Origin of the sequence: Microvirga pudoricolor, assembly GCF_016892705.1 — a bacterium.
Classification (GTDB): Bacteria; Pseudomonadota; Alphaproteobacteria; order Rhizobiales; family Beijerinckiaceae; genus Microvirga; species Microvirga pudoricolor.
In genome coordinates this window covers 451,563-561,943 of record NZ_JAFEMB010000002.1, presented here as the reverse complement: position 1 = coordinate 561,943, position 110,381 = coordinate 451,563, and the positions used below count along the sequence as shown (strand labels likewise).

Annotated in this window: 113 protein-coding genes and 1 tRNA gene (2 of these 114 cut by a window edge); 60 read left to right on the top strand and 54 right to left on the bottom strand. The window is 66.5% G+C overall.

Annotation, left to right across the window (positions count from 1 at the left end):
- The 6 genes from corA to cobS form a co-directional block, all read right to left on the bottom strand.
- On the bottom strand, positions 1-248 hold the beginning of the coding sequence (gene corA, locus ILT42_RS11655; protein ID WP_204215765.1) for a magnesium/cobalt transporter CorA. The gene continues 787 nt to the left of window position 1, outside the view; 248 of the gene's 1,035 nt are visible here — the first part of the coding sequence; it begins with the start codon at positions 246-248; its stop codon lies beyond the left edge, outside the window.
- A 107-nt stretch (positions 249-355) separates the two neighbouring features.
- Positions 356-571, bottom strand: a complete 216-nt coding sequence (locus ILT42_RS11650; protein ID WP_204215764.1) for a SlyX family protein — start codon at positions 569-571, stop codon at positions 356-358.
- Positions 564-1,331 carry an oxygen-dependent tRNA uridine(34) hydroxylase TrhO gene (gene trhO / locus ILT42_RS11645; RefSeq protein ID WP_204215763.1) on the bottom strand — a complete coding sequence of 256 codons (768 nt, stop codon included), beginning with the start codon at positions 1,329-1,331 and terminating at the stop codon, positions 564-566. Before trhO ends, ILT42_RS11650 begins: the two co-directional genes overlap by 8 nt.
- 62 nt (positions 1,332-1,393) lie before the next feature.
- Positions 1,394-2,113 carry a retropepsin-like aspartic protease family protein gene (locus tag ILT42_RS11640; protein ID WP_204215762.1) on the bottom strand — a complete coding sequence of 240 codons (720 nt, stop codon included), beginning with the start codon at positions 2,111-2,113 and terminating at the stop codon, positions 1,394-1,396.
- On the bottom strand, positions 2,094-2,324 hold the full coding sequence (locus ILT42_RS11635; RefSeq protein ID WP_204215761.1) for a DUF1289 domain-containing protein: 231 nt from the start codon (positions 2,322-2,324) through the stop codon (positions 2,094-2,096). Before ILT42_RS11635 ends, ILT42_RS11640 begins: the two co-directional genes overlap by 20 nt.
- 16 nt (positions 2,325-2,340) lie before the next feature.
- Positions 2,341-3,177: an adenosylcobinamide-GDP ribazoletransferase gene (cobS, locus tag ILT42_RS11630; protein ID WP_204215760.1), complete on the bottom strand. Its 837-nt coding sequence runs from the start codon at positions 3,175-3,177 to the stop codon at positions 2,341-2,343.
- A gap of 71 nt (positions 3,178-3,248) precedes the next feature.
- Here cobS and cobT point away from each other — a divergent pair, with 71 nt between their 5' ends.
- The 5 genes from cobT to ILT42_RS11605 are packed head-to-tail and all read left to right on the top strand — an operon-like array spanning position 3,249 to position 6,492.
- Positions 3,249-4,274 carry a nicotinate-nucleotide--dimethylbenzimidazole phosphoribosyltransferase gene (gene cobT / locus ILT42_RS11625; protein WP_204215759.1) on the top strand — a complete coding sequence of 342 codons (1,026 nt, stop codon included), beginning with the start codon at positions 3,249-3,251 and terminating at the stop codon, positions 4,272-4,274.
- 3 nt (positions 4,275-4,277) lie between these two features.
- Entirely contained in the window at positions 4,278-4,787 is a 510-nt protein-coding gene (locus ILT42_RS22870) for a thermonuclease family protein (RefSeq protein WP_204215758.1), read from the top strand.
- A gap of 56 nt (positions 4,788-4,843) precedes the next feature.
- Positions 4,844-5,470, top strand: coding sequence for a uracil-DNA glycosylase family protein (locus tag ILT42_RS11615; RefSeq protein WP_204215757.1), 627 nt, complete (start codon positions 4,844-4,846; stop codon positions 5,468-5,470).
- Positions 5,471-5,491: 21 nt separating this feature from the next.
- A complete protein-coding gene (locus tag ILT42_RS11610; protein WP_204215756.1) occupies positions 5,492-6,283 on the top strand; it encodes an enoyl-CoA hydratase-related protein in 792 nt (263 codons plus the stop codon).
- Positions 6,284-6,285: 2 nt separating this feature from the next.
- The gene (locus tag ILT42_RS11605) at positions 6,286-6,492 is read left to right on the top strand and encodes a hypothetical protein (protein WP_204215755.1); all 207 of its coding nucleotides are present in this window, start codon (positions 6,286-6,288) and stop codon (positions 6,490-6,492) included.
- A gap of 34 nt (positions 6,493-6,526) precedes the next feature.
- Here the strand turns inward: ILT42_RS11605 and ILT42_RS11600 are convergent, their stop codons facing one another.
- From ILT42_RS11600 to moaA, 3 genes are all read right to left on the bottom strand, one after another.
- Positions 6,527-7,393 (bottom strand): NAD(P)-dependent oxidoreductase, encoded by an 867-nt coding sequence (locus ILT42_RS11600; protein ID WP_204215754.1) that lies wholly within the window; start codon positions 7,391-7,393, stop codon positions 6,527-6,529.
- 154 nt (positions 7,394-7,547) lie between these two features.
- Entirely contained in the window at positions 7,548-8,333 is a 786-nt protein-coding gene (locus ILT42_RS11595) for a transporter substrate-binding domain-containing protein (protein WP_204215753.1), read from the bottom strand.
- A gap of 102 nt (positions 8,334-8,435) precedes the next feature.
- A complete protein-coding gene (moaA, locus tag ILT42_RS11590; RefSeq protein WP_204215752.1) occupies positions 8,436-9,470 on the bottom strand; it encodes a GTP 3',8-cyclase MoaA in 1,035 nt (344 codons plus the stop codon).
- A 97-nt stretch (positions 9,471-9,567) separates the two neighbouring features.
- Between moaA and ILT42_RS11585 the strand changes: the two genes are divergently transcribed.
- A complete protein-coding gene (locus ILT42_RS11585) occupies positions 9,568-9,939 on the top strand; it encodes a gamma-butyrobetaine hydroxylase-like domain-containing protein (protein WP_204215751.1) in 372 nt (123 codons plus the stop codon).
- Positions 9,940-10,046: 107 nt separating this feature from the next.
- Here ILT42_RS11585 and ILT42_RS11580 read toward each other — a convergent pair whose 3' ends face one another.
- Positions 10,047-10,631 (bottom strand): L,D-transpeptidase, encoded by a 585-nt coding sequence (locus tag ILT42_RS11580; protein ID WP_204215750.1) that lies wholly within the window; start codon positions 10,629-10,631, stop codon positions 10,047-10,049.
- Between the two features lie 253 nt (positions 10,632-10,884).
- Here ILT42_RS11580 and ILT42_RS11575 point away from each other — a divergent pair.
- A tRNA-Val gene (locus tag ILT42_RS11575) sits at positions 10,885-10,959 on the top strand.
- 38 nt (positions 10,960-10,997) lie between these two features.
- On the opposite strand, the gene ILT42_RS11570 is transcribed toward ILT42_RS11575, so the two are convergent.
- Complete coding sequence (locus tag ILT42_RS11570) at positions 10,998-11,687, bottom strand: HAD family hydrolase (RefSeq protein WP_204215749.1); 690 nt, start codon at positions 11,685-11,687, stop codon at positions 10,998-11,000.
- A gap of 89 nt (positions 11,688-11,776) precedes the next feature.
- Here ILT42_RS11570 and ILT42_RS11565 point away from each other — a divergent pair, with 89 nt between their 5' ends.
- The 5 genes from ILT42_RS11565 to ILT42_RS11545 all read left to right on the top strand — a co-directional run bounded on the left by ILT42_RS11565 (position 11,777) and on the right by ILT42_RS11545 (position 14,407).
- On the top strand, positions 11,777-12,226 hold the full coding sequence (locus ILT42_RS11565) for a hypothetical protein (protein ID WP_204215748.1): 450 nt from the start codon (positions 11,777-11,779) through the stop codon (positions 12,224-12,226).
- A 101-nt stretch (positions 12,227-12,327) separates the two neighbouring features.
- Positions 12,328-13,020: a ribose-5-phosphate isomerase RpiA gene (gene rpiA, locus ILT42_RS11560; protein WP_229428571.1), complete on the top strand. Its 693-nt coding sequence runs from the start codon at positions 12,328-12,330 to the stop codon at positions 13,018-13,020.
- Positions 13,021-13,051: 31 nt separating this feature from the next.
- Positions 13,052-13,585 (top strand): DUF2059 domain-containing protein, encoded by a 534-nt coding sequence (locus ILT42_RS11555; protein WP_204215747.1) that lies wholly within the window; start codon positions 13,052-13,054, stop codon positions 13,583-13,585.
- Between the two features lie 110 nt (positions 13,586-13,695).
- Positions 13,696-13,962: a type II toxin-antitoxin system Phd/YefM family antitoxin gene (locus ILT42_RS11550; protein WP_204215746.1), complete on the top strand. Its 267-nt coding sequence runs from the start codon at positions 13,696-13,698 to the stop codon at positions 13,960-13,962.
- 130 nt (positions 13,963-14,092) lie between these two features.
- A complete protein-coding gene (locus tag ILT42_RS11545) occupies positions 14,093-14,407 on the top strand; it encodes a hypothetical protein (protein ID WP_204215745.1) in 315 nt (104 codons plus the stop codon).
- A 50-nt stretch (positions 14,408-14,457) separates the two neighbouring features.
- Here ILT42_RS11545 and ILT42_RS11540 read toward each other — a convergent pair whose 3' ends face one another.
- From ILT42_RS11540 to ILT42_RS11530, 3 genes are all read right to left on the bottom strand, one after another.
- The gene (locus tag ILT42_RS11540; RefSeq protein ID WP_204215744.1) at positions 14,458-15,957 is read right to left on the bottom strand and encodes a tripartite tricarboxylate transporter permease; all 1,500 of its coding nucleotides are present in this window, start codon (positions 15,955-15,957) and stop codon (positions 14,458-14,460) included.
- A gap of 9 nt (positions 15,958-15,966) precedes the next feature.
- Positions 15,967-16,440: a tripartite tricarboxylate transporter TctB family protein gene (locus ILT42_RS11535; protein WP_204215743.1), complete on the bottom strand. Its 474-nt coding sequence runs from the start codon at positions 16,438-16,440 to the stop codon at positions 15,967-15,969.
- Positions 16,441-16,619: 179 nt separating this feature from the next.
- Positions 16,620-17,588, bottom strand: coding sequence for a Bug family tripartite tricarboxylate transporter substrate binding protein (locus ILT42_RS11530; RefSeq protein WP_204215742.1), 969 nt, complete (start codon positions 17,586-17,588; stop codon positions 16,620-16,622).
- 129 nt (positions 17,589-17,717) lie between these two features.
- On the opposite strand from ILT42_RS11530, the gene ILT42_RS23205 reads away from it, so the two are divergent.
- From ILT42_RS23205 to dksA, 7 genes are all read left to right on the top strand, one after another.
- A complete protein-coding gene (locus ILT42_RS23205) occupies positions 17,718-18,968 on the top strand; it encodes an O-antigen ligase family protein (protein ID WP_204215741.1) in 1,251 nt (416 codons plus the stop codon).
- On the top strand, positions 18,965-20,350 hold the full coding sequence (gor, locus tag ILT42_RS11520; protein ID WP_204215740.1) for a glutathione-disulfide reductase: 1,386 nt from the start codon (positions 18,965-18,967) through the stop codon (positions 20,348-20,350). Before ILT42_RS23205 ends, gor begins: the two co-directional genes overlap by 4 nt.
- Before the next feature lie 498 nt (positions 20,351-20,848).
- On the top strand, positions 20,849-22,225 hold the full coding sequence (locus ILT42_RS11515) for a Hint domain-containing protein (RefSeq protein ID WP_204215739.1): 1,377 nt from the start codon (positions 20,849-20,851) through the stop codon (positions 22,223-22,225).
- Positions 22,226-22,379: 154 nt separating this feature from the next.
- Positions 22,380-23,765, top strand: coding sequence for a class II 3-deoxy-7-phosphoheptulonate synthase (locus ILT42_RS11510; RefSeq protein ID WP_204215738.1), 1,386 nt, complete (start codon positions 22,380-22,382; stop codon positions 23,763-23,765).
- Between the two features lie 557 nt (positions 23,766-24,322).
- A complete protein-coding gene (locus tag ILT42_RS11505; RefSeq protein WP_204215737.1) occupies positions 24,323-25,696 on the top strand; it encodes an MBOAT family O-acyltransferase in 1,374 nt (457 codons plus the stop codon).
- Positions 25,671-26,702: a hypothetical protein gene (locus ILT42_RS11500; RefSeq protein ID WP_204215736.1), complete on the top strand. Its 1,032-nt coding sequence runs from the start codon at positions 25,671-25,673 to the stop codon at positions 26,700-26,702. Before ILT42_RS11505 ends, ILT42_RS11500 begins: the two co-directional genes overlap by 26 nt.
- Before the next feature lie 175 nt (positions 26,703-26,877).
- On the top strand, positions 26,878-27,297 hold the full coding sequence (dksA, locus tag ILT42_RS11495; RefSeq protein ID WP_204215735.1) for an RNA polymerase-binding protein DksA: 420 nt from the start codon (positions 26,878-26,880) through the stop codon (positions 27,295-27,297).
- 90 nt (positions 27,298-27,387) lie between these two features.
- Here the strand turns inward: dksA and ILT42_RS23080 are convergent, their stop codons facing one another.
- Positions 27,388-28,518: a flagellar biosynthetic protein FliO gene (locus tag ILT42_RS23080; protein WP_204215734.1), complete on the bottom strand. Its 1,131-nt coding sequence runs from the start codon at positions 28,516-28,518 to the stop codon at positions 27,388-27,390.
- Between the two features lie 392 nt (positions 28,519-28,910).
- Between ILT42_RS23080 and cckA the strand changes: the two genes are divergently transcribed.
- The 3 genes from cckA (at position 28,911) to recA (ending at position 33,362) form a co-directional block, all read left to right on the top strand.
- Positions 28,911-31,442 (top strand): cell cycle histidine kinase CckA, encoded by a 2,532-nt coding sequence (gene cckA / locus ILT42_RS11485; RefSeq protein WP_204215733.1) that lies wholly within the window; start codon positions 28,911-28,913, stop codon positions 31,440-31,442.
- 96 nt (positions 31,443-31,538) lie between these two features.
- Complete coding sequence (locus ILT42_RS11480) at positions 31,539-32,024, top strand: hypothetical protein (protein WP_204215732.1); 486 nt, start codon at positions 31,539-31,541, stop codon at positions 32,022-32,024.
- 243 nt (positions 32,025-32,267) lie between these two features.
- Positions 32,268-33,362 carry a recombinase RecA gene (gene recA / locus ILT42_RS11475; protein ID WP_324617729.1) on the top strand — a complete coding sequence of 365 codons (1,095 nt, stop codon included), beginning with the start codon at positions 32,268-32,270 and terminating at the stop codon, positions 33,360-33,362.
- A 142-nt stretch (positions 33,363-33,504) separates the two neighbouring features.
- Here recA and ILT42_RS11470 read toward each other — a convergent pair whose 3' ends face one another.
- Positions 33,505-33,885: a winged helix-turn-helix transcriptional regulator gene (locus ILT42_RS11470; RefSeq protein WP_204215730.1), complete on the bottom strand. Its 381-nt coding sequence runs from the start codon at positions 33,883-33,885 to the stop codon at positions 33,505-33,507.
- A gap of 109 nt (positions 33,886-33,994) precedes the next feature.
- On the opposite strand from ILT42_RS11470, the gene ILT42_RS11465 reads away from it, so the two are divergent.
- Positions 33,995-34,879 (top strand): DMT family transporter, encoded by an 885-nt coding sequence (locus ILT42_RS11465; protein WP_204215729.1) that lies wholly within the window; start codon positions 33,995-33,997, stop codon positions 34,877-34,879.
- A gap of 116 nt (positions 34,880-34,995) precedes the next feature.
- Here ILT42_RS11465 and ILT42_RS11460 read toward each other — a convergent pair whose 3' ends face one another.
- Positions 34,996-36,132, bottom strand: coding sequence for a calcium-binding protein (locus ILT42_RS11460; protein WP_204215728.1), 1,137 nt, complete (start codon positions 36,130-36,132; stop codon positions 34,996-34,998).
- Positions 36,133-36,913: 781 nt separating this feature from the next.
- On the opposite strand from ILT42_RS11460, the gene alaS reads away from it, so the two are divergent.
- On the top strand, positions 36,914-39,562 hold the full coding sequence (gene alaS, locus ILT42_RS11455) for an alanine--tRNA ligase (RefSeq protein ID WP_204215727.1): 2,649 nt from the start codon (positions 36,914-36,916) through the stop codon (positions 39,560-39,562).
- A 59-nt stretch (positions 39,563-39,621) separates the two neighbouring features.
- Here alaS and ILT42_RS11450 read toward each other — a convergent pair whose 3' ends face one another.
- The gene (locus ILT42_RS11450; RefSeq protein ID WP_204215726.1) at positions 39,622-40,026 is read right to left on the bottom strand and encodes a hypothetical protein; all 405 of its coding nucleotides are present in this window, start codon (positions 40,024-40,026) and stop codon (positions 39,622-39,624) included.
- Positions 40,027-40,164: 138 nt separating this feature from the next.
- On the opposite strand from ILT42_RS11450, the gene ILT42_RS11445 reads away from it, so the two are divergent.
- Together ILT42_RS11445 and ILT42_RS11440 are read left to right on the top strand one after the other, a co-directional pair.
- Positions 40,165-40,965 (top strand): helix-turn-helix domain-containing protein, encoded by an 801-nt coding sequence (locus tag ILT42_RS11445; protein WP_204215725.1) that lies wholly within the window; start codon positions 40,165-40,167, stop codon positions 40,963-40,965.
- 133 nt (positions 40,966-41,098) lie between these two features.
- Positions 41,099-42,292: a cell wall hydrolase gene (locus ILT42_RS11440; protein ID WP_204215724.1), complete on the top strand. Its 1,194-nt coding sequence runs from the start codon at positions 41,099-41,101 to the stop codon at positions 42,290-42,292.
- Between the two features lie 8 nt (positions 42,293-42,300).
- On the opposite strand, the gene ILT42_RS11435 is transcribed toward ILT42_RS11440, so the two are convergent.
- Entirely contained in the window at positions 42,301-42,942 is a 642-nt protein-coding gene (locus ILT42_RS11435) for a LysE/ArgO family amino acid transporter (protein ID WP_204215723.1), read from the bottom strand.
- 360 nt (positions 42,943-43,302) lie between these two features.
- Between ILT42_RS11435 and ILT42_RS11430 the strand changes: the two genes are divergently transcribed.
- Positions 43,303-45,021 (top strand): M10 family metallopeptidase, encoded by a 1,719-nt coding sequence (locus ILT42_RS11430; protein WP_204215722.1) that lies wholly within the window; start codon positions 43,303-43,305, stop codon positions 45,019-45,021.
- Between the two features lie 151 nt (positions 45,022-45,172).
- Entirely contained in the window at positions 45,173-46,405 is a 1,233-nt protein-coding gene (locus tag ILT42_RS11425) for an MFS transporter (RefSeq protein WP_204215721.1), read from the top strand.
- Between the two features lie 4 nt (positions 46,406-46,409).
- Here the strand turns inward: ILT42_RS11425 and ILT42_RS11420 are convergent, their stop codons facing one another.
- Positions 46,410-47,318: a LysR family transcriptional regulator gene (locus ILT42_RS11420; RefSeq protein ID WP_204215720.1), complete on the bottom strand. Its 909-nt coding sequence runs from the start codon at positions 47,316-47,318 to the stop codon at positions 46,410-46,412.
- A 121-nt stretch (positions 47,319-47,439) separates the two neighbouring features.
- Between ILT42_RS11420 and wrbA the strand changes: the two genes are divergently transcribed.
- Positions 47,440-48,039, top strand: coding sequence for an NAD(P)H:quinone oxidoreductase (gene wrbA, locus ILT42_RS11415; protein WP_204215719.1), 600 nt, complete (start codon positions 47,440-47,442; stop codon positions 48,037-48,039).
- A gap of 227 nt (positions 48,040-48,266) precedes the next feature.
- Here the strand turns inward: wrbA and ILT42_RS11410 are convergent, their stop codons facing one another.
- Positions 48,267-49,238 carry an L-threonylcarbamoyladenylate synthase gene (locus ILT42_RS11410; protein WP_204215718.1) on the bottom strand — a complete coding sequence of 324 codons (972 nt, stop codon included), beginning with the start codon at positions 49,236-49,238 and terminating at the stop codon, positions 48,267-48,269.
- A 141-nt stretch (positions 49,239-49,379) separates the two neighbouring features.
- Between ILT42_RS11410 and ILT42_RS11405 the strand changes: the two genes are divergently transcribed.
- From ILT42_RS11405 to ILT42_RS11390, 4 genes are read left to right on the top strand one after another with little or no spacing between them, the layout of a single operon-like run.
- A complete protein-coding gene (locus tag ILT42_RS11405) occupies positions 49,380-51,155 on the top strand; it encodes an acyl-CoA dehydrogenase (RefSeq protein ID WP_204215717.1) in 1,776 nt (591 codons plus the stop codon).
- Positions 51,156-51,159: 4 nt separating this feature from the next.
- Positions 51,160-52,011: an SDR family oxidoreductase gene (locus tag ILT42_RS11400; RefSeq protein WP_204215716.1), complete on the top strand. Its 852-nt coding sequence runs from the start codon at positions 51,160-51,162 to the stop codon at positions 52,009-52,011.
- A gap of 44 nt (positions 52,012-52,055) precedes the next feature.
- Entirely contained in the window at positions 52,056-53,051 is a 996-nt protein-coding gene (locus tag ILT42_RS11395; RefSeq protein ID WP_204215715.1) for a magnesium transporter CorA family protein, read from the top strand.
- Positions 53,052-53,804, top strand: a complete 753-nt coding sequence (locus tag ILT42_RS11390; protein ID WP_204215714.1) for an SOS response-associated peptidase — start codon at positions 53,052-53,054, stop codon at positions 53,802-53,804.
- 153 nt (positions 53,805-53,957) lie between these two features.
- On the opposite strand, the gene ILT42_RS11385 is transcribed toward ILT42_RS11390, so the two are convergent.
- Complete coding sequence (locus tag ILT42_RS11385) at positions 53,958-55,205, bottom strand: class I SAM-dependent RNA methyltransferase (RefSeq protein WP_204215713.1); 1,248 nt, start codon at positions 55,203-55,205, stop codon at positions 53,958-53,960.
- Complete coding sequence (locus ILT42_RS11380) at positions 55,198-55,926, bottom strand: TlyA family RNA methyltransferase (protein WP_204215712.1); 729 nt, start codon at positions 55,924-55,926, stop codon at positions 55,198-55,200. Before ILT42_RS11380 ends, ILT42_RS11385 begins: the two co-directional genes overlap by 8 nt.
- A gap of 108 nt (positions 55,927-56,034) precedes the next feature.
- Between ILT42_RS11380 and ILT42_RS11375 the strand changes: the two genes are divergently transcribed.
- Positions 56,035-56,766: a superoxide dismutase gene (locus ILT42_RS11375; protein WP_229428570.1), complete on the top strand. Its 732-nt coding sequence runs from the start codon at positions 56,035-56,037 to the stop codon at positions 56,764-56,766.
- A 151-nt stretch (positions 56,767-56,917) separates the two neighbouring features.
- Here ILT42_RS11375 and ILT42_RS11370 read toward each other — a convergent pair whose 3' ends face one another.
- The 6 genes from ILT42_RS11370 to ILT42_RS11345 all read right to left on the bottom strand — a co-directional run bounded on the left by ILT42_RS11370 (position 56,918) and on the right by ILT42_RS11345 (position 63,976).
- Complete coding sequence (locus ILT42_RS11370) at positions 56,918-57,385, bottom strand: YbaK/EbsC family protein (RefSeq protein WP_204215711.1); 468 nt, start codon at positions 57,383-57,385, stop codon at positions 56,918-56,920.
- Positions 57,385-59,295, bottom strand: a complete 1,911-nt coding sequence (gene dxs / locus ILT42_RS11365) for a 1-deoxy-D-xylulose-5-phosphate synthase (protein WP_204215710.1) — start codon at positions 59,293-59,295, stop codon at positions 57,385-57,387. The genes ILT42_RS11370 and dxs overlap by 1 nt, the downstream gene beginning before the upstream one ends.
- Positions 59,296-59,398: 103 nt before the next feature.
- The gene (locus ILT42_RS11360) at positions 59,399-59,644 is read right to left on the bottom strand and encodes an exodeoxyribonuclease VII small subunit (protein WP_204215709.1); all 246 of its coding nucleotides are present in this window, start codon (positions 59,642-59,644) and stop codon (positions 59,399-59,401) included.
- A gap of 32 nt (positions 59,645-59,676) precedes the next feature.
- The gene (locus tag ILT42_RS11355; RefSeq protein ID WP_204215708.1) at positions 59,677-62,415 is read right to left on the bottom strand and encodes a DUF2339 domain-containing protein; all 2,739 of its coding nucleotides are present in this window, start codon (positions 62,413-62,415) and stop codon (positions 59,677-59,679) included.
- A 52-nt stretch (positions 62,416-62,467) separates the two neighbouring features.
- Positions 62,468-62,986: a tyrosine phosphatase family protein gene (locus ILT42_RS11350; RefSeq protein ID WP_204215707.1), complete on the bottom strand. Its 519-nt coding sequence runs from the start codon at positions 62,984-62,986 to the stop codon at positions 62,468-62,470.
- A gap of 213 nt (positions 62,987-63,199) precedes the next feature.
- Positions 63,200-63,976 (bottom strand): helix-turn-helix transcriptional regulator, encoded by a 777-nt coding sequence (locus ILT42_RS11345; protein ID WP_204215706.1) that lies wholly within the window; start codon positions 63,974-63,976, stop codon positions 63,200-63,202.
- A gap of 81 nt (positions 63,977-64,057) precedes the next feature.
- On the opposite strand from ILT42_RS11345, the gene ILT42_RS11340 reads away from it, so the two are divergent.
- From ILT42_RS11340 to ILT42_RS11330, 3 genes are read left to right on the top strand one after another with little or no spacing between them, the layout of a single operon-like run.
- On the top strand, positions 64,058-64,717 hold the full coding sequence (locus ILT42_RS11340) for an acyl-homoserine-lactone synthase (RefSeq protein ID WP_204215705.1): 660 nt from the start codon (positions 64,058-64,060) through the stop codon (positions 64,715-64,717).
- The gene (locus ILT42_RS11335) at positions 64,677-65,966 is read left to right on the top strand and encodes a cytochrome P450 (protein WP_204215704.1); all 1,290 of its coding nucleotides are present in this window, start codon (positions 64,677-64,679) and stop codon (positions 65,964-65,966) included. The genes ILT42_RS11340 and ILT42_RS11335 overlap by 41 nt, the downstream gene beginning before the upstream one ends.
- 18 nt (positions 65,967-65,984) lie before the next feature.
- On the top strand, positions 65,985-66,272 hold the full coding sequence (locus tag ILT42_RS11330) for a hypothetical protein (RefSeq protein ID WP_204215703.1): 288 nt from the start codon (positions 65,985-65,987) through the stop codon (positions 66,270-66,272).
- Here the strand turns inward: ILT42_RS11330 and ILT42_RS11325 are convergent.
- The 3 genes from ILT42_RS11325 to ygfZ are packed head-to-tail and all read right to left on the bottom strand — an operon-like array spanning position 66,205 to position 68,333.
- Positions 66,205-66,807 carry an HD domain-containing protein gene (locus ILT42_RS11325; protein ID WP_204215702.1) on the bottom strand — a complete coding sequence of 201 codons (603 nt, stop codon included), beginning with the start codon at positions 66,805-66,807 and terminating at the stop codon, positions 66,205-66,207. The two genes, ILT42_RS11330 and ILT42_RS11325, sit on opposite strands and share 68 nt — an antisense overlap.
- On the bottom strand, positions 66,807-67,415 hold the full coding sequence (locus tag ILT42_RS11320) for a DNA-3-methyladenine glycosylase I (RefSeq protein WP_204215701.1): 609 nt from the start codon (positions 67,413-67,415) through the stop codon (positions 66,807-66,809). Before ILT42_RS11320 ends, ILT42_RS11325 begins: the two co-directional genes overlap by 1 nt.
- A 45-nt stretch (positions 67,416-67,460) precedes the next feature.
- Positions 67,461-68,333, bottom strand: coding sequence for a CAF17-like 4Fe-4S cluster assembly/insertion protein YgfZ (gene ygfZ / locus ILT42_RS11315; RefSeq protein WP_229428569.1), 873 nt, complete (start codon positions 68,331-68,333; stop codon positions 67,461-67,463).
- A gap of 73 nt (positions 68,334-68,406) precedes the next feature.
- Between ygfZ and ILT42_RS11310 the strand changes: the two genes are divergently transcribed.
- Together ILT42_RS11310 and ILT42_RS11305 are read left to right on the top strand one after the other, a co-directional pair.
- Positions 68,407-69,741 (top strand): dihydroorotase, encoded by a 1,335-nt coding sequence (locus tag ILT42_RS11310; protein WP_204215699.1) that lies wholly within the window; start codon positions 68,407-68,409, stop codon positions 69,739-69,741.
- Positions 69,742-69,845: 104 nt separating this feature from the next.
- On the top strand, positions 69,846-70,178 hold the full coding sequence (locus ILT42_RS11305) for a DUF1330 domain-containing protein (protein WP_204215698.1): 333 nt from the start codon (positions 69,846-69,848) through the stop codon (positions 70,176-70,178).
- A 9-nt stretch (positions 70,179-70,187) separates the two neighbouring features.
- Here the strand turns inward: ILT42_RS11305 and ILT42_RS11300 are convergent, their stop codons facing one another.
- The 6 genes from ILT42_RS11300 to pdxH all read right to left on the bottom strand — a co-directional run bounded on the left by ILT42_RS11300 (position 70,188) and on the right by pdxH (position 73,682).
- Complete coding sequence (locus tag ILT42_RS11300; RefSeq protein WP_204215697.1) at positions 70,188-70,682, bottom strand: GNAT family N-acetyltransferase; 495 nt, start codon at positions 70,680-70,682, stop codon at positions 70,188-70,190.
- A 34-nt stretch (positions 70,683-70,716) separates the two neighbouring features.
- Positions 70,717-70,974 (bottom strand): hypothetical protein, encoded by a 258-nt coding sequence (locus tag ILT42_RS11295; RefSeq protein ID WP_204215696.1) that lies wholly within the window; start codon positions 70,972-70,974, stop codon positions 70,717-70,719.
- A gap of 130 nt (positions 70,975-71,104) precedes the next feature.
- On the bottom strand, positions 71,105-71,650 hold the full coding sequence (locus ILT42_RS11290) for a TIGR02301 family protein (RefSeq protein ID WP_204215695.1): 546 nt from the start codon (positions 71,648-71,650) through the stop codon (positions 71,105-71,107).
- Complete coding sequence (locus ILT42_RS11285; protein WP_204215694.1) at positions 71,647-72,114, bottom strand: NUDIX hydrolase; 468 nt, start codon at positions 72,112-72,114, stop codon at positions 71,647-71,649. The genes ILT42_RS11290 and ILT42_RS11285 overlap by 4 nt, the downstream gene beginning before the upstream one ends.
- Positions 72,111-72,863: an SDR family NAD(P)-dependent oxidoreductase gene (locus ILT42_RS11280; protein ID WP_204215693.1), complete on the bottom strand. Its 753-nt coding sequence runs from the start codon at positions 72,861-72,863 to the stop codon at positions 72,111-72,113. Before ILT42_RS11280 ends, ILT42_RS11285 begins: the two co-directional genes overlap by 4 nt.
- 177 nt (positions 72,864-73,040) lie before the next feature.
- The gene (pdxH, locus tag ILT42_RS11275; RefSeq protein ID WP_204215692.1) at positions 73,041-73,682 is read right to left on the bottom strand and encodes a pyridoxamine 5'-phosphate oxidase; all 642 of its coding nucleotides are present in this window, start codon (positions 73,680-73,682) and stop codon (positions 73,041-73,043) included.
- Positions 73,683-73,746: 64 nt separating this feature from the next.
- Between pdxH and ILT42_RS11270 the strand changes: the two genes are divergently transcribed.
- Together ILT42_RS11270 and ILT42_RS11265 are read left to right on the top strand one after the other, a co-directional pair.
- Positions 73,747-74,223: an RT0821/Lpp0805 family surface protein gene (locus ILT42_RS11270; RefSeq protein ID WP_204215691.1), complete on the top strand. Its 477-nt coding sequence runs from the start codon at positions 73,747-73,749 to the stop codon at positions 74,221-74,223.
- Positions 74,224-74,358: 135 nt separating this feature from the next.
- Positions 74,359-75,309 carry a DnaJ C-terminal domain-containing protein gene (locus tag ILT42_RS11265; RefSeq protein ID WP_204215690.1) on the top strand — a complete coding sequence of 317 codons (951 nt, stop codon included), beginning with the start codon at positions 74,359-74,361 and terminating at the stop codon, positions 75,307-75,309.
- A 62-nt stretch (positions 75,310-75,371) separates the two neighbouring features.
- On the opposite strand, the gene ILT42_RS11260 is transcribed toward ILT42_RS11265, so the two are convergent.
- Entirely contained in the window at positions 75,372-76,565 is a 1,194-nt protein-coding gene (locus ILT42_RS11260) for a site-specific DNA-methyltransferase (protein ID WP_204215689.1), read from the bottom strand.
- 159 nt (positions 76,566-76,724) lie between these two features.
- Positions 76,725-77,378 (bottom strand): ribonuclease HII, encoded by a 654-nt coding sequence (locus tag ILT42_RS11255; RefSeq protein ID WP_229428568.1) that lies wholly within the window; start codon positions 77,376-77,378, stop codon positions 76,725-76,727.
- Positions 77,379-77,561: 183 nt separating this feature from the next.
- Between ILT42_RS11255 and ILT42_RS11250 the strand changes: the two genes are divergently transcribed.
- Complete coding sequence (locus ILT42_RS11250) at positions 77,562-78,050, top strand: GNAT family N-acetyltransferase (RefSeq protein WP_204215688.1); 489 nt, start codon at positions 77,562-77,564, stop codon at positions 78,048-78,050.
- 36 nt (positions 78,051-78,086) lie between these two features.
- Here ILT42_RS11250 and ILT42_RS11245 read toward each other — a convergent pair whose 3' ends face one another.
- Positions 78,087-79,172: a PA0069 family radical SAM protein gene (locus tag ILT42_RS11245; RefSeq protein ID WP_229428603.1), complete on the bottom strand. Its 1,086-nt coding sequence runs from the start codon at positions 79,170-79,172 to the stop codon at positions 78,087-78,089.
- 264 nt (positions 79,173-79,436) lie between these two features.
- On the opposite strand from ILT42_RS11245, the gene ILT42_RS11240 reads away from it, so the two are divergent.
- Both ILT42_RS11240 and ILT42_RS11235 read left to right on the top strand, forming a co-directional pair.
- Complete coding sequence (locus ILT42_RS11240; protein WP_204215686.1) at positions 79,437-79,937, top strand: glycosyltransferase family 2 protein; 501 nt, start codon at positions 79,437-79,439, stop codon at positions 79,935-79,937.
- 26 nt (positions 79,938-79,963) lie between these two features.
- Positions 79,964-81,517 carry an FAD-dependent monooxygenase gene (locus ILT42_RS11235; protein WP_204215685.1) on the top strand — a complete coding sequence of 518 codons (1,554 nt, stop codon included), beginning with the start codon at positions 79,964-79,966 and terminating at the stop codon, positions 81,515-81,517.
- Here the strand turns inward: ILT42_RS11235 and moaB are convergent.
- The 4 genes from moaB to ILT42_RS11215 all read right to left on the bottom strand — a co-directional run bounded on the left by moaB (position 81,508) and on the right by ILT42_RS11215 (position 84,737).
- Positions 81,508-82,062 carry a molybdenum cofactor biosynthesis protein B gene (moaB, locus tag ILT42_RS11230; protein ID WP_204215684.1) on the bottom strand — a complete coding sequence of 185 codons (555 nt, stop codon included), beginning with the start codon at positions 82,060-82,062 and terminating at the stop codon, positions 81,508-81,510. The genes ILT42_RS11235 and moaB overlap by 10 nt on opposite strands.
- Positions 82,063-82,336: 274 nt before the next feature.
- Complete coding sequence (locus tag ILT42_RS11225; protein ID WP_204215683.1) at positions 82,337-82,870, bottom strand: DUF6622 family protein; 534 nt, start codon at positions 82,868-82,870, stop codon at positions 82,337-82,339.
- Between the two features lie 83 nt (positions 82,871-82,953).
- On the bottom strand, positions 82,954-83,820 hold the full coding sequence (gene ypfJ, locus ILT42_RS11220) for a KPN_02809 family neutral zinc metallopeptidase (RefSeq protein ID WP_204215682.1): 867 nt from the start codon (positions 83,818-83,820) through the stop codon (positions 82,954-82,956).
- An 89-nt stretch (positions 83,821-83,909) separates the two neighbouring features.
- Positions 83,910-84,737: a uracil-DNA glycosylase gene (locus ILT42_RS11215; protein ID WP_204215681.1), complete on the bottom strand. Its 828-nt coding sequence runs from the start codon at positions 84,735-84,737 to the stop codon at positions 83,910-83,912.
- A gap of 138 nt (positions 84,738-84,875) precedes the next feature.
- On the opposite strand from ILT42_RS11215, the gene ILT42_RS11210 reads away from it, so the two are divergent.
- Both ILT42_RS11210 and ILT42_RS11205 read left to right on the top strand, forming a co-directional pair.
- Positions 84,876-85,580, top strand: coding sequence for an SDR family oxidoreductase (locus tag ILT42_RS11210; protein WP_204215680.1), 705 nt, complete (start codon positions 84,876-84,878; stop codon positions 85,578-85,580).
- Positions 85,581-85,735: 155 nt separating this feature from the next.
- A complete protein-coding gene (locus ILT42_RS11205; RefSeq protein ID WP_204215679.1) occupies positions 85,736-87,397 on the top strand; it encodes an electron transfer flavoprotein-ubiquinone oxidoreductase in 1,662 nt (553 codons plus the stop codon).
- Here the strand turns inward: ILT42_RS11205 and ILT42_RS11200 are convergent.
- The gene (locus ILT42_RS11200) at positions 87,382-88,656 is read right to left on the bottom strand and encodes an SAM-dependent methyltransferase (RefSeq protein WP_204215678.1); all 1,275 of its coding nucleotides are present in this window, start codon (positions 88,654-88,656) and stop codon (positions 87,382-87,384) included. The genes ILT42_RS11205 and ILT42_RS11200 overlap by 16 nt on opposite strands.
- Positions 88,657-88,964: 308 nt before the next feature.
- On the bottom strand, positions 88,965-91,340 hold the full coding sequence (locus ILT42_RS11195; RefSeq protein WP_204215677.1) for an ATP-dependent helicase: 2,376 nt from the start codon (positions 91,338-91,340) through the stop codon (positions 88,965-88,967).
- A 149-nt stretch (positions 91,341-91,489) separates the two neighbouring features.
- On the opposite strand from ILT42_RS11195, the gene ILT42_RS11190 reads away from it, so the two are divergent.
- Positions 91,490-91,762, top strand: a complete 273-nt coding sequence (locus ILT42_RS11190) for a hypothetical protein (RefSeq protein WP_204215676.1) — start codon at positions 91,490-91,492, stop codon at positions 91,760-91,762.
- Between the two features lie 5 nt (positions 91,763-91,767).
- On the opposite strand, the gene ILT42_RS11185 is transcribed toward ILT42_RS11190, so the two are convergent.
- Entirely contained in the window at positions 91,768-92,256 is a 489-nt protein-coding gene (locus ILT42_RS11185) for a thioesterase family protein (RefSeq protein WP_229428602.1), read from the bottom strand.
- 241 nt (positions 92,257-92,497) lie between these two features.
- Between ILT42_RS11185 and ILT42_RS11180 the strand changes: the two genes are divergently transcribed.
- Together ILT42_RS11180 and ILT42_RS11175 are read left to right on the top strand one after the other, a co-directional pair.
- A complete protein-coding gene (locus ILT42_RS11180) occupies positions 92,498-93,913 on the top strand; it encodes an FAD-linked oxidase C-terminal domain-containing protein (RefSeq protein ID WP_204215674.1) in 1,416 nt (471 codons plus the stop codon).
- 98 nt (positions 93,914-94,011) lie between these two features.
- A complete protein-coding gene (locus ILT42_RS11175; protein WP_204215673.1) occupies positions 94,012-97,602 on the top strand; it encodes a hypothetical protein in 3,591 nt (1,196 codons plus the stop codon).
- 37 nt (positions 97,603-97,639) lie between these two features.
- Here ILT42_RS11175 and ILT42_RS11170 read toward each other — a convergent pair whose 3' ends face one another.
- From ILT42_RS11170 to fumC, 4 genes are all read right to left on the bottom strand, one after another.
- Positions 97,640-98,224, bottom strand: a complete 585-nt coding sequence (locus ILT42_RS11170) for a tyrosine phosphatase family protein (RefSeq protein ID WP_204215672.1) — start codon at positions 98,222-98,224, stop codon at positions 97,640-97,642.
- 67 nt (positions 98,225-98,291) lie between these two features.
- Entirely contained in the window at positions 98,292-98,534 is a 243-nt protein-coding gene (locus ILT42_RS11165) for a ribbon-helix-helix domain-containing protein (RefSeq protein ID WP_204215671.1), read from the bottom strand.
- A complete protein-coding gene (locus ILT42_RS11160) occupies positions 98,535-98,747 on the bottom strand; it encodes a DUF4169 family protein (RefSeq protein ID WP_204215670.1) in 213 nt (70 codons plus the stop codon).
- Positions 98,748-98,755: 8 nt separating this feature from the next.
- The gene (gene fumC, locus ILT42_RS11155; protein ID WP_204215669.1) at positions 98,756-100,144 is read right to left on the bottom strand and encodes a class II fumarate hydratase; all 1,389 of its coding nucleotides are present in this window, start codon (positions 100,142-100,144) and stop codon (positions 98,756-98,758) included.
- 76 nt (positions 100,145-100,220) lie between these two features.
- On the opposite strand from fumC, the gene ILT42_RS11150 reads away from it, so the two are divergent.
- On the top strand, positions 100,221-101,639 hold the full coding sequence (locus ILT42_RS11150; RefSeq protein WP_204215668.1) for a cytochrome P450: 1,419 nt from the start codon (positions 100,221-100,223) through the stop codon (positions 101,637-101,639).
- 10 nt (positions 101,640-101,649) lie between these two features.
- Here ILT42_RS11150 and ILT42_RS11145 read toward each other — a convergent pair whose 3' ends face one another.
- Positions 101,650-103,791 carry a PAS domain-containing protein gene (locus ILT42_RS11145; protein WP_204215667.1) on the bottom strand — a complete coding sequence of 714 codons (2,142 nt, stop codon included), beginning with the start codon at positions 103,789-103,791 and terminating at the stop codon, positions 101,650-101,652.
- Between the two features lie 101 nt (positions 103,792-103,892).
- Positions 103,893-104,507, bottom strand: coding sequence for an SspB family protein (locus tag ILT42_RS11140; protein WP_204215666.1), 615 nt, complete (start codon positions 104,505-104,507; stop codon positions 103,893-103,895).
- 281 nt (positions 104,508-104,788) lie between these two features.
- On the opposite strand from ILT42_RS11140, the gene ILT42_RS11135 reads away from it, so the two are divergent.
- The 10 genes from ILT42_RS11135 to ILT42_RS11090 form a co-directional block, all read left to right on the top strand.
- Entirely contained in the window at positions 104,789-105,583 is a 795-nt protein-coding gene (locus ILT42_RS11135; protein WP_204215665.1) for a thymidylate synthase, read from the top strand.
- A gap of 8 nt (positions 105,584-105,591) precedes the next feature.
- Positions 105,592-105,897 (top strand): DUF2293 domain-containing protein, encoded by a 306-nt coding sequence (locus ILT42_RS11130; protein WP_204215664.1) that lies wholly within the window; start codon positions 105,592-105,594, stop codon positions 105,895-105,897.
- 37 nt (positions 105,898-105,934) lie between these two features.
- Positions 105,935-106,414 (top strand): GNAT family N-acetyltransferase, encoded by a 480-nt coding sequence (locus tag ILT42_RS11125; protein ID WP_204215663.1) that lies wholly within the window; start codon positions 105,935-105,937, stop codon positions 106,412-106,414.
- Positions 106,415-106,479: 65 nt separating this feature from the next.
- Complete coding sequence (locus tag ILT42_RS11120; RefSeq protein WP_204215662.1) at positions 106,480-106,704, top strand: AbrB/MazE/SpoVT family DNA-binding domain-containing protein; 225 nt, start codon at positions 106,480-106,482, stop codon at positions 106,702-106,704.
- 13 nt (positions 106,705-106,717) lie between these two features.
- On the top strand, positions 106,718-107,110 hold the full coding sequence (locus tag ILT42_RS11115) for a type II toxin-antitoxin system death-on-curing family toxin (protein ID WP_204215661.1): 393 nt from the start codon (positions 106,718-106,720) through the stop codon (positions 107,108-107,110).
- Entirely contained in the window at positions 107,107-107,619 is a 513-nt protein-coding gene (locus ILT42_RS11110; protein ID WP_204215660.1) for a dihydrofolate reductase, read from the top strand. The genes ILT42_RS11115 and ILT42_RS11110 overlap by 4 nt, the downstream gene beginning before the upstream one ends.
- Positions 107,620-107,754: 135 nt before the next feature.
- Positions 107,755-108,924: an FtsH protease activity modulator HflK gene (gene hflK, locus ILT42_RS11105; protein WP_204215659.1), complete on the top strand. Its 1,170-nt coding sequence runs from the start codon at positions 107,755-107,757 to the stop codon at positions 108,922-108,924.
- Complete coding sequence (gene hflC / locus ILT42_RS11100) at positions 108,921-109,853, top strand: protease modulator HflC (RefSeq protein ID WP_204215658.1); 933 nt, start codon at positions 108,921-108,923, stop codon at positions 109,851-109,853. Before hflK ends, hflC begins: the two co-directional genes overlap by 4 nt.
- Before the next feature lie 11 nt (positions 109,854-109,864).
- Positions 109,865-110,056 (top strand): DUF2065 domain-containing protein, encoded by a 192-nt coding sequence (locus ILT42_RS11095; protein ID WP_204215657.1) that lies wholly within the window; start codon positions 109,865-109,867, stop codon positions 110,054-110,056.
- A 102-nt stretch (positions 110,057-110,158) separates the two neighbouring features.
- Positions 110,159-110,381, top strand: partial view of a DegQ family serine endoprotease gene (locus tag ILT42_RS11090; protein ID WP_229428600.1) — the beginning only. It continues 1,277 nt past the right edge of the window; only the first 223 of its 1,500 coding nucleotides appear in the window; its start codon is at positions 110,159-110,161; its stop codon lies off the right edge, out of view.

The window sequence follows — 110,381 nt, the reverse complement described above, 5'->3', positions numbered from 1 at the left end:
TTGGCGGCGTCCTCGATGGCGAGATCGTGCAGGCCGAACTGCACCTGGGCCTGCCGCAGGAGTTCGTCGCTCGGCTCGTAGAGGCCGATCCACACCACGTGCCCCGGCCGCTTCGCCCATTGGGCGGCGTCCTCGATGGCGATGTCGGCGACGCGGCGCCCGTCCCGGTAGACGGCGGCCGCCACGATGCCGTGCGGGTGTCCCGCAGGGGAGGGGACGGAGGTCATGACCTGCCCGTTCATCAGCATGATACGCCCTCCCGATACGATCCCTGTCCCGCTTGGGGACAACACCCTCGCGGGAAAGTGGTTCTGGCAGGAGGGCGCGGCGACGGAGCCCGGAACAGGCCGCCGGGTCAGTAATGCGGCGGCGGGCGGTCCACCGGAGGTCCTGCGCTGTCCTCCACCTCCTGCACCCGGTCGAGGAGGTTGGACAGCTTCCGCGACAGGGCGTCGATCTGCTTCCACTGGTCGACGATGGCCGTATTCAGGTCCTCGATAGTGCGGTCCTGATGGGCGATCCGCATCTCGAGGTCATCGATCCGTGCCGAAAGGTCACCCGTCTCACTCATGGGTGGATGCTCCCGCTGGCCGCTTGGCGCCGACGCTTTCCTTGAGGCCATGGCCGAGGGCCACGCGCTCGTCGAACACGAAGCAATCGCCCCGCCAGCGGCTCTCGGCCTCCGGCACCTGCTCCAGATATTTCAGGATGCCGCCCTTGAGGTGGAAAACCTCTTCGAACCCTTGCGAGAGCATGTAAGAGCTCGCCTTCTCGCAGCGGATGCCGCCGGTGCAGAACATGGCGATCTTCCGGTGCGTCTTCGGGTCGAGGTTTTGGGCGACGAAATCCTTGAATTCGCTGAACTTGACCGTGCGCGGATCGACGGCGCCCTCGAAGCTGCCCATGGCCACCTCGAAATCGTTGCGGGTGTCGATCAGGATCAGGTCCGGCGTGTCGAGAAGCGTGTTCCAGTCGGCCGGGTCCACGTAGGTGCCGACCTGGCGGGTCGGGTCCGTCTGCGGGGCGCCAAGGGTCACGATCTCCTTCTTCAGCCGCACCTTCAGGCGCCGGAACGGCATGTCCCGGGCGGTCGAGAACTTCAGTTCGAGATTGTCGAGGCGGCCGCCGAAGAGGGGCCCCGTCGTCATGGCGGCGATGAGGGCGTCGATGGCCTCGCTCGATCCCGCCACGGTCCCGTTGACGCCCTCCTGGGCCAGAAGCAGCGTGCCCCTGATGCCGCGCGCGGCGCAGAAACGGTCCAACGGCTCCCGGATTTCACGGAATTCGGGCAGGGACACGAACTGATAGAGAGCGGCGACCTTGTACGTCATCGGGTTCCCATACCAGCCCGGCGGCTTTCGGGAAACCCGTCAGGAGCGGCGGCTTTGTCGCGTCAGGAGGCGGGTTTCCCCCGCAGGATCAGGCGGTTGCCGCGCACCTCGTAGGAGTTCAGGCGCTCCAGGAAGGTCATGCCGAGCAGGTTGGCGTGGAGCACACCCGGGCGGGCCACGAGGGCGGGCACGCGCCGTTCGGTGATCGGCCCGATGGTGACGGTATCGAGATAGGTCAGGGCCGCGAGCGACGAGCCGTTGGCCGTGGCCACCGGAACCGAATAGGTGAGCGTCTCGGGCTTGAGACCGAGATCCTCCGCGTCCTCGGCCCGCAGCACCATCGTGCTGGCGCCGGTGTCGAAGGTCATGCGCAGGGCGTGGCCATTGATCTGGGTGTTGACCGTGAAGCTCCCGTCCAGGCGGCGGGCGGCCACCACCTCGCCCTCCGGCGTCGTCACGATGCGGCCCGGGGCGACATCGCCGATCAGGCGGTCCAGAACGCCCTCGACCTCGCCCCGCGCCGTGAACCCCCAGGCGAGCAGGCCGCAGACGAGGGTCCCGATGATCGACGCGTTGACGCCGGACACGACCCCCTCGCGAAAACCTTCCACCACGCGCCCGGCCATGAACAGGGTCACGGCCCCGATGCCGAGCAGCACGGCGGCTTCGTCCGGTGGCAGGCCGAAGAGCGGCTGATCGAACAGGAGCAGCAGGCCCGCGCCCGCCAGGATCAGGAGGGCGGGGCCGCGAAAGCCGGGAGCGTCAGGACCGGGCGCCGTCATCGCTGTTCGCTCTGTCCTCTTGCAAACCGTCATCGCCAAAAAAGGCTTTGCGCATCCGCTCCGGCAGTTCGTTCATGATCGCGATCCGCTCCTCCTCGGTGAGGCGGTACCACCGTCCGATCTCCTCGCGGGTGCGGCCGCACCCCTCGCACAGCCCCGTTTCGGGATCGAGCACGCAGACGCGGATGCAGGGGCTGGAGGCGCGGGTCATCGCTGGGATATGTCGTTCACGGCGTGACCGCGATCAAGAGCGCGAGCCAGACCGCGATCTCGGCGGCCTGCTGGCCGGCCCCCGCCACGTCGCCCGTCTGCCCGCCGAAGAGGCGACGTGAGAGCCGGGTCACGAGCCATCCGGCCAAGGCCGCCGCGATCAGCATCAGGCCGATCCCGGCCTTCGGCAGGCCGCCGAAAAACCCGAGCAGAATGGTCACGCAGGTGGCCAGGATGGCGCCGATCCAGAACGAATCGCGGCTGGGCTGGCCCACGCCCCGCGAGAGCCCGTCCGACCGGGCTGGGGGCAGGAAGGCGAGGGGGGCGACGCCCGCGAGGCGCGACAGGGAGCAGGCCGCCAGGAAGCCCAGGCAGACGGGCAGGGCGTCGAGGCGGTCGGCCAGGGCCGCGAGGGCTCCGATCCGCAGCAGGAAGGCCAGGATCAGGGCGCAGACCCCGTAGGAGCCCACGAGGCTGTCCTTCATGATGGCGAGCTTGCGCTCCCGGGTCGCGCCGCCGAAGCTGTCGGCGAGGTCGGCGAGCCCATCCTCGTGCATGGCCCCCGTCGAGACCGCGAGGGCCGCGATGGAAAGCGTCGCGCAGAGCCAGGAGTCGAGACCCAGCGCCAGGGATGCCGCCAGCACCAGGGATGCCGGGAGCCCGATCACGAGGCCCGCGAAGGGCAGGGCCCGGACCATGCCGCTGAGATCCGGCGCCGCATGGGGATCGGCCTCGAAGGGGAGGCCCGGAACCGGTAGGCGCGAGAAGAACCGGACGCAGCGGGCAAGGCCGATCAGGCCCGCCTGCCATGCGCTGGGAGCAGCCTTATTCTCGGGCCCCGTTCCGTCCAGCATACTTCACCCCGCGCCCAACCGCCGTTATAGGTCGCGCCTCTTCTATTCGCCCGACGGGACCTTTGTCATCCATGGCCGACGCCAGCACCTCACCGTTCGACGACATCCGCCGCCTCGTCACCACGATGCCGGGCCCCGACGAAGCCGCCATCGCGGCGGTGCGGGCCCGCGACGCGCGCCTCACCAAACCCGCCGGCAGTCTCGGGCGGCTCGAATGGGTGGCCGAGTGGCTGGCGGCCTGGCAGGCCAAGCCCACACCCTCCGTCGACCGGCCCCTGGTCTGCGTCTTCGCGGGCAGCCACGGAGTCACGGCCAAGGGCGTGTCGGCCTTCCCGGATTCGGTCAACCGGCAGATGCTGGAGAACTTCGCGGCGGGCGGAGCGGCCATCAACCAGATCTGCGCCGCCTACGGGCTCGGCTTCAAGGTCTTCGACCTGGCCATCGACATGCCCACCGGCGACATCACCGAGACCGACGCCATGGACGAAAAGGCCTGCGTGGCCACCATGGCGTTCGGCATGGAGGCCATCGCGGGCGGCACGGACCTCCTCGCCATCGGCGAGATGGGCATCGGCAACACCACCGTGGCGGCGGCGATCTACACGGCGCTGTACGGCGGTTCGGCGGAGCACTGGGTCGGGCGGGGCACGGGGGTGGACGACGAGGGCCTGCGCCGCAAGATCGTGGCCGTGGACGCCGCCATCGCCCGGCACGGCGCCGCCCTAAAGGACCCGCTGGAGGTTCTGCGCCGCCTGGGCGGGCGGGAGATCGCCGCCATGGCGGGCGCGATCCTGGCCGCGCGGCTGCAGCGCATCCCCGTCATCCTCGACGGCTACGTGGCCACGGCCGCCGCCGCGATCCTGCACGCGGTTCACCCCGCGACCCTCGACCACTGCATCGCCGGCCATCTCAGCGCCGAGGGCGCGCACCAGGACGTGCTCTCCCGCATCGGCAAGATCCCGCTCCTGGCGCTCGGCATGCGCCTCGGCGAGGGCAGCGGCGCCGCCCTGGCGGCGGGCTTGGTGAAAGCGGCGGCAGCGGTCCACCGGGACATGGCGACCTTCGACCAGGCGGGCGTGTCGGAGCGGCTGCGCTAGCCCGTGACGCGGTTTCCCAAGACCCGGCGGCGCGGCGGGGGACTCTGGTCCCTCATTCTCGCGCTCGTTCTCGCGGTCGGGTCGGCCTATTGGCTCAAGCCCAACGAGCGGGCGGCGTCCGGCCAGGCCGCCATTGTGGACGGCGACACAATCCGTCTTTCCGGCCGGGCGATCCGCCTGAAAGGCATCGATACGCCGGAGCTCAAGCAGAGTTGCACCCTGGACAACCGGCCCTACCGCTGCGGCGAGACCGCCCGCACGGCTCTGGTCGGCCTCATCGCGAACCGATCCGTGGAATGCCGCGTGACGGGGCGCGATCGCTACGGGCGGGGCCTCGGAACCTGCTTCGTCGGCGGCCGGAACATCAATGCCTGGCTGGTGAGCGAGGGCTGGGCCGTCTCCTATGGGGGTGAGTACCGCCTCGAGGAGACCGGCGCGCGCCTGCGTGGGGCGGGGCTCTGGGCGGGCACGTTCCAGCGCCCCCAGGACTGGCGAAGAGAGCACACCCGCTGATCCGCGCGACCACGTGTCCGGTTGGGGCGCAACCCATTCATTCCCATCTCCAGGGAATGGATTCCCCACCCCCTTTCGAAACTCTCGCAGCCGAGCTGAAAGCCTGCCGCATCTGCCGGGACGCTCCTCGTTTCGGAGCCCCTCTGCCGCACGAGCCGCGCCCTATCGTCCAGGGCAGCGCCACGGCTCGCCTGTGCATCGCGAGCCAGGCCCCCGGCACCCGCGCCCATGCCAGCGGCACCCCCTTCATGGACCCGTCCGGCGTGCGCCTGCGGCGCTGGCTCGGCTTGGACGAGGCGGCCTTCTACGACGCGGCCCGCGTCGCCATCGTGCCCATGGGCTCGTGCTTTCCCGGCCTCGATGCCAAGGGCGGAGACCTGCCGCCCCGCCGCGAATGCGCTCCAGCCTGGCGCGAGCCATTGTTTGAAGCTCTGCCGAACCTGGAACTCCTGCTTCTCATCGGCCAATACGCGCAGGCTTGGCACATGGGCGACGATTTCCGGGACGGCCTGACCGGCACCGTGCGGCGCTGGCGCGAGATCCTCGACGGTCCCGCCCGTCCCCGCATCCTGCCGCTGCCCCACCCATCCTGGCGCAACAACGGCTGGCTCAAGAAGAACCCTTGGTTCGAAGCGGAGCTTTTGCCGGTGCTCCAGGCCGAAGTTCGCTCTATGCTGTCGTGACAACGGAGGAGCCCCGGCCCCATGAACCTGACGACCCTGCATCTCGCCATGGCCAATTCGGTCGCGACCGTCACCCTGTCCCGGCCCGACAAGCTGAATGCGCTCACGGCCGTTATGCACGCGGAACTGCGGGAGGTCCTGGGCCGCCTGGCAGGCGACGATGCCGTGAAAGTGGTGGTGCTGACGGGCGCCGGGCGGGCGTTCTCGTCGGGCCAGGACCTGACCGAGGACCTGCCGCGCGACGACGGGGGCCGCATCGACCTCGGGCCGCCGCTGGCCCGTGACTACAACCCTCTCGTGACGACCCTGGCCGATTACCCGAAAATCACGATCGCGGCCCTTAACGGGCCGGCCGTCGGCGCGTCCATGAACATCGCGCTCGCCTGCGACATCGTGGTGGCGGCCCGCTCCGCTTACCTCCAGGAAGCCTTCGCCAAGATCGCCCTGATCCCGGACGCGGGCGGCACCTGGATCCTGCCGCGTCTCGTGGGCCCGAAGCGGGCGCTCGCCCTCATGCTGACGGCCGAGCCCGTTCCGGCCGAGGAGGCCCTGCGGATGGGGCTGGTGTCGAAGGTGTTCGAGGACGCGACGTTCAAGACCGACGTCGCCGCCCATGCGGCCCAGCTCGCGCAAGGGCCGGCCCTGGCTTACCGGCTCATCAAGGAGGCCGTGCGCGAGAGCCTGTCCAACACCCTGGAGGAGCAGCTTGCCGTCGAGGCCCGCCTTCAGGCACAAGCAGGTTTCAGCGACGATTTCGCGGAAGGCGTTCGGGCCTTCCGTGAGAAACGCGCGCCCCGGTTCGAGGGACGGTAGGAATGCGCCCGAATTTTCTCATCATCGGACTACTCGTCCTCATCGCCGTCGTGGGCATCTACATGTCGTCCGATCCGGGCCAGAGCGAACGCCTGTCGCAGATGTATCGCGACGCGGCCTTTCAGGGCGAAGCCCGCGAGTATGTCCTGTTCGCGCTGGCGGTGGGGATCGGCGGCTTCATCCTCTACCTGACGATGACGCGCCGCTAGGCGCGCCCCGTCCCCTCGGCGGCCAGACCCGCCGTCACTTCTCCAGGCGCGAGATCAAGCTCGACGTATCCCAGCGGGCGCCGCCGTTGCGCTGCACGTCGGCATAGAACTGGTCGACCAGGGCGGTGACGGGCAGCACGGCCCCGTTCTTGCGCGCCTCGGCGAGCACGATGGACAGGTCCTTGCGCATCCAGTCCACCGCGAAGCCGAAATCGAACTTGTTCTGGTTCATGGTCTTGCCGCGGTTCTCCATCTGCCAGGAGCCCGCCGCTCCCTTGGATATCACGTCGAGCACCGCCTCGATGTCGAGGCCCGCGCGCTTGCCGAAATGAATGCCCTCGGCCAGGCCCTGCACGACCCCCGCGATGCAGATCTGGTTGATCATCTTGGTGAGCTGGCCCGAGCCGGGTCCGCCCATGAGGCGGCACGCGCGGGCAAAGCTCGCGATCACGGGTTCGGCCTTGGCGTAGGCGTCGGCATCGCCCCCGCACATAACGGTGAGCACGCCGTTCTCGGCGCCCGCCTGGCCGCCGGAGACGGGCGCGTCGATGAAGCCTGCGCCCTTGGCCTTCGCGGCCTCGTGCAGCTCGCGCGCCACCTCGGCCGAGGCCGTTGTGTTGTCGACCACGACGGCGCCGGATTCCAGCCCATGGAACGCGCCGTCCTCGCCCGCCATCACCTGGCGCAGGTCGTCGTCGTTGCCCACGCAGGCGAACACGAATTCCTGGCCCTCGGCCGCTTCGCGGGGCGTCTTGGCGGCCCGGCCGCCGTTCTCCGACACCCACTTCTCGGCCTTGGCGAAGGTGCGGTTGTAGACGGTGACGTCATGACCCTTCTCGCGCAGATGCCGCGCCATCGGGTAACCCATCACGCCCAACCCCAGAAATGCAACCTTGGCCATGCTTCGACTCCGTCAAACGACGGCACCGGTTTTAGAGCATTTTTCGGCGAAGGGGATCCGGTTCATCCCCAAAAATGGGGCACGGTCACAATAAGAGCGGATTCCAAGGCGCCGGAACCAGCTCTCGTCCCGGCGGCAGGCGGGTCGAACGCCGCTACTTGATGTCGAACGGAAAGTACTTGGCGCGAACGCGGTCGTAGGTGCCGTCCGCGATAACCTGGCGCAAAGCCGCGTTGAAGCTGTCGAGGAGCGCCGTATCCTCCTTGCGGACTCCGATCCCGTAGGTCTGGTACCGGAAGGCCGGGCGGGCGGGCACGTCTCCCACGATGCGGCAGCAGGCGGCGCCCTCCCGGGACTCGAGGAACTTCGCGAGCCCGAACCGGTCGCCGAGCACGAGGTCGAGGCGGTCGGTGAGCAGATCGAGGTTGGCCTCTTCCAGCTTCGAATAGCGCTTGATCTCCGAGTCCTTGTAGTTGGCCTGCAGATAGTCGAACTGCTCGTCATGATCGTTCGTGCCGATCCTCAGGCCCGCCAGGGCCTTGGGCGTCACGGCCTGGATGGTCGCGTCCTTTCTGCCGATGAAGGCCACGGGCACGCGATAATAGGGCTCCGAGAAAGCGATGCGCTTCTGCCGCCGCTCCAGGATCTCCAGGGACGACATGATGGCGTCGTACTCGTTGGCGAGGAGCGCGCGGATGATGCCGTCCCATCCATGCGTCACGAAGGTGCACCGGGACCGCATCGCCTCGCACAGGGCCTTGGCCAAGTCGACCTCGAAGCCCTGAAGCTCGTTGTTCTGATCGATATAGTTGAAAGGCGGATAGGCTCCTTCAACCGCGACGCGTATAGCGGGGCTCTCCTCCGCATGGGCGAAGACGAATGGATTGACCCAAAGGAAAAGGGCCAGAATGACTCCGAGGACTCGACCGGTCTTTGGCATGCGAACGTCTACGGCGCCCCTTTATCGTTCCGCTTATACTGGCGGAATATAAAGCGCGAATGAATAAGCCTCGGGCTTGTTCTTTGGGAGCAGGAGCGGCCCTCAGCCGCCTGTCACGCTCATGTGGCGTCCCACGGCGGGGCGGGCCTGGCGGCGGTCGATGATGAAATCGTGGCCCTTGGGCTTGCGGGCGATGGCGTTCTCGATGGCGAGCGACAGGAGGCGGTCGTCTCCCTCGCGCAGTGGCGTGCGCAGATCCGCCATGTCCTCCTGGCCCAGGCACATGAAGAGCTGTCCCGTGCAGGTCAGGCGGACCCGGTTGCAGCTCTCGCAGAAATTATGGCTCAGCGGCGTGATGAAGCCGAGCTTTCCGCCCGTCTCGGCGACGCGCACGTAGCGGGCGGGCCCGCCCGTGCGATCCGGCAGGTCCTGGAGGGTGTAGCGGGCCGCGAGCCTCGCCCGGACGGCGGAAAGGGGCAGGAATTGATCCACGCGCCGCGCCTCGATCTCGCCGAGAGGCATGACCTCGATCAGCGTGAGGTCCATCCCGCGCCGATGAGCCCACGTCATGAGCGTCTCGATCTCGTCCTCGTTCACATCCTTGAGAGCCACGGCGTTGATCTTGATGCCGAGACCGGCGGCCTGCGCGGCATCGAGCCCTTCCATCACCTTGGACAGGTCGCCCCAGCGGGTGATGCGGCGGAACTTCTCCGGATCGAGCGTATCGAGGGACACGTTCACTCGCCTGACCCCGCAGGCGGCGAGGTCCCGGGCGTGCCGGGCGAGCTGGGAGCCGTTGGTGGTGACGGTCAACTCGTCGAGAGCGCCGGTCGCCAGGTGGCGGGACAGGCCCTCGAACAGACTCATGATGTTCCGGCGCACCAGCGGCTCGCCACCGGTGATGCGAAGCTTGCGCACGCCGCGGGCGACAAACAAGGAACAGAGCCGGTCCAGTTCCTCGAGGGTCAGCAGGTCGCGCTTGGGCAGGAACGCCATGTCTTCGGACATGCAATAGACGCAGCGGAAGTCGCAGCGATCCGTGACCGACACGCGCAGATACGAGATCGCGCGCCCGAACGGATCGACGAGCGGGCCTGCGGTCTCGGGCTGAGCTGGCGCGAGCTTTGTGCCCCACATCCTGCGACGATCCTTTATCCTGGCTTGGCCTATAGATCTTGCTTTCGGGCCGGATTTCAAGCAGCAGCATGGCCCGAGAGCGGGACAGGACCCGGATATGCCCCACGATCTTTGGCCGACGGAACTGCGCCTGCGGGCCGACAGGCGCAGCCTGCACGTGACCTTCGAGAACGGCGAATCCTTCGACCTGCCGGCGGAGTACCTTCGCGTCTCCAGCCCTTCGGCGGAGGTTCGGGGCCACGGGCCGGCCGAGCGCAAGACCGTGCCGGGCAAGCGCGACGTCCGAATCGTCAAGGTTGACCCCGTGGGCAACTACGCCGTCAGGCTGACCTTCGACGACACGCACGACACCGGAATCTACGGCTGGGGCTACCTCCGCGAGCTCGGCGCGAATCAGGCCGAGCGATGGACGGCCTATCTGGCCGAGCTCGAGGCCAAGGGCCTGTCGCGCGAATCGCGGCGGCCATGAAAAAGGCCGGCCGCAATGGCCGGCCCTTCAGCGATTTCAGGTCTCCCGACCTCATCCTGAGGGAATGGCGGAGCCATTCGTCTCGAAGGATGTTTCCAGAGTTGGCCTTACCGCTGCACCACCACCCGGGCGCCCACCTTGGCGCGGCTGTAGAGGTCCATGACGTCCTCGTTGGTCATGCGGATGCAGCCGGACGAGACGGCCTGGCCGATGGTTTCGGGCTCGTTGGAGCCATGGATCCGGTAGATCGACGAGCCGAGGTAGAGCGCGCGGGCCCCGAGGGGGTTCTCCGGGCCGCCCTTCATGTAGCGGGGCAGGTCGGGCCGGCGCTTGAGCATGGTCGCCGGGGGACGCCAATCCGGCCATTCGCGCTTCATGGTGACGGTCTGCGTGCCGCCCCAGGTGAAGCCCGGCCGTCCGACGCCGACGCCGTAGCGGATCGCCTTGCCGTCGCCCAGCACGTAGTACAGGCGGCGCTCGCTCGTCGACACGATGATGGTGCCCGGAGCATGGCGTCCGTCGAAGGACACGATCTCGCGTGGGACCGGCGAGGCCTGGGCCTGGAAGCCCTGGTCGACGGGATAGAGCGGCTGACGGGTCAGCGGATCGATCTCGGTGAACGCTGCGGCCGGCGTCGCGATCGCGACGAAAGCGCAGGCAAGCCCGTAGAGGGCGGCGCGGGTGCGTCCCATCTTTGCCTCGAAAATTCCCATGTTTGGACCAGAACCTTAACGGCTAAACGCAATAGCCACGTTTGAGGTCCATGGCATATCAAAGGAATCGCTATAACGGATAGCGACTCGCCGCCGCATTTTCGCCACGGGGTTAACCGGCCCTTATCGCCACGCTGCCACAATGCCTTGGTGGCCCGAGGGCGTCATTTTGCCGATTAGGCCGTCATTTGTCTTGACGTTCGGGCCAGGAGCCCCTTAGAAGGCCCCCATCGGGCGCGTAGCTCAGCGGGAGAGCATTCGCTTCACACGCGAAGGGTCACAGGTTCAATCCCTGTCGCGCCCACCATTCCACCGATCATCACATTTGTGTGTTTTCGAGGCCGGTCAGGCGGCCTCGGACTTCAGCAGGTCGCGCACGGCGCCGTAGAGCTCGTCGAAATGCTCGATCAACCGGTCGGGCCCGAGGTCGCGCACCGGCACGTCCGTGTAGCCGAACGGCACCGCGACCACGGGGACCCCCGCCGCCTGCGCGGTAACGATGTCGGTGCGGGAATCGCCCACCATCACGGCTCGGCGCGGGTCTCCGCCCGCCTTCTCAATGGTGAGGGTGAGGTGGCGCGGATCGGGTTTGAAGTACGGGAAGCTGTCGCGTCCGCAATTGGCCGCGAACATTTGCCCGACACCGAGCGCGTCTAGGACCTTCACGGAGTGAGCCTCGACCTTGTTGGTGCAGACCGCAAGCCGGAAGCCTGCGCCGGCGAGAGCCTCCAGGGCGTCGCGGGCGCCCGGGAACAGCGTCGTGTCGATGCAGATGTTGTCGTGATAATGCGCCAGGAAGAACCGGTACAGCTCCTCGAGCCGCTGCGGCGTCAGGTCCTTGCCGGACGCCTCGAATCCGCGCTCGATGAGTGGCCGGGCGCCGGAGCCGATGATGTCCCGCGCCTGCTCGAGGGGAACGGGGGCGAGGCCCTCCCGCCGCAGGATCACGTTGAGGGTCCCGACGAGATCGGCCGCCGTATCGGCCAGGGTTCCATCGAGGTCGAAGACGACGATCGGGGGGAGGTGCGCTGCCATGCCACTTGGCTAACCACAAGACTCGGATGAATCAAGCATCGGGGTGGTATGGTGCCGCCCGTGATTCGATTTGTCCGACGGAGCGACATATGCGGCTGACCCCTTTCGCGGCCTGCCTTTCCGGCCTTCTCCTGAGCGCAGCCGCCGCGCCGGTCCTCGCCGCGCCCTATGATTTCGTGCCGGCTCCGCAGACCGACCTGAACCGCATCTACCGCATCGACCGCATCACCGGAGAGGTCAGCTCCTGCCAGTACGGGCTCCAGGAGGGCACCATCGGCGTCACCCTGTGCTTCGCGGCGGGCGAGGGTGCGGGCGCGCAGGTTCCGGGCGAATACGGCCTCGTGGCCTCCCGCCACGAGCGTGAGGGCGGTGTCTTCCGGGTCAATTACCGCACCGGCGACATGAGCATCTGCTACGTGTTCGACGAGAAGGTCGTGTGCACGCCGCAGACCAGCCCCAACCCGGCCAGCCCGGCCGGGGCGCCGGCCGCGACGCCGAGCGCCCGGTCCGGCACGGGCGCGTCTCCGCAGCGGCCCTGAGCGGCCGCGCTCGCCGGGTGTGGCAACCGGCGGCTTTCCTTCGCCCCGGAATGCGGTATGGACTGGCCAAGCACACCCCCGCTCTCCGCAGGACCCCATCCTTGAGCACCGACTTGAAGCGCGCCGCCGCCGAACGGGCCGCCTCCCTCGTCACCGAGGGCATGCGGCTCGGCCTCGGCACGGGATCGACCGCCACGCATTTCGTCTCCGCCGTCGCGCGGCTGGTCCAGGGTGGCATGACGCTTGTCGGCGTTCCGACCTCGGAGGCGACCCGCGCGCAGGCCGAGCGCGAGGGCATCCCCCTGACCACCCTGGACGAAACCCCCGAGCTCGACCTGACCGTCGATGGGGCGGACGAGATCGACGACGGTTTGCGCCTCATCAAGGGTGGCGGCGGAGCGCATCTGCGCGAGAAGATCGTCGCCTCGGCCAGCCGGCGCATGATCGTCATCGCCGATGGGTCGAAGCATGTCACCCATCTCGGGCGTTTTCCCCTGCCGGTCGAGGTCGTTCCGTTCGGCCTCGAGGTGACCCGGCGGTCCATCCTGGGCGTGCTGCGGGATCTCGGCCTGCCCGAGGAGCTTCGCCTCCGCGAAGCCGGCGGCGAGCCTTTCGTCACCGATGGCGGTCACCTTATCCTGGACGCGCATCTGGGCCGAATCGGCGACCCCGAAGCCCTGGGCGTAGCCCTGAACGGGGTTCCGGGCGTCGTCGAGCACGGTCTTTTCCTTGGTCTCGCCTCCGGCGCCGTGCTTGCGACGGAAGGGGGACTTGTCGAACTCGGTCAGGTTTGACCATAAGCAGCGATTGATTGGAGCCCCTTCTATGATCCGTTTCGCCTCCCGTCTGGCCGCAGCCTCGCTGGCCCTCACCCTGGCGGCGGCCCCCGCCCTGGCCCAGCAGCCGGCCCCCGGAGCCCAGGCTCCCGCGGCCGCGCAGCCGAGCGCGGGCCAGCTGGCCCTGGCCCGCGAGGTTGCCATCGGGTCGGGCATGACCCGGTCCTTCGACGCCATGGCCGAGCCGCTCTTGGGCCAACTCCAGCAGATGAACGTGACCCGTCCCGAGATCCAGCAGGACCTGCTCTCGGTCGTGGAGACCCTGCGGCCGGAGATCGAGCTGCAGAAGCAGCAGATGGTCAACACCGCCGCGCGCATCTTCGCCGAGCGTTTCACCGAGTCCGAGCTCAGGGATATCTCGGCGTTCTACAAGTCTCCCACCGGCGCCAAGTTCGTGGAGCAGCAGCCGCTGGTTCTGGACGACATCGTCCGGGAGCTGGCGACCTGGACCCAGAACGTCTCGGAATACATCATGATCCGCGCCCGCGCCGAGATGGCCAAGAAGGGCCACCAGCTGCAGTAAGAGCCTGGCAGCCCTCGGAATTGAGCCCGGCCCTGCGCCGGGCTTTTTTGCCCCTTCTTGAAAATACACATTTTGTGTATAATCCGTGATACACATTCAAGGAGATGACGGTGCGCAGCGTCAGAGCAACGGATTTCGTGAGAAATTTCGCGCAGATCCAGCACGACATCCGCCGCGAGGCGATCGCTGTGACGAGTCATGGGCGCACAACCGGCGTGCTTATCTCCCCCGACGATTACGCGGAGCTTGAAAGCTTGCGCGCAAAGGCGCGGCAGTCCCTGCGCGTTGAAAACTTGCCGGACGATGTCGTTCGAGGCTTACGGGAGACCGCGATGGATCGTCGACATTCGTCCCTGAACGATCTGATGGACGAGTAAGATGGCGGACTGAATGCCAGTGCCTAGCCCTGAGCCGGGTCTCGTTATCTGCTACGAGTTTCTCTGGAGTCATGAAAGCCGAGCGGGCCTGGAAACCGGGTCCAAAAAGCTTCCCTGCGCGATTGTGCTGATGGCCAAGACGGAGCAAGGTCAGGTATCCGTAACGGTAGCGCCCATCACGCACAGTGCCCCGAGGGATCCGAGCAGAGCTGTTGAAATCCCTTTACGGGTCAAGCGGCATCTGGGTTTGGACCATGATCGTTCCTGGGTCGTGCTAGACGAACTGAACCGGTTCGTTTGGCCGGGCTTTGACCTTTACCCGATCCCCGGCGGGCGGCCGGGACAATACGATTTCGGATTCCTGCCACCAATCCTGTTTGAGCGGATCATCGAGGGTATCTTGGCCCTAAACGCGGACACCAAACGCATCGAACGCATGGAATAAAAAAGCCCAGCATAGCGCCGGGCTTTCTCGCTTCGTCAGGGTCTTACCCCTCAATCCTCCGTCGCCTTGAACCGGCTCATCCCCTTCAGGACGAAGGGAAGGATGAGGGCGATGAGGGCGATCACCAGGAGGGTGGCCGAGATGGGGCTCTGGAGCAGCACCATCGGGTCGTTGAGGCTGATGGAGAGCGCGCGGCGCAACTGGCCTTCCGCCACGGGCCCGAGGATCAGGCCGACCACCACCGGCGCGATGGGGAAGTCGAATCGGCGCATCAGGAAGCCCATGATGCCGAAGAGCGTCAGCATCATCAGCTCGACCACGGACGGGTTCGCCGCGATGGTGCCCATGGTGGCGAAGACCAGGATGCCGGCGTAGAGCCAGGGCTGCGGGATGGCGAGCAGGCGCACCCACAGGCCCACCAGCGGCAGGTTCAGCACCAGCAGCATCACGTTGGCGATGAACAAGCTGGCGATGAGGCCCCAGACCAGTTCCGGCCGCTCGGCGAAGAGCAGCGGGCCGGGGTTGAGGCCGTATTGCTGGAAGCCCGCCAGCATCATGGCGGCGGTGGCCGAGGTGGGCAGGCCGAGCGTCAGCAGGGGCACCAAGGTGCCGGCCGCCGAGGCGTTGTTGGCCGCTTCCGGTCCGGCGACGCCCTCAATGGCGCCGTGGCCGAACTCCTCCGGATGCTTCGCGAGACGCTTTTCGGTCGAATAGGACAGGAAGGTGGGAATCTCGGCGCCGCCCGCCGGCAGGGCCCCGATGGGGAACCCGAAGGCGGTGCCGCGCAGCCAAGGCTTCCAGGAGCGCTTCCAGTCCTCCTTGGTCATCCAGAGCGATCCGCGCACGGGCTCGAGCTTCTCCTCCACGAGGTGGCGGCGGGACGCGACGTAGAGCGCCTCGCCCACGGCGAATAGGCCGACCGCCAGGGTGGTGACCTCCACGCCGTCGAGGAGGTCGGGCACGCCGAAGCTCATGCGCGCTTGGCCCGTGAGGATGTCGATGCCGACAAGTCCGAGCAGCAGGCCGATGAACAGGCTGGTGAGGCCGCGCACGGGCGAGTCGCCGAAGGTGGCCGAGACCGTCACGAAGGCCACGCACATGAGGGCGAAGTAGTCCTCCGGGCCGAACTGGACGGCCACGTCCACGAGGTAGGGGGCCAGGAACGCCAGCCCGGCGGTGGCGATGACGCCCGCCACGAAAGACCCGATCGCGGCCGTGGCGAGCGCGGGTCCGCCCCGGCCGGCCTTGGCCATCTTGTTGCCCTCGAGCGCCGTGACCATGGAGGCGCTTTCACCGGGCGTGTTGATGAGGATCGACGTGGTCGAGCCGCCATACATGCCGCCGTAATAGATGCCCGCGAACATGATGATCGACCCGCCGGGATCGAGCTTGAACGTGATGGGCAGGAGCAGCGCCACGGTGAGCGCCGGGCCGATGCCGGGAAGCACGCCGACCGCGGTGCCGAGCAGCACGCCGATGAGCGCGAAGAGCAGGTTCATCGGCTGGATGGCGACCGTGAGGCCGTGGGCGAGGGAGACGAAGGCGTCCATCGGGAATCCTCAGAGAAGGCGTTCGATCGGTCCCATGGGCAGGGACAGGGCCAGGAGCTTCGAAAACACCACGTAGATGATGAGGCCGAGCACGAAGCCGATGGCGAGGTCGACCAGGAAGGCCCTGCGCCCGAAGGCCGCCGCCGTCGCGGCGAACAGCACGGTGGTGGCCAGGATGAAGCCGACCCCGAAATGTATGAAGCCCATCATCACGGCGAGGCCGCCGATGATGAGGATGATGGGCTGCCATTGCAGGCTTTCACGCTCGGGCAGGTCGCCCCGGAAAGCCGCGATCGCATTGCCGATGGCCAGGATGCCGAGACCGGCGGCCACCACCATGGGCATGGCCTTGGGACCGACGCCGTACACCGCGTTCAGCTGCAGCCGGGAGAGATCCCACCAGATCAGGCCCGCGAGGGCGAGAAGGATGAAGGCGATGGCGAGGCCGGCGACGTCGGGACGCCGGGAGGAGGGGCTTTCCATGGAGATACTTCCCGTTGATGGGCCGCGAACCCGTATCGCCTGACCCGTTCAGGCACAATCCTCATCTTGTCTCTTGTCGCACGTTCCGGCGGGGAAGCGGAGCGGTTCGATGGGATCATGCACTAAAAAAAGCGCCGCGTGTCCCGCGGCGCTTTCGTGGTGTTTCCGGTGCTTGCGAACTAGGACTTCACGAGACCGACCGAGGTCAGGACTTCCTTGGTCTTGGCCTGCTCGTCCGACAGGTACTTCGCGAAGGCCGGGCCGGACATGTAGGCGTCGTCCCAGCCCTTGGCCTTCAGGAGCTCCTGCCATTCCTTGGTCTTGGCGAGCTTGTCGACGGTCTCGGTGAGGGTCTTGGTCTGCTCCGGGCTCAGGCCGGGAGGCGCCACGACCGCGCGCCAGTTGGCGATCTCCAGGTCGATGCCCTGGTCCTTGAGGGACGGGCCGTCGACATTCGGCAGCTTGCCGGGAGACGTCATGCCGATCAGGCGCAGCTTGCCGGCCTTGATCTGGCTCTCGAACTCTCCGTAGCCGGAGATGCCCGCCGTGACCTTGCCGCCGAGGATGGCCGCCAGGGCCTCGCCGCCGCCCGAGAACGGGATGTAGTTAATCTTGGTCGGGTCCGCGCCCGCCGCCTTGGCGAAGAGGGCCGCCGCGATGTGGTCGACGCCGCCCGCCGAGCCGCCCGCCCAGGTGACCTTGGCCGGATCGGCCTTCACGGCCGCGGCCAGCTCCTTGGCGTCCTTGATCGGCGAGTTCGCCGGAACCACGATGGCCTCGTACTCGGCCGTGATGCGGGCGATGGGGGTGACCTGGGCCAGGGTGACCGGCGAGTTGTTGGTGAGCAGCGCGCCGACCATCACGTAGCCCATCACCATGAGCTGGTTCGGGTCGCCCTTGGCGCCGTTGACGAATTGGGCGATGCCGATGGAGCCGCCCGCGCCGGGGACGTTGGTCACCTGCACGTTCTTCACGAGGCCGGACTGGGTGAAAGCCTGCTGCATGGAGCGGGCGGTCTGGTCCCAGCCGCCGCCGGGCGCCGCCGGGGCCATGATCTTCAGGTCGGACTGGGCCATGGCCGAGGTGGCCAGCGTCAGGGCCGCCGCCGTCAGGGCGCCGCGCCACAGACCTTTTGTGATCCGGGTCATCTTGTGTTTCCTCCTTGGAAAGGGTCGAGCTTTCTTAGCGCATCTGCGGCGAAACGGTAGAGGGGGCATCACCTCATGAGCCGCAATCCAGGCCTTTATAGACGTAAGACCTTCGCTTAAGACGCTCCCGTGAGCACCCTTTCCGAATCCACCTCGAAGCCCCTGGCGGGCGCCAGGGTCACGGACGCCCTCTGGCGGGCCTCCATGATTATCCTCGGCGTCATGCCGGTGGGCATGACGGTCGCGCATCGGTCGAGCCCGCTCTTCCTGGGCCTCGGCGCCGCCTTCGCGGTGGCGGCCCTGTGGAGCGAGGGAAGGCTCGGCGAGACCCTCCGGCGTGCCAACACATCTTTGCGATCACCGCTCGGTCTGGCAGTCGGCGCCCTCCTGGCCTGGAGCCTCCTGTCGGTGAGCTGGAGCGAGGTGCGGGAATTGTCCCTCGCCGCGGTGGGCGAGTTCTGGCTGCCGGTGGCCTTCGCGTTCGCGCTCTGCCTCGCGCTGCCCCGGCGCCTCACCGTCCAGGCTTTCTGGCTCCTCGTCGTTTCGGTCTGCCTGTCCCAGCTCCTCATGCTCATGGACCTGCGCTCCGACCTGGTCCTGCGCAAGGCGCTCGGCATGCGGGGGGACAGCTACATCTTCAACCGGACGAGCCTCACCCTCCTGGTGGTCCTGCCTGCCATCGCGGCCTGGTTCACGGGCCGGGTGCGGCCGGGCCGGATCCTGGCGTTCGCGCTGTTCGCCGTCGTCAGCCTCGCGATCGTCAATTCCGACAGCGGAGCGGGGGTGCTCGGCCTTGTCGTGGGGACGCTGACCCTGGCCCTCGCCTGGGTGGCGCCGGGCCTGACGTCTACTCTCGTGCGGGTCGCCTTCGTCGGGATGTTGGCCCTGGCGCCCGTCTTCGGGCCGCTCAGCGATGCCCTGATCTCGGATGGGGTTCACAAGAGCTTTTCCCGCAACCACTCCCGCGCCCGGGTCGACATCTGGCACAGCTTCGACGCGGCGATCCGGGTCCAGCCGGTCCTCGGCGCCGGGTTCGGGGCGAGCCCGCTCCTCCGCGAGACCTCCGTCACGGCCAAGGTCCCGGAGGAGAACCGGGTCCTGCTCGGCGTCGGGCACCCGCATAACGCGCCGATCCAGGTCTGGGTCGAGCTCGGAGCCGTCGGGGCTTTTCTGGTCGGCCTGATCGGCCTCCTGGCCATGCGCCGGATCGACGGGCTGCCCCGCGAAATCCGCGCCTTAAGTTTAGCTCTCGTCATGGCCATCTTGAGCGTGGGCATGGTGGGACACGGGGCGTGGCAGGGCTGGTGGGCCGCCGCCATCGGGGCCTCCATCGTGTGGATGAGAGCGGCCGGGACAAGGCCGCAGGAGACGGAATTATGAGCGCCTACGACGTCGATCTCTTCGTCATCGGAGCCGGTTCGGGCGGCGTACGCGCGGCCCGGATCGCGGCGGGCTACGGCGCCCGGGTGATGATCGCCGAGGAATACCGGGTCGGCGGCACCTGCGTGATCCGGGGCTGCGTGCCCAAGAAGCTCATGGTCTATGCCAGCCGCTTCGCCCACGAGTTCGAGGAAGCGGAAGGCTTCGGCTGGACCCTCGACGCGCCGAAATTCAACTGGGCAACCCTGATCCGCAACAAGAGCCTGGAGATCGACCGGCTCGAGGGGATCTACCGCGCCAACCTGGACAAGGCGGGCGTCGAGATCGTGGACAGCCACGCCGTGATCGAGGACCCGCACACGGTGCGGCTCACCCGGACCAACCGCACCGTCACGGCCCGCGTCATCCTGATCGCGGTGGGCGCCCACCCGACCATGGAGCCCGCCATCCCGGGCGGCGAGCTAGCCATTACGTCCAACGAGGTCTTCGAACTGCAGGAACTGCCTAAGCGCATCCTCGTGGTCGGCGGCGGCTATATCGCGGTGGAGTTCGCGGGCGTGTTCAACGGCTTAGGGTCCGAGACGACCCTTCTGCACCGGGGCGACAAGCTCCTGCGCGGCTTCGACGAGGATGTGCGCGACGCCCTGGGCGAGGCCTATGCGGCGCGGGGCATCCGCCTGGAACTTGGCAAGATGGTGACCCGCCTCGACAAGCGTCCGGACGGCATCGCCGCCACCCTGTCGGACGGGTCGGTATTGACCGTCGATCAGGTGCTCGTCGCCACCGGGCGGCGTCCCAATACGAGCGGCCTGGGCCTGGAAAACGCAGGCGTGGTCACCGACGAGGTCGGGGCCGTGGTGGTGGACGCCTATTCGCAGACCCTGATTCCGTCGATCTACGCGGTGGGCGACGTGACCAACCGGGCGAACCTCACCCCCATCGCCATCCGCGAAGGCCACGCCTTCGCCGACACCGTCTTCGGGGACAAGCCCACCATGGTCGAGCACGACCTGATCCCCACGGCGGTGTTCTCGACCCCCGAAATCGGCGTGATCGGCTGCAGCGAAGGGCTGGCGCGGGCCAATTACGGCGAGATCGACGTGTACAAGACCGCCTTCCGGCCCATGAAGGCGACGATATCGGGTTCGAAGGACCGGGTGCTCATGAAGCTCCTCGTCGACCGGGCCACCGACAAGGTGGTGGGCGTCCATATCGTCGGCCACGACGCGGGCGAGATGATCCAGCTCGCGGGCGTCGCCGTCACCATGGGGGCCACCAAGGCCGATTTCGACCGCACCGTGGCGGTGCACCCCACGGCCGCCGAGGAGCTCGTGACCATGCGGACGCCCTTCTTGGTGAAGACGCCGGTGGCGGTGGGTTAGTGTTCCGTCCGTTGACCGGCATCGCAAATTTTACTATATAACAGTATACTGATATTTGCTTAGGGAAAAACTAGCGGTTGTGATCTCGTGGCAGGTTTTTATGGTCGACATAAGTCAATTTATTCGTAGAGGGCTATGTACGGCTAAGGCGATCTTAAGTCGGGCGTTAGTCATAAAACTCGCATCAGCATTCCTTTTCCAACTGCCGTGGACGATTGTGATAGTAGATAGTTTTTTCGCCCAGCAGGCGTATTTAAAAAGAGGAATAGGCTTCTCTGATGGAAAATGTCATACTAATATAGATCTAAATTTCAGTATGCATCTATATATATTGATTGGATATATATTGATCTATATTGTTTCTATAGGTATATTATATCATATTAGAAGTATTAAGTTTTTTTTGGCCGCGTCTTTCGTCAGTTCTATTGTCTGCATGGCCGTTGCAGGCAGGCCTGTTTCATTTTTCTTATGTCGTGATATGTAGGTGGATCGGCGATGTCAGAATACAAGTTAAGCTTCGATGGATATCAAGTGAGCCTTCAGCAAAATGGCAGAGTCGTCGATAGTTGGAGTGCAGTTTCGGGTCGCCCAGGTTCTCAATCGCCAAGCGAAACCGCTCTGAAGGATGTTGGACCAATTCCAGAGGGGCAGTGGAGTTTCAACACTTCGGATATACAGACGGTTACTGGCCTGGATAACATAATCGGCAATATTGGTAAGTTGAGTGGCGTTACACTAGGCGAAAAATTTGGAGCGTGGTACGGAGGTACCGTATCATGGGGAGTCGAGCGAGCGTTCTTAACCCCATCTGCCACCACCAACACTTTTGGCCGCACCGGCTTTTCCGTTCACGGCGGTGATTGGTATGGCTCGGCGGGTTGTATTGATCTCGGGCATGAGGAAGTCGCGTTTTTCAGCAGAATTAGTTCACTCGGAATCAGTAACATCACTATCGATGTCAAATATGACAGGCAGTTATTGAGTAAGCCCCATCCACTGGCCGGGAAATTCGTCTGGGATCCGCGTCCGGTCGACTTTTGGGGGAGGCCACTCAATCACAACAACATGCCCGTCAATGGGGTAGACCAGAGGAACTGTTTTCTAGCCGATACGATGATCCTCATGGTGGACGGCACTGAAAAGCCTATTCAGGATATCAGAACTGGCGATGAGGTCATGGCTTTCGATCCCATCGCGGATAACGGTCTCACACGCAAAAAGGCGGCGCGAGTGCGTCGCACCTTCCAAAATGTAACCAACAAGGTTCTCAACCTGCGCGGTCTCCACATGACCCCAGGTCACCTCGTGCTTTCTGATCAGGGGGAATGGCTGAAGATCATTGATGTGCTTCGGCAGGATCGAATGATCGTCGAAGAGCGTCAGGGTGGGCCTGTGCTGGTGAGAGCGAGAACCGGAGCTGTGTGCGGCTCAGATGACGATGCTCCAATAACCGTTCTTTTCACCGATAAGGCTGGGGTCCCCCATAAGGCTGTCGTGCGGGCAGGAATAATCTGCACTGCCAAGAGGCGCTCCGATGGGTCGCTAGAAGGTTGGAGCCTCGCCAAAGTGTTGCGGCATCAAGGTTATACAATCCATTCAAACGGAGCCATCGAGAGTTCCAATGGGCATCGTTTCGAGGCGACACCCTGGCCTGATGGCACCCCGTTGGATGCTCCTTTTCAACAAGACTGGGTCGTTTCCCTAGATGGCAGATCCTTTGCGCCAACTTGGGTGGCAGAAATATTGGACCGCGAGCAGGCCGAGATCGCGGATGCGCCGGTCAGAACACCTTATGCAAATTTTATGACCCCGCCGAGCAAGCTTAACCGTCGCGAACGTCGAAAGCTGGCTGCTCGGAAACTTGTTTCCTGATCGGACAATCATAGCGCAAGATATTATTGCGTATACGGGTTGCCATCTGCGGCCTCGTTCGCACTCGCCTTTTCGCTTATGTCGTGTATAGAGGCCCGTTCGTGCCGTTTATTGCGGAGCACAAGAAACCATTTTCGACACGGGGGAGAGTGTCATGACCGCGCGGTGGACACCGAGCAGCTGGAGAGACAAGCCGATTCAGCAGGTTCCAGCCTATCCGGACCTTGAGGTGCTGAAGAACGTCGAGAAGGACCTCGCCGGATATCCGCCGCTGGTCTTCGCCGGTGAGGCGCGCAAGCTCAAGCGCACCCTGGCGAAGGTGGCGGCCGGGGAGGCGTTCCTGCTCCAGGGCGGCGATTGCGCCGAGAGCTTCGCGGAGCATTCCGCCGATAACATCCGCGATTTCTTCCGGCTTTTCCTCCAGATGGCCGTGGTGATGACGTTTGCCGGCGGCTCGCCCGTGGTGAAGGTCGGCCGTTCCGCGGGCCAGTTCGCCAAGCCGCGTTCCTCCGACACCGAGACCGTGAACGGCGTCGAGCTGCCGAGCTACCGGGGCGACATCATCAACGATATCGACTTCACGCCGGAATCGCGCATTCCCGACCCGCAGCGGCAGATCTCGGCCTACCGCCAGTCGGCCGCGACCCTCAATCTGATCCGCGCCTTCGCGACGGGCGGCTACGCCAATCTCGAGAACGCGCATCGCTGGATGCTGGGCTTCGTGAAGGACTCGCCCCAATCCTCGCGCTACAGCGAGCTGGCCGAGCGGATCACCGAATCCATCGCCTTCATGCGCGCCATCGGCATCGACCCCGAGACCCATCCGGAGATGCGCTCGACGGATTTCTACACCAGCCACGAGGCGCTGCTGCTGGGCTACGAGGAATCCATGACCCGCGTGGATTCCACCACGGGCGACTGGTACGCCACCTCCGGCCACATGCTCTGGATCGGCGACCGCACCCGCCAGCCGGACCATGCCCATGTGGAATACATGCGGGGCATCAAGAACCCGATCGGCCTGAAATGCGGCCCGTCGCTGAAGCCCGACGAACTCCTGAAGCTCATCGACCTCCTGAACCCGGAGAACGAGCCGGGCCGCCTGACCCTGATCTGCCGCTTCGGCGCCGATAAGGTGTTCGACCACCTGCCGGGCCTCGTGCGCGCCGTGAAGCGGGAAGGGCGCTCGGTCGTGTGGTCGAGCGACCCCATGCACGGCAACACCATCAAGGCGGCCTCGGGCTACAAGACCCGTCCGTTCGAGAGCGTGATGGGCGAGGTGCGCAACTTCTTCGCGGTCCACCAGGCCGAGGGGACCCATGCGGGCGGCATTCACCTGGAGATGACCGGCAAGAACGTGACGGAATGCACCGGCGGCGCCCGCGCGCTCACCGACGCGGATCTCATGGACCGCTACCACACCTATTGCGATCCGCGCCTCAACGCCGAGCAGGCCCTGGAAATCGCCTTCTTGACCTCGGAGCTGATCAAGCGCGAGAGCCAATCTCGTGGGCGCAAGGCCGCCGAAGCCGCCGAATAAAGCGAAATAGAAAAGGGCGCCCTCGGGCGCCCTTTGACTTTGTGGACCCTAGCCGATCAAGCTTTCGCGATCAGCTCAGGTAGCCCATGAAGAAGAGAATAAGAATAATCGGCAGGGGGATGCCGATGAGCCAGAGTAAGCCGCCCTTCATCATGTGTCGTCTCCTGTCTTTCGTGCGGGAACAACGAACTCGGCTGTTGGCGGTTCCGTATACCCAAGCTTTTTGACTCTTGCGCGAGTTTTGCTCGCGAAAATACGATCTCTCTGCTGTCATGGCCGGGCTTGACCCGGCCACCCACGTCCAGCGACCCAGCGACGCGGCCCGTGGGTGCCCGCATCAAGTGCGGGCATGACGGTGGAGAGCTTCGCGCTCTATCGGTGGGGCGACAGTTCCAGCCTCTCCACCCCCACCCCGCGCGCTTCGCGACTGAGGCCCCTACGAGCGGGAGGGCACGTCGCGCACCCATAAGGTTGACGGAACCCCGGCCTTCGCCCACAAGAACCCGCCTTGAGGCGCATGAGGGCGCCCGTCGCCCGAAACGCAGATTCCAGCCGCGATGCTCTTCAACTCGTTCGTCTTCCTGTTCGCCTTCCTGCCGGTCGCGCTGCTGACCCACTGGCTCGCCGAACGCTTCCGGCCCGAGTGGCGCCTGCCGCTGCTCGCGGTCCTGTCCTTCGTGTTCTACGGCTACTGGGACTGGCGCTTCATCCCGCTGCTGGCGGCATCCATCCTGGTAAACTGGCTCGTGGCCCAGGCCTTCATGCGGTCGGGGCGGGGCGTCCTGATCCCGGCCGCCATCGCGGCGAACCTCATCGTCCTGGCGATCTTCAAATATTTCAACTTCTTCGCCGACCTGGCGAACCTGATCCCCGGCCTGCACGCGCCGCGCTACGACATCGCTCTGCCGCTCGGCATCTCGTTCTTCTCGTTCCACCACATCATGTACCTGACGGACCTGAAGGCCGGCAAAGCGCCGCGCTACGATCTGGTCCGGTACGCGCTCTATATCGGCTTCTTTCCGCAGGTGCTGGCGGGTCCGCTGGTGCGGTGGAGCGAGATCATGCACCAGTTCGACGAGCGCCCCTACGAGCGCTCGGACGCGGCGGAGCGCTTCGCGCGCGGCCTGATGCTGCTGGTCGTCGGCCTCGCCAAGAAGGTGTTCATCGGCGACCAGCTCGCGGCCTACGTCAACCCAATCTTCCAGGCGGCGGATGCGGGCAACGCCGTGAGCTTCGTGGAGGCCTGGCAGGCCGCGCTCGGCTTCACGTTCCAGATCTATTTCGACTTTTCCGGCTACACCGACATGGCGCTGGGCCTCGCGCTGCTGTTCGGCATCGTGCTGCCGCAGAACTTCGACAGCCCGTACCGGTCGGTGTCGCTGCAGGATTTCTGGCGGCGGTGGCACATGACCCTGTCCCGCTTCCTGCGCGATTATCTCTACATCGCCATGGGCGGCAACCGGCGGGGCCTTGCGATCCAGCTCGGCGCGCTTTTCGCCACCATGACGCTGGGCGGCCTGTGGCACGGGGCAGGCCTGACCTTCGTGGCCTGGGGGGCGGCGCATGGGGCGGGACTCGCGCTCGGGGTCCTCTGGCGCAAGGCGGGCTTGCGCATGCCGGTGCTGGTCGGCTGGGCGCTCACTTTCGCGTTCGTGCTGCTCACCTGGGTGCTGTTCCGCGCCACCACCTTCGAGGGCGCTCTGCGGATCTACGAGGGGCTGTTCGGGCTCGGATCCTTCGGGGCCGGGTTCAAGTGGCGCGCCATCGCCATCGCGGCGGCGGTGGCGGTGATCGGCCCCACGGCCTGGGCCTTCGTGCACAAGCTGCCGCCGCGCCGCTGGATCGCGGTGCTGTTCGCGATCCTTTTCGTGATCGTCCTGTTCAAGATCGGCGATGATGCGAATTATGAGTTCATCTATTTCCAGTTCTGAACCAGTCCGCTCCCCATGGGGCGGCTTCGCGCTCACCCTCGTGGGAGTGGCGGTGGCGCTGCTCGTCGCGATCCTGGCCTTCGCCTACGCGGTCGATCCCTACGACACGGGCCGCTCGAGCCTGTTCGAGAAGGTGGGCGTGCGCCCGCAAGGGCCGCGCACGGCGGCGGCGAGCCGGGGGCGGGACGAGGCCTACAATGCTGCCATCTTCGGCAACTCGCACATCCAGCTCCTGTCGCCGGAGCGCCTGAAGCAATCGACGGGCCTCGATTTCGTGCAGCTCTCCGTGCCGGCCTCGGGCCCCAAGGAGCAACTCGTCCTGATCGACTGGTTCCTGCGGCACAGGGACAAGGCCCCGGAGGCCATCGTCATCAGTGCGGACGAGGAATGGTGCACGCTGGATCCGACCATGGCCAACAAGAAGCCGTTCCCGTTCTGGCTCTTCAGCGCCAACCCGTTGGACTATGCCCGCAACCTCCTGCGCTACGACATCCTGGAGGAGGTGCCCCGGCGCCTGGGCTACGTGTTCGGCGACGAGGAGAGGGCTCGTCCGGACGGCTACTGGAACTATGAGCCCGAGTACCGCAACCTGGGCTACGCGACGGACCCGACCTTACGCCAGCGGCTGGAGAAGCGACCCGAGAGCGACAGCCAAGTGCTCGACCAGGACCCGATGGCGGGCCAGCGCCACTTCCCGGCCGCCGACAGCCTGAAGGCCCTCGCCGGGTCGCTCCCGGCCCGGACGCGCCTCGTCGTGGTGTTCCCGCCGAACTATAAGAACTATCTGACCCTGCCCCGAACGGCCCGGGGATACCAGGACCAGGCCTGCAAGGCGGCGCTCCGCTCCGCTCTCGGGGATCGGCCACGGACGGCGCTCATCGACTGGCGGGTGGACAGGCCCGAGAACCGGGACCCGGACCTGTATTTCGACCTGACCCATTACAGGCTTCCCATCGCCCATCTGGTGGAGGCCGATATCGCGGGCGCGCTGAAGCAAATGCCCTAACGGCAGCCAAACCAGAGCCCGGCGTCTCGTTCTTTCGTCGGGGCAGGCGGGCAAGTGCTTAAAAAACAAGCGGGAAGCGCCTGCGGCGTGACCGGACCGCCACCGCAGGATCCGTTGTGGTCGGCCCCCAACCCATATATAGGGGCGCCACACTCCACGGGGATGAACGGCCTACATGACGAATACCGTAATCGAAGAAGGTTATCGTCCGACGGACGACGAACCCTTCATGAACGAGCGGCAGAAGGAATATTTCCGTCGCAAGCTGGTTCGGTGGAAGGGAGATATTCTCAAGGAAGCGCAGGAGACGCTGGCGGCCCTCCAAAGCGAGAACGAGAATCATCCCGATCTCGCCGACCGTGCCTCATCCGAAACCGACAGGGCCATCGAATTGCGGGCCCGCGACCGCCAGCGCAAGCTCATCGCCAAGATCGACTCGGCCCTCTCGCGGATCGACGACGGCTCGTACGGCTATTGCGAGGAAACCGGGGATCCGATCTCGCTCAAGCGTCTCGAGGCCCGCCCGATCGCCACCCTGTCCCTTGAGGCGCAGGAGCGCCATGAGCGCAACGAACGCGTCCACCGGGACGATTGACCGAAAGCTTTCCCGAGATGCGAAAAAGGGCTCCGGTTTGGAGCCCTTTTGCTTTTGGCGGGATTTTCCTTCGGAGGGATGCGGCCCGGATCAGGATTTCTCGCCCGGGCGGCCGAGGAGGCGCGCGAACTCGGCCTCGATCTCCTCCACCGAGAAGGGATCGCTCACGTCCTTGGCCGGCTCCGGAGCCGCTGCGGGCGTTACCGCGGGAGCCGGGGCCGGAGCGGCGGTTTTCGGCGGCTCCCCGGACGGACGGGAGCCATGGTCCTTGGCTTCCTCCGCAGGCCGGTCCGCGGCGGCGGGCTGGACCGGGAAGGGAGCGACGGTCGGACTCGGGGACGATTCGACCGGCTCGTCGCGCTCGGTCTCCACGTCGACCACCGGGTCCGGAGCGAGGAACGGCACGGGAGCTACCGGCTGGGCCGGGCGCTTCAGGGCTTGTTCGAGCTGCTTGGCCATGTCGGACAGGATGGCGGCGTCCGGAGCTGGCGGTTCCACGGGCGGGCGCACCGGGTCCGGCTGCACCGGAGGCGCGGGCGGAACTGGGCGCGGGGGCGGTGGCGACACGGGCCGGGGCGGCTCCGGACGGCGCTGCGGCTCGGGCGCATTCGGCGCAATGTCCGGGAAGACGGGTGCCGCCGAGGCCACCGGCTCGATCCGCGTCGGCTTCAGAAGCGGCTCGGGCTGGGGCGGCAGGATCGGGGCCGGGATGGGCGCGCTCACGGACGACACCGGCGCGAGTTCCTCGTGCGCGTCCGACTCCTCGGACGGGCGCTTGACGAAGGCGCCGAGCTGGGCGGCGAGCTGTGTCTCGATGGACGGGCGGCCCGGGGGCTCGACCTGCGGCCGGGGAGGGGCCTCGAGAACCGGCTCGGGCCGCTCCGCGACGGGCTCGTTCGGGCCCGCGGGCAGCCGCGCGCCCGGAACGCGGACGATGTTGGTCTCCACCACCACGTCATTGGGGCCGCCGACGAGCAGAAGGTGCTCGACATTGTCCCGGCGGAGCAGGATGAGCTGGCGCTGGCGGTCGAGGTCGTAAATGTCGACGATGCCGAGGCGCGGCTGGCGCGAGCGACCGCGATCCTGACCCGGCAAGAGGAGCCGCCCGCCGGTGAGGCGGCGCAGCACCCAGGCGAAGAGCAGGACAAGCGCCAGAATGATCGCAAAGGCGATGACGTACTGGGTCGCCCGCGAACCTTCTATTCCAAACTGAGACAACACGATGAACTCTCAAGCGTTGTGAGGCCCGGGACGGGCCACTTCTCACGACTGTTTTAACACATCGCCGTCGCACGGCGGACAAAGAGTTAATGAATGGTTAACGCAGTGCACTAGCAGTGGATAATGGATCCCCGAAAGACACTGTATTGATATCCGGTTTCACTCGTCGCCCGGCGTGGATATTCAGGCCGTTGCTTGATCTGTGCAGTTGGGGCAGCACTTCAAGACATGACGTTTGCGATTTGCGCCCTCGCCTGCGGGTGCTTCATCCTGAGGATCGGAAGCATAACGTTAAACATTGTGGCACTATTCTGGGGCGGGAGCGCGTGCACGAGGCCGGCGAGGAAAACTCGAGCCGCCGAGCGCTTGCTTGAGAGGACTTGAAGACTTCCATGGCTCACGAGGGCGACATCCCCACCGGCGGTGCGATCGAACGGACGGAGAGGTCCGGCCATATCGGCCTGGTCCTGCTGCTCGCCGCCCTGCTGGTCGGCGCGGTCCTGAGCCTGCGGTTCCTGGACACCGAGCAGGCGCAGCCCCTGATCCTCGCCCTGCTGGCGGTTTTCGCCATGGCGGGCGTGTTCTTCCTGTTCGCGGCTGCGGTCGGGGTCATCCATTTCGGCGGACAGACGGCCCGCAACGACATCACGAAGGCCATGGCCGACACGGCCGGCGAGGGGCTGATCGTCGTGGAGGACGACGGCCGAGTGATCTACGCCAACGAGGCTTACCTCACCCTGGCGGGTCCCGGCGGCGGCGACACCCGGCCGGTCGACCGTCTCTTCACGGGCGCCCCGGAGGTGTCCGAGGCCATCTATCGCCTCGCCCAGGCGGCCCGCGAGCACCGGAGCGGCGGCGAGGAGATCCGGCTGTCACCGTCCCTCGACGGGCGGCACGAGTTCGGCTGGTACCGGGTCCGGGTGCGTCCGCTCGGGCGCTCCGGCGGGCTCAAGGCGGCCCTGTGGTCCGTGGCCGAGGTCACCCACGAGCGCGAGCGCCAGGAGAACGTCTTCCAGGAACTCCAGCACGCCATCGACTATCTGGACCACGCACCGGCCGGCTTCCTGTCCATCGATCCTGGCGGGTCCATCGTGTACCTCAACGCGACCCTGGCGGCGTGGCTCGACTACGACCTTGCCCAGGTGGGCTCCGGCGGCCTGGCGTTGTCGGACATCGTGCCCCGCAACGTGGTTGCGATGATGTCGGGCTTCACGGGCGAGCCCGGCAGCGTGCGCACCGAGACGTTCGATCTCGACCTGCGCCGCCGCAACGGCCAATTCCAGCCTGTCCGGCTCTATCACCGGATCGCCTTCGGCCAGGACGGCCGCATGGGTCCCTCCCGCACCCTCGTTCTGAACCGCTCGCCGGGCGTCGAGGTGGACGAGGGCCAGCGCGCGGCGGAGGTCCGGTTCGCCCGGTTCTTCAACAACACGCCCATCGCCATCGCCACCGTCAACCGCGGGGGGCGCATGGTGCAGGCCAACGGGCCTTTCACCCGCCTGTTCGGACTGCCGCCCAGCACCGGTGAAGGCGAGGGGCCGGCGGTGGTGTCCGCGTTCCGGAGCGGGGAGGGCCCGACTGTCGAGGCGGCCCTCAAGGCCGCCGGTGAGGGCCGCAGCGATATCCAGCCCCTCGAGCTGCATGCCGCGGGGGAGGGCGAGAAGTCGGTGCGCGTCTGGGTGACGCCCGTGAGCGACGCGGATGCGGACGGCGAGGGGGCGATCCTCTACGCTCTCGACACGACGGATTTCCGCCGGGTCGAGGAACAGCTCGCCCAGTCCCAGAAGATGAACGCGGTCGGCCAGCTCGCAGGCGGCGTGGCGCACGATTTCAACAACGTGCTCCAGGCGATCATCGGCTACAGCGACCTGCTGCTGACGAACCACCGCCCCACCGATCCGTCCTTCCAGGACATCATGCAGATCAAGCAGAACGCCAACCGGGCCGCGAGCCTCGTGCGCCAGCTGCTCGCCTTCTCGCGCCGCCAGACCCTGCGGCCGGAGGTGCTCAACCTCAACGACCGGCTCTACGACCTCTCCATGCTGCTCAAGCGCCTGCTGGGCGAGCGGGTGGAGCTGAACCTCAACCACGGCCGTGACCTGTGGTTCGTGAAGGCGGACGTGAACCAGTTCGAGCAGGTGATCGTCAACCTCGCGGTGAATGCCCGCGACGCTATGCCGGGCGGCGGCAAGCTGGCGATCCGCACCGCCAACGTCCCGGCCCCGGAGGCGGCCCGCCTCAACGTGAGCGGCATGCCCCCGGCCGAATACGTTCTCGTGGAGGTCTCCGACACGGGCAGCGGCATGTCCGCCGAGGTGCTGGAGAAGATCTTCGAGCCGTTCTTCACCACCAAGGAAGTGGGGAAGGGCACGGGCCTCGGCCTGTCGACGGTCTTCGGCATCATCAAGCAGTCCGGGGGCTTCATCGACGTGGACTCGCGCCTGGGACACGGCACGGTCTTCCGGATCTACCTGCCGCGCCACATCCCCGAGGAAGTGGCCGAGCCCGAGGAGGTGAAGGCCGAGACGGTCAAGAAGCCCGCCGCCGACATGACGGGCCAGGGCACCATCCTGCTGGTGGAGGACGAGGATCCGGTGCGCGCCGTGAACGCCCGCGCCCTCTCGGCGCGGGGCTACACGGTGCTGGAGGCCGCCTCCGGCGTCGAAGCCCTGGAGGTCATGGAGGAGCGGGGCGCGGCGGTGGACCTCGTGGTGTCCGACGTGGTCATGCCGGAGATGGACGGTCCGACCCTCCTGGGCGAACTGCGCAAGATCTACCCCGACCTGAGGGTGATCTTCGTGTCGGGCTATGCCGAGGACGCGTTCAAGAAGAACCTGCCGGAGGGGGAGGAGTTCAACTTCCTGCCCAAGCCCTTCAGCCTGCGCCAGCTGGTCGAGACGGTGAAACAGGTCATCGGCAAGTAGGGGCCGCGCCCGGCTCCGGATCGCCGGACGCCACCCTCGACTCGGCCAGGCGGGAAACGATAACCTTGTATCGGTCGAGAGATGGCGAGGTGGGTTATGAGACGCGATGCCTGCAAAAATCTCCCTCCGGAGAAACGCGTCCTCGGCCCGATTTTGGGCGCCATCACGGCCTCGGGTCTCTGGTTCATGCCGGCGCAGGCCAAGATCGCTCCAAGCCCGGAGACCTGCCGCGCAACCCTCAAGGCCTTCATGGCCAACGACGTGGATGCGGCCGTCACGCCCCTCGACCCGGATCCCCCAGAGGCGGAGAACGCCCGCACGATGGCGGCCCGTCTCACCGACGCCATCCAGGGATATTTCAAGGACAAGTCTCCCAGGCTGGAACGGACCCTGCCGGACATCGACGTCGAAGGACACGCGACGGCCGTCCAAATCTGGAGCTTCGGCGATCGAGAAGTGTATTTCGTGGGATGTCTGATGCGGCAGGAATCCGGCAATACGGGCATCCATTTCCAGGCCAATCCGTCGATGGACGAGGTGGTCAAAAAGCTGAAGGCGAGCCTGACTGCGAACAAGTCCTGAGCAGGTATTCCAGGCGCCGCCGGCCATGCCCAAAGGGAAGCTAACGAGCCGCTCTCGTAAACAGTTAAGATACTATAAATAAACGGAAAAACAGGTGCGGCAATTGGGCCGCCGTCCTTATCCACATTTTACGGGGCGAGAACGAAGAAGGAACTTGCGCATCGGAACAAAAAGAGTACATACATTGTCTCAACAGCTCCCGTTGAGATTCACAAGCACCCCGTGCCATAAGGAAGCCTGGTCATGTCTCAGTCCTCTTTGCGACTGGTGGAAAGCTCATCCATGGATAAAGATAAGTCGAAAGCCCTCGACGCGGCGCTCTCCCAGATCGAGCGCAGCTTCGGCAAGGGCTCGATCATGCGGCTCGGCAAGGGTCAGAAGCCTTTGGAGATCGAAGTGGTCTCGACGGGATCGCTGGGCCTCGACATCGCGCTCGGCGTCGGCGGTCTTCCCCGCGGCCGCGTGGTCGAAATCTACGGCCCTGAATCGTCGGGCAAGACGACCTTGGCCCTCCACACCATCGCCGAAGCCCAGAAGAAGGGTGGCGTCTGCGCCTTCGTGGATGCGGAGCACGCCCTCGATCCCGTCTATGCCCGCAAGCTCGGCGTCAATCTGGACGACCTGCTGATCTCCCAGCCCGATACGGGCGAGCAGGCCCTGGAAATCTGCGACACGTTGGTGCGCTCGGGCGCCATCGACGTGCTCGTCGTGGATTCGGTGGCGGCGCTGACGCCGAAGGCCGAGCTCGACGGCGAGATGGGCGACGTGCAGCCGGGCCTCCAGGCGCGCCTCATGAGCCAGGCCCTGCGCAAGCTCACCGGTTCGATCTCCCGGTCGAACACCATGGTGATCTTCATCAACCAGATCCGCATGAAGATCGGCGTCATGTATGGCTCGCCGGAGACCACGACAGGCGGCAACGCCCTGAAGTTCTACGCCTCCGTGCGCCTCGACATCCGCCGTGTCTCGACCCTCAAGGACCGGGACGACCCGATCGGCAACTCGGTGCGCGTCAAGGTCGTGAAGAACAAGGTGGCACCGCCTTTCAAGCAGGTCGAGTTCGACATCATGTTCGGCGAAGGCGTCTCGAAGGTGGGCGAGCTCATCGATCTGGGCGTCAAGGCCGGCATCGTCGAGAAGTCCGGCGCCTGGTTCTCCTACGACAGCCAGCGCCTGGGCCAAGGCCGCGAGAACTCCAAGCAGTTCCTGCGCGACAACCCCGACGTGGCGAACAAGATCGAAGGCCAGATCCGGCAGAACTCCGGCCTGCTCGCCGACCGCATCCTCGAAGAAGCCACCCCCACGGCCGAGGATCTGGACGAGGGCTCCGCGGAATAATGCACCGCCCGGATGAGCCGCAGTCGGTTCTCCGACAGGGTCATTCACGAAGAGATTTGCTCTCCTTCAAGGGCAAACAACAGGCCGTCGCGAGCGATCGCGGCGGTCTTTTCATTTGACCGCCGCAGATGCGGTCTCGCGATCACGAACCGGAAGACCTGTCCGGTTGCGTAAACGCTGTCTCATGCCGGGCCTCTGGCGCATCGGACGCGAGCAGCGCTGCCCAGGATCGGGACCAGGCCCCAAGCGGGACGAGCCGTTCATGAAGCTCGAAGCCTAACGGCTCGGCATGGTAGCCCTGGCCGGAATGGCCGATCAGCTTGGCGTTGCGCAGTTCCTTGAGGCGAGCGTTCAGGACGGAGGGCGAGACCGACCCGCATTGGTCCTGAAGATCGCGAAAGGTGCAGGGGCCGCTGGTGCACAATGTCCAGAGCACGCCCATGGCCCAGCGACGCCCCAGGAGGTCGAACAAGACCATGATCGGTTTGCGGGATCGTGAGCCGCGGACGGAAAGTTCAGGCATGGAAGCTCCATCTCCGATGGCTTGCTCGAACGGTCGATGTAATGCAGTAGCAATTCGCAGTGCCCTCGTATATCGCTGTGCTACTGATTCAGTAGCAATCGAGACAGCTATGCCCTTCCTCGCCCTAGCTGCCGCCCTCGGAGCATCCTTGTGCTGGGCCTTGGGAGCGATCCTGGCCCACGATCCCGCGCGAAAGCTGGGGGCCTTTGCCTTCACGCGGGTGCAGCTCATCGGCGCTTCGTCGTTCCTCATCCTGCTCGTGACCGCAACCGGGCAATGGATCAATCTCGACTGGCGGTTCACGCCGGCCATCGCGATCAGCATCGTCAGCGTCCTCGTCGGAAACCTGGCGATGATCGGCTGCCTCCGCCGTGGCGGACCGAGGCGGAACCAACTGCTCCTGGCGCTTGCGGCGCCGATGGCCGCCGGCCTCGGCTATCTCTTTCTCGGCGAGGCGATCTCAGCCCCGAAGCTGCTCGGCGGAGCCGTCGTCCTGTGCGGGGTCGGTCTGGCGATCTTCTACGGGGCCGGGCGCACGGGCCTCGAACCCCTCGACGGGCCCATCGGCCAAGTCGTCGGTCTCGGCATCTTGGCGGCGGCCGCCCAGGCGGTTGCCCTGATCGCCCTCAAGCCCGTGCTTCTTGCCGGGGTGGAGCCACTGGCCGCCTCCGCCTTGAGGACGGGAGGTGGTGCCGTCATCATGATTCTGCTCGGCTTCTGGCCGTCGGCCGCATTCAGGCCCCTCTCGACGCCGACGCCGCGCTTGGTGATGGCCGCGATGGTGCCCGGATTTCTCGGCTATGTTCTGGCCGTCAGCCTGCTGCTCTACGCCCTTCGTGGCAGCGCCACGGGCCTCGCGACGGTGCTGGGCTCCATCTCGCCGGTGCTGATGCTGCCGATGATCTGGTACATCCGCGGCCGCTGTCCCCCGCTCCCAGCCTGGATCGGCGCCGGCCTCGTCGCCCTGGGGACCGGCGTGATCGTGCTGGGATAGATTGGCAAGAGCACAGGCTCGACGGCTCGTCGCAGGACGCGGCCCGATAGAGGGGCGCAACCGCATGAGAAAGGCCGGGCACTGGCCCGGCCTTCCTGGTTTTGACGGGTCTTTGCTCAGATGAAGAGCACGTCGTTGGTGTGCATGCTGGTCTTGCTCACGCCGGTCAGGGTGAGGCTGAACTCGCCCTTGGCGATGACCGTATCGTGGCCCACCTGCCGCGCCGTCTGCATCAGCGCCTGATAATCGGCGAACACGCTCTTGTAGACGACGATCTTCTCGTAATCGTCGGCACCGGCGGCGAAGTCCGCGATGGTGGTCTTGGCCCAGGGCCGGATGTGGTAGGTGTCCCGGCCCCAGCCGCCGATCAGCAGCGAGCCGACCCCGTCGCCGATGAGGATGTCGTCGCCGTAGCCCCCGTCGAGGATGTCGGCCCCGGCGGCCGCGCCGCAATCCATGTCGAGGTAATCGTTGCCGTCGCCGCCGAGCAGGTGGTCGTTGCCGTTCCCGCCGATGATCGTGTCGTTGCCCTGCTCGCCCCAGAGCGAGTCGTTGCCGGCATCACCCTTGACGCTGTCGTCGTTCAGCCCTGCCCAAACCACATCGCTGCCGTTGCCGCCGGAGATGACGTCGTTGCCGCTCTCGCCGTTGAGGAAATCGTCCCCGTCCTCGCCGAAGATGGTATCGTTGTCGGCGCCGCCGTTGACGCTGTCATTGCCGATGCCCGCGCAGACGCCGTCGTTCCCGGCGCCGCCTTCGATCACATCGTCGCCCTCTTCGCCCGCGAACCAGTCATTGCCGTCATTGCCGACGAGGACGTCGTGACCTGACCCTCCCCAAAGCACGTCATGGCCGCCGCCGCCGTCGAGGACATCGTCGCCCTTGCCGCCGCCGAGAGTGTCGTTGCCGGCGCCGCCGCCGAGATAGTCCATTCCCTCATCGCCGCTCAGCACATCGTTGTCGCCCTGGCCTTCGAGATAGTCGTTCCCCCTGCCGCCGAAGAGGACATCGTCGCCAGAGCCTCCGAGCAAGGTATCCTCGCCATCCTCGCCCTTCAGGAGATCGAAGCCGCTCTCGCCGAAAACGACATCGTCGTTTGCGCCGGCCGCGATGACATCGTTCCCGCCGCCCGCGAAGATCAGGTCATTGTCATAGGTGCCTTGCTTGTGATCGTCGCCGTTCAGAAGAATCTGCGCTGCAATGACGATGTGCTGGCCATTTTCAGTGAGCGTATACTTTTGCGATACTGACATTGCGCGCGGCGCGTAGTCCGTCTCATCGGAATGCCAGATCCCACTGACAAAGATGTTGGGACAGTTTGGAAGCTTGAAGGGTTCTCCGTACTTGATGACCCATCCATCGCAGTACTCCAAATTCCCTTCTTCGTTTTTGAAGGTCCCGTTATAGTAAGCATCGATGCCAGGTGCATGTTTTAGATAATAGTGATACATTTTGAGATCGATGGGATTTCCATTTTTATCTCTGAATTGCGTAGTTTTCGGCTTCGGTGCCTGTGTTCCCCCGTCACTTGCTCCTGCGGACGTCCCGCCATCACTTGGAGAGTTGCCGGTACCAGCATCTCCGGAGCCACCGGTTCCGTCTTGGCTGCCACTGCCTCCGAAGATGCCGTTCCAATCGACCCCATTGCCGACCACGTTGCCGACCTGCGATCCGCCGTAACCTGCACTCCCGCCATAGGTTGCTTCGTGGTACATCAGGCTCAACTCGAGAGTGGATAACGTCATTTGTGGAAGGTCCTTTCATTCGGCGGAATGCCTTGAGGTCAGCAATCCTGGCCGGGAGCTCCATTAGAGGTTTAAGATCACTGCAAATCTATCCTCGGTTGATACATTGTTATAACGATCCACAAGGTTTTGTTGGGTACGTTCTCTACGTTGCGCGATGAGGGCGAATGATCCCGATGAGCGCGCCCGCCGTCGCATCTGCCTCGACAGCGCCCCTGCGGGCGTCTAGAAACGGGCCCAACCTCCAGCCTTGCGGGCGCTCGCGCCCCTTACCCGAGCACAGACTTCCATGAGCGGCGTCAACGAAATCCGGTCGGCCTTCCTCGATTACTTCGCCCAAAATGGCCACGAGGCCGTGCCGTCGAGCTCCCTCGTGCCGCGCAACGACCCGACGCTGATGTTCACCAACGCCGGCATGGTGCAGTTCAAGAACGTGTTCACGGGGGTCGAGAAGCGCCCCTACAGCACGGCCACGACCTCGCAGAAATGCGTGCGCGCGGGCGGCAAGCACAACGATCTCGACAATGTGGGCTACACGGCCCGGCACCATACCTTCTTCGAGATGCTGGGCAACTTCTCCTTTGGCGATTACTTCAAGGAGCGGGCCATCGAGCTCGCCTGGACCCTGATCACCAAGGAATTCCAGCTGCCGAAGGACAAGCTCCTCGTCACGGTCTACCACACCGACGACGAGGCGGCGGATCTGTGGAAGAAGATCGCGGGCTTCTCCGATTCCAAGATCATCCGCATCCCGACCTCGGACAATTTCTGGCAGATGGGCGATACCGGCCCCTGCGGCCCGTGCTCGGAGATCTTCATCGACCAGGGCGACAAGCTCTGGGGCGGCCCGCCCGGCAGCCCCGAAGAGGACGGCGACCGGTTCCTGGAGTTCTGGAACCTCGTGTTCATGCAATACGAGCAGATCGAGCCCGGCAACCGCATCGCCCTGCCCAGGCCCTCCATCGATACCGGCATGGGGCTGGAGCGCATCTCGGCCATCATGCAGGGCGTCTATTCGAACTACGACACGGACCTGTTCCGCACCCTCATCGAGGCCGTGGCCCATGCCACCGGCGTGGCGCCGGAGGGCGACCGCAAGGCGTCGCACCGGGTGATCGCGGATCACCTGCGCACGTCCTGCTTCCTGGTGGCCGACGGCGTCCTGCCGTCGAACGAAGGCCGGGGCTACGTGCTCCGCCGCATCATGCGCCGCGCCATGCGCCACGCGCAGTTGCTGGGCGCCAAGGAACCGCTGATGTACCGCCTCGTGCCCGTGCTGGTGCGCGAGATGGGCCAGGCCTATCCCGAGCTGATCCGCGCCGAGGCGCTCATCACCGAGACCTTGAAGCTGGAAGAGACGCGCTTCCGCAAGACCCTGGAGCGCGGCCTGTCGATCCTCGACGAGGAGACCCGGTCTCTCACCAAGGGCCAGAGCCTGTCGGGCGAGACGGCGTTCACCCTGTACGACACCTTCGGCTTCCCCCTCGACCTCACGCAGGATGCGCTGAAGCCGCGCGGGATCGGCGTGGACACGGACGCGTTCGACGCCGCCATGGAGCGCCAACGCCAGAAGGCCCGCGCGGCCTGGACGGGGTCCGGCGAGGCCGCCACGGAGACCGTGTGGTTCGGCGTGAAGGAGCGCGTGGGCGCGACGGAGTTCTTAGGGTACGAGACCGAGACCGCCGAAGGCGTGGTGCTGGCTCTCCTGAAGGACGGCGCCGAGGTGTCGGAGCTCAAAGCCGGCGAGACCGGCCTCGTGATCGTCAACCAGACGCCCTTCTACGGCGAATCCGGCGGCCAGGTTGGCGATACCGGCCTTATGCAGGGCGAGGGCGCCCGCATGCGCGTAACCGGCACCGAGAAGAAGCTCGGCGACCTGTTCGTGCACCACGTCACCGTCGAGCACGGCACCCTGAAGATGAACCAGGCGGTGGAGCTTCAGGTCGATCACGGGCGCCGCGCGGCGGTGCGCGCCAACCACTCGGCCACGCACCTCCTGCACGAGGCCCTGCGGCAGGTTCTGGGCGATCACGTGGCCCAGAAGGGTTCGCTGGTCTCCGCCGACCGCCTGCGCTTCGATTTCAGCCATCCCAAGCCGGTGAGCGACGACGAGGCCAAGCAGGTCGAGGAGATCGCCAACCGCGTGCTGCTTCAGAACGAGCCGGTGGTCACGCGGCTCATGGCCGTGGACGAGGCCATCGAGTCCGGCGCGCGCGCGCTCTTCGGCGAGAAATACGGCGACGAGGTTCGTGTCGTGTCCATGGGCAAGGGCGAGGGCAACCGCACGTTCTCGGTCGAACTCTGCGGCGGCACCCATGTGAACCGCACCGGCGATATCGGCCTCGTGACGGTCGTGTCGGAGGGCGCGGTCGCGGCGGGCGTTCGCCGTCTCGAGGCCATGACGGGCGATGCCGCCCGGCGTCACCTCGCCGAGGAAAGTCGCAAGCTGCGCGAGGTCGCCGGCCTGCTCAAGGCCCCGGTGGACGACGTGACCGAGCGCCTGAACGCCCTTATCGAGGACCGCCGGAGGCTTGAACGCGACCTCGCCGAGGCCCGCCGCAAGATCGCCATGGGCGGCGCGGGCGGCGGCGAGGAGGCTCCGCGCGAGGTCGGCGGCATAAAGCTTATGGCCCGCGCGATCTCGGGCATCGAGATGAAGGACCTCAAGTCCTTGGCCGACGAGGGCAAGCGCCGCCTCGGATCCGGCGTGGTCGCCATCGTGGGCGTGGGCGAGGACGGCAAGGCCGGAATCGTGGTGGGCGTCACCGAGGACCTGACAGGCAAGTACGACGCCGTGAGCCTCGTGCGCATCGGCTCCGAAAAGCTCGGCGGCAAGGGCGGCGGCGGTCGCCGCGACATGGCCCAGGCGGGCGGGCCTGACGGGGCCCAGGCCGAGGCGGCTCTCGCCGCCATCGAAGCGGCTCTCGCCGCAGCCTGACCCAAACGTCATCCCGGGCCGCGCGGGCGGACCCGGGACCGTTTGCTCGTGAGAGCGTCTTATGCCATCGCGGCCGCCCGCGACCGGCGCAGGCCCAGGTATTGCAGGTCCGCGTACAGGAAGGTCACGGCCGCCTGGGCGACCACGAAGGCCGTTCCGGCTCGTGTGGGCTCGATCCAGCCGCTGAGCAGCAAGAGGGCACTGTCGGCGGTCCAGAGCAGGTTGGCGCCGATCACGGCCCAGACCCACATCCGCGAGGCTTCCGGCTTCACGCCGAGATATCCCACGAAGATCGCATAGGGGATCAACACCGCACCGGCGATGGCCAGGAGCGGGGCCGGCAGCCCGAGCACCGCGGACAGGAGGCTCGCGCCGACCAGCATGAAGGCCCCGCAGGCGGCTGTCGTGGTGGCGTCGGCGACAAGGGCTTGGCGCAGGAGCGTCGAGGATTGGATCGTCAGCATGGGGCTCTCCTTCTGAAGTTGGGAGGTCGGAGCCGTCTTGAGCGGTCGACCTTGTGCCCATGGTTTCGCGAAACGGGAGGCGGGTCGATTACCTCGCAGGTCATGGAGAGGGCTCGCGGCTTGGGCTATCGTCGCCCCATGCTGAACACGACCAAACCCGTCGGCGAGCACCTGCGCGAATGGCGCCAGCGCCGCCGCATGAGCCAGCTCGACCTCGCCCTCGACGCCGAGATCTCCACCCGCCATTTGAGCTTCCTCGAAACGGGTCGCTCGCAGCCCAGCCGCGAGATGGTGCTCAACATCGCGGAGCGCCTCGACATTCCCTTGCGGGACCGCAACGTGATCCTGGTCTCGGCCGGCTTCGCCCCGGTCTTCCCGGAGAGGCGCCTCGACGATCCGGCGCTGGCGGCGGCGCGACGGGCGGTCGATCTGGTCCTGAAGGGGCACGAGCCCTTTCCGGCGCTCGCGGTCGACCGGCATTGGAACCTCATCGCGGCCAACGCGGCGCTGACGCCGCTGATGACGGGCGTCGATCCCGCGCTCCTGGTGCCGCCCGCCAATGTGCTGCGCCTGAGCATGCACCCGGACGGGCTCGCCTCGCGCGTCGTCAACTTCAACGAATGGCGCGCTCACCTCATCGCGCGCCTCGTGCATCAGGTGGGTCTCACGGCGGATGCGGTCCTGCTCGCCCTCATGGAGGAGCTTCGGGCCTTTCCGGTACCGAAGGGGGCGGAGCGGGGCGGGACCCTCGGCCACGATTACGGCGGGGTGGTCGTTCCCTTGCGGCTGCGCACCGATGCGGGCGTGCTCTCCCTGTTCAGCACCACCACCGTCTTCGGGACGCCTGTCGACGTGACCCTGTCGGAGCTCGCCATCGAGGCGTTCTACCCGGCCGACGCGGAGACGGCGCGGGCCCTGAGGGCGCTCGCCGGCCCATAGCCGCAAGGCCGGTTAACCCCCCATCAACCTTACTCGGCGATAACCATACCGAACCGGAGCGTTCCGTCGGATGCTCCTAGGCCTCGTCGAGTAGGGTGTGAGTCGCGTGCGGTTGCGCCAACGTCGTTCCAGTATGAAATGGATCTGCGCCACGGTGGTGCCCTGGGTGCTCGCGGGCGGCATGCTCCTCTCGTTCACGGCCTCGGCCAGCAACGACGCCGGGTCCGGCGTGAGCGCCGCCACGCGCAGCGCCGTCGCGTACCTGACGGAATCCGTCAGCATCGTGCCGCCGATCTCGTCCCCCGCCGGCCACATGGTGGGGGTCGATCTCGGCAGCACCGTGCTGCGCAACATTCCCCGTTACGACCTGCCCGAAGACGCGTTCGCGACCGCCATCGGCAGCCCTCCGCGCTCCGACCGGAAGTCCCATCCGGTGCCGAACCTGCCAACCGTCGACCGGACGCTGAAAGGCAACCCGGTGGTGGCCGTGCGCCCGACGATCTCCCGCATGGCCAATACCTTGCGCGGCGAGCTAGTGCCGGGCAGCGCGCGGCTGATGTTCAACCGGGACGAGCGCCTGTTGCCGCCGACCGTCTTGATGCAGGGCAAGCTCGAAGCGCCGCCCCTGCAGCAGGAGGGGTTCGAGCCCTGGCAGGCGCCGGAGCTCACCACCACGCGTCAGGCCACGTCGATACAATCGCCCGCCGCCGCGGCAGCGGGTTCCACGGGCGCCGCCGCCAGTTCCACGACGCCCTCCACCTCCCGCGCCATCGTGCTCTCATCGACCACTCCGGCGCCCGTCGAGATGACGCCGATGGAGATCGCGGCCGCGCCCGTGTCCCGCATCGAGGGCGGCCTGACCTTCGCGCCCAAAACCGAGAGCCAGCCGAACTACGTCGACCTGATCGACCCGGACAATATGGGCAAGGAGCAGCGCTGCCTCGCGGAAGCGGTGTATTTCGAGGCCCGGAGCGAATCCGAGTCCGGACAGGCGGCGGTGGCCCAGGTGGTGCTCAACCGGGTGCGCAGCGGTCTCTATCCGGCCAGCATCTGCGGCGTGGTGTACCAGAACCGCCACCGGCATCTCGCCTGCCAGTTCACCTTCGCTTGCGAGGGTAAGGCGCTTCGCACCACCGACACGGAATCCTGGGAGCGCGCCAAGCGCATCGCCAGCGCGGTGCTGGAGGGCAAGACCTATCTGGCCGATGTGGGCGGCGCGACCCACTATCACGCGGACTATGTCCGGCCCTACTGGGCAAGGCGTCTGAAGAAGATGGACGTGATCGGCCGGCATATCTTCTACAAGCTGAAACCGGGCCAGACCTGACCGGCATTTCAGCCCACGCCGCCCGGCAACAGCTGCCAGCTCATCAGCAGGGCCGTTCCGATTAGGAGTGTGCCGGCGGCGGAATCGAAGCCGGCGCGCCAGCCGGGCCGGCTCAGCCAGGGTGACACGGCGCGGCCCGCGAAGCTGAGGCCGTAGAACTTGATCGCGGCGGCCGCCAGATAGCCCACGAAGAACCACGAACGTTCGGCGCTGTCGTAGGTCGAGGCGAGGACGCCCAGCAGGAATAGGGCTTCGAGGTAGAGCAGCGGGTTCAACCACGTGACGGCCAGCATGGACATCACCGCGCGCAGGCGCGTGTCGCCCGAGAGTTCTCCCATGGCCGCAAGACCGCCCTGACTGCGCTGGGCGAGAGACTTCACGCCGCACCAGGCCAGGAAGCCGATGCCGAGCGCCTGAAGGATCCCGGCGAGGGCGGGGGCCGTTGTCATGGCGGTTTCGAAGACCATCTGGCCCGCGACCACGATGACGACCTCCGATACGAAGCCCACGGTCGCGACCGTCATCTCGTGCCGCCGCGTGAAGCCGGCCTGCAGGAGCCGCAGGTTCTGCGGCCCGATGGAGAAGATGAAGCTCACGCCGAGCATGAAGCCCGCCGTGCCGGCGTGTTGGATGAGGGATGAGATGGACAAGGCAGCTCTCCTGGATCGAACGACCGCCCGCTGAGGCCGAAGGGCAGGGCTGGCGTTCACCCTGCAGACAGACCGGTCTTCTCGATGCTTGCCGTTGCGGCGCCTCTGACGCGGCGGCCGCCTGTCCTCAAGGCTCGATACTGCCCCGTTCGAGCGGCCAGGAGAGTGAAGGGCGCCACAATGCGCAGGTTCGGTCGCACGTCCTCGGCGCGAGGTCGTTAAACCGCGCGATGGCCGACTGGATGGCGAAGAGCCGGCCCGGCCGCGATCCGTCGCCGCCGGTTGGTGCGATCTGTCACATGACATAACGGAATAACGTTATATAATATGCTCCTAGTGAATTGTGACGAGTGGGAAATTATGACTCTGACGAAGAATGTCGCCGGTACGGGCTATGGGAGCGTCTATCTGGATTCGGTCATCTGGGGCGGCAAGGTCTGGGACATGAACACCGGTCCCCTGAAAGCTTGGCTGGGTGAGGCGTCGGACATCGATGCGGCCATCGAAGTCCATGGTCCCAGCATGCAAGGCCAAGATCCGGAGACCGGCGTCAAGTACGACTTCGTTTCCGACGATGGGACAATGGGCAACTGGAATCCTTCGATTTATCAGAGAGATATCAATGCCATCATCTACGCGATGGACCAGTACACCAAGGTCAGCGGGATCCGGTTCGCGGGCGAGGGCGAGGATGCCCAGACGGTAGGCGAGGCCGATATCGTGTGGTGGAAGACGCCGCTGCCCGCCGGGATCCTCGGCATCCATGACGGCCCGACGAACACCCAGGCCTGGGGCTACTTCAATCGATTCGCCGAAAGCTGGGGCGACTTCACGCCGGGCAGCCTCGGTCTCTACACGATCATCCATGAGATCGGTCACGGCTTGGGGCTAGCGCATCCCCATGACGGCGGGGAAGAGAACGACGCGTCCCGCTTCCCGGGCGTGAATGGGGCCAGTGACGTCGGGCAGTTCGGCCTCAACCAGAGCCCGTACACCGTCATGTCCTACAATTATAACCTTGCGGCCTTCCCCACGGACGGCACCTACGGATTGCAGACGGGTCTCGGAGCCTTCGACATCGCGGCGATGCAGAAGCTCTACGGTCCCAACAACGAGACTGCCAAGGGAGACGACGTCTATGTTCTTCCCCATCTGAACGCGTCCGGAACCGGATGGACCTGCATCTGGGATACTGGCGGGATCGACACCATCAGCGCCTCCAAGTCCAAGTCGCCGGTCACCATCGACCTGCGAGCCGCGACACTGGCGTCGAACGATGCCTATGCGGGCGGCATCATCTCGCAGGAGAAACGCGTCGCGGGCGGATTCACCATCGCCAACGGCGTCGCGATCGAAAACGCGATCGGCAACGTCGCGGACGACATCCTGACGGGAAATCATCTCGCGAACCGTCTGACCGGCGGAGACGGCAACGACATCCTCGACGGCCTGGGCGGCAACGACGTGCTCGACGGCGGGAACGGCAACGACACCTATTATGTCGATTCGGCCGGCGACCTGATCATCGACAGCGGCGGCGTCGACACGGTCTATTCTACACAGGCCCTGAAGTTCAGCGCCGACATCGAGAACGTGTTCGTCAATGGCGTTCGCGTCGGCGGGGTCGGCACGGTGGTCAGTCCCGTCCTCATTCCCAGCACAAGTGGCAGGGACGTCATGGTGGGCGGCGCGGGGGTGGACCGCTTGGCCGGCGGCTTGGGCAGCGACAAGCTCACGGGCGGACTGGGCGCGGACACGTTCGTGTTCAACACCAGGCTCGGCAAGAAGAACATCGACACCATCACGGATTTCGACGTGAGGGAGGACACGATCGAGCTGGCCAAGTCGATCTTCAAGAAGATCCCCAAAAAGGCCCTGCTCAAGGACGGCACCCTCAAGAAGGACTACTTCCACACCAAGAAGACCGCCGCCGACACAAAGGATATGATCCTCTACGACAAGAAGAAGAGTGGCGCGCTCTATTACGACCCCGACGGCAAGGGCGATCTGCCGGCGGTCCAGTTCGCCAAGCTGGCCAAGAACCTGAAGCTGACCGCCAGCGACTTCAAGGTCGTCTGAGCCGGCCTTCGGAGCCCCCCGCGTCGCGGGGGGGCTTCCGCGTTTCGATGGCCGTCGCACTCATCACGGCGGCGGGGTCTATCCATCACCAAGTTGAATGATGTATGGCTGACGCATCAGGTTAAGTTGGATCGTCCAGCAGGTAGCCGTCATGTCAGCCCTCCGCCGCCCGTCGCCTGAAATCATCGTCCTGTGCGGGTGCCTGATCGCCCTCATCACCTTCGGGCCCCGCGCCTCGGCGGGCCTGTTCCAGATCCCCATGACGGTGGAATACGGCTGGGGCCGGGATGTGTTCAGCTTCGCCATCGCGATCCAGAACCTGCTCTGGGGCCTGGGCCAGCCTTTCGCCGGAGCGGTGGCGGACCGGTTCGGAGCGTTTCGGGTGCTCTGCGTGGGCGCGCTGCTCTACGCGGCGGGCCTTGTCGTCATGGCTTATGCGTCGACGCCGGGCCTCATGCATCTGGGCGCAGGCGTTCTCATCGGGTTCGGCCTCTCGGGCTGCTCGTTCAACCTCGTCCTCGGCGCCTTCAGCAAGCTCCTGCCCGAGAAGTGGCGGCCCATGGCCTTCGGGGCGGGCACGGCGGCCGGATCGTTCGGCCAGTTCCTGTTCCCACCCATCGGCAACATCCTCATCGACAGCGTGGGCTGGCATCAGGCTCTGGTGATCTTCGGCGCCAGCATCCTCATCGTGATCCCGCTGGCAGTTGCACTCGCGACGCAGCCCAAAGATGCCGCGTCGCTGGCGCAGACCACCCCTGAGCAGAACCAGTCGATCCGGCAGGCTCTCACGGAAGCCTTCCGGCACCGCTCCTATGTGCTGCTGGTGCTGGGCTTCTTCACCTGCGGCTTTCAGCTCGCCTTCATCACGGCTCACCTTCCGGCCTATCTGAAGGATGCGGGCCTGTCCGCCGCCGTCGGCGGCTGGACGCTGGCGGTGATCGGCCTCGCCAACGCGTTCGGGTCCCTCGGGTCGGGCTGGCTGTCCACTCGCATGTCCAAGCGCTGGCTCCTGGCCTGGATCTATCTCGGCCGGTCGGTGGCCATCGCGGCGTTCATCCTGATCCCGGCTTCCCCTGCCTCGTCCATCGCGTTCGGTATTTCCATCGGATTGCTCTGGCTTTCCACCGTGCCGCCCACGTCGTCGCTCGTGATGCTGATGTTCGGCACGCGGTACATGGCAATGCTCTACGGCTTCGCGTTCTTCTCCCATCAGGTCGGCGGGTTCCTGGGTGTCTGGCTCGGCGGCCTGCTCTACGAGCTCAACGGCAACTACACGATGGTGTGGTGGCTCTCGGTTCTGCTCGGGATCGCCTCGGCGCTCATCAACCTGCCGATCAAGGAGCAGCCGGTCGTGCGCGCACCGGCCCTGCAGCCGGCGGAATGAACGGTCAGGCCGTTCCTTCGATGGAACGGCGCTGCTTGCTGATCTCGGCGGCGACGAAATCCAGGAAGACGCGGACGCGCGCCGACTGGCGCAGGTCGGGATGGGTCAGCAGCCACAATCCGGCGGAGAATTCCGGCACGGGCGGACTTAGCCGGACCAGGTTCGTCCGCGCATCCGCGATGAAATTGGGCAGGTGCCCGATGCCGATGCCGTTCTCCACGGCCTCGGCAAGCCCCAGGACCGTATTGACCTTGTAGACGAGGCGTTCGGTCGACACGTGCTCCCGTGCATAGCGGGCGACCTTCAGGCCCGCCAGGTTGTCGCCGAGGGCCACCCAGTTGCGGTCGAAAAGCTGTGCGGGCTCGACCTCGGTCCCATCCGGAAAATCGGACCGGCGCCCATAGATCGACCACGCGATGGTGGCGGCGCGGCGGCCGACAAGCGTTTCGGGTGGATTGTCGGTGGCGCGGATCGCCACGTCGGCGTCGCGCTTGGACAGGTTGAGGGCCTGGTTGGCCAGAACCACGTCAAGCCTCAGGTCCGGGCAGGCCTTGGTGAAGCGGGAGAAGATCGGCGTCAGCAGGTGGACCAGCAGCGTATCGTTGGTGGTGACGCGAAGCTCGCCTGCGGGCGACACCGCCTGCCCGGCGAGCTTGCGCGCGAAGGTGGCGACGTTCTCCTCCATTTGCTCGGCCAGGGCGACCATTTCCTCGCCCGCCGGCGTGAGCACATAGCCCGTGCGGTGGCGCTCGAAGAGCTTGACCGCGAGGCCGTCCTCCATCTGGCCGAGACGGCGGAAGATCGTGGAGTGATTGACGCCCAGGCGCTCTGCCGCGCCGGTCAGTCCGCTCGCCTCGGCAATGACTTTGACGAGCCTGAAATCATCCCAGGCCAAGTTCTGCATTCGGGTCATATTATGCGTCCGCGCAAAGCCAACAGTGCAAAGCTAGCATTTGATTTGCAGCATGGAAAGATTAGCTTCCCGGCGACGAACGATCCGGCAGCCATAGGGCGCTGCCCCTGGGGAGACCATCATGGCGAAAGTGCTTGTTCTTTATTACTCGACCTGGGGCCATGTCGAGAAAATGGCCTACGCGGCCGCCGAGGGCGTGCGCGAGGCCGGCGTCGAGGTCGTGGTCAAGCGCGTTCCCGAGCTGGTTCCCGACGAGGTCGCCAAGGCGGCTCACTATAAGCTCGACCAGGAGGCGCCCATCGCCACGGTCGACGAGCTCGCGGATTACGACGCCATCATCTTCGGCACGCCGACCCGCTACGGCAATATGACCGCCCAGATGAAGAACTTCCTCGACCAGACCGGTTCGCTCTGGGCCCAGGGCAAGCTCGTCGGCAAGGTCGGGTCGGTGTTCACGTCCTCGGCCACGCAGCATGGCGGCCAGGAATCCACGATTCTCAGCTTCCACACGGTTCTTCTGCACCAGGGCATGGTCATCGTCGGCCTGCCTTATGCCTTCCAGGGCCAGATGGGCGTGGACGAGATCAAGGGCGGGTCGCCCTACGGCGCTTCGACCATCGCGGGCGGCGACGGATCGCGCCAGCCCAGCGCCGTCGAGCTCGAAGGCGCCCGCTACCAGGGCCGCCACGTGGCTCAGATCACCGCGAAGCTCGCGAAGTAATTCCGGACCTTCTGCGTTATCCCGACCTCATCTTGAGGAGGCCGTCAGGCCGTCTCGAAAGAGGGCTTCAGCGGAGAGCTTCCGGTGCTGGCTGGACCATCCTTCGAGACGAGCCTGCGGCTCCCTCAGGATGAGGTCGAGACGCCCGCTACGCGGGCCCTCAGGAGAGGCTTCGAGACGAATGGCTTCGCCATTTCCTCGTCATGGGGGTGGAGCATGATCCATGCTCATCGCTCTGCCGCAGCCCGTCTCAGACGATCATTGATCGCCTCGCCGAGGTCGTGCTCCGGGATGGGGCCGACCGCGATGGTCCGGGCGCCCGAGGCGTCGAGGTGGCGCAGATACGAGAACAGATGAGCGGCAGCCTCCACAAGGCTGCCGTTTTCGCTGAGGTTGAGGACGGCGCCGGCGCGGTCGAGATGCGTGGGCGCTTCCGTTCCGAACAGCAACACCGCCTCGCCCGGCTCGACGGATCGCGCGTTCAGCCGAACTCGCGCACGGGGCGCGTAATGCGAGGTGAGCATGCCGGGCGCGATAGGAGCCGCGTCGTCCGGATCGGCCTCCTCACCCAACGGCCCGACGATGGCCTCGATGGCATCCCGGGGGACGCCCCCCGGCCGCAGCAGACGAACCCCGCCGTCGAGACAGGCCAGTATGGTGGATTCCACGCCCACCTTCGCCGAACCGCCATCCAGAACGGCATCGATCCGCCCATCGAGGTCCCCCAGAACGTGCTCGGCGAGCGTCGGGCTCACCCGGCCCGAACGATTGGCCGAGGGCGCCGCGACGGGACGGCCCACACGCCGCAGGAGTTCGGCAGCGACCGGATGGGACGGCACCCGCAAGCCCACGCTGTCGAGGCCGGCGCAGGCGAGGTCGGACACGGAGCAGGTGTCCGCCACCGGCACCACGAGGGTGAGGGGGCCGGGCCAGAAGGCTTGCGCCAGCTTCAGGGCGGCCTCCCCGAAAACACCCTCCTGGCGCGCCGCTTCCAGGCTCGCCACATGGGCGATCAGCGGATTGAAGCTCGGCCGCTCCTTGGCAGCGTAGATGCCCGCCACCGCGTCGTCCGAGGTGGCATCCGCCCCGAGCCCGTAAACCGTCTCCGTGGGGAAGGCCACGAGGCCGCCCCCGCGCAGGATCGCGGCAGCCTCGGACAAGCCGATCTCGTCAGAGATCAGCCGTTTGGTCGCCCCCATTGACCGGTGATCGTTCACCTCTAAACTATCCTTGCTCACGCGATGGGATCAGCGCTTGTCGCGGTGGGTTTAGCCGCGCATGATGGCGCGTCAAAGCGAAAATCCAGACAACGCTGGAAGAAAGAAGACGGGAGAGACCCCATGGCCTACCGCGCGCCGGTATCCGACATTGCCTTTACGATGCGTCATGTAGCCGGGCTCGACGCGGCCGCCGCGGAAGGACTCTACGGCGACCTGACGCCGGACCTCGCCATGACGATCCTGGAGGAGGCCGGCCGCTTCGCCAATGACGTGATCGCGCCCCTCAACCGGGAGGGCGACAAGCACGGTGCGCGGTTCGAGAACGGCACGGTCACGACGCCGCCGGGCTGGAAGGACGCCTACAAGGCCTGGGTCGAGGCCGGATGGAACGCGCTGCCCGGTCCCGTCGATTACGGCGGCCAGGGCCTGCCGACCCTGCTAAATTCCGGCTGCGTCGAAATGTGGAACTCGGCCGCCGCGTCGTTCGGCATCGGGCCGATCCTGACCATGGGAGCCATCGAGGCCATCACGGCCCATGCGTCGGACGACCTGAAGGCCCGCTACTTGGAAAAGCTCGTCTCGGGCGAGTGGACCGCCACCATGAACCTGACCGAGCCCCAAGCCGGCTCGGACCTCGCCGCCCTGCGCAGCCGCGCCGAGCGCGCGGGCGACGGCACCTACAGGATCACCGGCCAGAAGATCTTCATCACCTATGGCGAGCATGACCTGACGGACAACATCGTTCATCTGGTGCTGGCGCGGTTGCCCGACGCACCCCCCGGCACGCGGGGCATCTCGCTCTTCCTCGTGCCCAAGATCCTGCCGGATGGCAGCCACAACGACGTGCGCTGCGCGGGCATCGAGCACAAGCTCGGCATCCACGGGTCGCCCACCTGCACCATGGTGTTCGGCGACGAGGGCGGCGCGGTCGGCTGGCTCGTGGGCGAGGAGAACCGGGGCCTCGCCTGCATGTTCACGATGATGAACAACGCGCGCCTCGCCGTCGGCCTCCAGGGCGTCGCGGTGGCGGAGCGCGCCTACCAGCAGGCCCTGGGCTATGCCACGGAGCGACGCCAGGGCAGGGCGGCGGGCCGCGAGGGATCGAGCGCCATCATCGAGCACCCGGACGTGCAGCGCAATCTTCTGACCATGAAGGCGCTCACCGCCGCCTCGCGCGCGATCTGCCTGCTGACGGCGGCCGCCATCGACCGGGCGCATCTTTCCGCCGATGCGGGTGATCGCAAGATCGCCAACGAGCGCGCCTCGCTCCTGACCCCCGTCGCCAAGGCGTTCTCGACGGATGCGGGCGTCGAGGTCGCTTCGCTCGGCGTGCAGGTCCACGGCGGCATGGGGTTCGTCGAGGAGACGGGCGCCGCCCAGCACCTGCGCGACGCCCGCATCCTGCCGATCTACGAGGGCACCAACGGCATCCAGGCCATCGACCTCGTGACCCGCAAGCTGCCGCTCGCGGGCGGCGGGACCGTGCGGGCGCAGATCGCGCTCATGCGGGCCACCGTGGCGGCGCTGCTGAAGGAGGGCACGCCCGCCTTCGGGGCGACGGCACCGCGCCTGCGCGACGCCGTGGAGAGCCTCGACCGGGCGACGAGTTATCTCCTGAAGGCGGTTTCGGCCAACGCGCCCGGCGATGCGCTGGCGGGCGCGACGCCCTACCTCAGGCTCTTCGGGATCGCCCAAGGAGGCGTGGCGCTGGCGGATGCGGCGCTCGCCGCGAACCGGTTGATCGGGGCGGGCGACACCGATCCGGCGCTGGCCGCGCGCATCGCGCTCAGCCGCTTCTTCGCCGAAAACATCGCGGTGGGTGCCAAGGGCCTCGAGGACACGGTCCTGGGCGGGGCCGGGTTCCTGCAGGACGCTTCTCTGGCCCTGGCGAGCTGATCCCATGACGCTGCAAGGAAAAACCCTATTCATCACGGGCGCGTCACGGGGCATCGGCCTCGCCATCGGGCTCAAGGCTGCCCGGGACGGCGCGAACGTGGTCATCGCGGCCAAGTCCGCCGAGCCGCACCCCAAGCTTCCGGGCACGATCTACACGGCCGCCGAGGAGATCGAGAAGGCGGGCGGCAAGGCGTTGCCGCTGGTGGTCGACGTGCGCGACGAAGAGGCAGTGAAGGGCGCGCTGGCCAAGGGCGCCGAGGTCTTCGGCGGCATCGACATCGTGGTGAACAACGCCAGCGCCATCAGCCTGACGCCCACGCCGCAGACGGACATGAAGCGCTTCGACCTGATGCACCAGATCAACACGCGCGGCACCTACATGGTGTCGAAATACGCGATCCCGTACCTGGAAAAGGCCGAGAACCCGCACATCCTGATGATGTCACCGCCCCTCGACATGAGCGAGAAGTGGTTCGCGCCGCATTTGGCCTACACCATGGCGAAATACGGCATGAGCCTGTGCGTGCTGGGCCTCGCGGGCGAGTTGCGCGGGCGCGGCATCGCCGTGAATGCCCTGTGGCCCCGGACCGTGATCGCCACCAGCGCGGTCAAGAACCTGCTCGGCGGCGACGAGATGATGCAGGCGAGCCGCACACCCGAGATCCTCGCGGACGCTGCCCACCTGATCTTCAGCAAGCCGTCCCGAAGCTTCACGGGCAACTTCCTGATCGACGACACGTTCCTGGCGGGCGAGGGCGTGACGGATTTCGCGCAATACCGGGTCGATCCCTCGAAGCCCCTCATGCCCGACTTTTTTGTGCCCGATGACATCCCGCCGCCTTCACAATCGTCATGAATGGGCGCCTATAACGCCGGAGACGATGTGACGGGGGCCGATCCATGATCCTGATCCACAGGCCGGCGGGGCAAGACGCCATCGACAGCGAGTCGCTCGACCGCCACATCTGGCGGCTGGGCGACCCGATCCCGAACGATGCGCTGTGGATCGACATGATCGAGCCGAGCCGCGACGAGGAAAAGCTCGTGGAGCATCATCTGGGCATCGCCATCCCGACCCGGGAGGAGATGGCGGATATCGAGCCCTCCGAGATCCTCTACAACGAGAACAATGCCCGCTACATGACGGCGCGGGTGCTGTGCTCGTCGGATACCGAGACGCCGCAGCTCATCGACGTGTCGTTCATCCTGGCCGAGCGGGCGCTGGTGACCGTGCGCTATGGCGAGCCGCGCTCGTTTTCCATGTTCATGAGCCGGGCCGCCAAGCCCGGCGGATGCCGCCACCAGCCGGAGGCGGTGCTCGACGGGTTGATCGAGACCATCATCGACCGGGCGGCGGAAATTCTCGGGTTCGTGGGCAAGCGCATCGACCGCCTGTCCCGCTCGATCTTCGACAACGAGAAGCAGGGCTCACGCCGTTCCGCGGCCTACCGGGCAGCGCTCAAGTCCATCGGCCGCAAGGCGGACCTGATCTCGAACGTGCGCGAGAGCATGGCGTCGGTGGAGCGCATGCTGCTGTTCCTGTCCTCGACCATGCCGCGTCCGCAGCGGCCGCGCAGTTACAGCTCGGAGTGGCGGACCGCCATCCGGGACGTGCAGTCCATCGAGGAGCACGCCGCCTTCCTGAACAACAAGGTGCAGTTCCTCCTCGACGCCACGCTCGGGCTCGTCGCCATGGAGCAGAACGACATCATCAAGATTTTCTCGGTGATGTCCGTGATCTTCCTGCCGCCGACGCTGATCTCGTCCATCTACGGCATGAACTTCAAGCTCATGCCCGAGCTCGATTGGAATTTCGGCTATCCCCTGGCGATTGCCATGATCGTCCTGGCGGCGGTGCTGCCCTACCTGTTCTTCCGTTGGAAGCGGTGGCTCTAAATGTGTGGACGATACGCCGTCACCCTGCCGCCCGCGACTTATCGCGAGTTCTTCGACTATGGCGAGCAGCCGAACTTTCCCCCGCGCTACAACATCGCCCCCACCCAACCGGTGCCCGTCGTGACGGCCGAAAAGGCACAGCGGCATTTCAGGCTAGTGCGCTGGGGCTTTTTGCCCGCCTGGACCAAGGACCCCAAGGATTTTCCACTCGTCATCAACGCGCGGGGCGAGACGCTGGAGACCAAGCCCACCTTCAAGAACGCCCTCAAGCGCCGCCGCTGCATTTTTCTCGCGGACGGCTTCTATGAATGGCGCCGCGACGGCAAGGCCAAGACGCCGTTCCTGATCCGCCCACGCGAGCGCCAACCCTTGCCCATGGCAGGTTTATGGGAGACCTACAGCGACGCCAGCGGCGGCGAGATCGATACGGCCGCCATCGTGACGACGGACGCCAACGGTTTGCTCTCCGCCGTTCACAACCGAATGCCGGTGATCCTGGACCGGGACGGCATCGCCATGTGGCTCGATGCGGACGAGACCCAGACGGACGAGGTCATGAAGCTCGTGCGGCCCTGTCCCGACGATTCGCTCGAGATGGTTCCCGTCAGCAGCCGCGTCAACAAGGTCGAGAACGACGATGCGCGCTTGCAGGAACCGTTGAGCGAGCCCGAGCCCAGCCGCACGTCGGAGCCCAAGCGCAAGGCCGCGAGGACGCGATCCAGCGACGAGGACGAGCAGGGAAGCTTGTTTTAGAGATCTCATTCTCGACCTCATCCTGAGGGAGCCGCAGGCTCGTCTCGAAGGATGGTCCAGAGAGCACTGGAGACGCCTCGTCCTTCGAGACAAATTGCTGCGCAATTCCCTCAGGATGAGGCTGTGGTGTGGCTCGTTCGACAGACGACCAACTTACCGCCGCTTCTTCACCACATCCCGCCGCAAAACCCCCACCACTTCCACATGCGGGCTGTGCTTGAACTGGTCCACCGGCGTGACCGTCTCCAGCTTGTAACCGCCCGCGGTCAGGATCGCGGCATCGCGGGCGAAGGTGGCGGGGTCGCAGGAGACGCTGACGACGAGCGGGACTTTCGAGGCCGCGAGCTGCTTTACCTGAGCCTCGGCGCCCGCCCTCGGCGGATCGAGCACGACGGCGTCGAACGCGTTCAGCTCGGGCAGCAGGAGCGGGCGGCGGAACAGGTCGCGGGCCTCCACCGTCACGCGCCGCAGGCCGGGCGTGTTGCGGGCGGCCTTGTCCAGGGCCGAGACGGCGCCCTGGTCCGACTCGACCGCGTGGACGTCGGACCGCTCCGCGAGCCTCAGAGCGAACGGCCCCCAGCCCGAGAACAGGTCGGCGACGCGCTTCGCCTTGCCGCAGGCTTCGACCACGAGGGCCGCCAGCGTCTCCTCGCCCAGCTGGGTGGCTTGCATGAAGGCGCCGGCGGGCGGCACCACTGAGGCGCGCCCGACCGTGATGGCGGGCGGGCGGCGCTCCACGATGACATCCCCGTGGACCGAGAGCCGCGCGAGGTCGAGGTCGGCCGCGAGGTTGATCAAACCCAGGCGCTTCTTGCCCTCGACCGGGCCGTGGCCGCGAATGTCCACGTCGTAGCCGGTTTCCGAATCCGTGATCTGGATGTCGAGCGGCTTGCGGGAGGATTTCAGGTGCTCGCCGATGGCCTTTGCCAGCGCCGGCGCCTTTTCCTTCAGGGCGGGTTCCGCGATGGGGCAATGCGCGATCTCGACGATCTGGTGGCTGCGGGCCGCCATGTAGCCCACGTGCATCCGGTCGGGAAACCGGACGTGGAGCGTGACCCGGCGGCGGCCCTCGCCATGGGCGTCGATCAGGGCCCCGGTCTCGACCGGAATCCGCGCTTGGCCGAACGTGTGCTCCACGGTGCCGCGCTTCCAGGCCTGGTAGAAGCCGTGACGCATATGCTGGGTCGCGCAGCCGCCGCACTCGCCGAAATATTCGCAGAAGGGCTCCTCGCGCTCCGGCGACGGCGTGAGAACCTCCATGAGCCTCGCACGGGCGCCGTCGCGCTCGATGGCGACGGTTTCTCCCGGCAGGGCGTAGGGCACGAAGACGGGACCCGACGGTGTCTCGGCGACGCCGTCGGCCTTGGCGCCCAGGCGATTGATGGTGACGGTTTCAGCCACGGCGCGCTCCCAGCAGAAACTCCCGGTTCCCGTCGCCACCCTCGATGGGGGAGGGCGCAAGGCCGATGACAGAAAAACCCATGGACACGATGAAACTCTCCAAATTTTCGCAGACCGCCCTGTGAACGGCCTCGTCGCGGACGATCCCCTTGCGGACATGGCCGCGCCCGGCCTCGAATTGCGGCTTGACCAGGACCGCCAGGCTCGCCTTCGGCTTCAGGAGCGCGACGGCGGCGGGCAGGGCCAGCTTCAGGGAGATGAAGCTCACATCCGAGACCAGCATGTCGAGGGGAGCTGGGATCAGCTCACGGGTGAGGATCCGCGCGTCGGTCCCCTCGAGGCTCGTGACCCGGGGATTCCCCTGAAGCTTCGCGTGAAGCTGCCCGTGGCCCACATCCACCGCGTAAACATGAGCCACGCCACGCCGGAGCAGCACGTCCGTGAAGCCTCCCGTGGACGAGCCCACATCGATGCAGGTGAGCCCGGACGGGTCGAGCCCGAAGGCGTCGAGGGCGGCCGCCAGCTTCACACCGCCCCGGGAGACATAAGGGTGCGGGGGCTCGGCCAGGATCTCCGCTCCGTCCGGCACTGTCTCGGAGGCCTTGCGGACCGGGGCTCCATTCACCAGGACCAGCCCCGCCGCGATAGCCTCCTGGGCGCGGGCACGGCTCTCGAAGAAGCCGCGCTCCACCAGCGCCACATCGGCTCTCTTGCGGGTCATCGGCCCCTCCGCCTCATGCGCATCACGATCCTTTTAGGTGTCAAACACTGTTCTTTGCCCCGCATACCCTACCTTCAAGGCATCGAGAACGGTTGATTGGAGGGAAAGATGCATATGCCGAGCCGCCGGAGCCTGCTTCTGGGCGCCCTGACCCTGTCCGCGAGCGCCGCCGCGCCGCGCGTGCTCTCCCAGGCCTGGGCCCAGAGCGCCGGCGCCCCCTTCACGCTGCCGCCGCTGCCCTACGCCCCCTCCAAGAATGAGCCGCACATCGATGCGCAGACCATGGAGCTGCACCACGACAAGCACCATGCGGCCTATGTGAAGAACCTCAACGACGCCCTCGCGAGCCACGGTGACCTCGCCAAGATGCCGCTTCAGGATATGCTGGCCAACCTGTCGAAGGTGCCCGAATCCATCCGCACGGCCGTTCGCAACAACGGCGGCGGGCATGCCAACCACTCCATGTTCTGGCAGATCATGGGCGGATCGGGCGGCGAGCCGACCGGTGACGTGAAGGCCGCCATCGAGCGGGACCTGGGGGGCGTCCAGAAGTTCCAGACCGATTTCAACACGATGGGCGAGAAGCAGTTCGGCTCCGGCTGGGTCTTCGTCACGGTCGACAGTTCGGGCAAGCTCGGCCTCGTGGCCAAGCCCAACCAGGACACGCCGCTCATGGACGGCCAAATGGTCCTCATGGGCAACGACGTGTGGGAGCACGCCTATTATTTGAACTACCAGAACCGTAGGCCCGAATACCTGAAAGCCTGGTGGAACGTGGTGGATTGGGGCCGGGTCAACGACCGCTACGCGGCCGCTAAGGCGGGCAAGCTGACGCTTTGATTCTGTCCCAGCCCTCATCCTGAGGAGCCGCATAGCGGCGTCTCGAAGGAGGGTCCAGAGAGCACTGGAAACACTGCGCTGGATTCATCCTTCGAGACGAATTGCTGCGCAATTCCCTCAGGATGACGTCGAGGATGCGAAACCGCAAACCTCAACCGACCTCCTGGCACACATCCACCCACTCGGCGCCGACAAGCTCCGCCATCCGCACCGGGTCGATCCGCACCGCGCTCGTGGTGGATCCCGCGGCGGGCACGACCTCGTCGAAGGCTTTCAGGGAAACGTCACAATAGACCGGGAGGGGCGTCGCCAAGCCGAAGGGGCAGACCCCGCCCACCGGATGCCCCGTCAGGGCCGCGACCGTCTCCGGGTCGAGCATTTTCGCCTTGCCGCCGAAGGCCGCTTTGATCTTCTTGTTGTCGAGCCGGGCGTCGCCCCGCGCCACCACCAGAAATTCGCGACCATTAACGGCGAGCGAGAGGGTCTTGGCGATGCGAGCCGGCTCCACGCCGTGAGCTTCCGCAGCAAGCGCGACCGTCGCGCTGCTCTGCGGGGTCTCGATCACGCGGATGTCGGGCGCATTCTCGGCCAGGAAGGCGCGAACGGATTCGAGGCTCATCAGGCTCGGGCTTTATGGGTAGTGCTGTCCTGGCCCAAGGCTTCGAAGACCTTGGCGACGATGCTGGCCGCGTCGAGACCGGCCTGGGCGTACATCCGGTCGGGCTTGTCATGATCGATATAGGTGTCCGGCAGCACCATTGAGCGCACCCTCAAGGTGCCACGGTCGAGGGCGCCGCGATCCGACAGGAGCTGCAGCACGAACGACCCGAAGCCGCCGATGGAGCCTTCCTCGATGGTGATGAGCACCTCGTGGTCCCGCGCGAGCCGCAGGATCAGGTCCTCATCCAAGGGCTTGGCGAAACGGGCATCCGCCACCGTCGTGGAGAGGCCCCGCGATTCGAGTTCCTCGGCGGCCTTCAGCGACTCGGACAGGCGCGTGCCCAGCGACAGGATGGCGACCCGGTTGCCCTCGCGCACGATCCGCCCCTTGCCGATGGGAAGCGGAATGCCTTTCTCCGGCATGTCGATGCCGACGCCCTCGCCGCGGGGATAGCGGAACGCGATGGGGCCGTCGTCATAGGCGACGGCGGTCGCCACCATGTGCACCAGTTCCGCCTCGTCGGCGGCGGCCATCACGACCATCTCGGGCAGGCAGCCCAGATAGGCGATGTCGAAGGAGCCCGCATGAGTCGGGCCGTCCGCACCCACGAGGCCCGCCCGGTCGAGGGCGAAGCGCACGGGCAGCTTCTGGAGCGCCACATCGTGCACGACCTGATCGTAGGCCCGTTGCAGGAAGGTCGAATAGATGGCGCAGAACGGTTTGTAGCCTTCCGTGGCCAGGCCCGCCGCGAAGGTGACGGCGTGTTGTTCGGCAATGCCCACATCGAACGTCCGGTCCGGGAACTCCTTGCCGAACAGGTCGATGCCCGTGCCGGACGGCATGGCGGCGGTCACGGCCACGATCCGGTCGTCGGCCCGCGCCTCCTTGACCAGGCTCTCGCCGAACACCTTGGTGTAGGCGGGGGCGTTCGCCTTCGGCTTGGCCTGGGCGCCCGTCACCACGTCGAACGTGACGACGCCGTGATATTTGTCGGCGGAGGCTTCTGCGGGGGCGTAGCCCTTGCCCTTCTGGGTGATCACGTGGACGAGAATCGGCCCGGTCTCGGCATCGCGCACGTTCTTCAGGACGGGCAGAAGGTGGTCCAGGTTATGGCCGTCGATGGGGCCGACATAGTAGAAGCCCAGCTCCTCGAACATGGTGCCGCCGGTCCAGAAGCCGCGCGCGAATTCCTCGGCCTTGGCGGCCTTGTCGTAGAAGAATTTCGGCAGCTTGCGGGCCAGTTGCTTGGCGGTCTCGCGGATGCTGCGATAGGTGCCTCCGGAGACCAACCGGGCCAGATACGACGACATGGCGCCCACGGGCGGCGCGATGGACATGTCGTTGTCGTTGAGGATGACGATGAGGCGGGAATGCATGGCGCCCGCATTGTTCATGGCCTCGTAGGCCATGCCGGCCGACATGGCGCCGTCCCCGATGACGGCCACCACGTTGTTGGCCTTCCCGTCCAGGTCCCGCGCCACGGCCATCCCGAGCCCCGCCGAGATGGAGGTGGAGGAGTGGGCGGCTCCGAACGGGTCGTACTCGCTCTCCGAGCGCTTGGTGAAGCCCGACAAGCCGCCGCCCTGGCGCAGGGTGCGGATCCGATCCCGGCGGCCCGTGAGGATCTTGTGCGGGTAGGCCTGGTGGCCGACATCCCAGATCACGCGGTCGCGGGGGGTGTCGAACACGTAGTGCAGCGCCACCGTCAGTTCGACCACGCCGAGGCCCGCGCCGAGATGCCCACCCGTGACGGAAACCGCGCTGATGGTCTCGGCCCGAAGCTCGTCCGCGACCTGTCGGAGCTTGTCCTCGGGCAGGCGACGGAGCTCTTCGGGGGTCGGGATGGCGTCGAGCAGGGGAGTGGACAATGGGGTTCTCGCTGGGCGTCGGAAGGCAGCCCGAGAGGAGATAGGGTTTCGAAAGGGTGGGGTCAAATGGCCGGATGCGGCCTTTCGGCACGCCGGCCCCGGGTCACTCCACGTCGAGTGGGGCCTTTCCGCTGGCCTTGCCGTCGGGCCCGATGGTGATCTTCTCGATCCGGGCCTCGGCCTTCTTGAGCAGGGTTTCGCAGTGCTTCTTCAGGGCCTCGCCGCGCTCGTAGATGGCAATCGAGTCCTCGAGGGGCACGTCGCCGCGTTCCAGGCGGCGCACGATGTCCTCGAGTTCGGCCAGGGCCTTTTCGAAGGGAAGCGCCTCGATGGAGGAAGATTCGGTCATGCTGGTCCGCCAGGTTTCTTAAGGGGCGGCCATCAGGGAGTGGCCGCCTCCGTCGGTCTTCGTATGAGAAGCCTCTGATAAACGAGACCGATGCCGATGAGAACCAGCCCGAGGCCGATAAAGGACAGGGCTCTCATGACACCTTCGAGATTCGCGAGATCGACGATGAAGACCTTCAGGACCGCCCCCACGAGGTAGACGGCCGAGGCGATGCGGGCGGCTCGCACGTCACGCATGAGGCCGACGCCCAGGAGAACGATGCCCAGAAGCAGGAGCGCGACCGAGTAGCTCCATTGCTCGGCTTGGCTCGATGGATGCCAGAGGCCGATATCGGCGCCCTGGAAGATCCGCCGGATTTCCATGACGAGATAGGCGGAGAGCAGCAGCAGGCCCAGCGCGCCCGATGCCAGGATCTGAAGCCGGGGCTTGGTCCGACGCTCTAGGGCGGCGAGAACGACCGCGAGGGCGGCCGGCAGCAGGTAGGCCGGGATCAGCGAGTTGAAGACCACCCCGCCCAGGATCGGCTCGCCCGTGAGGAGCGGGTTGTTCACCACGAACAAGGCCCCGGCGGCGAGGAGGAGAGACAAGCCTTTGAAGATCGCGGACCCGTAGCGGTAGACCGGATCGGCGCGACGGCTGTCGAACAGGGCCAGCACGAGGGAGAAGGCGAGGCCCGTGGTCACGAACAGCCCGGCCTCGAGGTGATCGCTCGTCTCGGCGAGCGGGTCGCCCGCGTGGAGGGCATGGCGGATCTGGAAGAAGATCAGCAGGGCCGCGAAGACGATGCTCAGGCCCTCGGTGACCTGGGTCGCCCGGTCGCGGCCCATCCGGGCCAGGATGCGGGTTGCCCCGGCAAAGCACAGAGCCGGGACGCCGTAGCCCCAGAGGAGCCAGTTGACGATGGGCGGGCCCGGGTCGCCCGGCACGATGGTCGGGCTCCATAGGAGGCGCCCGAGGATCACCAGGCCGGTGGCGGCCACCGCCCAGCGCAGGGCCGGGATGGAGGCGCGTCCGGCCACCCAGGCGGTGCCCAGGGCCGAGAGCGCGAAGGCCACGGTCAGCATGCCCTTGTCGAGCACGAAGGTGAGGCCGAGGGCCAGCGCCGCCAGGGCCGTCGAGGCGGCGGCCCCGATGCCGAGCCGCACGCCGACGGCCCCGCCGGTCTCGCGGCCGCGAAGCCAGACCGTGACCGCCGTGAAGGCGAGGGCGAGACCGCCCGCGATCAGGCCGAAGGACAGGTCTCGCTCGAGGGCCGCCACGCGCCAATATGCGGCCGCCAATGCGAGCAGAGGGACCAGGGCCATGGCGCCCGCATACCAGGCCGCGACCGGGAGGGGCTTGTCGGTGCGGGCGAGCTCCCGCAACGCCCCGAGGGCGACGATCGCGGGTCCCACGAGCGCGAAGGCGAGGTAATCGCCCAGCGCTTCCGGGCGGAGGGCGAACGCGTCGCCGGTCTGAAAGAAGAACGCCTCCGGGTCGGCGCCGATCTCCCGGCGGATCGGCCACGACACCAGGGTGCCGACGACGGCCAGCGCTCCCCAGCCGAGGGCCGGGACGACGGCCGGGTAGCGCAGCCCAAGGGCCAGCAGGGTCAGGATGACGATACCCATGAAGACGATGCGGCCGGAGCCATCCACCACGACGGTGCTCGCGACCACGAGGGAGCCGAGCGCGAAGGCCAACAGGATCTTGGCGGCGAACCAGTCGATCCGGGTCCCGCCCTCGGCATGGCGCTGCGGCTCGACCACGAGGAAGACCCCCGCCAGCCAGAGCTGGATCACCAGGTGAGTCATGGCGGGAGCCTGGTTGCCCGCCCCGATCTCGGCGATCGGAAGGGTCCACAGGAGCGCTCCCGTGGCGGCAGCGAGGGCCAGCCAGCGCCACAGGCGCAGCCGCGCCACCCCGTAGGCTGCCAGGACCACGAACGCCAGGTAGGGCACGAGGGCCCAGGGCTGCGGCTCGTCGGAGGCCACCAGGAAGGGGCTGCCCAGGGCCGCCACCAGGCCGAGCCCACCCAGCGCGGGCCCGTGAAGGGTCGCGGCCAGCATGGTCAGGACGGAGACCACCCCCAAGAGCGCGAAGGCGACAGCGGGGCCGATGAGGCCGTAGAGCGCGTAGGCGGCGAACACCGTCGCGAAGGCCGTGCTGGTGCCTGCCGCCGTCAGGATGCCGGGCACGTGGGCGGACGGGATGCCCGGCAGGGACAGGGCGCGCTCGCGGCGGCGCAGCCATTCCCCCGCGCCGGCCAGGAGCGCGGCGAAGACCGCGCCCAGGAACAGGCGGATCTCCGGCGAGAGCAGGTTCTGCTCGATGGAATAGCGCACGAGGAAGATGCCGCCGAGGGCCAGGGCCAGGCCGCCGACCCAGACGGTCCACCGGGTGCCGATCCTCTCCTCGAAGCCTCGGCTGGGCTTGGGCACGACCGGCGGTTCCGGAATGGGCGGTTCCGGGAGGACCGGCTCGCCGGCGGCGGCATCCGCGTCGGACGGGGCCGGGTCGGAGCCGAGAGCGCGGGCGACGGCGTCCTCCAAGGCGGCCTGCTCTTCGGACAGATGGTCGTCAGCCTCGGGCGCGGCCTCGGGCGGGAGCGCCGCGGCCTCGGGCGGAGCGGCGGGGCGGGCCGCCAGAGCCGCTTCGAGAAGCGCCACGCGGCCTTGCAGCGCCAGGACGGCCCGGCGAGACGACAGGGACAGGACGAACGCCGCGATGGCGCAGACCGGGAACGCGAGGGCGAGAAGGATCAGGATCGTGATAAGAAGATCGTCGTCCAAGGCTGAAGCATCCCCCGGGAGCGCGTACCCGCGCCGATGGCAGGCCTTATGCTCAAGCTTCGTTAAGCTGTAACATGAACGGGACGCCTTCCATAGCCTCCGCACCGCGCCCGATGGAGCGGATCGCCTCCGTCATGCGGCCCCCTCGGCCCAGGATATCGTCCGCGATGGAGACCAACAGGGCGTTCGGGGTGGCCGACGGGGAGGCGGCGCGCAGCGCCAGCGCGATCTCGCCCTCGTCGCGATCCGGCGCCAGGGCACAGGCCGCGATGTAGGCAGCGGCCGTGGAGCGGCTGATTCCGGCCCAGCAATGGAACACGATGGGGCTCTCCCGGTCCCAGGCCCGCACGAAGGCGAGAAGCGCGTCCACGTGCTCCACCGCCGGCAGAACGTGCCCGTCCAATGGGCTGACGATGTCGCTCATATGGATGGAAAGATGCCGGTCTCCCGCGACGGCGGCGGGCCGCTCGACGGCCGAACCGACATTGATGAGCGTCACGACATGGCTCGCTTTCAGCGAATCCACGGTGTCGTGGAGCCGGGACAGGGGGCAGACGTGCAGGCTGGGCATGGGATTGTTTCATTCAATACGCTGCCCTCATCATGAGGGCCCGCGCTGTGGGCGTGTCGAAACCTCATCCTGAGGGAATGGCAAAGCCATTCGTCTCGAAGGATGCCTCTAGAATGCACTCGATCCTCCTTCGAGACGCCGCTTTCGCGGCTCCTCAGGATGAGGTCTATGTTTGCTGACCGCTAGAGCATTGCCGGGCGGGTCGGCGCAACCCTAGACGTCGATGAGGCTGAGATAGATGGCCTTGGCCACCGCATGGGTCTTGTTGCTGGCGTCCAGCTTGCGCATGGCGTTGCGGATGTGGGTCTCCACGGTCTCCTCGGAAATCTTCAGGATGTCCGCCGTGTCGGCCACGGTCTTGCCCCGCGCCGCCCAGGCCAGCATGTCGCGCTCGCGGTCCGTCAGCCCAGGCGTGATGATCCCTTCCTGGGGCGGGCGGATGATCGAGACGCCCGTGCGCTGCTGTTCGGCGATGATGTCCACCGCGCGCTGCACCCAATAGATCATGATGAGGTGAAGCTCGTGGCGGCGCTCCGACAGCATGAACTTGAATTTGGCCGTCGAATCCTCCCAGAAGAAGGTCCCGAGGCTGGAATACATGCGGCCCATGTAGTCCCTGAAATGGTAGGGAATCACGAGCCCGTCGGTGAAGCCGTGGTCGCGGGCGGCCTCCATGGTCTTGATGGCGCCGGGCTTCCGGCGGCCGTTGAAGCTCGGGAGCTCGATGCTGCCCCAGGTGAACGGCGTGTTGGTCTTGCGCACGCGCAGGATGCACGGATCGACGACGATGAAGTTGTTGCGTGCGTAATCCTCGGCCCAGGCCTCCTTGACCGTACCGTAATAAAATGTCGTATCGAGATGCGGCTGGCCCACGTCCACGAAATTGAACGAGACAAAACCAAAGTTTTCGGCAATACCCTGAAGGTAATTACGTAACTCTTCGAGATTCGTGCACGCTTCAATCCCCGCTAAGGTCTCATCCAGGTTCAATTCTAATCTCACGGTTTTCCGGGATACCGGCCGGTCGCATGAAAGGTGAGGTTGTTCCAGCGTATTCGTGGAACAGGCTCGATGCAAAAAACTTCTCAGCAGCTGCAGGCTGTATTTTGCACGGAAGCTCAGCTTCCTAGCGTTGTCGACCAACTCTATCAATTCCGCAAGAAGCTCTTCGTTGACGCACTCCGGTGGGACCTGCGGGTCGAACACGGGCGCGAGAGGGACCAGTTCGACACCGATACGGCCGTTCACTGCGCGATCTTCCGGGACGGGAGCCTGTTCGCGGGGTTTCGCGCCATCCGCACGGACCGGCCATACCTGGCCGAATCAGTCTTTCCGCAGCTCGCCACTTTCGCGGCCTATCCGCGCCGGCACGACGCCTGGGAAATCAGCCGCTTCGGCGTCGCACCGTCCCAGGCCGGCTCCACGACCGCCAAAGTGCTGTACTCCCTCATGTTTCACTTCGCCCGGACCCGGCAGGCCAGCGCCCTGGTGGCCCTGACCGACCTTCGGCACGAGCGATTCCTCACCCAGATCGGCGTGCGCACGCGCCGCTATGGCCCGCCCCAGGTGCTGGGCCTGGACGAGAAGGGCGATCCGCTCGTGCTCGTGGCCGGAGACATCCCCGTCGCCACCCAGGACGGCTGGCGCTTCGACAATCTTCTGAACCTCGCAAAAACCGTGGAGATCGACGATGAGACACTGGTTCTCGGATCTGAACGCCTTTCGGCGTGACCCGCTGCAGGTGCTGCTCGACAAGGGCAACGCCGCAGCAGAGCCGCTCGTGCGCCTGAATCTCGGCCCGGCCCCCATGTTCCTCGTCACGGATCCGGACATCATCCGGCCCCTGCTCAAGGCCAACGAGGAGGATTTCGACAAGGGCAAGCTCATCCACAAGCTGCGCTCCGTGGTGGGCTTGAGCTCGCTCACCATGAGCGGGGACGAGTACGTGCGACGCCGGGAAGTGCTGCACAAGTACATGGCCAAGGGCGCCGTCGAGCGGCTTACCACGCCCATGGCGGCGGAGATTCGGGCCGTGGGCGCCCAACTGGCCCGCAAGTCGAGCTTCGATCCCCACAAGGCGCTGGCCCCGCTGGCCCTCAAGATGGTCTGCATCGCGATGTTCGGCCGGCAGGTGCTGTCGGAGGCGGACGAGCAGGCGATCGTGCTGGCGGTTCGGCTGGTCGAGGACGACCTCGCCGACGAACTCTTCCGCGTCGTCCCGCTCTCGCCCTGGGCCGCCTATGCCCGCAACCAGCGGCGCGCCTTCGCCCGCAAGGCCATGAACGTGGTGGTGCAGCGGGTCAGGGCCCACGCCCACGACACCTCCATCCTGCGGGCCCTGGAAACCCTCGGCCTGAGCGACGAGGAGCTGTCCAGCGAGGTGCTGACGATGCTCCTCACCGGCCATCACACCACGGGGTCGGCGGCCGCCTGGCTGCTCTACCACATGGCCACCGAGCCCGGCCTGGCCGACGCGGTTGCGGCGGAGGCGTCCTCCGTCACGGATTGGAACGGCGAGATCCAGGCCGACCGGCTGAAGAACGCTCCGTTGAGCCTCGCACTCGTGCGGGAAATCCTGCGGCTCTACCCCAGCGCCTGGTGGTTCTCCCGCGAGGTCAAGCGCCCCCTGGAATTCGGCGGACGCAAGCTCAAGCGCGGCACGTCGGTGATCATCGCGCCCTGGCAGCTTCACCGCGACCCCCGCTTCTGGAACGAGCCCGACAGCTTCCGGCTCGACCGCAGCTACGGCAGCAAGGCCTACCTGCCGTTCGGCCTCGGACCGCGCACCTGCGTGGGCATGGGTCTCGCGATGCTGGAGCTCCAGCTCATCGCCCTCGAGCTGTCCTCGGCCTACGCCTTCGGTCGCGTCACGCCTCATCCGGTTCCGCGTCCGTCTCCGTCCGTCACGCTCATCCCGCCCGCGATGCAGATCGAGATCCGCCTTCGCGAGTCCGTCAACGTTCAGGCATCAGCCGCATAGAAACCGGAACCGACGACCATGATGTTCACCAAGCACGAGGCGCGTTTCAGCTGGGAGCGCGACCATGAGGCCGACGACACGGAAGCCATCCTGAGCGTCGAGCTCGTCCGGCATATCATCGCCATGCCGGACGAGGCCCGCTCCAAGCTGCTCGCGTTCTTCCACTCGATCGAAGACGGCATGCAGGCGGATGCGGCTCTGAAGGCGGCGTGGCCGGGGGAGCTGACGCTCACCCTGTTCAAGCGCGAGGCGTCCCCCGAAGAGCCTCCACATGTTCCCGAAAACGTCGTTCCGCTTCGTCGATAGGCAACGGCTCCAGCCAGGCGAGCAGGTCGCGCGGGAGGGGGTCCGGGCGGCCGAAGTACTTCAGCGCCTCGGTGCGCGAGAAGCCTGCCAGATGTGTGGCCTCGAGAAAGGCGGCCTGGTGGTCGGCCCTCTTGGTCAGCCGCCTGCAGGCGGCGGGAGCCTCCGACGGCAAGCCGAAATGGAGATGGATCGCCACGAGAAGGCCGTTCTCGATGACCTTGTAGGCGTCTCCGATCACCGCCTTGAAGGGCGAAATGATGTCGCCGATCACGTATTCCGGCGCGTCGTGCAGCAGGATCGCCAGCCGCCAGGACCGGCTCAGGTCGGGCTGAAGATGAGCCGCGATCGCTTCCACCAGGAGACTGTGCTGGGCGACCGAAAAGATGTGGTCGCCCTCCGTCTGGCCGTTCCAGCGCGCGACGCGGGCCAAGCCGTGGGCGATGTCGCCCAGCTCGACGTCGAGAGGGGAGGGATCGAGGAGGTCGAGCCGGCGGCCCGACAGCATTCTCTGCCAGACGCGCGGCTCCCTCGCCATCAGCGCTTTCCGGCCAGGGCGGCGCATTCCGCGTGGCGGAAGCACCCGACGAGATGGTCGTTCGTCATCCCGACCGCCTGCATGAACGCATAGACGATGGTCGGCCCCACGAAGTTGAAGCCTTCCGCCTTCAGGGCCTTGGAGATGCGCCGCGAAACCGCGGTCTCGGCCTGAACCTGATCCCGGCTCTTCAGGCTGTTCTGGATCGGCCGGCCATCCACGAAATTCCACAGGAAATTCGAGAAGCCGCCGCGCTCCTGGATGGCGAGCCAGGCCCGCGCCCCAGCGATCGTTCCCACGATCTTGGCGCGGTTGCGAACGATCCCGGCGTTCAGCATCAGCGATTCGACCTGGGCGTCGTCGAAGCGGGCGATGACCGCCGGATCGAACCCGGCGAAGGCCTCGCGGAAATTCTCGCGCTTGCGCAGGATGGTGATCCAGGACAGCCCCGCCTGAAACCCGTCCAGGATCAGCTTCTCGAACAGCGCCCGGTCGTCATATTCCGGCACGCCCCATTCGGTGTCGTGATAGGCGACGTAGAAGGGATCGGTGCCAGGCCACCAGCAGCGGTGCTTGTGGTCGGGATGGAGGATGAGGCCGTTGGTCATGGGGGAGGTTTAGCGGGACCCTGGTTCGGCGGGAAGAGGCAGCCGTCAGGCCGCCGCCACGGGAACCTCGAAGGTCACCCAATCCGGCTTCACGAGCGTGACGCCGATCCCACCGCCGCGCAGAGCCTCGCCGGCCGCGAGCGCATCGGCGGCGCGGTCGAGGCGGATCATGACGAGACCCCGGCCGTTCGCGCCGCTGCCGGTCTTGCCGATGGTGCGCTCGCCCGCCGTGACCACGTAGCCGGGCTCCGCCGCGAAGCCGCCCTCGTAAAGCGCCGGCACGATCCGGGTCCGGGCGGTGCCCCGGTGCTGCATGCGGGAGACGACCTCCTGGCCGATATAGCAGCCCTTGTCGAAATCGACCCCGTGGAGCTGGTCCATGAGGGCCTCGTGCGGGAAGGCGTCGCCGAAGAGAAAATCGCGCCCGCCTTCCGGGACCCCGAGTCCGATGCGGTGGGCGTGATAGGCGTCCGTGCCCTCGGAGGCGAATTCCGGCACGTCCTCTGCGGCCACCACGGCGCGCCAACCCAGGGCCGGGAGGCGGGGGTCCTGTACCACAAGGCCTGCCTCCTCCGGCGGGGGCGGGGTGTCGCCCCAGCCCGCGACAAGGCTCAGCGAGTCGGACCGGTCGTCGATCGCCACCTTGGCGCGCAGCTTGTAGAAGCCCAGCCGCTTGGCGAGGTCCGGCGCATAAGGCTTCGCCACGTCGAGATAATAGCCGCCGCCCGCGTCCTCGGGGGCCTCGAATACGATGAAATCGAACAGAATCTTGCCCTGAGGGGTCAGCAGGGCGCCGAGGCGCGCGGCTTCCGGCGAGACCTTCTCGAGGTCGCAGGTGATGATGTTGTCCAGGAAGGACTTGGCGTCCTGGCCCGTCACCTTCACGATCCCCCGATCCGATAAATGCGCTGCCGGCATGTGATGCTCCATTGCCCTTGGGTCCTGCGTGACATATGCCCGGCGCGTACCAGCCTCAAGAGACAGGTGTGCCATGCCACGGACCTTCGACATGATCCTCAAGGGCGGAATCGTCGTGAACCACGACGGTCGGGCCGAGCGAGACGTGGGGATCGTCGGGGGCAGGATCGCGGCCATCGGGGACCTGTCCCAGGCCTCCGCCGGGCGCGAGGTCGATTGCCGGGGCCTGCACATCCTGCCCGGCGTGATCGACACCCAGGTCCATTTCCGTGAGCCGGGGCTCGACCACAAGGAGGACCTGGAATCCGGGTCCCGCTCCGCCGTCATGGGCGGCGTGACGTCCGTGTTCGAGATGCCCAACACCGATCCCCAGACCACGACCCCGGAGGCCCTGGCCGACAAGGTGCGCCGGGGTCATCACCGCATGCATTGCGATTTCGCCTTCTGGGTCGGCGGCACGCATGAGAACGCGGCTGACGTGGCCGAGCTGGAGCGCCTGCCCGCCGCCGTGGGCATCAAGGTGTTCATGGGCTCCTCCACGGGCTCGCTCCTGGTCGAGGACGACCCGGGGGTGCGCGAGATCCTGCGCCGGACCCGCCGCCGCGCCGCGTTCCATTCGGAGGACGAGGCCATGCTGCGGGACCGCAAGGGATTGCGGATCGAGGGCGACCCGCGCTCGCACCCGGTCTGGCGCTCCGCCGACGTGGCGCTCACCTGCACGAAACGCCTGGTCGGCATCGCACGCGACACCGGCGCGCGCATCCACGTCCTGCACGTGACCACCGCCGAGGAGATGGCGTTTCTGAAGGACCATAAGGACGTGGCCTCCGTCGAGGTCACACCCCACCACCTCACCATGGCGGCGCCCGAATGCTACGAGCGCCTCGGCACCTATGCGCAGATGAACCCTCCCGTGCGCGACGAGCACCACCGCCAGGCGATCTGGGAGGGCGTGGACGAGGGCGTAGCCGATATTTTGGGCTCCGATCACGCTCCCCACACGCGGGCCGAGAAAGATGGCGTCTATCCCAACACGCCCTCCGGCATGACGGGCGTGCAAACTCTCGTGCCGATCATGCTCGACCACGTGAGCGCCAGCCGCATGACCCTCGAACGCTTCGTGGACATGACGAGCGCCGGCCCCAAGCGCCTGTTCGGCATCGCCCGCAAGGGCCGCATCGCGGTCGGCTACGACGCGGATTTCACGGTGGTCGACCTCAAGCGCCGCGAGACGATCACGAACCGGTGGGTCGCCTCCAAGGCCGGCTGGACGCCCTATGACGGCAAGCAGGTCACCGGCTGGCCCGTCGGCACCATCGTGCGCGGCAACGTGGTGATGTGGGACGGTTCGCTGGAGGCACCCTCGCAGGGCGAGGCGATTTCCTTCGAGGAGACGCTCAAGGCCTGAGTGCCGTCGTTTACCTGCGAGGTCATCGACCGTCGGCGCGGGTCGGGTCAAGGTGGGGGCATGGAAGCCGGGTGTTCCGGCGCATGAGCCCCACGGAGCCGATCATGACCACTTTCGCCGTCGCCCGCCTCACCGACGTGACCATGGGGCCCGACATCGTCGCCTATCTGGAAGGGATTGACGCCACCCTCGCACCCTTCGGCGGCCGCTTCGTCATCCATGGCGGGCCCTTCGAAAGGATCGAGGGCGACTGGACCGGCGACCTGATCGCGATCGCATTCCCGAGCCGAAAGGCCGCCCATGACTGGTATGCGTCCCCGGCCTACCGGGCGATCCTGCCCCTGCGCACGAACCACTCGAAGGGCGATGTGATCTTCATCGAAGGCGTGTCCGAGGACCATCGGGCGACGGATATTTTGACCCCGTCGCCGACATAAGCGGGGGCGTCAGAGAGAATTTCGCGCCGCGTCCAGGCGCAGGATCGACAAGCCCTCGCCGTCGGCGTTCTCCTCGATGCAGACCCATCCGCGCTTTTCGTAGAAGCGCCGCGGCTCGGGCAGGGCGCCGAGATAGATCGTGCCGGTTCCGAGGGCGAAGGCGGCCTGGGCCGCCTGCTCCACCAGGGCCGCGCCCACGCCCCGCTCCCGGTGGTCTCGGTCGACCCAGAGCGCCGCCAGCCAGGGCGTATAGTCCGGGCGGTCCGGAAAGTCGTTCTCGATGACCGAAACCGTTCCGATGAAATCCGTCCGGTCGTGAGCGACCAGGGAGAAGGGGATGGAGGAACCGGTGAGGTTCTCGCCCACGAGATCCGCGATGTGATCGAGGGGATAGCCCTTGGCCTTCCACCAGGCCTGCCAGACCCGGTCGGCCACGTCGGGGGCGAGGTCGGGCCGGTCACGCAGGTTGGAGATCGCGACCTCGGGACGACAGACGTGATTCATGCTGACCGGTTCCCGGGTCGACTCGCCAGAGGCCCTAGTGCTTCAGCACGATCGAGAAGCCGCCGCTGCGGATCCGGTCCGGGAGGCTCTCGGCATACTGGGCCACGGCCTCCTCGCCATACGCGGCGACGAGTTCCATGAAGGCCGCGAAGAGGGCGGCCTGGGCCATGCAATCGCCGTCGAGCCCGTCGAGTTCGGCCTCCGCGAAGGCTTCCGTCACGTAGCTGAGGGCCGCCTGCTTGATGGCGCTGAGATCCTGAAGATCCGGGAGAGGGACGTCGTTGTCGTTCATGATCCAGGCCCCTGTGCAGGGGCGGCGCGAGTTCCGTTGACGGGAATCTAGTGGCCGCGCCGTCCCGAGGCCAGCATCACCTTGCAAAGAGGTTAACGCGAGGGGCCGTGACCGCATTCCGTGTGGATAATCAGCCCCCGTAGCGCCCCGCGATCAGGCGGGTCAGCGTATCGCCCTCCCTGAGGTAGCGGACAGAGGCCTCCTGCGCGGAGGGCGTGCAGACCCGATAGGTGATGCCGAAGCCCTGGTATCCCTTGTTGTAGGCCCCGGCGAGGCGTTCCCGGCGGCCGGGAGACGTGCCTTCCGCCTCCAGCAGACCTTGCATACGTTTCGGCCACTCGGCCCCGTCCGGGTAGGTGCAGAGCGGTCGCAGGAAGGCCAGCGCCCCCATGATCTCGGCCAGCCGAAGCATTTCCTTCTCGTAGGGCGCGGGCGGGGGCTCGACGGGTGCTGCGGGCTGCGCCTCCTGCTGGGGCGGGGGCGTCGCGGGGCGGGCAGCGCCTTGCGAGGGCGGCTGCGAACGCCGCTGCGGGGCAGGCCTCACCTGCTGCGGCGGAGGCTGCTGGGGCTGGGGCTGTGCGCCGAACAGCCGCTCGAAGAAATTCTGGGCTGAGGCCTGTTCCAGGGGCGCGAGAGCCGCGAACGCAGCCAGGGCCAGGGCCGCCGGGCGTCTCATCGCGCGTTCTCGCGGCCTATGAGCGCGAAAGCCCTGCCGAGCACCGCTTCGAGATTCTGCGTCATGGGCAGTCCGGCTATGTCCTGTTCCGCGATCCACCGAACGTCTCTTGCCTCCGGCCCCGTCTGCGGCTCGCCGGAGACCCAACGCGCCGCGTGGGCCACCACGACCACATGATGCTTTATACGGCCCGCCTCGTCCCGTTCAATGATCTCGACCATATCGACAGGCGCGACGATGTCGGCCTCGACGCCGACCTCCTCACGCAGTTCACGCAAGCCCGCCTCGGCCAGGGTCTCGCCGGTTTCCACCCCTCCGCCCGGCAGGGAATATAAACCCTCACCCGGCGGCTTGCCCCGGGCGGCGAGCAGCACCCGCCCATCGCGGAACACCGCCACCGATGAAGCCAGAACGGGCCGGGCCGGGTAGAATCGCTCCCCGTCGAGAGCCGGCGCCGCGTTCATACGTGCTGGCCGCCGTTGATGTGCAGCTCCGCGCCGTTCACGTAGGAGCTGGCATCCGTGCAGAGGAAATAGATCGCCTTGGCGACCTCGTCGGGGGTGCCGAGCCGCCGCTGCGGGATCTGCTGCACGAGCTTTTCGGTTCCGGGCGACAGGATGGAGGTGTCGATCTCGCCCGGCGAGATGGCGTTGACCCGCACGCCCAAGGGGCCGAAATCCGCCGCCATCTCGCGGGTCAGCGCGGCTAGTGCGGCCTTGGAGGTCGAGTAAGCCGCGCCCGCGAAGGGATGGACCCGGGCGCCCGCGATGGATGTGACGTTGACCACGGAGCCCTTGGCGGCCGTCAACTCGTCCACGAGACCCCGCGCCAGCATGATCGAGGCGAAGAAATTGACCTGGAAGACGCGGATCCAGTCCGCATGGGGCGTATCGAGGGCGGACAGGCGCTTGCCGCCCTCGCCCTTGGGCGAGATGCCCGCGTTGTTGACCAGCGCATGCAGAACGCCGCCCTCCGCGGCCAGACGCTCCTTCACCTCCGCGATGGCCCGGCGGGTATCGTCCGGGTCGGCCAGATCGACCTGGAGGTGGTCCTCCGGGCCCATCTCCCAGGGGCAGTTTTCGGGAAACGCGTGCCGCGAGCAGGTGATGACCCGCCATCCGGCGGCGGAGAAGCGCTTGACCGTGGCATGGCCGATCCCCCGGCTGGCGCCGGTCAGGAGCATGATGCGGCGCGGGTTGTTGGAGACTGACATGATGGGTCCGGGGCAGGGAAGGGAGCGGATGATTTAGGGGGTGGCGGCGGGAAGCGCCAGTCGTCGGTCCCCCGTCAAGCCCGGGCCGTGAGCCGGGCATCCACGGCGCCACCGTCGCCAGACATAGGTGGCCGGGTCAAGCCCGGTCATGACGACGCCAGGACGGTCCATGCCTCCTCACGGATAGAGCCGCCCCTTGCTCCAGCCTTCGCCCTCCCGGGTGAACACCACCCGGTCATGCAGGCGGAACGGCTTGTCCTGCCAGAACTCGATGGAGACCGGATCGATGCGGAAGCCCGTCCAATGGGGCGGGCGGGGCACCTCGCCGATGGCGTATTTGGCGGTGTGCACGGCCACCGCCTTCTCCAGGGCGAAGCGACTTTCCAGGGGGCGGGATTGCTGGCTCGCCCAGGCGCCGATGCGGCTGTCGCGGGGGCGGCTCTGGAAATAGGCGTCCGCCTCCTCATTCGTCACGAGGGAGACCGGTCCCCGCGCCCGGACCTGGCGGCGCAGGCTCTTCCAATGCAGCACGATGGCGGCCTTGCCCTGGCCCAGGAGCTCGCGGCCCTTGTTGGATTCCGTGTTGGTGTAGAAAACGAAGCCGTTCGCGTCGACGCCCTTGAGCAGGACCATTCGCACGTTGGGCAGGCCGTCCGCGTCCACGGTCGCGAGCGCCATGGCGTTCGGATCGTTGGGCTCCGAGCGCTTGGCTTCCTCCATCCAGGCGTCGAAGAGCGCCCAGGGCTCGCCGGCCTCGGTGAAGTCACCGGTTCTTAACGAATTGGCGTTTTTATTCGGGTCTGTGTCTTTGGTATCCATGGAGAGCCGGCGCGTGAGAGGGGCTTGTGAGGATCGTTATAGGCCAGGGATCGGCTTTGGCGAAGTGGCGCGCCTTCTGGCAGCCGGCCTGATCGCCGTCTCGTCGGGTGCCTGCTCGCTTGCCTTCCCCATCGCGTCCATCGACATGGACGAGCCCGAGACCACTGCTTCCATCACGCCCAAGGCCGCCGTCTCGCCTCTCTCGCCGGACCTCAACGAGGAGGATTGGCGCCGGGCGAAAGCCGCCATGAGCGTCGCCCTGGACCCGCAAGGGGCCGGAACCCAGGTGACCTGGGACAACCCGCAAAGCTCGCGCCGGGGGGCGTTCACGCCCTCGAGCGCGCCGTTCGTGAAGAACGACGAGATCTGCCGTTCCTTCTCGGCCAGCGTGCACACGGTCCAGGCCAAGACCATGAACGGCACCGCCTGCCGGCCCTCCGGGGGCGAGTGGGCGATCACGGAGCTCAAACCCGGCGACGGCAAGCCGGCGGCCGCGAAAGCGAACGACGTCAGCCCTCCCAAGACGTCCCGCCGGGCGTAAGGCTCGAACCAACTCGCATGGCCCCTGAGCCTTTTCTGCGCGAGCAGGCGTTGCATACGAGCAACACTTTGCCCATATGCTGGGGGAATGCCGTTGGGCCATCCGGCCCAAAGTCACCGGCTCACGGAATTGAATATGCGCAACCCCTACGACATCCTCGGCGTGCCGAAAACCGCGTCTGAAGCGGATATCAAGAAGGCGTTCCGCAAGCTCGCCAAGGCCCACCACCCCGACCGCAACGCCGACGATCCCAAGGCGAAGGACAAGTTCGCCGAGGTGAACTCCGCCTATGAGATCCTGGGCGACGCGGAAAAGCGCGGCCAGTTCGACCGAGGCGAGATCGACGCGGACGGCAAGCCCCGCTTCCAGGGCTTCGAAGGCTTCACGGGCGGAGGCGGCGGGCCTCGCCCCGAGGACTTCGCCAACTTCAACTTCTCGGGCGGCGGCCCGTTCGGCGGCCGACGGTCCTCGCGCGGCTTCTCGGCCGATCCCGGCGACGACATCTTTTCCCAGCTCTTCGGCGACGCCTTCCGGCAGGCCGGGGCAGGCGCCGCGGGCGGCGGTGCCCGGCGCAAGTCCCAGAAGGGCGAGGACGTTGCCGCGACCCTGACCGTCACCCTGGAGGAGGTCGCGGGCGAGGCCAAGAAGCGGATCTCGCTCTCCACGGGCCGGGACGTGGACGTGGTAATTCCCAAGGGCGTGTCCGACGGGCAGGTCATCCGCCTGCGGGGCCTTGGCGGCGTTGCTCTCGGCGGCGAGCCGGGCGACCTGCTGCTGACGATCAAGTTCGCGCCCCATGAGCGCTTCACGCCCGACGGCTCCAACCTGAAGGCGCCGTTGCCGATCGAGATCGAGGAGGCCATTCTCGGCGGGTCGGTGCGCATCCCCACGCTCACGGGCGCCGTCACCATGACGATCCCACCCATGACCAATTCGGGGCGCGTCTTCCGCCTGCGCGGCAAGGGCCTGCCCACCAAGGCCGGACACGGCGATCTTCTTGTCACGGCGGAGATCCGCCTGCCGCAGGTCGTGGACGAGACCCTGATGGATTACGCTCAGAAGCGCCGGTCGGCCAAGGCCGAGTAAACGAAAAGGCCGCGCCGGACTCTCTGCCAGCGGCGAGAGAGTCCGGCGCGGCCCGAAAGAGTTTACGCGCTGAGAGTCTGGCGAATTTCGGCGCGGAACGCGTCGATGCTGACGAGCTTTCCCTTGCGCTCCACGTTCCAGAACGTCCAGCCGTTGCAGGCGGGCAGGCCTTGGACGAGAGCGCCGATCTTGTGGATCGAGCCCACGATCGCACCGAGCGCCAGCGTGCCGTCGGCGCGCACCGTCACCTGGAAGCGGCGGCGGTCGTCCACCAGGGTTTCTCCCGCCTTCACGTGTCCGCTCTCGATGAGCGACAGGAAGGGCACGCGAGCCTCGGCGCGCTTCTCGGGCGGAGCCGCGACGGACGCCTCCGAGAGCGGCTCGACGGCGTCGATGCGCCGGCGCGCGGCCTTGGCGTAGACTGGATCGCGCTCGAGCCCGATGAAGTGGCGTCCGAGCCGCTTGGCCACGGCGCCCGTGGTGCCGGTGCCGAAGAAGGGATCGAGCACCACGTCGCCCGGATTGGAGGACGAGAGCAGGATGCGCGCCAGCAGGGCTTCGGGCTTCTGGGTCGGGTGGACCTTGCGGCCGTCCCCGTCCTTCAGGCGCTCGTCGCCGGTGCAGAGCGGGATGAACCAATCGGAGCGCATCTGCACGTCTTCGTTGGCGGCCTTCATGGCATCGTAGTGGAAGGTGTAGCCCTTCGCGTCCGCGCTCTTCGAGGCCCAGATCATGGTCTCGTGCGCGTTGGTGAAGCGGCGGCCCTTGAAGTTCGGCATCGGGTTGGCCTTGCGCCACACGATGTCGTTGAGGAGCCAGAAATCCAGGTCCTGGAGCGCGGAGCCGACCCGGAAGATGTTGTGATAAGAGCCGATGACCCAGAGCGTCGCGTTCTTTTTCATCACGCGGCGCGCGGCGGCGAGCCAAGCGCGGGTGAACGCATCGTATTCGGCAAAGCTCGAAAACTTGTCCCAGTCGTCGTCGACCGCGTCGACCCGGCTTTGGTCGGGACGCGTCAAGGCGCCCTCGAGCTGAAGGTTGTACGGCGGATCCGCGAAGATGACGTCGACGCTCTCAGGAGGAAGCTTCTCCAGCGACGCGATACAATCGCCGAGGAGAATCTCGTTGAGAGGAAGGGATGGCGGAACGGAATGGAGCGTTTTGCGCTCCGTCCGAGGCGCCGGCGCGACCCGCCCGGTACGCGAGACATGGATCCGGGAGGTGGCGCCGGCGGCCCCGGTACGCGAGGTACCCATGGGTGATCACCGGTTACGCAACTGACACTCACGATCATGGTCCGTTAGGGTAAAGATGAAGTTTCCAGGTGGAAAAAAACGCGTCCTGTTTTGGGTCGGCAATTCTTGCCTACATATTGTTTTCGTTGGTATTTTTGCCTTAACGGGCGTTAAGGTCGGTTACAGGTCCAGTAACCCTTGGCGTAGGGGTGAAAAACTCATGCGGTGAAAGGGGCACGGGCCGACATCCGAGAGGGCCGAGAGATGCGTTTTGGTGCTGTAACCGGCGTTGCTGGCGAATCCGTAAGCCGGAAATGATTCGGACAGGCGCGCCATCAGCCTGTCGCGCACCACCTTCGCCACGATGGAGGCCGCCGCGATCGACGCGATGCTCGCGTCGCCCTTGACCACCGCCTCGACGGAGCAGGGCAGGCGAGGGGGATCGTTGCCGTCGACCAGCGCCATGTCGGGCTTGCAGGGAAGCGCCGCCAGCGCGCGGCACATGGCCAGGAGCGACGCTTGGCGGATGTTGATGCTGTCGATGTCCGTGTGAGAGATCGTGGCGATGCCCACCTTCGAGGTGGCGAGGATCTGCGCGAACAAGGTCTCGCGCCTCGAGGCCGTCAGCGCCTTCGAGTCCGCAAGGCCGTCCGGCACGCGCTCCAGGTCGAGCACGATGGCGGCCGACACCACAGGCCCGGCGAGCGGCCCACGCCCGACCTCGTCGAGACCAGCGATGCAGGCGCGGCCGCCCGCGCGAAGCGACAGCTCCCGCTCGAGGCCGAGGGAGATGGGGCGACGGGAAGGAATCGGCGACGGCATGGGCCGGACCATGAAGAATCCCCGCGACCTTTTCCAGTCACTCCGACCCTCGGATCGATGTGCCCTTGCGTCACAGGTGCATCGCCCACCGGGCGCGGCAAAAGCCCTGGGAACAGCCATGTCCCGGCGCGCGATGGCTTGACCGGGATCGCGGCGTCGGATTGCTGGAGCGGAGAGAAACGGGGGGCAGACGCCATGGTAGTCGACATCCGTCCGGCGCTTCCGGACGACGCCGCCGACTTGGCGCGGATCGGGCTTGCGGCATGGCTCAAGGGCATCGGGCCGCATGTGCCGGACGCCGTTCGCGGGCGGATGGTGCGGGACAACCCGTTCGTTCCGTTCATCCGCGAGATGGGGCCGGGCATTCTGGTTGCAACGGTGAATGGCCACGTGGCGGGTCTCGCGGCCTGCGAGCATAGCGACGACCTGATCTCGGACCTCTGGGTATCGCCCGATCACGAGGGGCGTGGCGCCGGCTCCGCCCTCGTTCGCGCCCTGGAGCGCGAGATCGCCGCGCGGGGCCATGCGGAGGCCCGGCTCGAGGTCCTGGCCGCGAACAGCCGCGCGGCGTCCCTGTACGAGCGCCTGGGGTACCAACGGCTCTGGCAGGCCGTCCGGTACGACGCGATCCTGGCCATGGACCTCGACAAGATCGGCCTGGGCAAGCCTCTGCCGCCGGGATGAGCGGGGCGGCGTCCGAGCGCCCCGGATCCGACGAGTTCAGAACAGCGACAGCTGTCCTGTCTCCTTGCTCGGACTCCGGAAAAGGTCCGTGCGGAGCTTGAACGAGCGTTCGTTGAACCCGATCCGCGCGGCGGCCGTCTCGAAACGGCGGCCGATCATCCACGCATAGGGGCCCACGCCGGTTTGGCGGGTTTTCCACTCGGCCTTGTAATCCTCGCCGCCATGGGCGCCCTGGAGCAGGGAGAAAACGTGGTTCAACTTGTCGGGAAAATGCTCGACGAGCCAGTCGCGCATCAGGTCCTTCAGGTCGTGCGGCAGGCGCAGCAGCACGTAGCCTGCGTTGCGGGCGCCTGCCTCCCAGGCGGCTTTCAGGATGGCCTCGATCTCATGGTCGTTGATCGCCGGCACGATGGGGGCCACCAGCACGCTCACGGGAATGCCCGCCTCCGACAGGCGGCGGATCGTGTCGAGGCGCTTGGCCGGGGAGGCCGCGCGCGGCTCCATCTTGCGGGCGAGCTTGGGATCGAGGGTCGTCACCGAGACAGCCACGCGGGCGAGCTGCCGGTCGGCCATGCGGGCCAGGATGTCGAGGTCCCGGGTCACGAGGGCGGACTTCGTCACGATGCCGACGGGATGGCTGGCCCGGTCCAGCACCTCCAGGATGCCGCGCGTGATGCGGAACTGGCGTTCGGTCGGCTGATAGGGATCCGTGTTGGAGCCGAGCGCGATGACCTTCGGCTCGTAGTTCGGGGCCCGCAGCTCCTTCTCCAGGAGATCCGGGGCGCTCGGCTTGACGAAGATCTTGGTCTCGAAATCCACCCCCGAAGACAGGCCCTGGAAGGCATGGGTGGGCCGCGCGAAACAATAGACGCAGCCGTGCTCGCAGCCCCGGTACGGGTTGATGGAGCGGTCGAACCCGATATCGGGCGAGTCGTTCTTGGCGATGATCGTGCGGGGCTTCTCGACGATCACCTCGGTGGGGAGCGTGTACAGCTCCTCGTCGCGGTCCCAGCCGTCGTCGAACCCCTCGCGGGTGGTCGGCTCGAAGCGGCCCGTGGGGTTCGAGACAGCGCCGCGTCCTCGCCGTCGCTCGGCTTCCACCCGGTAGATCGGATCCTCCATGCGCTGCCGGGCGGCTTCCGCCGCCTCGACGGGGCCGCGCCTGACCTTGCCGGCGGGAGCCTTCGGACGGGCATTCGTGAAAGCGCTGTCCCTCGCAGGAGCCGACTTTGCAGGAACCGACTTTGCAGGAACCGATGCTGCTGGAACCGACATAGCGGGCCTCTGTTGAAAATCCGGGAAGAGCCCCATTATAAGAACAAAAGAGGAACAAGATCAAGATCGCGTCCCCCGTGCGTCCCCGGGAAAAATTGCTATGGTGGCCGAATGATTACAGTCCTGATCCGCGTGAAGCATGGGCCGGAAGCCCTTGTGATGACGTTGAGTTCGCTCGTCCCGGCCGTTGCGGCGGGGCTCGTGGGCGATGCCGTGATCCTGGCGCGGCACCGGGACGTCACCCTCGCGGCCGTGGCCGACGGGGCGGGGGCCACGCTCGTGGTCTCGGAAGGCTTGAGCTGGCGCCATGGCGCTGCCGCGGCGCGTAAGGATTGGCTCTTGTGCCTGGACGACGGGGACATCCCGCAGGAGGGGTGGATCCGGGCGCTCGAACGCTTCATCGGGCTGGGCGCGCGAGACCGGCCCATGGGACGTCTGCGGCGCTCGGGCGGCCTGCTGCCGAAGCTTCGCGCCATGGCGCCGTCATGGCTCGGCCGAACGTCGGTTCGCGCGGGCGACCTCGTGCGACGGCGCGTGCTCCTCGACGACGTCAGGGTCGCGTCTCCCGTGCTCCTAAAGGCCTGTATTGAGCGCGATCCGGCCTTCGGATAATACTGCCGTACCGTCAGGAGGGGCGAATGGCCAGGCACCAGGTCTTGATCACCGGAGCGGGGCCGACCGGCCTTGCCATGGCGCTGTTCCTCACGCGCCAGGGCATCCCGGTGCGGATCGTCGACAAGGCCAAGGGACCCGGGCTCGAATCCCGCGCCATCGTGGTTCATGCGCGCACCCTCGAATTCTACCGGCAGATCGGCATCGCCGACGAGGTCGTCGCGGCCGGCGTGAAGGTCCAGCGCCTGCGCATGTGGGAAGAGGGCCGGAACGTCGCTGACGTTCCCCTGTCGAATTTCGGCGAGGACCTGAGCCCCTACCCGTTCATTCTGAGCTTCACCCAGGACGACCATGAGCGCCTGCTGATCCGCAAGCTTGCGGAGATCGGCGTTTCCGTCGAGTTCGAAACCGAGCTTGCAAGTTTCACGCAGGACGAGAGCGGCGTGAGCGCGGTCCTCCGCAGGGGAGGGCAGGACGAGGCCTGCACGTTCGACTACCTGTGCGGCTGCGACGGATCCCACAGCGTGGTCCGCCAGGGTCTGGGGCTCGGCTTCCAGGGCGGCACCTACGACCAGACGTTCTTTGTGGCCGACGTCTACGCCTCAGGCCCTCCGACGGACGACGGCCTCAATATGTGCCTGAACGTCAAGGATTTCTGCATCGTCCTTCCGATCCGCGGAACAGGCCGCTATCGGCTCATCGGCATCATCCCGGACGACCTCAAGGGCCGGGAGGGTATCGTCTTCGACGACCTGCGGCCCTTCCTGACGCGGCTTTTCGACATCGAGGTCAGCTCCGTGAACTGGTTCTCGATCTACCGGGTGCACCACCGGGTGGCGGAAGGCTTCCTGCGCGGGCGCGTGGCGATCTCCGGCGATGCCGGTCACGTGCACAGCCCGGCCGGCGGGCAGGGCATGAACACGGGCATCGGCGATGCCGTGAACCTGTCCTGGAAGATCGCCGATGTCCTGAAGGGCAAGGCGCCGCCGTCGATCCTCGAAACGTACGAGACGGAGCGGATCACCTTCGCCAAGTCGCTGGTTTCGTCCACGGATCGCATGTTCCGGGCCATGATCAACCGGGACCTGCGCGGCCGGGTCTTCCGCACGTTCCTCTTGCCCACCATCGCGCCGCAGGCCTTCAGGTTCACGGCCATCCGCCGGACCCTCTTCAAGCAGGTCTCGCAGGTTCGCATCAGCTACCACGGCAGCGCGCTGAGTTCGGGCGTCGCGGGCGACGTCCAGGCCGGCGACCGGCTTCCCTATGTCGACTTCGGCACGGGCGACAACTTCGAACCCCTGCAATCCCTGGATTGGCAACTTCACCTCTACGGCGATGAGGAGGGTCCCGGGCTCCAGGCCTCGGCGGCCGCGCGGGGCCTCGTGCTTCACGTGTTCGCCTGGACAGACGCCATGGAGAAAGCAGGCCTGCGCAGGAACGCGATCTATCTCGTCCGCCCCGACGGGCACGTGGCGTTCGCCAGCCCGATGCAGGACGTGGAAGCGCTAGAGATCTATCTGTCGAGCCAGGGGCTCACTTTCGGGGCACCGGTCCAAACCGCGAGAACCGTTCAGGCCTGAAGCTTGCCCCGCTTCAGGTGTTCGTCGAGGCGCGGCATGATCTCGACGAAGTTGCATGGCCTGTGGCGATAATCGAGCTGCGCCTCCAGGATACCGTCCCAAGCGTCCTTGCAGGCGCCGGGAGAACCCGGCAGCACGAAGATGAAGGTGGTGCCCGACAGGCCCGCCGTGGCGCGGGACTGCACCGTGGACGTGCCGATCTTGTCGAAGGAGATGCGGTGGAACACCGCCGAGAAGCCGTCCATGCGCTTGTCGAACAGGGGTTCGATGGCTTCCGGCGTCACGTCCCGCCCCGTGAACCCGGTGCCCCCCGTGGTGATGACCACATCGATCTCCGGATCGTCCACCCAGGCCTTCACCGCGTCTCGGATCGCGTCGCGGTCGTCCGGCACGATGGCGCGCGAGCCGAGGCGGTGGCCGGCTTTGGTGAGCCGGTCCACCAGGGTCGTGCCGGAGCGATCTTCATCCGGCGAGCGTGTGTCGGATACGGTCAGCACCGCGATGGTGAGCGGCACGAAGGTCAGGGAGGTATCGATACCGGACATGGGGCTTTGCCGTTGTGCAAGTCATTCGAAAGGTGTCGCCATCAGACCCGGCTGCCGGGTTCTGTCAATGTCCCGTGCGTGTAGCCGGGTGCCGCATCGTCGCTCCCGCTCCACGGATAGGTTCACACCCCCGTGATGCGCGGCCTTGAGCCGCGTAGGCCCGTCTTGCGACGGGCCCATGGGTGGCCGGGGCGAGCCCGGCCATGACGGTAGAAGCAAGCTCGCCCTGATGACTGAGCGGGCGCTCCGACTTTGCAGCCCTCACCCCGGTCGCTTACGCCGCCGCGAGCCTGACCTCGGGCGCGGTCTTCAGCCGGTGCCAGAGCGTCAGGAGACGCCCCACGAACATGCCTGCCACGAGCCCCGTGACACCGATGTCCACGACCATGAAGGGCAGCATCCCGGTGGCCGACGGCTGGATCGCCGCCCAGGCCCCGAGCGCATATTTGACGCCGAACACGACTGTCACCAGGATCAGCACCATGGGGCTGCCCGGCAGCGCCACGAGACCGGCATGGCGATCAACCTGGATCGGTGTGCGCGCCGTGCGCAGAATTCCCGCCGCGATCCCGGCTGCGAAACTCGCCGACCAGATGAGGGCGCTGGTTCCGGGGTGGTGGAAGGTCGTCGCCACGCCCACCAGCCCCCAGAGCGTGAAGACGCCGGGCACGATGAACAGGCGTGGGAGGGATGTCACGCTCCCGTGAAGAGCCTTGACGCCACGGACCAGGAGAAACGCGAATAGAAACCAGACCCAGACAGGCGTCTGGCGGATCATCTCGAACACGAAGCCGAACGTGCTCAGCATGGCCACTCCCCGCATTCTTCGAATGCCCAGGGCGTTATTCTATGGTGCCGTCCCGCCTCCGCAATGGATCTTAGGGATGAAGCCTAAAGGCGGCTTGCCCGGAACGTGTCGCAGGATTGGATCTGACCCGATTTCAGGCCCGCGGTCAGCCAGCGAACGCGCTGCGCGGAAGAACCGTGCGTGAAGGAATCCGGCACGACGCGGCCCTGCTGCTGCTTCTGGAGCCGGTCGTCGCCGATGGCCTCGGCGGCCCTGATCGCGTTCTCGATGTCGCCTTCCTCCAAGGATTGGTAGCGCTCGTTGGAATGGCGGGCCCACACCCCGGCGAGGCAATCGGCCATCAGCTCCACCCGCACGGAAATCTGATTGGCCTCGGTCCCTCCCACCTCGCGCTGGCGCTGCTGCGCGCGCTCCAGGATGCCGAGCTGGTTTTCCACGTGATGGCCAACCTCGTGCGCGATCACGTATGCATAGGCGAAGTCGCCGCTGGCCCGGAATTTGGACTGCATTTCCTGGAAGAAGGACAGGTCGAGATAGACCGTCTGGTCGAGGGGGCAGTAGAACGGACCCATGGCCGACTGCGCCGATCCGCAGCCCGAGCGCGTGGCGCCCGAGAACAGGACCATGCGGGGAGCCTCGTACTGGCGTCCGGTCTGCTGCGGCAGGACCACCTTCCAGACATCCTCGGTGTTGCCGAGGATCGCGGATGCGAACCGGCCCGCCTGATCCTCCGGCGTGCCCTGGCGGCCCTGTTGCTGCTCGTAGCCTGAGCTGCCGCCGCCGGCGACCATCTCGGCCCCGCTGATGAGGATGCGCGGGTCTATGCCGAAAGCCCAGCCGATCAGGCCCAGAACCACGATGGTGCCGAGACCGAGGCCTCCGGCGCCGCCGACGCCCATTCCCCGGCGGTCTTCGACATTGGATGAGGTGCGAAATTGGTCCCAGCGCATGATCGTCCCCTGCAAGCGAGCGTGGTCGCCCACCCGATCCTTAAAGCTGAGGCATATGCTCAGGTTCCGCCGAAGCTTATCGGAAGCGTCTAATCTTGGCCGTCGAGGGCGCGCCGGAGGGCCGTGAAGTCCCGCCATCCCAACCGCTTCTGGAGCGGCTGCCGCAGCAGATAGGCCGGGTGCAGGGTGGGCAGGGTGCGGATCTCGCGTCCGTCCTCGGTGCGATAGGTGAACCACCGGCCCCGGCTGCGCAGGATGCCCTCCTTGATGTCGAGCAGGTTCTGGGCCGCCAAGTTGCCCAGGCAAAGCAGATATTTTGGGCCCGCCAGCTCGATCTGGCGCGCGATGAACGGCTTGCAGATCGCGATTTCCTGCGGCGTCGGCGTGCGGTTGCCCGGCGGACGCCAGGGCACGATGTTGGCGACATAGACCTCCGACCGGTCGAGGCCGATCGCGCCCAGCATCCGGTCGAGAAGCTGGCCCGAGCGGCCCATGAAGGGTTTGCCGATCCGGTCCTCGTCGGCGCCGGGGGCCTCGCCCACCAGCATCACCCGGCCTTCCGGGTTGCCGTCCGAAAAGGCGAGGTTCTTGGCGGAGAACTTCAGGGCGCAGCCGTCGAAGCCCGCCAGGATCGCTTCCAGTTCTTCGAGGGATTGCGCGTGCCGGGCCTGCTCGCGGGCCATCCCGGCGGCATCGTCCGGCGCGGCGGAGGCCGCTTTCGGCAGGGCGCGGGGAGGGGTGGCAGGCCGGCCCGGCCCGGGCTGGCCCGCCGGTTTCGGCTCGTCCGGCAGCGGGGACGCCTTCGATTCCGCGAACCGGTCGTGCGGTTCGTCGTCGAGCGCGAGGTCGACCCCGGCTTCCACATGGAAGTCGAGGATGGCCTGCAGGGCATCGCGGTCGGCGGGAAGGTCTGACATAGGCTTTATGTAAGCATTCCAAAGGGTTTAAACAACTCGATGAAGGGTCTGTCGCACTTTGGATTTGTCGAACTTGGATTTGCACATGCCCGGCCGGCATGGTGAAACGGATCCCGCAACGGAACGAGGGAATCGGCCATGGCTGGGGAAAAGGTAGCGATCATCACGGCGGGCGGCAGCGGGATGGGAGCTGCTGCCGCGCGCAAGCTGGCCCAGGATGGTTTCAAGGTCGCGATTCTTTCCTCGTCCGGCAAGGGCGAGGCCCTGGCGGACGAGCTCGGCGGCATCGGCGTGACGGGCTCCAACCAATCCGGCGACGACCTGAAACGCCTCGTCGACCTGACCGTGGAGCGGTGGGGCCGGATCGACGCGCTGGTGAACAGCGCCGGTCACGGGCCCCGTGGGCCGCTCCTCGACATCTCCGACGAGGACTGGCACCGGGGCATGGACGTCTACTTCATGAACGTGGTCCGACCGACCCGTCTCGTCGCGCCCATCATGGCGGAACGGAGGTCCGGCGCCATCGTGAACATTTCAACGGCCTGGGTGTTCGAGCCCAGCCCCATGTTCCCAACCTCGGCGGTGTTCCGGGCGGGCCTCGCCTCCTTCACGAAGCTGTTCGCCGATCAGTATGCGCCGCACAATGTGCGCATGAACAACGTGCTGCCAGGCTGGATCGACAGCCTGCCCGCCACCGACGAGCGGCGGGACAGTGTTCCCATGGGCCGCTACGGCCGGAGCGAGGAGATCGCCGCCACGATCGCGTTCCTGGTGTCGGACGGAGCCGCCTACATCACTGGCCAGAGCGTGCGGGTGGACGGAGGCCTGATGCGGTCCGTTTAGACAGGGCGGTTTTTCCAATTCATTCTAAAGATCGAGATTTCCCGGCTTCCGACAGGCCCTTAACACCGTTAGGACAAACAAAGCGGTGTGGCCTGCTTGAGACGGGGGCTTCACTGTTCATATATAAACGATCTGCCCGCCCCAGGAGATAGTCGATGGAATTGCCCGCCCGTGAATCAATGGAATTCGACGTCGTGATCGTCGGAGCGGGTCCGGCAGGCCTGGCGACCGCCATCCGCCTGAAGCAGAAGGCCGCCGAGACCGGTCAGGACGTCTCCGTCGTCGTGGTGGAGAAGGGCTCCGAGGTCGGTGCCCATATCCTGTCCGGCGCCGTGATCGACCCGTCCGGTCTCGACCGCCTCGTGCCCGGATGGCGCGAGGACTCGGACCGGCCGCTCCATACCGGCGTTACGGCGGACGAGTTCATGTATCTCGGCCCGGCGGGCGGCATGAAGCTCCCCAACGTGTTCATGCCCAAGCTCATGAGCAATCACGGCAACTTCGTCGGCTCCTTGGGCAACGTCGCCCGCTATCTCGGCCGCAAGGCGGAGGAGATGGGCGTCGAGATCTATCCGGGCTTCCCGGCCGCCGAGCTTTTGATCGAGGACGGCAAGGTGGTGGGCGTGGCCACCGGCGACATGGGCATCGGCCGGAACGGCGAGCCCAACGCCAACTTCACCCGCGGCATGGAGCTGCGCGCCCGCTACACCGTGTTCGGAGAGGGCGCCCGGGGCTCGCTCACCAAGCAGCTCGTGGAGCGGTTTAACCTCAACCAGGGCAAGGACCACCAGAAATACGGCATCGGCGTCAAGGAGCTGTGGCAGGTCAAGCCGGACAAGTTCCAGCCCGGCCTCGTGCGCCATTCCATGGGCTGGCCGCTTCCCAACAACGCGGGCGGCGGGTCCTGGCTCTACCACTTCGACGACCATCTCGTGTCGGTCGGATTCGTGGTGCACCTGAACTACAAGAACCCGACGCTCTCGCCCTTCGACGAGTTCCAGCGTTTCAAGACCCACCCGATGGTGCGCGACGTGTTCGAAGGCGCCAAGCGCATCGGCTACGGCGCGCGGGCCATCATGGAAGGCGGCTGGCAATCGGTGCCGCGCCTGACCTTCCCGGGCGGATGCCTCGTGGGCGACTCGGCGGGCTTCGTGAACGTGCCGCGCATCAAGGGCAGCCACAACGCCATCCTGTCGGGCATCCTGTGCGCCGATTACCTCACGGAAGCGCTCCAGGCGGGCCGTTCCCATGACGAGGTGGTGGGATACGAGGAATCTTGGCGCTCTTCGCCCATCGGCTACGACCTGAAGCGGGTGCGCAACGTCAAGCCGCTCTGGTCGAAATACGGTACGGCGGCGGGCGTGGCGCTCGGCGGCCTCGACATGTGGATGACGGAGCTGTTCGACCGCTCGCTCTTCGGCACCATGAAGCACGGCAAGCCGGACCACGAATGCCTGCTGCCGCTGGACCAGGTGAAGCCGATCACCTATCCGAGGCCTGACGGCGTTCTGACGTTTGACCGACTATCCTCGGTGTTCCTGTCGAACACCAACCACGAGGAAGACCAGCCGCCGCACCTGAAGGTGCGGGATATGGGCCTCCAGAAATCATCCGAGCACGACGTGTTCGGCGGTCCCTCCCAGCGCTATTGCCCGGCCGGCGTCTACGAGTGGGTCGAAGGCGAGGGCGGGGTGCGCTACCAGATCAACGCCCAGAACTGCGTCCACTGCAAGACCTGCGACATCAAGGACCCCAACCAGAACATCAACTGGGAGACCCCGGAAGGACCGGGCGGGCCGAACTACGTCAACATGTGAGCGGTCGCCCCTTCGCCCCGCAGGTTTTCCAATCGCTCGCCTTCCATGCCGCGATACAGGCGCTGCACGTCGGTGACATAGTCGCGCACGATGGGCGCGGCGTCGCGCCTGCGGGCGAGCTGCATATGGAAGACGAGCTGGCTGCCGGTCCTGAACATCATCTCGGCGCTGACGAGATAGAATTCGAACATCCGGCAGAAGCGTTCGTCGTACATCTTGGCGATGGCGGCGCGGTTGGCCTCGAAACGCTGATGCCAGTGAAACAGCGTCTTGGCGTAGTGGAGGCGCAGGAACTCGAGATCCGTCACCCACAAGCTCGCCTGTTCCACAACCGGAAACACCTCCGAGAGGGCAGGCGAGTAGGCTCCTGGAAAGATGTACTTGCGCAGCCAGGGACTGGCCGTCCCGGGCGGGCTCATCTTGCCGATGGAATGCAGCAGCATCAGCCCGTCATCGTCGAGGAGTGCGTTGATCTTGGCGAAGAACTCGCCGTAATGGTGCACGCCGACATGCTCGAACATGCCCACGGACACGATGCGGTCGAACTTGGCCTCGACCTTGCGATAGTCGAGCAACTCGAAGCGCACGCGGTCGGATAGGCCGGCGCGGCGCGCCTTCTCGTTGGAGAGCGCATGCTGTTCCTTGGAGAGCGTGACGCCGGTCACGTCCACGTCCTCCATGGCCGCGAGATACAAGGCCAGATCGCCCCAGCCGCTGCCGATGTCGAGGATCTTCAAGCCGGGCTTCAGCCGCAGCTTGGACGCGATGAGCCGGAGCTTGTTTTGCTGCGCCTCTTCCAGGGTATCGTCGTCGTCCATGAAATAGGCGCAGGAATATTGCATGCCCTCGTCGAGGAAGAGCTTGTAGAAGTCGTTGCCGAGATCGTAGTGGTGCGCCACGTTCTTCTGCGCCTGTCCGACCGGGTTCGCCTGCTGGAAGCGCTTCACGCCGCGCGAGATCCGCTTCAGGACGCTCTGCAGGGGGTAGGAGGCGAGCGAGCCCCGGTTGAGCGAAAACAGCGTCAGGAAATCCCGCAGGGTCGAGTTCTCGAAGGTGAGGCGCTCGTCCATATAGGCCTCGCCCGCATGCAGCTCCGGGTTCAGGAAAAGCTTGTGGTAGAGCGAGCGGTCCGTCAGCCGCATGGTCACGTCCGGCCCTGGCGCCGTGCCGCCGAACACATGGGTCTTCCCGTCCGCGTCGATGACCTTGAGGGTCCCGACCCGAACGAAGGATTTCAGCATATGCGACAGTGGAAACATCGGCCTCTCCCGGTTGGGGCGGATGGTTTCACAGTTGCGCGGCGGTGGCTAGGGTCGGCTTGCCCAAACGCCATCGCATGCCGAGGAGAGCAGCATCATCCCCCTCGACCTCATCCTGAGGAGCCGCGAAAGCGGCGTCTCGAAGGAGGGCTCCAGGGGAGTGCTTTCGGTGCAGACTGGACCATCCTTCGAGACGAGCCTGCGGCTCCCTCAGGATGAAGCTTCGAGGCAGATTGCTCCGCAAGTCCTTCAGGATGAGGCTTCGAGATAAACGCCCTTTATTCCTCAGCCGCGGTGCCGCCTGGAATTCAGCCCAGGGCCTCGACGAAGCTGTCCAGCACCATTTTCCGGCCTGCCTTGTCGAACTCCACCGTCAGCTTGTTGCCGTCCACGGCCTCGATGGTGCCGGGGCCGAACTTGGAATGCAGAACCCGCCCGCCCGTCTTGAAGGCGGACGCCGCGCCGGTGGATTTCGCGATCAACTCGCCCTCGATGGTCATGGGACCCCGGCGATCGGGGGAGCGCCGGGCCGAAGAGCCGTCATCCGCTCCGGCCTTGTGAGCCTGGGCCCGCTGCCAGCCGGGGGTCTGGTAGCTCGACCCGCTGAAGGCGGGCATGCGGTCGAAGCGGGAACCGCCGCCGTAGCCGCCGTACGAGAAGTTCGCGGGCGCCTCCACCACGTCCACGTCGTGCTCCGGCAGGTCGTCGATGAAGCGGCTCGGAATCGTCGAGTTCCACAGCCCGTGGATGCGCCGGTTGGACGCGAAGAAGATCTTGGCGCGGCGACGCGCCCGGGTCAGGCCCACATGGGCGAGGCGGCGCTCTTCCTCGAGGCCAGCCCGGCCGCTCTCGTCGAGGGCCCGCTGGTTCGGGAACAGGCCTTCCTCCCAGCCCGGCAGGAACACGGTGTCGAATTCCAGCCCCTTGGCGGCGTGAAGGGTCATGAGGCTGACCTTCTCGGTCGTGTCCCCGTCATTGGCGTCCATCACCAGGGAGACGTGCTCGAGAAAGCCCTGGAGGTCCGGGAATTCCTCCATGGAGCGCACGAGTTCCTTCAGGTTTTCCAGCCGCCCGGCCGCATCCGCCGACTTGTCCTTCTGCCACATGTCGGTGTAGCCGGATTCCTCCAGCACGGTCTGGGCGAGCTCCGAATGGGGCGTGGTCTCGGAAAGCTTCGACCAGCGCCCGAAGCTGATGAGGAGATCGCGCAAGGACCCACGGGGCTTGGGCTTGAGGTCATCGGTCTCCACCACGAACCGTGCCGCCTCCACGAGAGGCACCCGGGCCGCGCGGGCATGGTTGTGCAGCACCTGCAGGGTGGTGTCGCCCAACCCCCGCTTGGGCACGTTGACGATGCGCTCGAAGGCGAGGTCGTCCGCCGGGCTCATGACCACGCGAAGATACGCCAGCGCGTCCCTGATCTCGGCGCGTTCGTAGAAGCGCGGGCCGCCGATCACCCGATAGGGCACGCCCATGGTCACGAGCCGGTCTTCGAGCTCGCGCATCTGGGCCGAGATGCGCACGAGGATCGCGATCTGCGCCAGGGAGTGCTTCTTGGATTGGAGCGCCTCGATCTCCTCGCCCACGAGCCGGGCCTCGTCCTCCGAGTCCCAGGCGCCCGTGATCGTCACCTTCTCGCCCTGCTCGTCCTCCGTGCGCAGGGTCTTGCCGAGCCGGCTCTGATTCTTGGCGATGAGGCCGGAGGCCGCTGACAGGATATGGCCCGTGGAGCGGTAGTTCCGCTCCAGGCGCACCACGGTCGCGCCCGGAAAATCGTGCTCGAAGCGCAGGATGTTGTCGACCTCGGCCCCGCGCCAGCCGTAGATCGACTGGTCGTCGTCTCCCACGCAGCACAAGTTCTTGCGGGATTGGGCCAGGAGCCGCAGCCACAGGTACTGGGCGACGTTGGTGTCCTGGTACTCGTCCACCAGCATGTAGCGGAAGCGGTTCTGGTACTGCTCCAGGATGTCCGGGTGCTCGCGCCACAGGCGCAGGCATTCCAGGAGCAGGTCGCCGAAATCCACCGCGTTCAGGACCTTCATGCGCTCTTGATAGGCCGTGTAGAGCTTGACGCCCCGCCCGTTGGCGAAGGAGGCGGCCTCGCCGGCCGGCACCTGGCTCGGGGACAGGCCCCGGTTCTTCCAGCCGTCGATGAGGCCCGAGAGCTGCCGGGCGGGCCAGCGCTTCTCGTCGATGTTGTCGGCGGCGATCACCTGCTTGAGCAACCGGATCTGGTCGTCCATGCCCAGGATCGTGAAGTCGGATTTCAGGTCCACCAGCTCCGCGTGGCGCCGCAGGATCTTGGTGCCGATGGCGTGAAAGGTGCCGAGCCACTGCATCCCCTCGGCCACCGGGCCGATGAGATGGGTGATGCGCTCCCGCATCTCCCGGGCGGCCTTGTTGGTGAAGGTCACGGCCAGGATGTCGAACGGGCGGGCCTTGCCCGTGGCGATGAGGTGGGCGATCCGGGTGGTGAGCACCCGCGTCTTGCCGGTTCCGGCGCCCGCGAGCACGAGGACGGGGCCTTCCGTGGCCTCCACGGCGCGGCGCTGCTCCGGGTTGAGCCCCTCGAGATAGGGCGACTGGGGCGCCACGGCGGCGCGCGCCCTCGCGCTCAGGGAGCCGGCGGAGGGCCGGTGGGCGAGGTCGTCGGGCGGTTCGGAGCGGTTATCGGGCTGATTCATCGGGGCGAACATGGATCAAAAGGCGAACGGCGTCGAGGCCGATCTCGGGTTCCGGCCTGCCGGCCGGGCCTCGGGAACGTGAAGGAACGACGTTGTCGGCTAGGGCTTCACCCCCATATGGTGACTGTCAGCCCATATGGGGAATCCCGATGCGTCAAATTGTGATCCTGGCCGCTCTCCTCGCGAGCGTCGCCGTTCCGGCCGTGGCCCAAACCCGGCTGCCCCGCACCACGCCGGCCGAGCGGGAGGTCAACAGCATCAACCGCTCGATCACGCGCGAGCAGCGCAGCCTGCAGATTCAGCAGCAGAATACGATCAACAACAACCAGATCCGCCAGAGCATCGACAATCAGCGGATGTTCCAGCGCCCGTCATCCCCCTACCGGTCCACCACCTGCCCGCCAGGCTCGGTGGGCTGCTGAGAGCGTCAGTGGCGCGTGCCCGTCGCCAGAAGGCGCTCGGGCTCGGCCCGTGACGGGACCCCGATGGTCCGGCCCAGGGCGAGGGGGCGGTTCAAGCGGCTGTGAGCGGCCCGCATGACCGAGAGGTTGTTCCGAATATCGGCCGGGAAGGGACATGTTTTCTTGCTGGCCATGTCCACATGCAGGGACAGGCCCTCGGACGTCGCCGCGACCCAGCCTTCCTCGGCGTGGCGGATCTCCATGTAGTAATGCAGGCGCTTCTCGTCGAAATCGACGAGTTGGACCGTGACCCGCACATGGTCGTGCATCTTCAGTTCGCGGGTGTAGCAGGTGTGAACCTCCGCCACGAAGTAGGACGCCTTGCGCTCTTCCAGATAATCGTGGCCCAGCCCGACCTGGGAGAAGGCTTCCTCTACGGCACGGTCGAAGAGAACATGGTAATAGGCCATATTCATATGCCCGTTATAGTCGATCCACGCAGGTTCGACCCGCATCGTCGAGGAAACGAAGGGCGCAAAAAAGAATACCGGGGCGGCTCGCTCGTCCACGCTCACATTTCTCCCTTCAGGCGGTCCCAGAATGCCATCCTAGGGCACAAAAGGAATAGTAGAACAGTTCTATCAGCCATGCAGAGGGCACTCGGCATCTTTGTCGCGCCGAGTGTTGCATTTTCAACGCATCTGCTAGTGATGGGCCGAAACATCCCCGATCCTGCCCAACCAACATGAAAACGCGATGAACGCCACAGCCTCCCTCTCCCGACCCAAGCCCTCCGACGCCGACATAGCGGCTGTCGCGGCCGAGTTGACGCAACGCTTCGGCGGCAGGGCCGTGAGTTCGGCGGCCGTGCGGGAACAGCACGGCCACACCCTGACCTGGGTCAAGAATCAGCCGCCGGATGTCGTGGTTTATGCCGAGACGACGGAGGAGGTGTCGGAGATCGTGAAACTCTGCGCCGCGCGAGGGGTTCCGGTCATCCCGTACGGCACGGGTACGTCCCTCGAAGGCCACGTGAACGCGCCGCTCGGCGGCGTGACGGTCGATGTGAGCCAGATGAAGGCGATCCTGGCCGTTCACGAGGAGGATCTGGACTGCGTGGTCCAGGCCGGCGTCACTCGCAAGGCCCTGAACGAGCACCTGCGCGACCGGGGCCTGTTCTTCCCCATCGACCCGGGCGCGGACGCCTCCATCGGCGGGATGGTGGCGACCCGGGCTTCGGGCACCAACGCGGTTCGCTACGGCACCATGAAGGATGTGGTCCTGAGCCTGACCGTGGTCCTGGCGAACGGCGAGGTCATCAAGACGGCGAGCCGCGCCAAGAAAAGCTCGGCCGGCTATGACCTGACCCGCCTGTTCATCGGGTCCGAGGGGACGCTCGGGATCGTCACGGAGATCACCCTGAAGCTTCAGGGCATCCCGGAGGCCATCTCGGCCGGGATCTGCCCGTTCCCGTCCGTGAAGGCCGCCTGCGACGCCGTGATCATGACGATTCAGTCCGGCATTCCGGTCGCCCGCATCGAGCTCCTGGACGAGGTCCAGGTGCGCGCCGTCAACGCCCATGCCAAGCTGACCCTTCCCGAGAGCCCGCTGCTGCTGCTGGAGTTCCACGGCACGGAAGCCGGCGTGAAGGAGCAGGCCGAGCGCTTCGGCGAGATCGCGGCCGAGTTCGAGGGCGGGCCGTTCGACTGGGCCACCAAGCCGGAGGACCGCTCCCGCCTCTGGCAGGCCCGCCACGACGCCTATTGGGCGGCCCGCGGTCTGCGCCCCGGAGCGGAATCCGTGGCCACGGACGTATGCGTGCCGATTTCCCGGCTGGCCGAATGCGTGGACGCCACCAAGCAGGACATCCTGGCGAGCGGCATGATCGCCCCCATCGTCGGCCATGTGGGGGACGGCAATTTCCACGTCCAGCCCCTGGTGGACGTCTCCAACCCGGCCGAGGTCGAGGCCTGCGAGGCGTTCGTGGACCGGCTCGTGAAGCGGGCTCTTTCCATGGAGGGCACCTGCACGGGCGAGCACGGGGTCGGACAGAAGAAGATGAAGTATCTCGAAATCGAGCACGGCGCCGAGGCTCTCAACCTGATGCGCCTCTTGAAACAGTCGATCGATCCTCACAACATCATGAACCCGGGCAAGATTATCGCGCTTTGACGGTGAACTGATAAACAGTCACGATTCCGAAGCTCTTGCCCTGACGATCGATTTGTTCTTGAGCTAGACGGCCGAGACAACGGGGAGTCATCCATCTCTTGCGCGATATCCTGACGGTTCTTGCGTCCATCGTGATTTTGATCCTGGCGGCCGCCGTTGCGGCGCCGCCCTTCATCGATTGGGAAGCGCATCGCAGCACCGTCGACGGGATGATCTCCCGCGCCGCGGGGGTCCAGGCTCATACGGAAGGCAGGATCAGCGTGAGGCTGCTGCCGTCCCCGAGGCTCCGCTTCGACAGGCTGCGCCTGGGCGCCGACAGCACCGACAACCCGACGCTGACGGCGGATTTCGTCTCGGCCGAGTTCGCGCTGCCGCCGCTCCTGCGCGGCGAGGTCCGCTTCACGGAGACCCGCGTGGGGCGGGCGGATATCCGCGTGCCCGTCTCGTCGGGCGGCGGCTGGCGGCTCCCGCCCGACATCGTGTCCGGGAGCGGCCGGGCCCGCGAATGGGCCATCGAAAACCTGACGGTCGCCCAATTCCTGCTCACGACGCGAATGACCGATACGGGCCGGACCGATCAGTTCTACGCCGAGAGCGTTCGCATCGAGGGCCAGAAGCTCATCGGGCCTTGGCGCGTCGAGGGCGTCACCGCCAAGGTGCCGTTCCGCTTCACCACCGGGGAGCTGGCCCAGGACAAGACCGTCCAGGTCAAGTTGACCGGCGGCGGCGACGAGTTCCCGCGCTTCGACATCGATGCCCGCCTGTCCCTCAACGAGGGCAACTCGGCCCCGACGGTCCCGTTGATCGCCGGGAAGGCCCGGCTGCTGTTCGGCCCTCCGGCTCAGGTGGCGGCGGCCGGCATTCCGATCCCCATCGCCATCGACACCGAGTTCAAGACGGCCCCGGACGGCGTCGTGCTCAGCCCCTTGCAGCTCGAAGCCGGGGAGGGGGGCGCGAGCCTGCGCCTGACGGGCGAGGGGACCATCGGCCTCGCCGATCCGAAGATCGCCCTGAGGCTCGAGGGCCGCAGGCTCGACGCGGACAGCTTCATCCTGTCCTCCAATGGGCAGGACTTCAAAAGCCGTCTCTCTCAATGGACGATTCCGTCGTCCAGGATCCCGGTCGCCCTGGACCTGAAGCTCGACAGCATCGGGTTGGGCCAGGACGACCTGTCCAACGCGGTCGCCAAGGTGACGGTCGAGAAGGGCATCGCCAAGGTCGAGCGGTTCGAGTTCATGGCGCCGGGTGACACCCGGGTGGCCATGCAGGGCGAGGCGGGTCTCGAAACGCAGGGCGGCGTCGAGGGCCGCGTCGCCATCGCGTCCGCCGCATCGGACCGGCTGGCGCGCTACCTCGACCGCATCAACATCCGCTCGCCCTTCCTGAAGGTGCTGGACGGCCGGCCTTTCGAGGCGGCCTCCGACGTCTCGGTGGCCTATCCCATCGTGTCCCTGAGCCGCCTGCGCGTGAAGACGGGCGACGCCACGCTCACGGGCAATGTCCGCTATACCGAGCCCGAGGGCCGCAATCGCGGCCGGCTGGAGGCCCAGGTCGCCGTGCAGGGCCTCAACCTCGACCAGCTCCCGCAGGTGTCGAGCGTGTTCGAGGCCACGCAGAATCTCGATGTCGGCTTCATCCTGGACGCCCGCGACGTGCGGGCGGGCAACCGGCCCGGAATCGGCCGTATCTCGGCGAGGGTCCTGTCGGACGGCCCGGCCCTGTTGGTGGAGACCCTCGACATCGTCAACCTGGCGGGCGCCAACGCCAAGGTCAGCGGTCGGATCGCGCCGGACGGCTCCGGCCGCATCGCCGGCAAGGTGACGGCGCAAAGGGCCGCTCCCGTCATCGACCTCCTCGGCAGTGTCTGGATCGGTGGCCTCTCCCGCATGGTGCCGTATTTCATCCGGGAGGGGGACCTCAACCTCGATGTGGTGTCGGAGCGGGTCGCGCCGCCGCGCGGGTCCGCCGAGCTGCGCCTGCGCACCACCGCCAACGGCACGGTGGCGGGCGGCAGCTTCACGAGCCAGGTGGATTCCGTGGATGGGCGCACCCAGAACCTCGACGCGCGCCTCGCCACGGACAACACGGGCCGGTGGGTCGGCCGGGCCGACGCGCCGCTCCTCAGGAAGGCGTCCAGCATCTCCCTCAAGGGCGCCCGCGTCCCGTCCGGCCTGTTCAACGTGACGCTCTCGGGCGACGTGAGCGGCGTCCAGATCGCCACGACCCGCCCCTTCACCCTCAGTTCCGGCGACGATGTGGTGGACAGCGGCGAGGCCGACCTCACCTCCGCCGACGTGACGCCCTTTCTCAGCCTGCTCGGCGACGGCGCGGGCGTGAGCCCGCCCGTGCCCCTGAAGGCGCGGGTCGGTCTCGGCCGGAACGCCGATTCCACCGTCCTCGACATTTCCGGCACGGTTGCGGGCAACCCGGTCCAGGGCCGGCTGCAGGCCGTGTCCCGTTCGGACGTGAGCGGCGAGGTCTCCCTCGACCGCTTGTCCCTGCCCTGGCTCGTCACGGCCCTCAGCCTCAATGCGCCGGCCAGCCCGAATGCCACGGCGCTCTGGTCGACGGCCCGGTTCGGCCAGAGCGGGCGCCTGTTCAGCGGCGGGCAGGTCGCCGTGCGGGCCAAAACCCTCGAACTCGGGCGGGGGCTCCTCGCCAACAACGCCCGTTTCGACCTTGCGGCCTCCACGGACGGGATTGCGCTTCGGGGCCTCGACGCGACCCTCGGGGGCGGCAGGCTGACGGGTTCGGCGAACGTCACGCGCCAGGGCGCCCTGGCGTCCATCGTGGGCGAAGGGGCCCTGCGCGACGTGCCCCTCGCCGCCGTGGTCGGCCCGACGCCGTTCCAGGCCCGCCTTTCGGGCGAGATGAAGTTCGGGGCCGCGGCGGAATCCCTGGCCGGCCTCGTGTCGAATCTCGGCGGGTCGGGGGAGTGGCGCATCACGAATCTCAGCGTCCCGAGCGGCGACCCCGCCGCCTTCGACCGGGCCCTGCGCAGGCTTCTGGGCGAGACCGAGCCCCTGGTCGAAGGTCGGGCCGAGGCCGTTCTGGGCGAGGAGCTGGGCCGGGCCGCGCTCACCTCGGCCAACGTCACCACGACGGCGGCCCTCGTGGGCGGGTTGATCCGGTTCTCGCCCTTCGTGATCGACACGAGGACGGCGTCCTGGCAGGGCGCAGTGGCGTACGATCTCAAGAACCTGAGCCTCGACGCACGGGGCACCTTCGTGTCCAAGACCGCGCCACCGGGCTGGACCGGAGCCCCGCCGTCCACCGGGCTCAACTGGCGCGGCTCCTTCGCGACCCCCGTCCGGGAGATCGACGCGGGACCGTTCCGCAACGGGCTGGCGGCCATCGTGCTCAAGCGGGAGCTTGAAAAGATCGAGGCCTTCGAGAAGGCGGCGGCGGAGCGCCAGCGCCAGATCGAAGCCCAGGAAGCCGAGCGCCGCCGCAAGGCCGCCGAGGAGGCCGCCCGCCAGGCGCGCCTGCGAGAGGAGGCCGAGCGCGCGCGCATCGAGGCCGAGAGGATTCAGAGCGAGCAGCAGCGCAGCCCCGAGGCGCCTGCGCCGGGGCAAGGACAAGGACAACCGCAGCCCGGCCCGGGCGCGCCACCTTTCACGATGCCGCCCTCGACACCTTCCCTAAACTTCCAACCGCCAGCGGCCACGCCACCAAGCCCCGGCGGCTGACCGCGACGGCGGTCGAGCGGCCCTCTTGGCCCTGTGGTCAGGCCCGCACGGCCATCTCGACCTCACGGCTCCGGCCGAGGTCGCCCATCCAGCCGGACAGTTTCGGGTTGGCCTCGATCTGGCGGCCGTAATGGCGGCGCAGGCCCTCCGTCAGCCGTCCCTCACGGCCCAGGAGTTCGTCCGCGAAGCCGATCATCACGGAGTTCGGCCAAGCCTGCGGACGGATTTCCCGCAGCCGCGCGAACAGGTTGTCCTCGGACTCGTCCGGGTAGACCTGGGCCAGGAGCGACAGCATCGCGGCGGTCGAGCGGGACACCCCCATGTGGCAATGCACGAGAAGATGGCCGTCGGACTTTCCCGCCTGGGACGAGGCCAGCTCCGAGCCGAAGCTCAGGATCTCCTCCATGTGGGCGCGGGTCGGCATGATCCAGCCCGGCCTGGGGTCGATGATGTCGTGGAAGCGCAGCGTCGTGCGATGGTGGGCGCCATAGGCCTGGAAGGCTTCGATCTCCGGCAGGTCGGGATCGAGCACGGAGAGCACGTGGGTCACGGTCCGCTCCCGATGGGAGGGCAGCTCCTCGATGCCGCAGATCGTGAGGAGGGAGATCGACAGGGGTTTCATGGCAAAGGTTCGCAGGCTGGAGAAAGGGGCCTCCCGACCTATCAGACGCGACCGGATTGCACGACCCCTAAACCGCCTCCGACGCCGGATCGGTGGCCCGCCCCCGGAAATGGTCCAGAATGAACAACCGGATGGCGGAGGACAGGTTCTGCTCGCCGCGCCCCGCATCGATGCGACCGACGAGGGATTGGACCGAGCGGCCCTCGGCCCCCGCGATCTCCCGCAGGGCGTCCCAAAATGGCTCTTCAAGGGTGATGCTGGTCCGGTGGCCCGCAATGGAGATGGACCGCTTGATGACGCCCGTGCTCACTCAAGAGCCCTCTTCGGTGGCGTCGTCCTGGCTGTCGTCGTCCCGGCGCTTGTGAGCGTCGAGGCGCCGGGCCGCGAGGCTCCGCTCGGCCTCGGTGAGCCGGCGCTCTTCCTTCGTGCGCCCGAAGGCGATCCGGTTGTCGGCGGCGCGGGCTTCCTTGTCGGCCCGCGCCTTCCGTTTGCGCGCCTGGCGCAGATTGACGATCTCCGCCATCGGGCCGTTCAGGGCGCCAGCATGTCCTCGGGCCGCACGACCCGGTCGAACTCTTCGCCCGAGACGCCCGCCTTGAGGGCTTCCTCCTTGAGGGTGGTGCCGTTCTTGTGAGCCGACTTGGCGATGGCGGCGGCCTTGTCGTAGCCGATGGAGGGCGCAAGCGCCGTCACCAGCATCAGCGAGCGCTGCATCAGCTCGGCGATCCGGTCCCGGTTGGGCTCGATGCCCACCACGCAATTGTCCGTGAAGCTGATCACGCCTTCCGCCAGGAGGCGGATCGACTGGAGCACCGCGTTGGCGATCACGGGCTTGAACACGTTGAGCTCGAAATGGCCCTGGCTTGCCGCGAAGGTCACCGTGGTCTGGTTGCCGGCCACTTGGGCGCACAGCATCGTCATGGCCTCGGCCTGGGTCGGATTCACCTTGCCGGGCATGATGGACGAGCCGGGCTCGTTCTCGGGCAGCGAGATCTCGCCCAGCCCCGAGCGGGGACCGGAGCCCATGAGGCGGATGTCGTTGGCGATCTTGAACAGGCCGGTGGCGATGCTGGCGAGGGCCCCTTGCGTGAAGACCAGAGCGTCATGGGAGGCCAGGGCCTCGAACTTGTTCGTCGCGGACGTGAACGGCAGGTCCGTCAGCTCGCTCACCTTCCGGGCAAAGCGCTCGGCGAATTCCGGGTGGGCGTTGAGGCCCGTGCCCACCGCCGTGCCGCCCTGGGCCAGCGCGTAGACGCCCGGCAGGGTCTGCTCGATGCGGGTGATGCCGAGGCGTACCTGCTCGGCGTAGCCGGAGAATTCCTGGCCCAGCGAGACCGGGGTGGCGTCCTGCAGGTGCGTGCGTCCGATCTTGACGATGTCCTTGAAGGCCTCGGCCTTGTCTTCCAGGGCCTTCAGCAGATGCTTCAGGGACGGGAGCAGGAGGTCGTTGATCTGGCGCGCCACCGCGATGTGCATGGCGGTCGGGAAGGAATCGTTCGACGACTGGCCCCGGTTCACGTGGTCGTTGGGGTGAACCGGCTTCTTGCTGCCGCGCTCGCCGCCGAGGCGCTCGATGGCGAGGTTCGACAGGACCTCGTTCATGTTCATGTTGGACTGGGTGCCGGAACCCGTCTGCCACACGACGAGCGGGAACTCGTCATCGTACTTGCCCTGCACCACGTCGGCGGCAGCGGCCGAGATCGCATCCGCCAGCTTGCCGTCGAGCTCGCCCAGATCCTTGTTCACCAGGGCGGAGGCCTGCTTCACGAGGGCGAGGCCGTGAACCAGCGGGATCGGCAGGCGCTCGCCGCCGATCTTGAAGTTCTGGAGCGAGCGCTGCGTCTGGGCGCCCCAAAGCCTGTCGGAGGGAACCTCGATCGGTCCGAAGGTATCTGACTCGGTACGGGTGGAAGGCGACATCCTGACCTCTTTCGATAGGGTTTCGTGTTCTTATCTCAAAGTTTCGCTCCCGCAACACCGAACCTCGGGAAAACCCATGGCCCAAGGCTTAGACGTCCCGTATTTCCGTCCGCCGGCTCCCGAGCCCCGCCTGGAGCCGCACGGCCTCCTGGGCTTCCTCATGGCGATCCGGCGCAACCCCCTGACCACCTGGACGGTGCGCCACTTCGAGGAACGGGTGCTGACCGGGGAGGGGGCCCTGGGGCGCATGACCGTGGTCAACGACCCCGCCATCATCCGCCACATCCTGCTCGACAATGTGGCGAACTACCGGAAAGACGACCTCCAGCTTCGGGTTCTGGCTCCGGGCCTGGGCCGGGGCTTGCTCACCGCCGAGGGGGACGAGTGGAAGCTCCAGCGGCGCACCATCGCGCCGCTGTTCACGCCCCGCACGGTCGCGGGCTTCTTCCCGGCCATGGTGGAATCCGCCAACCGGCTGGTCCAGCGCTGGCAGCGGCGGTCCGAGGGCCGGGTGATCGACGCCTCGCTGGAAATGACCCGCATCACCCTGGACGTGCTGGAGCGGACCATTTTCACCCAAGGGGTTTCCTGGGATCCCGATGCGCTGGGGCGGGCGATCACCCGCTACTTCGACGGGCTCGGGCGCATCGATCCCCTCGACATCTTCGGCATGCCGGCCTGGATCCCGCGCGTGGGGCGCTGGCGGGCGCGCCCCGCCATCCGGTTCTTCGACGAGGTCGTGGGCGAACTGATCACGAGCCGCAAGGCCCTCCTCGCGAGCGGTGCGGACGCCCCGCGCGACCTGCTCACCCTGCTTCTGGAGGCCGCCGATCCGGAGACCGGCAGGGGCTTGAGCGACCTGGAGGTGCGCGCCAACATCGTCACCTTCATCGGGGCCGGGCACGAGACCACCGCCAACGCGCTGTCCTGGTCGCTGTACCTCCTGTCCCAGGACGAGCGGGCGCGCGCGAGGATCGAGCACGAGGTGGACGAGGTCCTGGGCGATGGGGCGTTCGCGCCCGAGCATGTGGAGCGCCTGGTCTACACCCGCGCGGTGCTGGAGGAGGCCATGCGGCTCTATCCGCCCGCGCCCTTCTTGAGCCGCGCCGCTATCGCGGACGATCGGATCGGCGACCTGCTGATCCCGGGCGGCTCGGTGGTGACCATCGCGCCCTACGTGCTCCACCGCCACCGCACCCTGTGGGACGAGCCCGACGCCTTCCGGCCCGAGCGATTCCTGCCGGAGGAGCGCGGGCGGATCGACCGCTTCGCCTATCTGCCTTTCGGGGCCGGGCCACGGGTCTGCATCGGGATGAGCTTCGCGATTCAGGAGGCCATCGTCGTCCTGGCCACCATCGTGCGGGCGGTGCGGCTCGACCTTGACCCGGCGCACGTGGTCAGCCCCATGCACCGGATCACGCTGCGGCCGGAGGGTGGGCTTCCCATGCGTCTCAGCCACCGCCGGGGCGAAAGGGCCGGATCCGAAGCTCCCTGAGGAGACCGGTTCAGGTTCGGCCAGCGCCCGCCCGGCGCGGCGTCGCCGGCGCGCTCGAGGCAAGGCGCTGGCGCAGGGCGGTGAGCAGGGTCTCGAGCTTGAAAGGCTTGGCCACCAGCGGGATGTCGCCGAGGCGGTCCTCCGTCAGGCGTTCGGCATCGGCGTAGCCCGTCATCATCACGATGGGCAGATCCGGCCGCTCGAGCCGGGCCGCCTCGATGAAGCCCAGGCCGTCGAGGACCGGCATGGCGAAGTCCACGATGACGAGGTCGATATCGTCGCGGCGGCGCAGGATGCCGAGGCCATCGGACCCGTTCCGGGCTTCCTGCACCCGGTAGCCCGCATCCGTCAGGCTCTCGACCACGAGCATGCGCACGCCGTCGTCGTCGTCCACCACGAGGATGTCCGCCTGGATGTTCTGCCTGGGACCGTCCGGCCGCTCGGCGATTTCGGCGACGGGGGCCGACTCCGCCCGCGGCAGGAAGAGCGAGACCTCCGTCCCCTTCCCGAGGGTGCTGTTGAGGGTGACGCTGCCGCCCTGCTGCTTGACGAAGCCATAGATCTGGCTGAGGCCGAGGCCGGTCCCCTTGCCCACATCCTTGGTGGTGAAGAAGGGCTCGAAGACCTTGGCCCGCAACTCCTCCGGAATGCCGGAGCCGGTGTCGCGCACGGCGATGCGCACGTACTCCCCCGCCGTCAGGTCCTCCGGCAACTCGTCGGGCGGCACGTTGCTGGCGCCGATCGTCAGGGTGCCGCCGTTGGGCATCGCGTCCCGGGCGTTGATGGCGAGGTTCAGGATGGCGACTTCGAGCTGGTTGCGATCCGTGACCACAGGCCAGAGATCTTGCGGCAATTGTGTCCGGATGACGATGCTGGGCCCGATGGTCCGGGCGAGCAGGTCCTGCATCCCCTCGATGGTCTGCGAGAGTTCCGTCGGTTCGAGAGATAGCGATTGCTTGCGGGCGAAGGCCAGGAGCTGGCGGGTCAGCTTGGCGCCGCGCTCTCCGGCCATCAAAGCATTGTCGAGCAGCCGTTCCAGGCGCGGATCGGACACCCGTCGCCGCGCCAGCTCGACATTGCCGATGACGATGGCCAGCAAGTTGTTGAAGTCGTGGGCGACGCCTCCGGTCAGCTGCCCCACCGCCTCCATCTTCTGAGCCTGGCGTCGCTGCGACTCGCTCTCCTCCAGTGCGCGGGTCCGCGCGAGAACGAGCCGTTCGAGTTGCTCGCGGTACTCCCGCAACTCGTCCTCGGCGCGTTTCTGGTCGGTGATGTCGTTGCCCTGCACCAGAATGCCGACCGTGCGGCCCTCTGGGCTCAGAATCGGCTGGTAGACGAAGTCGAGAAAGCGCTCCACCGGGGACGCGCCGGGCCGCTGCCCGAGCTGGACCGGGATCCTGCGACCGACATAGGGCTGTCCCGTCGCATAGACCTGGTCGAGAAGCGTGATGAAGCCCTGGTTCGGGATCTCCGGCAGCGCTTCCCCCACCGTTTTGCCGATGACGTTTCGGCGACCGATGAGGTCCAGATAGGCCGGGTTGGCCATCTCGAAGACGTGGCTGGGTCCGCTCAGCACCGCCGTGAAGCCCGGAGCCTGCTCGAAGAGGCGCCGCAGATGCTGGCGCTCCTCCTTCAAGACTTCGTTGGCATGCTGCACGGCCTCGGCGCGCCGCAGGATATCGCCTTCCACCAACGCCGACGCGCCGGCAGCCCGGCCCGACATCGTGGCGCTCTGGCGCAGTCTATGGAGCTCTGTGACGTCCACCGTATGCTGCAGGATAAATGTGACCTGGCCCTCCTTCAGCACGGGCGTGTGGGTCGCGCTCCAATACCGCTCCTCGAAGCCGCCCTCGGGCCTTGCGATGGCATATTCGATCAAGGGTAGATGGTCGGCCTCGCCTGTCTCGACGACCCGGTCCAGGGAGGATCTCAGCTGCGTCACGTTCGCGAGCCCGCGCTCATCGGGCGTGCCTGGAAAGGCGTCGAACATGTTGCGGCCGATGATGTCCTCGCGCTTGCGCATGGTGACGCGCAGATAAGCGTCGTTCATGCCGACGATGGCGAAGTCGGGCGACAGGAGGACGTAGGGGTTCGGGCTGTTGTTGAAAAGCTCCCCGAAGTCGATGGCGTTTTTAGACGACAGGCGCAGCAACGGCGTCTCCAACCTGGGGGCGGCTCGACGTTTCGGGTGGGTGCCTTGCGGCGAGACGGGCCCCTCCCGGCGCCCGTCCGGAGCGGGAAGGCTCGTCCATGTCAGTTCTTCTTGCGAAAGGCGTCGAGGCTGACCACTTCTGCGCTGCCGGCAGGGTTGGGGTCGGCGGCCGGGTCGGACGCCGCCTCGACCTCCTCGGAGGGCTTGCTCTTCTCGGCGGCCGGGGCGGGCTTTTTCGTTTCGCTCTTCTTGTCGGCCTTGGCCTCGCGCGGCTGCTTCAGCTCGACGGGCTCGCCGCCGGCGCGCAAGGGAGCAGGGGCCGGGGGCGGGGCCTCCTCTTCGATCTCTTCCTCGTCCCCTTCGGTGTCGAACTTCAGTCCGAACTGCACGGAGGGGTCGAAGAACCCGGTCAGCGCATCGAACGGGATCAGCAGCCGCTCGGGGACCCCCGAGAAGGAGAGGCCCACCTCGAAGGTGTGCTCCGTAATGCCGAGGTCCCAGAACTGGTGCTGGAGCACGATCGTCATCTCCTGCGGGTACTTTTCCCGCAGGCGGTTGGAGAGGCGCACGCCGGGAAAGTCCGTCCGGAACGAGATGTAGAAATGGTGCTCGCCCGGCAGCCCGTCCTTGCCGGCATCGACCAGAACCTTGCGCACGACGCCCTTCAGGGCGTCCTGCACCAGGAGATCGTATCGAATCAGGTCTTTGCCGGCCATGGAAAAAAGCTCTTGCGCAGGTATGTCGGACGGAGGGGACCAGGACTGATGAACCGCGCTACCGGCCATCCCGCGGATCGGGGAGGGGTGACGTTTTAGGGCTGCGAACCCCGGCTCGGCAGGCTTGTTCCGGTTGTAGTCTCGTCCGGCCTCTCGGCCGGTCCGAAGGGGGATTATAGGAAAGCCGCCTTGCTTTTGAAAGGCCGTGGACAAGTTGCCCGGGACAATATCCATCCTGGGCCGAAAGCATTGGGTAGGGTAGGATAGGGCAGGAGTTTGCCATGCACGCGTACCACGATCTCTTGCGCCGCATTCTCGACGAGGGCGTCCGCAAGGACGACCGGACGGGAACGGGCACCATATCGGTTTTCGGCCATCAGATGCGCTTCGACCTCAGCCAGGGCTTCCCCCTGGTTACGACGAAGAAGCTTCACCTGCGCTCCATCGTCCACGAACTCCTGTGGTTCCTGAAGGGCGACACCAACATCGCCTATCTGCGCGAGAACGGCGTCACGATCTGGGACGAATGGGCCGACGAGCACGGCGACCTCGGGCCGGTCTACGGCAAGCAATGGCGGTCCTGGGAAAAGCCCGGCGGCGGCACCGTCGACCAGATCCGCTGGGTGCTCGACGAGATCCGCCGCAACCCGGATTCTCGCCGCCTTATCGTCTCGGCCTGGAACCCGGCGGATCTCGACCGGATGGCCCTGGCTCCGTGCCATTGCCTGTTCCAGTTCTACGTGGCGGAGGGCCGCCTGTCCTGCCAGCTCTACCAGCGCTCGGCGGATGTGTTCCTGGGCGTGCCGTTCAACATCGCGTCCTATGCGCTCCTCACCCACATGATGGCGCAGGCGACAGGCCTTCAGCCCGGCGACTTCGTCCATTCGTTCGGGGATGCCCACCTGTACATGAACCATCTCGAACAGGCCCGTCTCCAGCTCTCCCGCGAGCCCCGTGCGCTGCCCCGGCTGCGCCTCAACCCAACGGTGCGCTCCCTGTTCGACTTCACCTCCGACGACATCGCGATCGAGGATTACGATCCTCATCCGGCCATCAGGGCGCCCGTCGCCGTCTGATGCGCCTCATGAACCGGCGCGAGGCCATCGAGAGCGCGGTGCGCATCCTGGCGCCCCGCATCCCGAGTCATGAGTTCGAAGCGGTCACCGATCACGCGCTGGGCAGCCGGGGCCTCCACGCGGCCGTCCCCGAGAAGGCCGCCTGGCTGTCCCTGGTGGCCTATATCCGCCACACATTCACGGATTACGACAGCCTCCTGGACGACGGCTACGACCCGGAGAGCGCCCGTTTCTTCGTTCTCGACGACATGAACGCCGTTCTGGAGACCTGGGGATCCCCCCGCCGGGTGGACGGGACCGCGGAGGGCGAATGAGCCGGACCGACGATCCCCGACCCAGAGCAGGAACCTCATGACCCTCACCATCCGCCCCGCCGAGCCCGCCGACGCCGCGCTCGTCTTTGCCCTGATCGGCGAACTGGCCGAGTACGAGCGCCTCGCTCACGAGGTCGACGCGACCCAGGCCGACATCGCCGAGGCCTTGTTTGGCGCAAGGCCGCGCGTTTTCGCCGAGATCGCCGAATGGGAGGGCGAGCCGGCGGGCTTCGCGCTCTGGTTCTACAATTTTTCCACCTTCCGGGGCCGGCATGGGATCTACCTGGAGGACCTCTTCGTCCGTCCGGCTTTCCGCTCGAAGGGCATCGGCAAGGCCCTGCTCAAGCACCTCGCCGGCCGCTGCATCCGCGAGAACCTGCCGCGCCTGGAGTGGTGGGTGCTGGACTGGAACGAACCCGCGCTCCGGTTCTACCGCGCTCTCGGGGCGGCTCCGATGGACGAATGGACCGTGCAGAGGGTAACGGGGGAGGCGCTTGATCGGTTGGCTCGATCATGAACCCTTCAGCTCAATTGAAAGATAACATCATTGGTGCTAACTTTTGTTGATACGGAGGACATGCGATGGGTGCTTTGAAGGTTCGGAAGATCGGTAACTCCGTCGGGGTTGTGCTCCCCAAGGATGTTGCCTCCAAATTACGCGTCGAGCCTGGCGACCAACTCTTTGTCACCGAGACTCCCAACGGAGTTGAGCTCTCCCCTTATGATCCCGAATTCGAGGCCGACATGGACTTGGCTAGGGATATCATGCGTAAGCGACGGGCCGTTCTACGCGAGCTTGCCAAGTGAGCGGTTTTCTAAAGTGAGCGATTTTCGCTGGATCGCCAAAACCACGATCCTCAGAATTCATGCGGCCCAACTGGCCGAGCATGGTGGCATGAACGGTACGCGGGACGAAGGCTTGCTCGACTCGGCCCTCGCTCGTCCTGAGCTGAAAGCCCAGTATGGGGAGGAGGATCTTTCGCTTCTGGCGGCTGCTTATGCCTACGGGATTGCCAAAAACCATCCCTTCCTCGATGGAAACAAGAGAACCGCTTATGTCGCCATGGAGCTTTTCCTAGCGAAGAACGGCCATGCTCTTACAGCTAGCGACGAGGATGCCGTCATCACCTTCCTGAGATTAGCGGCTGGCGAGCTTGAGGAGAGCGAGCTTGCTTCCTGGATCAAACAGCACCTGACAATCTGGAAAAAATGACCCTCCCGCTCATCCTCGTCGTCGCCATGGCCGAGAACGGCGTCATCGGACGTGACAATCAGCTTCTCTGGCGGCTCAAGACCGACCTGCGGCGCTTCCGCGACCTGACCTGGGGCAAGCCCATGATCATGGGCCGCAAGACCTTCCAGTCCATCGGCAAGCCCTTGCCGGGACGGGAGACCGTCGTGCTGACCCGCTCGAGGGACTTCGCCGCCCCCGGCGTTCACATTGCCGCTAGCTGGGACGAGGCGGTGGACAAGGGCGACGAGCTCGGCCGGGCGATGGGAGCCCAATCCATAGCGGTGGCCGGCGGGGCCGAGATCTACGCCCTGGCGCTCCCGCACGTCCAAAACCTCTATCTGACGGAGGTTCGCGCCGCCCCGGACGGAGACGCGGTCTTTCCCGCCTTCGACCGTTCGCGCTTCCGCGAGACGGCCCGGGTCCAGCACCCGAAGGGCCCCGACGACGAGCATGCCTTCACATTCATCGACCTGGAAAGGCGCCGTTGAACCCTGCCAAGGTTGACGAAACCCACCACAATCCCCAAGTCGCAGCCTTGACAGGCGGAAGAAACACCACCCAAAACCGCTTTCATCCAATCGGCTCATCCGGCCGGTCTTTTCATGGAAAGGGAAAGGCGACCTATGCCTTGGAGTAACCAGAGTGGAGGCGGCGGAGGCCCCTGGGGTCAGCGCGGCGGATCCGGCGGCGGCAAGAGCCCATGGGGCTCGGGACCGCAGAACAACGGGACGCCCCCGGACCTCGAGGACATCCTGCGCCGCGGCCAGGATCGCCTCAAGGGCATCATCCCCGGCGGTTCCATGGGCGGAGGCAAGGGCATCGCGCTCCTCGCGCTGGCGGTTCTGGCCGTGTGGCTTCTCACCGGCTTCTACACCGTCCGGCCCAACGAGGTCGGCATCAACATGGTGTTCGGCAAGTACACGGGCACCAGCGGCGAAGGCCTTCGCTACAACTGGCCCTATCCGATCGGGCGGGTTCAGAAGCCCAACGTGACCGAGCAGCAGCGCATCGAGGTGGGCTATAGGTCGTCGCCCAACGGGCAGACCCGCTCCCGCGACGTGATCGAGGAAAGCCTCATGCTCACGGGCGACGAGAACATCGTCGACATCGATTTCGATCTGGTCTGGCAGGTGAACCCCGCCCGGGCCCAGGATTATGTCTTCAACCTTCAAAACCCGACCGGCACCATCAAGTCCGTGGCCGAGAGCGCCATGCGCGAGGTGGTGGGCCGCCGCCAGATCCAGGCGATCCTGACCACCGACCAGGCGAGCGTGGCCCAGGAGGTCCGCCAGATCGCCCAGGACGCCCTCGACGCCTACGGCGCGGGCGTGCTCGTCAACGTGGTCCAGCTCCAGGCCGTGCAGCCTCCGGCTGATGTCCGCCAGGCCTTCTTCGACGTGAACGCCGCCCAGCAGGACGCCGTCCGCGTGCAGAACGAGGCCGAAACCTTCGCGAGCCAGGTGGTCCCGCAGGCGCGAGGCGAGGCCGCCCGCGCCGTCCAGCAGGCCGAGGGCTACCGGGAGCAGTCCGTAGCCGACGCCACGGGTCAGGCCGCTCGGTTCAGCAAGGTCTACGACGAGTACCAGAAGGCTCCGGCCATCATCCGCGAGCGAATCTTCCTCGAGACGATGGAGCGCGTCTTCGGCGGCATGGAGAAGGTTATCATCGATCAGAACGGACAGGGCCAGGGCGTCGTGCCTTATCTGCCCCTCAACGAGATGCAGCGCCGACAGGGCGCCGCAAACCAGGGCGCGGCGAACCAGGCGGCCACCAACCAGGGGGCTGCCCGATGAACAACTCCGCACTCAAGCCCATCCTGCTGATCGTCGGCGTCATCGTCCTGATCGGCCTCTGGGCCTCCGTCTTCATCGTCCAGCAGACCCAGTACGCGCTCGTGCTCCGGTTCGGAGCCGTCCAGGCCTCGATCCAGAATCCCGGCCTCCACTTCAAGCTGCCGCTCATCGATACGGTGACGTATTTCGACAAGCGGGTGCTCGACCTCGACCTGCCGGTGCAGACTCTTCTGTCGGCCGATCGCCAGAACCTGGAAGTGGACGCCTTCACCCGCTACCGGATTACCGATCCGCTGAAGTTCTACCAGGCGGTCGGCACCATCCCGCTGGCCAACCAGCGCCTGTCGAGCTTCACCAACTCGGCGATGCGTAACGTCCTGGCCAGCGCCTCCCGCGACGCCATCGTGCGCACGGATCGCGGCGGCCTGATGAACCGCATCCAGGAGGACGTGAACCGCCAGGCCCAGAGCCTCGGCATCGAGATGGTGGACGTGCGCCTCACCCGCGTGGACCTTCCGAACGCCAACAGCCAGGCGGTCTACCAGCGCATGCGCACCGAGCGCGAGCGCGAGGCGGCGGACCTTCGGGCGAACGGCCAGCAGCGCGCCCAGGGCATCCGGGCCCGCGCCGAGCGCGAGGCCACGGTGATCCGGGCCGACGCGAACCGGCAAGCTGAGGAATTGCGAGGCCAGGGCGATGCGGATAAGAATCGCATCCTGGCTGAAGCCTTCAGCCGCGATCCGGACTTCTTCGCCTTCTACCGCTCCATGCAGGCTTATGAATCGGGTCTGAAATCAGGAGACACCCGCCTCGTGCTGAGCCCGACCTCCGACTTCTTCCGCTTCTTCAACGATCCGTCGGGTCGCGGAAACGGGCAGGCCGCCCCGGCGGCCGGTCCGGCGCCAGCCCCGGCGGCTCCGGCCCAATAAGTCTGACACGGATGCTCGATTTGATTGCAGCCCTCGGCCTCGCTCTCGCGGTCGAGGGCATTTTGTTTGCGGCCTTCCCCGACGGCATGCGTCGGGCCATGTATGAGGCGGCCCACAGCCCGAGCGACCGGATGAGGATCGTGGGAATCATCTCGGCCCTGGTCGGTGTCGCGATCGTGTGGGCCGTTCGGCAATTCGGCTGAGAACGGTCGCGCTTTGGCCTTAATCTGCGCTTGAATCACAAGGCAGACAGCCAATCTAAGAGTTCAAGTTTTCCCTGGAGAGGTTCATCCATGAGCCATGACATGCCCGCCCTGGCACAAGCGGCCCCGATCAAGCGCCCGCAGCGCCGTCTGGCGGCCTCCGTCTTCGCCGCCTTCGCCGTCGTCGCCACCGCGATGCCGGTCACCGTCCAGGCCCGATCGGCCCCGGAATCCTTCGCCGACCTCGCCGCCGAGGTGACGGGCGCGGTCGTCAACATCTCGGCCTCGACCACCGTCGAGGCCCGCAACCGCACCCTCCCGCAGC

Bases quoted from the DNA above. Each gene is read 5' to 3' on its own strand.
- ILT42_RS11650 (WP_204215764.1), bottom strand. From the start codon at position 571: ATGAGTGAGACGGGTGACCTTTCGGCACGGATCGATGACCTCGAGATG.
- trhO (WP_204215763.1), bottom strand. From the start codon at position 1,331: ATGACGTACAAGGTCGCCGCTCTCTATCAGTTCGTGTCCCTGCCCGAA.
- ILT42_RS11640 (WP_204215762.1), bottom strand. From the start codon at position 2,113: ATGACGGCGCCCGGTCCTGACGCTCCCGGCTTTCGCGGCCCCGCCCTC.
- ILT42_RS11635 (WP_204215761.1), bottom strand. From the start codon at position 2,324: ATGACCCGCGCCTCCAGCCCCTGCATCCGCGTCTGCGTGCTCGATCCC.
- cobS (WP_204215760.1), bottom strand. From the start codon at position 3,177: ATGCTGGACGGAACGGGGCCCGAGAATAAGGCTGCTCCCAGCGCATGG.
- cobT (WP_204215759.1), top strand. From the start codon at position 3,249: ATGGCCGACGCCAGCACCTCACCGTTCGACGACATCCGCCGCCTCGTC.
- ILT42_RS11615 (WP_204215757.1), top strand. From the start codon at position 4,844: ATGGATTCCCCACCCCCTTTCGAAACTCTCGCAGCCGAGCTGAAAGCC.
- ILT42_RS11610 (WP_204215756.1), top strand. From the start codon at position 5,492: ATGAACCTGACGACCCTGCATCTCGCCATGGCCAATTCGGTCGCGACC.
- ILT42_RS11605 (WP_204215755.1), top strand. From the start codon at position 6,286: ATGCGCCCGAATTTTCTCATCATCGGACTACTCGTCCTCATCGCCGTC.
- ILT42_RS11600 (WP_204215754.1), bottom strand. From the start codon at position 7,393: ATGGCCAAGGTTGCATTTCTGGGGTTGGGCGTGATGGGTTACCCGATG.
- ILT42_RS11595 (WP_204215753.1), bottom strand. From the start codon at position 8,333: ATGCCAAAGACCGGTCGAGTCCTCGGAGTCATTCTGGCCCTTTTCCTT.
- moaA (WP_204215752.1), bottom strand. From the start codon at position 9,470: ATGTGGGGCACAAAGCTCGCGCCAGCTCAGCCCGAGACCGCAGGCCCG.
- ILT42_RS11585 (WP_204215751.1), top strand. From the start codon at position 9,568: ATGCCCCACGATCTTTGGCCGACGGAACTGCGCCTGCGGGCCGACAGG.
- ILT42_RS11580 (WP_204215750.1), bottom strand. From the start codon at position 10,631: ATGGGACGCACCCGCGCCGCCCTCTACGGGCTTGCCTGCGCTTTCGTC.
- ILT42_RS11570 (WP_204215749.1), bottom strand. From the start codon at position 11,687: ATGGCAGCGCACCTCCCCCCGATCGTCGTCTTCGACCTCGATGGAACC.
- ILT42_RS11565 (WP_204215748.1), top strand. From the start codon at position 11,777: ATGCGGCTGACCCCTTTCGCGGCCTGCCTTTCCGGCCTTCTCCTGAGC.
- ILT42_RS11555 (WP_204215747.1), top strand. From the start codon at position 13,052: ATGATCCGTTTCGCCTCCCGTCTGGCCGCAGCCTCGCTGGCCCTCACC.
- ILT42_RS11545 (WP_204215745.1), top strand. From the start codon at position 14,093: ATGGCCAAGACGGAGCAAGGTCAGGTATCCGTAACGGTAGCGCCCATC.
- ILT42_RS11540 (WP_204215744.1), bottom strand. From the start codon at position 15,957: ATGGACGCCTTCGTCTCCCTCGCCCACGGCCTCACGGTCGCCATCCAG.
- ILT42_RS11535 (WP_204215743.1), bottom strand. From the start codon at position 16,440: ATGGAAAGCCCCTCCTCCCGGCGTCCCGACGTCGCCGGCCTCGCCATC.
- ILT42_RS11530 (WP_204215742.1), bottom strand. From the start codon at position 17,588: ATGACCCGGATCACAAAAGGTCTGTGGCGCGGCGCCCTGACGGCGGCG.
- gor (WP_204215740.1), top strand. From the start codon at position 18,965: ATGAGCGCCTACGACGTCGATCTCTTCGTCATCGGAGCCGGTTCGGGC.
- ILT42_RS11515 (WP_204215739.1), top strand. From the start codon at position 20,849: ATGTCAGAATACAAGTTAAGCTTCGATGGATATCAAGTGAGCCTTCAG.
- ILT42_RS11510 (WP_204215738.1), top strand. From the start codon at position 22,380: ATGACCGCGCGGTGGACACCGAGCAGCTGGAGAGACAAGCCGATTCAG.
- ILT42_RS11505 (WP_204215737.1), top strand. From the start codon at position 24,323: ATGCTCTTCAACTCGTTCGTCTTCCTGTTCGCCTTCCTGCCGGTCGCG.
- ILT42_RS11500 (WP_204215736.1), top strand. From the start codon at position 25,671: ATGAGTTCATCTATTTCCAGTTCTGAACCAGTCCGCTCCCCATGGGGC.
- dksA (WP_204215735.1), top strand. From the start codon at position 26,878: ATGACGAATACCGTAATCGAAGAAGGTTATCGTCCGACGGACGACGAA.
- cckA (WP_204215733.1), top strand. From the start codon at position 28,911: ATGGCTCACGAGGGCGACATCCCCACCGGCGGTGCGATCGAACGGACG.
- ILT42_RS11480 (WP_204215732.1), top strand. From the start codon at position 31,539: ATGAGACGCGATGCCTGCAAAAATCTCCCTCCGGAGAAACGCGTCCTC.
- recA (WP_324617729.1), top strand. From the start codon at position 32,268: ATGTCTCAGTCCTCTTTGCGACTGGTGGAAAGCTCATCCATGGATAAA.
- ILT42_RS11470 (WP_204215730.1), bottom strand. From the start codon at position 33,885: ATGCCTGAACTTTCCGTCCGCGGCTCACGATCCCGCAAACCGATCATG.
- ILT42_RS11465 (WP_204215729.1), top strand. From the start codon at position 33,995: ATGCCCTTCCTCGCCCTAGCTGCCGCCCTCGGAGCATCCTTGTGCTGG.
- ILT42_RS11460 (WP_204215728.1), bottom strand. From the start codon at position 36,132: ATGTCAGTATCGCAAAAGTATACGCTCACTGAAAATGGCCAGCACATC.
- alaS (WP_204215727.1), top strand. From the start codon at position 36,914: ATGAGCGGCGTCAACGAAATCCGGTCGGCCTTCCTCGATTACTTCGCC.
- ILT42_RS11450 (WP_204215726.1), bottom strand. From the start codon at position 40,026: ATGCTGACGATCCAATCCTCGACGCTCCTGCGCCAAGCCCTTGTCGCC.
- ILT42_RS11445 (WP_204215725.1), top strand. From the start codon at position 40,165: ATGCTGAACACGACCAAACCCGTCGGCGAGCACCTGCGCGAATGGCGC.
- ILT42_RS11440 (WP_204215724.1), top strand. From the start codon at position 41,099: ATGAAATGGATCTGCGCCACGGTGGTGCCCTGGGTGCTCGCGGGCGGC.
- ILT42_RS11430 (WP_204215722.1), top strand. From the start codon at position 43,303: ATGACTCTGACGAAGAATGTCGCCGGTACGGGCTATGGGAGCGTCTAT.
- ILT42_RS11425 (WP_204215721.1), top strand. From the start codon at position 45,173: ATGTCAGCCCTCCGCCGCCCGTCGCCTGAAATCATCGTCCTGTGCGGG.
- ILT42_RS11420 (WP_204215720.1), bottom strand. From the start codon at position 47,318: ATGACCCGAATGCAGAACTTGGCCTGGGATGATTTCAGGCTCGTCAAA.
- wrbA (WP_204215719.1), top strand. From the start codon at position 47,440: ATGGCGAAAGTGCTTGTTCTTTATTACTCGACCTGGGGCCATGTCGAG.
- ILT42_RS11410 (WP_204215718.1), bottom strand. From the start codon at position 49,238: ATGGGGGCGACCAAACGGCTGATCTCTGACGAGATCGGCTTGTCCGAG.
- ILT42_RS11405 (WP_204215717.1), top strand. From the start codon at position 49,380: ATGGCCTACCGCGCGCCGGTATCCGACATTGCCTTTACGATGCGTCAT.
- ILT42_RS11400 (WP_204215716.1), top strand. From the start codon at position 51,160: ATGACGCTGCAAGGAAAAACCCTATTCATCACGGGCGCGTCACGGGGC.
- ILT42_RS11395 (WP_204215715.1), top strand. From the start codon at position 52,056: ATGATCCTGATCCACAGGCCGGCGGGGCAAGACGCCATCGACAGCGAG.
- ILT42_RS11390 (WP_204215714.1), top strand. From the start codon at position 53,052: ATGTGTGGACGATACGCCGTCACCCTGCCGCCCGCGACTTATCGCGAG.
- ILT42_RS11380 (WP_204215712.1), bottom strand. From the start codon at position 55,926: ATGACCCGCAAGAGAGCCGATGTGGCGCTGGTGGAGCGCGGCTTCTTC.
- ILT42_RS11375 (WP_229428570.1), top strand. From the start codon at position 56,035: ATGCATATGCCGAGCCGCCGGAGCCTGCTTCTGGGCGCCCTGACCCTG.
- ILT42_RS11370 (WP_204215711.1), bottom strand. From the start codon at position 57,385: ATGAGCCTCGAATCCGTTCGCGCCTTCCTGGCCGAGAATGCGCCCGAC.
- ILT42_RS11360 (WP_204215709.1), bottom strand. From the start codon at position 59,644: ATGACCGAATCTTCCTCCATCGAGGCGCTTCCCTTCGAAAAGGCCCTG.
- ILT42_RS11350 (WP_204215707.1), bottom strand. From the start codon at position 62,986: ATGCCCAGCCTGCACGTCTGCCCCCTGTCCCGGCTCCACGACACCGTG.
- ILT42_RS11340 (WP_204215705.1), top strand. From the start codon at position 64,058: ATGCAAAAAACTTCTCAGCAGCTGCAGGCTGTATTTTGCACGGAAGCT.
- ILT42_RS11335 (WP_204215704.1), top strand. From the start codon at position 64,677: ATGAGACACTGGTTCTCGGATCTGAACGCCTTTCGGCGTGACCCGCTG.
- ILT42_RS11330 (WP_204215703.1), top strand. From the start codon at position 65,985: ATGATGTTCACCAAGCACGAGGCGCGTTTCAGCTGGGAGCGCGACCAT.
- ILT42_RS11325 (WP_204215702.1), bottom strand. From the start codon at position 66,807: ATGGCGAGGGAGCCGCGCGTCTGGCAGAGAATGCTGTCGGGCCGCCGG.
- ILT42_RS11320 (WP_204215701.1), bottom strand. From the start codon at position 67,415: ATGACCAACGGCCTCATCCTCCATCCCGACCACAAGCACCGCTGCTGG.
- ygfZ (WP_229428569.1), bottom strand. From the start codon at position 68,333: ATGCCGGCAGCGCATTTATCGGATCGGGGGATCGTGAAGGTGACGGGC.
- ILT42_RS11310 (WP_204215699.1), top strand. From the start codon at position 68,407: ATGCCACGGACCTTCGACATGATCCTCAAGGGCGGAATCGTCGTGAAC.
- ILT42_RS11305 (WP_204215698.1), top strand. From the start codon at position 69,846: ATGACCACTTTCGCCGTCGCCCGCCTCACCGACGTGACCATGGGGCCC.
- ILT42_RS11300 (WP_204215697.1), bottom strand. From the start codon at position 70,682: ATGAATCACGTCTGTCGTCCCGAGGTCGCGATCTCCAACCTGCGTGAC.
- ILT42_RS11295 (WP_204215696.1), bottom strand. From the start codon at position 70,974: ATGAACGACAACGACGTCCCTCTCCCGGATCTTCAGGATCTCAGCGCC.
- ILT42_RS11290 (WP_204215695.1), bottom strand. From the start codon at position 71,650: ATGAGACGCCCGGCGGCCCTGGCCCTGGCTGCGTTCGCGGCTCTCGCG.
- ILT42_RS11285 (WP_204215694.1), bottom strand. From the start codon at position 72,114: ATGAACGCGGCGCCGGCTCTCGACGGGGAGCGATTCTACCCGGCCCGG.
- ILT42_RS11280 (WP_204215693.1), bottom strand. From the start codon at position 72,863: ATGTCAGTCTCCAACAACCCGCGCCGCATCATGCTCCTGACCGGCGCC.
- pdxH (WP_204215692.1), bottom strand. From the start codon at position 73,682: ATGGATACCAAAGACACAGACCCGAATAAAAACGCCAATTCGTTAAGA.
- ILT42_RS11265 (WP_204215690.1), top strand. From the start codon at position 74,359: ATGCGCAACCCCTACGACATCCTCGGCGTGCCGAAAACCGCGTCTGAA.
- ILT42_RS11260 (WP_204215689.1), bottom strand. From the start codon at position 76,565: ATGGGTACCTCGCGTACCGGGGCCGCCGGCGCCACCTCCCGGATCCAT.
- ILT42_RS11255 (WP_229428568.1), bottom strand. From the start codon at position 77,378: ATGGTCCGGCCCATGCCGTCGCCGATTCCTTCCCGTCGCCCCATCTCC.
- ILT42_RS11250 (WP_204215688.1), top strand. From the start codon at position 77,562: ATGGTAGTCGACATCCGTCCGGCGCTTCCGGACGACGCCGCCGACTTG.
- ILT42_RS11245 (WP_229428603.1), bottom strand. From the start codon at position 79,172: ATGGAGGATCCGATCTACCGGGTGGAAGCCGAGCGACGGCGAGGACGC.
- ILT42_RS11240 (WP_204215686.1), top strand. From the start codon at position 79,437: ATGATTACAGTCCTGATCCGCGTGAAGCATGGGCCGGAAGCCCTTGTG.
- ILT42_RS11235 (WP_204215685.1), top strand. From the start codon at position 79,964: ATGGCCAGGCACCAGGTCTTGATCACCGGAGCGGGGCCGACCGGCCTT.
- moaB (WP_204215684.1), bottom strand. From the start codon at position 82,062: ATGTCCGGTATCGATACCTCCCTGACCTTCGTGCCGCTCACCATCGCG.
- ILT42_RS11225 (WP_204215683.1), bottom strand. From the start codon at position 82,870: ATGCTGAGCACGTTCGGCTTCGTGTTCGAGATGATCCGCCAGACGCCT.
- ypfJ (WP_204215682.1), bottom strand. From the start codon at position 83,820: ATGCGCTGGGACCAATTTCGCACCTCATCCAATGTCGAAGACCGCCGG.
- ILT42_RS11215 (WP_204215681.1), bottom strand. From the start codon at position 84,737: ATGTCAGACCTTCCCGCCGACCGCGATGCCCTGCAGGCCATCCTCGAC.
- ILT42_RS11210 (WP_204215680.1), top strand. From the start codon at position 84,876: ATGGCTGGGGAAAAGGTAGCGATCATCACGGCGGGCGGCAGCGGGATG.
- ILT42_RS11205 (WP_204215679.1), top strand. From the start codon at position 85,736: ATGGAATTGCCCGCCCGTGAATCAATGGAATTCGACGTCGTGATCGTC.
- ILT42_RS11200 (WP_204215678.1), bottom strand. From the start codon at position 88,656: ATGTTTCCACTGTCGCATATGCTGAAATCCTTCGTTCGGGTCGGGACC.
- ILT42_RS11195 (WP_204215677.1), bottom strand. From the start codon at position 91,340: ATGAATCAGCCCGATAACCGCTCCGAACCGCCCGACGACCTCGCCCAC.
- ILT42_RS11190 (WP_204215676.1), top strand. From the start codon at position 91,490: ATGCGTCAAATTGTGATCCTGGCCGCTCTCCTCGCGAGCGTCGCCGTT.
- ILT42_RS11185 (WP_229428602.1), bottom strand. From the start codon at position 92,256: ATGCGGGTCGAACCTGCGTGGATCGACTATAACGGGCATATGAATATG.
- ILT42_RS11180 (WP_204215674.1), top strand. From the start codon at position 92,498: ATGAACGCCACAGCCTCCCTCTCCCGACCCAAGCCCTCCGACGCCGAC.
- ILT42_RS11170 (WP_204215672.1), bottom strand. From the start codon at position 98,224: ATGAAACCCCTGTCGATCTCCCTCCTCACGATCTGCGGCATCGAGGAG.
- ILT42_RS11160 (WP_204215670.1), bottom strand. From the start codon at position 98,747: ATGGCGGAGATCGTCAATCTGCGCCAGGCGCGCAAACGGAAGGCGCGG.
- fumC (WP_204215669.1), bottom strand. From the start codon at position 100,144: ATGTCGCCTTCCACCCGTACCGAGTCAGATACCTTCGGACCGATCGAG.
- ILT42_RS11150 (WP_204215668.1), top strand. From the start codon at position 100,221: ATGGCCCAAGGCTTAGACGTCCCGTATTTCCGTCCGCCGGCTCCCGAG.
- ILT42_RS11140 (WP_204215666.1), bottom strand. From the start codon at position 104,507: ATGGCCGGCAAAGACCTGATTCGATACGATCTCCTGGTGCAGGACGCC.
- ILT42_RS11135 (WP_204215665.1), top strand. From the start codon at position 104,789: ATGCACGCGTACCACGATCTCTTGCGCCGCATTCTCGACGAGGGCGTC.
- ILT42_RS11130 (WP_204215664.1), top strand. From the start codon at position 105,592: ATGAACCGGCGCGAGGCCATCGAGAGCGCGGTGCGCATCCTGGCGCCC.
- ILT42_RS11125 (WP_204215663.1), top strand. From the start codon at position 105,935: ATGACCCTCACCATCCGCCCCGCCGAGCCCGCCGACGCCGCGCTCGTC.
- ILT42_RS11120 (WP_204215662.1), top strand. From the start codon at position 106,480: ATGGGTGCTTTGAAGGTTCGGAAGATCGGTAACTCCGTCGGGGTTGTG.
- ILT42_RS11110 (WP_204215660.1), top strand. From the start codon at position 107,107: ATGACCCTCCCGCTCATCCTCGTCGTCGCCATGGCCGAGAACGGCGTC.
- hflK (WP_204215659.1), top strand. From the start codon at position 107,755: ATGCCTTGGAGTAACCAGAGTGGAGGCGGCGGAGGCCCCTGGGGTCAG.
- hflC (WP_204215658.1), top strand. From the start codon at position 108,921: ATGAACAACTCCGCACTCAAGCCCATCCTGCTGATCGTCGGCGTCATC.
- ILT42_RS11095 (WP_204215657.1), top strand. From the start codon at position 109,865: ATGCTCGATTTGATTGCAGCCCTCGGCCTCGCTCTCGCGGTCGAGGGC.